Here is a 115,343-nt window from a genome sequence, read left to right as displayed (position 1 = left end):
CCCGGCCAGCAGCCAGCGGCCCTTGCGGTCGTAGCGTTGCCGATGGTCGGCCTGCAGGCCGAAGTCGTTGACCACGAAATGCATCGCCATCGCCAGCGTGAACCAGGCCAAGCTGCCGAGGCCGGGCTCCTCGCGGTGCAGCAGCAGGTAGCCGGTGAGCATGTTGTAGGCGGCAAAACTGCTGATATGTACCCAGAACACACCGGCACTCGGTGGGCCGCCGGTGGCCATCCGGCGACGGTGCTCCTTGGCCAGGCGTTCGACACCGTAGAAACCGACCAGCCCGGCGAGTGCCAGCAGGTACGCGTGGCCCTCGAAGAAGGCGAGCACGCCGCGGGTGCGCTCATCCATCAGGCGCTGCCCCTTGGCGATCTCCGGCAGCAGGTGAAGGAACACGTACGACACCGCGACGCCACCGGCGAACGACAGCCAGCGGCTGCGCGGCGTACGGTCAAGGAAGCGCAGCCTGACGCAGAGCAGATGAACCGAGGCAAGCATCAGTGCGGCAAGAAAGCTGGCGATTAAGGTTGCAGACATGGCTCGAATGCGTCGGCCCACCACGCGGGCGTGGGCCGAATCGATGAATGTCTTTCTTTGAAGTCGCTGCCGTCGATACGTTCAGGCGGCGCATGTCCGGTGCTAGCGAGCGGTCGCGGCCTCCGCCATCTGCAGGCGCGGCGTGCACCGGGTGTGTGCGCCATTGGCGAGGTAGGGCGCCAGGATCGGCGCCATGCCCTTGAGCACCTGCACCGGCAGCGCCGAGGTGAAGCGGAAGCTGTCTGCTGCCCGGCCAGGCACGTAGGCCGTGAGGGTACCGAAGTGATCGGGGCCCAGGTAGAACACGAAGGTCGCGGTGCGGTTCATCGCCAGCGAGCTGATCAACCGGCCACCGGCGCCGACCGTGTCGATGCGGTTGTCGCCGGTACCGGTCTTGCCGCCGACCGGCAGCGTGCTGCCATCCTCGCGCACAAAGGTGCCCTGCAGGCGCCGCGCCGTTCCTCCCTCGACCACCAGCGCCAGGGCTTCGCGCAGGGTAGCGGCGACTTCGCTGGGCAGCACGCGCTCGCCGGCGCCACCGGCCAGGCGCAAGCGGGTTTCGTAGGGCGTCTGCGCAGCGAAGTCCAGACTGTCGATCCGCACGCTCGGCAGCCGCACGCCATCGTTGAGGATGATGCCCATCAGCTCGGCCAGTGCAGCCGGACGGTCACCCGAGCTGCCCAGCGCGGTGGCCAGGGAGGGCACCAGGCTGCCGAAGGGGTAGCCCAGGCGCTGCCAGCGGCGATGGATGTCGGTGCAGGCTTCGACCTCGAGCATGATGCGGATGCGGCTGTCGCGAGCGCTCTTGTGCCGGCTGCGGAACAGCCAACCGTAGACCTCCTGGCGTTCGGCGCGACTGGCGGCAACCACCTCGGACAGGCTCGCCTCCGGGTGTGCCGTCAGGTAGCCGAGCAGCCAGAGATCGAGCGGGTGCGTGCGGGCGATGTAGGCCTGGTCCGGCAGGCTGAACTGGCCGGGGCCATAGCGGGTATAGAGCTCGTCGAGCTTCTTCTCGCTGAGCCTGGCCTCCGGCAGCCGGTTGGCCAGGAATGCCGCAAAGGTCGTGCGGTCGGCGTCGGGCATGAGGTAGCGGTGCACCGCCGCGAGGCGTACCGGCGTGGGTCGCATGCCCTGCAGAAAGGTCTCGATGCGCTCGCGCTCGCTCTGCCCGCGGTACTTGCGCCAGAACCGCTGGAGGAACACCGAGCCTTCGCGGTCGGCGAAGCGCGTCAGGTATTCCAGCCGGCGCGGGTCCTTGTCGTTCTTCAGCAGTTCGGCGCTGTTGATCTCTTCGTAGGTGCTGAAATTCACCAGGTCGCGCATCAGCCGCACGAAGGGCAGGTTGATCGATTCGCGCAGGGCCTCGCGTACCGTCGGGATGCGGTGGTCGTCTTCCCGGCGGAAGTTGTTGAAGTGGTGCAGGCCGGCGCCGGTAAAGAAGCGCTCGGCCGGGCTCGCCGAATAGCGCCGCTCCATCGCCGCATCGAGCATCCTCGCCAGGCTACGGTCGCTGGTCTGCGCCAGGTAGGCGACGGCCCAGCGACCGAGCGTGGTGCGAGTCTGCGTCGCGCGCAGTTCGGCGCTGCTCAGGCTGGCGTAACGCGCGTGCAGCTCGGCGATCACCTCGAGATAGGTGGTCAGCACGCGCAGCTTGGCAGTGGAGCCCAGCTCCAGCTTGCTGCCCTCGTTGATGTCGAACGGCTGATTGGTGTTGTCGGTCTGCACGCGTACGCGGAAGCCCCCTCCGGCACGCTCGAACAAGGTGAAGCTGTAGCGTACGTCGGCGGTTTTCTCCGGCGAGAGCATGCGATCGCCAAACAACCCGACCTGCTCGGCGAAGGCCGGATCGGCCAGTTTCAGCAGGTAGTCGCTGATCTGCTCCTGCAGCGCCCCCTGCAACGGCGTGGTCGCCGTGAGGTCGAGCCGATCCAGGTCATAGAGCGGCAGGTTCAGCAGACCGGCCAGGCGCGTGCGCGCCACGCTGATGCCCTTGCTGGCTTCCACCGGGCGGATCGCCGGTTCACGGTCCATATCACGAAAGCTCACCTGCTGACGCAGCGCCGTGTCGCGCAAGGCGGTATCGATCACGCCGCCCCCGGCGAGCAGGCGCAAATGGCTGTCGGCCAGGCCGGCGAGTTCCTCCCGGCCGGCGCCGAGATAGTAAGAAGGCCGGCGCTGGGCGATCAGCAGCGAGAGTACCTGGCGCAGCGCGAGCCCGCGCGCCGCGTCATCCTCCGCCTGGCTCGAGGCGAGCAGACGATTGACCTCGTCGAAATCGGCGCCGAACCAGACACGCAGGCCATCGGCAATGCCATGGATTTCGCCATGCCCCGGTGCCGCCGACAGCGGCACGCTGTTGAGGTAGTCACGCAGGATGCGCTGGCGCGCCGCCAGTGTCAGCGGGCCGTCCAGGTAGGCGCGCACACTGGCCGAGACCATCTGCCGCAGCTTTTCCTGCGGGTCGCCGGTGCGGCCCTCGGGCGAATGGCGATATTTCTCGACCTGGGTGGCGAGCGTGGAACCGCCGGCGGCCTGTCCGGGCAGGCCGAGGCCGCTCTCCAGCTGGCTCAGCGCGGCCTTGGAGAAACGCGGCCAATCGACGGCGGGGTTGGCATGTGGCCGCTGCAGATCGAGCAGGCCGCGGTCTTCGATGAACAGCAGGCTGAGCGAGACAAGCGGGGGAATGTCTTCGAAGCGGGCGTAGAACTGGTGCGGGTAGCGGTTGGCGTACAAGGGTTCGCCGCGACAGTCGTGGATCGTCAGGCCAACCTGCGATCGCTCGGCATAGGGCACGAAGAAGCCGTGGTCGGCGTAGTTCAGCAGGGCGGGCGAAAAGCGCGCCTGGGCCTGGACCTCGTAGCCGCGCTCGGTCAGCCGGGCGATGTGATCGGGCAGGGCGACGTAGCCGAGGCGGCGGTCGAACGGTCCTTCTTCGGGGAAGCGAATGGCGTCGCTCGGCCCCGGCTCGAGGGCATAGGTCAGCGTCGCGGCGTAACGGCTGAGCCAGCGGGCCTGGATCTTCGAGGTCTGCATCTCGTGCCAACCGGCGTAAGCGAACGCCACGAGCAGAAACAGCCCGAGCGACCAGCCGAGCCGCCGTGCAGTCCGCCGGCGGCGCCTGCGCCGTTTGTCCGAATCTGAAGAGGGCTCAGGAGCGCGTGTCGAACGCCCTTCCGCCGAAGTGGAGGACCGCCATACTGCGCCCATTTCACCGTGCCTGGCTGTCTGTGAATCTAACGACAAGCCTAGCCGTTCGGCGGCGCGGCGTTTGTACCGCTAGACGAACGGAACGGCGCAGGCGATTGGCCAGCGGAGCAGGGCAGAGGCGCTTGGTGACTCAGTGCGAGCGCGCGATCAGCTCGGCGGCAGGCCGGGTCGACTTGTCTTCGGGGACTTCGATGTTCCAGTCGCCGATCTCGTACCAATCCTCGCCCAGCATTTCGGCCGGGTGCATCGTGCGGCTCGAGCCATTGCCGCAGCCCAGCGAATCGGCCGGGCAGTAACGGTCACAGCCCCAGCAGATGCGTTCCGGGTGCGGTGGGTTGAGCGGGAACTTCTTGGCCATGACGGGCGGCCTCCGGCGGGATCCGAGGGGGAGCTTCAGGCTACGCGTCACGCCCCCGGACAGACTTGATCACGCTCAAGTCCAGAGGCCGTTTCGGCCCTCTCGTCGGGTGGTGGAACGACGTTACTGACAAATATCAAGCGCTCGTCGAGGGCCTGAAACTTTCTCTCACACTTCCCTGTCACTTTCTGGGTCGGTGGTGACTGCACGGTTCAGGCCCCGATACGGGCTGAGCCCCGTTGCGGAATTGGTCCAGGCTCCCTTGGAGCCGGTGTCGGTCACATGGAAACCCGGGGGAGTCAGGAAGATGCTCTTCAATTCTGCAGTGTTCATCGGCGTGTTCCTGCCGATCGTGCTTCTCGGCTTCATTCTCCTGGCCGGCAGCGGACGGCAGCGTGCGGCGGCGGTGTGGCTGGTGCTCGCCTCGCTGGTGTTCTACGGCTGGTGGAACCCGCTGTACGTGCCCTTGCTGGGCGCAAGCCTGGTCTTCAACTACCTGCTCGGCGGCTTTCTGGTACGCCGGCCGTCGCGTGCGGTGCTGGTGTTCGGTGTGGCGGCCAACGTACTGCTGCTCGGCTATTTCAAGTACACCGGCTTTCTCTTCGGCACGCTGGATTCGGTGTTCGAATTCAGCTGGCAGATCGAGGACATCCTCCTGCCGCTGGCCATTTCCTTCTTCACCTTCCAGCAGATCGCCTACCTGGTCGACGCACACGATGGCGAGGTGCAGGAGCATGACTTCGTCAACTACTGCCTGTTCATCACCTTCTTCCCGCAGCTGATCGCCGGCCCCATCACCCACCACGGCGAGATGCTCGAGCAGTTCAACAATCGCACCACCTTCCGCCCGCGGGTCGATTTCATCGCGCTGGGCGCCACGGTGTTTCTGCTCGGGCTGTTCAAGAAGGTGGCGATCGCCGATACGCTCGGGCAAAAGGCGACTCCCATCTTCGAGGTGGCGGCCAGCGGCGCGATTCCATCGTTCTACGATGCCTGGACCGGGGCGCTGACCTACACGCTGCAGATCTACTTCGACTTTTCCGGCTACAGCGACATGGCCATCGGCCTGGCGCTGCTGTTCGGCGTGCGCCTGCCGATGAATTTCAACAGCCCGTTCAAGGCACGCAACGTCATCGAATACTGGTCGCGCTGGCACATGACGCTGACGCGCTTCCTGACCGCCTATATCTACAACCCCATCGTGCTGCGAGTGACGCGCGCGCGCATGGCCGCCGGCAAGCCACAGCCGCGGCGGGGCAAGATGACCCTCGGCACCTTTCTCGCACTGGTCGCCTACCCGACGGTGTTCACCATGTTCGTCTCCGGCGTCTGGCATGGCGCAGGCTGGCAATTCGTGGTGTTCGGCCTGCTGCACGGCTTTTACCTGGTGGTCGCGCATGGCTGGCGCGCCTACAAGGTGCGCCAGGGCTGGAAGGTCGATAGCGACAACCCGCTGCATCAGGTCGTTGCGGTGCTGTTGACCTTTGGCTGCGTGGTGGTCGCCATGGTGTTCTTCCGCTCGGCAGATGTGCCGGCCGCGCTCGCCGTGCTCAGCGGCATGCTCGGGCTCAGCCCGGAAACCACCCGGATGGACCGCTCGGACTTCGCCATGATCGGCGCGCTGCTGCTGTTCGTCTGGAGCATGCCGAACGTCGAGCAGTGGATGGGCCACTTCCGCACGGCGCTGAACTTCCGCGCCGAGGGCCACTGGCTCGAACGTCTGGTGCCGGCTGCCTGGTGGCGCCCGGCACCGGCCATTGGCGTAGCGGTCGGGGTGCTCGGCTTCTTCGGCCTGGCGATCGCCTTTTCGGTTGCGCCGACCGAGTTTCTCTACTTCCAGTTCTGACGACTGGCTTCAGCCACCCCTACAGGAGCTCGCATGGAACAGCTGCTCTGGTTACCGCCGCACGCCGATATGGGCGCTGCGATCAGCCAAGCCAAACAGGAAACCGACCCCCTCGCGCGGTTGCAGCAGGCCGCGCGGCTGGCCGGCTACCGCCGCGATTTCACCCAGACGGCCAAGCTCGACCGGCTCGCCGCCGCGGGCCTGCAGGGGCCGGCGCCACAGGGCTTCACGCCGCTGCGCATCGCCTTGCTGTCGTCGCACACCGTCGATCACCTGCTGCCGGCGATTCGCGTGGCCGGGCTGCAGCGGCGGCTGGCGCTTTCCCTGTTCGTCACACCCTATGGCCTCTACCGGCAGGCGCTGCTGCTCGACGACCCGCAACTGGCCGATTTCGCGCCCCAGCTGGTGGTGCTGGCGCTGGATGCGCGCGATGCGCCGCTGCAACTGCCGCTGACCAGCGGCCGCGAGGAGGTCGACGCGGCGATCGCCGCGCGGGTTGACGAGCTGCGCGGCCTGTGGCGCCGGGCGCATGAACGCTTCGCCGCGCAGGTGGTGCAGCAGACGCTGGTACCGGTCGATCCGCCGCTGTTCGGCTCGTTCGAGGCGCAGGTCCCCGCCGCGCCATTTGCCCTGGTGCAGCGGCTGAACGAGGCGATTCGCATGGCCGCGCGGGAAGAGGGCGTGCTGCTGCTCGATCTGGCCTGGCACGCGGCCGACGGCAGCTACGGCAACGGCCTGGCCGACCCGGCGCGCTGGCATCAGGCCAAGCAGCTGGTCAGCCCGGAAATGGCGCCGCTGTATGGCGACCATCTGGCGCGGGTGGCTGCGGCCAGCGTCGGGCTTTCGCGCAAATGCCTGGTGCTCGACCTGGACAACACCTTGTGGGGCGGCGTGATCGGCGATGATGGCCTGGAGGGCATCAAGCTCGGCGCCGGCAGCCCGAGCGGCGAAGCCTATGTCGCGTTTCAGCGCTACGCGGCGCTGCTCGCCCAGCGCGGGGTGATTCTTGCCGTGTGCAGCAAGAACGATGCGCACGTCGCCGAAGCCGCCTTCGAGCACGTGGAAATGGCGCTCCGACGCCGCGACATCGCGGCCTTCGTCGCCAACTGGGAAGACAAGGCCGGCAACCTCAGACGCATCGCCGCAATGCTCGACATCGGTCTGGACAGCCTGGTCTTCGTCGACGACAACCCCGCCGAGCGCGACATCGTGCGCCGCGAGTTGCCCGAAGTGGCGGTGCCGGAGCTGCCCGACGATGTCGCCGACTACCCGGCGCGGATTGCCGCGGCCGGCTATTTCGAGGCGGTGTCGTTCACCGCGGACGATTCGGCGCGGGCGCAGAGTTACGCCGCCAACGCCGAACGCAAGCAGGCGCTGAACCAGGCCACCGACATGGAGGGTTACCTGCGCGGCCTGGAAATGGTCCTCACCGCCACATCCATCGGCCCGGCCGAGCTGGCGCGCGCGACTCAGCTGGTGAACAAGACCAACCAGTTCAACCTCACCACCCGGCGCTACGGCGAAGCCGAAGTGCAGCGCCTGGCCGAAGATCCGGCGGCGGTAACGCTGGCGATCCGCCTGCGCGACAAGTTCGGCGACAACGGCCTGATCAGCGTCGTGCTGGCCGCTCCGCACGAGGCGCTGGCCGCTGACGAGCTGTTGATCGACAGCTGGCTGATGAGCTGCCGGGTACTCGGCCGGCAGGTCGAGGAGGCCGTGTTGCAGGTGCTCGCCGAGGCCGCGCGCGCGCGTGGCTACGCGGCGCTGGTCGGTGAATACCGGCCCGCCGAACGCAACGGCATGGTCGCCGAACACTACCCGCGGCTCGGCTTCGCGTCGCATCCCCACCCACTCGGTGCCGGCGATGACGCCACCTTCTGGCGCCTTTCGCTGGCCGAGTCGATTCAACCCCGCCATTTCATCGAGGTGCAGGCATGAACGAAAAGGACATTCTCAACGCGCTTACCGAGGTGTTTCGCGACGTGTTCGATGACGACGACATCGTGCTCACACCCGACACCACGGCAAACGACATCGACGGCTGGGACAGCCAGACGCATGTGCTGCTGATCGTGGCCGCCGAGCAGCGCTTCGGCGTCAAGTTCCGCACCGCCGAGCTCGAGTCACTGAAGAACGTCGGCCACTTCGCCGAACTGATCCGCGCCAAGCTCGACAGGGGGTAAATCATGGCAAGCGCCGCCGAGGTTCCCAAGGGAAAGGGGGTCGCACAACCGGCGCAGGGCGCCGCATCGGGCATACCGGCCAGCTACCTGGGAGCGCTGATTGCCGGCGCGCTGGGCGCGCTGGGCGGTTTTGCGCTGCTGCTGGCGCTGCTGAACAACACCGGCAACCTGCCGCCACCGGCGTTTTCCAACAGCCTGTGCGTGGACGAGAAGTTGAGCTTTCTGCGTGAGCGCCCGGTTTATGCACCCGATCTGCTGGTAGTCGGTTCGTCGGTCGCCTGGCGCCACGTCGACAGCAGCGTGTTCAAGGCCCAGTCGCTGGCAACACAACCGCTGAATGCGGGTTTCTGCGGCCTGCACGCGAACCAGAGCGCATACGTCGCCAACTGGCTGCTCGACCGCGAGCCGACCATTCGCCTGGTCGTGATGGTGGTCGATCCGATCGATTTCGCAGGCTGCTGGCGCGTACCGGATGCGGTCTTCAATCGGCAGGACGCCGATGCCTACGTCTACGGCCAGGTCTCGCCTTGGGCCTATTACCTGCGGTACTTCGACCCGCGCTCGCTGCTGCGCAACTCGCTGACGGTCAAGGACCAGCGTGCCAACCTGATCGAGTGGGACCCGCTGGTGTTCAGTCGTTTCGGCGATGGGCCGCTCGAGCCGCAGGGTGACCGCGGGCTGTTCTACGGCAAGCCCGAGGCGCTGGATGCGGGCTGCTTCAAGGCGCTCGCCGGGCTGGCCGGGCGGCTAGAGAGCGAAGGGCGCAAGCTGCTGGTCGTCTCCACCCCGCTGCATCCGGACTGGAAATCGACCTATGACCCGGACGGCAGCTTCGTTCGCGGCTTCGACAGGCGCCTGGAGCAGGCACTGGCGGGTACCGACGGGCGCTACTGGAACGCCGACCGTGAATGGTCGGCACCGGAAGACGGCTTCGTCGATGCGATCCACCTGCGCTGGAGCGCCGCCCAGCAGTTCTCGCTGGCTCTGGCCTCGCAGCTGCAAGTGGACGACCGCGACAAGGTCGCGGGCAACTGAGCAACGTTGAGCCGGCCGACATGGCGGGCGAATCGACCGGCTGGGCGACGGAGCGCCGCCCAGCCGAAAGGAAAAGCCGTACCATAGCCGGCCCCTTCGTCTCGGCTTGTTTGTGTGTTCATGTTGTCGACCGTCAGACGCTACAAGGCACTGGTTTCCGGTGCGCTTTCCCGCTGTTTTCCCCGCACCACGGCTTACCTGAAAAGCGAGGACGATGCGCTGTTCCGCCGCTGGCCCAAGGCGGCCGAAACGGGGGCGGGCAAGCGCGAAGCCACCGCCAAGCCGGGCGCGCCGCGCCGCAAAGGCAAGAAGGCGACAGCCGAGAAAAAGGCCGCAGCCGACAAACCTGGCGGTGGACGCGGCGCACGCCGTAGCGCAGGCATCTACCCGAGCCGGGCGCTGGAGGTCGCGCCAGGCCAGGTAGCGGCGATGCGCGAACGTGCCGCGCAGGCGGTACAGGCCGGGGTCATCTGCGCGCCGTCGGATGAGCAGTGGCGCATGATTCTCTGCGACAGCCCGCTGACGCGCATCTTCGCCGGCGCCGGATCGGGCAAGTCGACGACACTGGTGCTGCGGGTGGTGTTCATGCTCTGTCACCTGCAGGTGCCGGTCGAGCGCCTCACGGTGATTTCCTTTACCAATGCCTCTTGCGCGCAACTGCGCGAGCAGCTGATCCGCGTGTTGGCGTTCTGGGGGGCGCCCTTTGATGACGCGCAGGCGCGCCAGTGCGTGCGGACCTTTCATTCGGCCATGGCGCAGCTCGCCCGCGAGGTACTGGGCGAGCCGAGCTGGTTCGAGCAGATGGATGAGCGCGCACCGGGCGAGCCTGACAACCCGCTGGCCTCGGCGCGTCTGCGCAGCGCGCAGCAGCGCTTGCTGAAGCAGGTCTACCAGCGGCTCTACCGGGATGACGCGACCTTTCGCGAGCAGGTAGGGCGCTTGCTCGGGCAGGCACCCGTGGATGCCAAGGCGCCGATGGACACTTTGCGCCTGGCCGGGGAGTACCAGGCCAAGCCGTTGTTCGAGGCCTTGCACGCCCAGCTGGAGTTCTGCGAGAGCATCGCGCTGGATTTTGCCACCCTCGATACGCAGCGCTTGCCAGGCACACCCCGTGAGCAGGACTTCGTCGCGGCACTGGCGCGCTTTCGCGAGGCCTTCTACGCCACGCTCGAGAGCAAGGGCCTGACGACGTTCAACCGGGCCTTCGCGGCACTGACCGAGCGCCTGACGCAAGGCGCAGTCGCGGCGGCGCCGCTGCAGCGCTTTCAGCACCTGTTGATCGACGAGTTCCAGGATATTTCGCCGCAGATCGTGCGCTGGCTGCAGGCCTTGCATCGGGCTTTGGCGGGCAGCGAGGCGGTCAGCCTGATGGCGATCGGCGATGACTGGCAGTCAATCTATGGCTGGCGCGGCAGTTCGCCGGAGCTGTTCATCGACTTCGATCGCCACTTCCCGCGCAAGGGCTCGGCCAAGAGCACGGTGCTCAAGCTGGAAACCAACTATCGCTCCATCGAACCGGTGATACGCGACGCCGAGGCGCTGCTTGACGAGGTGCGGCTCAAGCAGGCCAAACGCAGCCGCGCCGGCCGTTCGATGCAGCCGGGCGACTACGGGGTGAAGCTGGTGAGCGGCTTCGACAGTCGTCGGCAGTTGCCCGCGCTGATCGAGGAGATCCAGCGGCAGTGCACGCATGTGGCATCGCGTACCGGCGCCGACCGCACCGCGGTGTTGTTGCTCAGCCGGCGTAACGAGCCGTTGCAGGCAATCCAGGGGCAGCTGCAGGCGTGCCCGCCGGTAAAGGCCATGACCATCCACCGGGCCAAGGGGCTGCAGGCCGAGGTCGCCATCATCGTCGACGATTGCCTACCGAGCGAACCGCACCCACTGCGCAATGCGCTGTACGCCGCCAGCGGATTCTTCGGTAACAGTTATGACGAGGCGATGGCCGACGAGGGCTTGCGCCTGGCCTATGTCGCCGTGACTCGCGGCGTCAGCCGGGTGCTCTGGTACACCGGCCGCGTGCAGGGCGCCACGCGCATCTTGCAGCAGCGCCAGGTTCGTACGTAAAGCGCCTTCAGCGACCGAACGCCTCCTCGAACAACTGCGGCAGAACTTCGCCCGCCGAACCGCCGAGCGCGTACTCGCGCTCGCTGTGGGTGACGTTCGGTTGCGGGTTGACGTGGATCACGGTGGCGCCGGCGCGCCAGGCGCGCTCGGGCATTTCCGCCGCGGGGTAGACCACGCCGGAGGTGCCGACGGAGATCAGCACGTCGCAATGCCGCGCAGCGGCAAAGGCATCGTCCAGCGCGCCGCCCGGCATGCTCTCGCCAAACCAGACCACGCCCGGGCGCAGCTTGCCATCGCAGTATTCGCAGCGCGGCGGCGGAAGGCGACGGCCTTCCTGCGGTTCGTCCGGCGGCGGCAAGGGCTTGCTCGGCTGCCGGCTGCAGACCACGCAACGCGGATGATGCAGGCTGCCGTGCAGGTGAATGACATCGCTGCTGCCGGCGCGCTCGTGCAGGTCGTCGACGTTCTGGGTAACCAGGGTCAGGCGCGGCACCTGCTGGACCAGCGCGGCAATCGCGCGGTGCGCAGCGTTGGGCTGTGCCTTCAGCACCTGCATGCGTCGCCATTCGTACCAGCCCCAGACCAGGGCAGGATCCTGCTCGTAGGCTTCGGGGGTGGCCAGTGTGGCCGCATCGAAACGCTGCCAGAGGCCGGTCAGCGAATCTCGAAAAGTAGGAATACCGCTTTCGGCGGAAACGCCCGCCCCGGTGAAGACCACCAGGTGGCGCGCGTTGCGCAGCGCGGCGAGTTGTGCAGACGGGATCAAGGTGAACTCCTGTGCGTTGTCCTAACGCCTGTGCCAGAGCTTACCGAGCAAAAAAAAGCAGCCTAGTCGACTAAAGGCTGCGACCGATGACCGCCGCCTATCGGTGGGTACCGCAACGACGCGGCTGGTCCGGTTTCGGCTGCGCGGCCAGGCCAGGAATCAGGGGCTGCACGAGGGCTTCGCAGAGGCCCGGTAGCAGCAGCTGGTGCTCCGGTGCCAGCATCAGGCCATGCGACGAAAGTTCGAGCACGGTCTCGCGCTGCAACTGCCGCAGCAACGGCCATGTGGCTGCGAACCATCGCTGCGCCTGGGCGCCGAAGCGTGCGTCCAGCGCCTGCAGATCGAGCCGCCCCTGGCAGATCAGGCCCTGGCAGATCGCCCGGCGCAAGCCGTCGACATGGGCGGCGTGCAGGCCGCGCCAGACCGGCAGCAGATCCTGCTGCAGCGCCTCGCGGTAGCGTGCCGGCTGCTGCAGGCACTGCACGTAGCAGTCGCCCAGGCGGCTGATGGCGCCGACGCCGAGGGACAGATGGTCGGTACCTTCCGGTGTCGTGCTGTAGCCCGCCACGTCATGCCGCAGGCTCTCGTTCTCCTGCGCCAGCGCGAGCTCGTCATGCGGCAGCACGAAGCAGCCCAGCCCGAGCAGGCGATAGCCGGCCGCTGTCAGCTGCTCCACGCCGTGGCGATGCATGTCCCGGGCGGCGCTGCGTGAAGCCAGGCCCAGGCGGGGCGAGGGCAGGCGCCCGGCGATGCTCAGTGAGCGGTAGTCGAACAGGCTGACGCGATCGGGCTGGAGTTCGATGATCGAGGCCAGCTTGCGCGCGAAGCTGCTGCCGGTCTGCCAGGAGCGGCCGTAGCCCAGGTCGACGTTGATTGCCTCGAACTGCAGGGCGCGTGCGGCTTCGAGCAGGCCGCGGATGCGCGCGGCGCTGCGGAAATACTCGACCGAGCCGCCGTCACCGGCATGCATGTCAGGCACACCGACGCTCAGCTGGCTGAAGCCAAGCGAGCGCAGCATGCCCACCAGCGGCCAGTCGGCATGCGCCAGTTCCACCTCGGCCAGGCAGACGGCGTGCTCGGAGAAGTGGAAACAGTCGCGCAGATGCGCAAGCAGTTCGGGCAGCGCACCGAGGCCAAGGCGCCCGGGGCGCAACCTGAGCTGCACCACGGGTTGCCGCGGGCCAAGATGGCAGGCGATCTGCCGGGTTTGCTGCACGACGCCGGCGAGGTCATCGACCTCGATCGACAGCGCCAGCGGGCGCTGAGCACGACGACTGTCACGCAGCGCGCGGAACAGATCCAGTGGGGAGAGGCGGTCGCGCAGATCGCCGGGGCCGGGATACCAGCAGGTCGCCTGGCGCGTCTGCCCGTATCGCTGCATCAAGCTGTCGTTCCAGCTGGCACGGCCAAGCATGGGAGCCTCCGGACGGCGCTTAGGGGGTGCTGCTATCTGTACACGGATTGTGCGAAGCGGTGTTGACCGGGGACAAGCCTGCGGTCATGGAAGAGAGGAGTGTGATGCGGTTGGAAAAGGAGGGCAGCGGAGCCTGCCCCCCCAGCAAGACCTCACTTGTGGCTCAGTACCCACTCGGCGAGGATCTTGGCTTCTTCTTCGGTTACAGCGTTCGGCGGCATGGGAACAGGACCCCAGACACCCTGGCTGCCGTTCTTGATCTTGCCGGCGAGCATCTCGACGGCGCCGTCCTGGCCAGCGTACTTGGCAGCGACCTCTTTGTAAGCAGGGCCGACCAGCTTGCTGTCGATCGCGTGGCAGGCCACGCATGCCTTGCTCTTGTACAGGCTCTCTCCGTCCTGGGCCAGCGCCGGTTGCAGGGCAAGCGCGCCGCCAAGGGCCAACAGCGAAATCACGGTTTTCTTCATGGTGTTTTCCTTGCTTCTTGTTAGGTCCCGCCACGACCAGGGCCGCGATGAGACGACCGATTCGTCAGTCTGACGACTGCAAAATCATGGGACATTCTCTATCAGGCTTCAGCTCAATTCCAATGAATAGCTCGCCAGGTTGATAGCAACTTCCTTGATTGAATTTCGTGATGCCCGAGGCGAGGTTCAGCGTACCAGCACCCAGCCCAGGGCGGTTGCCAGGATCAACGAGAGGCCCTGCCAGAATCGCAGCGGATTGCGCTCGAGCAACGGCGGGCGGCTGCGCGCCAGTAGTGCCGGGCCCGGTTCGCGCAGCTGGGTGACAAATTCCGACAGCGCCTCGAAACGGCGCGCGGGCTCCGGGTGCAAGGCCTTGGCCAGTACCTCATCCAGCCAGGCCGGCAGCTCGCTGTGCGCATCGCGCACCGAGCGATAGCGGAGCTTGAGCTGGGCCGCGCGACTGCGGGCTCTGGCGACCTCGCTGCCATAGGGCAACCGCCCGCTGAGCAGCTGGTAGGCGATCACCGCCAGCGAAAACTGATCCGAGCGCGGCGACCCCGGCTCGCCGAGCAGGTATTCCGGCGCGGTATAGGCGGCAGTGCCAGGCACCTGCTCAGCATGAGTGCCACTGATCTCCTCGAGCCCGGCGACGTGCGTCGAGCCAAAGTCGATGATCTTTACCGTGCCGTTACGGTCGATCATCAGATTTTGCGGGCGCACGTCCTGGTGCAGCATGTCCAGGCGGTGGAAGGCCTGCAGACCGCGGGCGATCTGCTCGACGATGCTGCGCACCGTCTCCAGATCCGGCTGCGGATGATCGACCATCCATTGCCAGAGCGTGCAGCCTTCGATGAAGTCGGTCACGGTGAACAGGTGCCGACGCGGCTGCGCAGGCAGGCGGCCGCGCGCCACATGCGGGTTATCGATGCGCCTGGCGATCCATTCCTCGGCCATGAAGCGCTCCAGATAGGCGCTGTCCTGGCGCTTTTCGAGCGACGGGATCTTCAGCGCGACCTGTTCGCCAGAGGCTTCGTCCTGCGCAAGGAAGACATGGCTGCGACTGCTGGTATGCAGCGCGCGGACGATGCGGTAGCCGTCGAGCGACATGCCGGCTTCCAGCATCGGTGGCAGAACGAGATCGGCAAGCTGCAACGGCAGTTCTTCGGCACCGTACGCGGGCAGGCGCTCGATGCGCACCAGTTGAGCGGTGAGGTTGTCGTCGCTGCCGGCGGCCAGCGCCTGCTCCACGAGCACCGCTGCGGCGCGCTGCAGGTCCTCGGCATGCGCGGTGATGAAGCCCGCCATCGCCGCGTCGCTCAAGTGCTCGTGAACGCCATCGGTGGTCAGCAGGAACAGGTCGCCTTCGGCCAGCGGCACGGCCTGGTAGTCGATTTCCAGATGTGCCTCGATGCCCAGGGCGCGGCCGAGGTAGCAGGTCTGTGCGCTGAGCTGCACGCGATGATCGCGGGTCAGTTGTTCCAGCGTGCCGCCGCGCAGGCGGTAGATCCGCGCATCGCCGACGTGGAACAGATGCGCGGTGGTGGACTTGAGCACCACCGCGCTGAAGGTGCACACGTAGCCACGGTCGCGCTCGTAACGATGGATGCTTTGCCGGGTTTGCGCGTGCAGCCAGGAATTGATGGCGACCAGCACCCGGCCGGCTGACTTCTTCACCGACCAGGCGTCGGACGTGCAGTAGTAGTCGGCGAGAAAACTGGCGACGCTGGTTTCCGCGGCGACGTGGCTCACCGCGCTGCTGCTGATGCCGTCGGCGATGGCGAGCGCAATGCCCTTGGTCGAACGCTGCGGCTCGTCCGGTATCAGGGCGCCGTGGAAATCCTGGTTGGTTGGCTTGCGACCCCGGTCCGAATGCTGGCCGAGGCTGATGGAGAGTCGTGGGTTCATGGCGTTCGCCAGACGGCCCGGCAGCGCGACGCCTGCCGGGCCGTCTGTTGGATGCTCAACCGAACGAGCGCTTGGCGGCGGTGCGCACGTGGGTGGCGTAGAGGGTCAGCCCGGTGAAGGCCAGGCCGCCGACGAGGTTACCGAGCGCCGTGGGGATCTCGTTCCAGATCATGTAGTCCATGACCGAGAAGTCGCCGCCCATGATCATCGCCGAGGGGAACAGGAACATGTTCACCACCGAGTGCTCGAAGCCCATGTAGAAGAACAGCATGATCGGCATCCACATGGCGATGACCTTGCCGCTGACGTTGGTGGAGATCATCGCGCCGACCACGCCCATCGAGACCATCCAGTTGCACAGCATCCCACGCAGGAAAATGGTCAGCCAGCCGGCCAGCCCGTACTCGGCATAGCCCAGGGTGCGCGCCTCGCCGATGTGCGAGATCTTCTCGCCGATCGGCCCCGGCTCGGTGGAAAAGCCCATGGTGAAGACGAACGCCATCATGAAGGCCACGGTAAGCGCGCCGGCGAAGTTGCCGACGAACACCAGCCCCCAGTTGCGCAGGATGCCCTGCACCGTGACGCCCGGGCGGCGGTCGAGCAGGGCCAGCGGGGTCAGCATGAACACGCCGGTGAGCAGGTCGAAGCCCATCAGATAGAGCATGACGAAGCCCACCGGGAAGAGCATCGCGCCGACCAGCGGCTGGCCGGTCTGCACGGTGATGGTCACGGCGAACACCGCGGCGAGGGCCAGGATGGCGCCGGCCATGAAGCCGCGGATCAGGGTGTCGCGGGTGGACATGAAGACTTTCGATTCACCGGCGTCCACCATCTTGGTGGCGAACTCGGAGGGGATGATGTAGGACATGGCGCTCTCTCTGTGTGGGCGGTGATGGCTTGGCTGGCGGTCTCTTGTTCGGGTGCGGCGGTCAGTTCACGGCGATCTGCACGGTGTCGCCGGCCAGCCGCACCGGCCAGACCTTGAGCTGCTGCTCGGGGTATTCCAGGCAGCGGCCATCGGCCAGGCGGAAGTGCTGCTTGTAGAGCGGCGAGGCGATCACCAGCTCACCACGGATCTGCCCGAGCAGGCCGCGGCCGATGACGTTGGCGCCGGACTTGGGGTCCTTGTTGGCGATGGCGAAGAGCTGCTCGCCGGCCTCGCTGTCGGGCAGGTGGAACAGCGCCACCTGCTGGCCGTCGACCCAGGCGACCACGCCGGAGTTGGCGACCAGGTCCTGGCGGGCGCACAGGTTTTGCCACTGCGCAGGAGCGGCGGAACGTGCGGTCTGGGAACGGGCTGCATTGGTCGGGGTCATGTCAAACCTCCTCGGCGACGGGAATCAGGTGAAGTTCGGCGGCGCGGGCCGGGCGGCGCTGGCCACGCTCCTTGACGAAGTGGATGTCCGGGTCTGGGCGCGCATCGTTGACGAAGGTGCGGAAGCGCTTGAGCTTTTCCGGGTCGCTGATGGCGTTGGCCCACTCGCATTCGTAGGTGTCGACGACGTGCTGCATCTGGCTTTCCAGCTCGGCGGCGAGGCCCAGGCTGTCGTCGATGATCACGGCCTTGAGGTAGTCCAGCCCGCCCTCGAGCGACTCGCGCCAGACCGAGGTGCGCTGCAGCTTGTCGGCGGTGCGCACGTAGAACATCAGGAAGCGGTCGATGTAGCGGATCAGCGTGGCGTCATCGAGGTCGGTGGCGAACAGCTCGGCATGCCGCGGGCGCATGCCGCCATTGCCGGCCACGTAGAGGTTCCAGCCCTTGTCGGTGGCGATCACGCCGACGTCCTTGCTCTGCGCCTCGGCGCATTCGCGGGTGCAGCCGGAGACGGCGAACTTGATCTTGTGCGGCGAGCGCAGGCCCTTGTAGCGGTTCTCCAGCAGCAGGGCCATGCCGACGCTGTCCTGCACGCCATAGCGGCACCAGGTGCTGCCGACGCAGGATTTCACCGTGCGCAGGCTCTTGCCGTAGGCGTGGCCGGTCTCGAAACCGGCGGCGATCAGCTCGCCCCAGATGTCCGGCAGCTGGTGCAGCTGGGCGCCGAACAGGTCGATCCGCTGACCGCCGGTGATCTTGGTGTAGAGGTCGTATTTCTTCGCGACCTGGCCGATGGCGATCAGCCCCTCGGGCGTGATCTCGCCGCCCGGAATGCGCGGCACCACCGAGTAGGTGCCGTTCTTCTGCATGTTCGCCATGAAGGTGTCGTTGGTGTCCTGCAGCGGGATCAGCGCCGGATCGGTGATCGGCTGGTTCCAGCAGGAGGCGAGGATCGAGCCCACCGCCGGCTTGCAGATGTCGCAGCCGACATGCCCGCGGCCGTGCTTGGCCAGCAGTTCCTCGAAACGCCGGATGCCCTCGACGCGGACGATCCCGTACAGCTCCTGGCGGGTGTAGGCGAAGTGCTCGCACAGGCTCTTGTCGACCTCGACGCCCCGCGCCGCCAGCTCATGCTCGAACACCTGCTTGAGCAGCGCCGAGCAGCCGCCGCAGCCGGTACCGGCCTTGGTCGCGGCCTTCAGCTCGCCGAGGTCGGTGACCCCGGCGTCGACCTGGCAGCACACCGCGCCCTTGCTGACGTTGTGGCACGAACAGATGGTGGCGCTGTCCGGCAGGGCGTCGGCACCGAGCGCCGGTGCGCCTTCGCCTGCCGGAAGGATCAGGCTCGACGGTTCGGCCGGCAGCTTGATGCCGTTCTGCGCGTATTGCAGCAGGGTGTCGTAGTAGCTGTTGTCGCCGACCAGCACGGCGCCGATCACCGTCTTGCCGTCCGGTGAGACCACCAGCCGGCGGTAGCTGGCGCTGGCCTCGTCGATGAAGCGGTAGCTCTTGCTGCCGGGCGTGGCGCCGTGGGCATCGCCGATGGAGCCGACGTCGACACCGAGCAGCTTCAGCTTGGTCGACATGTCGGCGCCGGTGAAGGGCGTGTGCGCCTCGCCGGCCAGCTGTGCGGCGACGGTGCGGGCCATGGTGTAGCCGGGCGCGACCAGGCCGAACACGCTGCCGTTCCAGGCGGCGCATTCACCGACGGCGAAGATCGCCGGGTCCGAGGTGCGGCAGTCGTTGTCCACCACCACGCCGCCGCGGGCCCCGACTTCCAGCCCGCAGGCGCGACCAAGCGCGTCCTGCGGGCGGATGCCGGCGGAAAAGACGATCAGGTCGGTTTCCAGGAAGTCGCCGTCCTGGAAGTTCATGCGGTAGGCGTATTCCTCGCCGACGATGATGTCCTGGGTGGCGCGCGACAGGTGCACGCCCACGCCCAGCGCCTCGATGCGTGCCTTGAGCGCGGCGCCGCCGGCATCGTCGAGCTGCACCGGCATCAGCCGCGGGGCGAACTCGACCACGTGCGCTTCCAGGCCGAGGGACTTGAGCGCATTGGCCGCTTCCAGGCCGAGCAGGCCGCCGCCGACCACCACGCCGCGGCGGGCGCTGGCTGCGGCGGCACGAATTGCATCAAGGTCCTCAAGCGTGCGGTAGACCAGCCGGGCATTGCCTTCGGCGCCGGTAATAGGCGGTACGAAGGGATAGGAGCCGGTGGCGAGAATCAGCTTGTCGTAAGGCTGGCGGCCGACGCTGGTAAGCACTTCGCGGCGCTCGCGATCGATCTCCAGCACCTGCACGCCGAGGTGCGCCTGCACGCCGTGGCTGGTGTAGTAGTCGGCCTCGCACATGGCCAGCGACTCGGCATCGCGGCCGCCGAAGTATTCGGACAGGTGCACGCGGTCGTAGGCGCGCTGGCGCTCCTCGCCGTAGACATGCACCTGGTAACGTCCCAGCGCGCCGCGCTCGACCAGTTGCTCGACGCAGTGGTGGCCGACCATGCCGTTGCCGACGATGATCAGGGTTTCTCGCTTGATCGGGGTGACGATCGAATTCACAGCCGTTCCTCCGCCGGACCGCTCGGTCCGCAAAACAAAAAGGCGCCTGGAGCCGCTGCCGGCCCCAGGCGCCTTTGCCTGGTATTCGTAGGTTTCTTGTGTCGATTCGCCCGAGCCCCGTTGCCCGGATCGCACTGTCCCGCCGCCTTGGGGCGCAGTGGTCGACGCTGACCACCCGGGACTGCCACTCGCATCGGGAGCGGCCTGTGCCTAGGGATAAGCAGGTTGCGTGCCAGATTCCGAAAAGCGCTGGCGAAGGCTGGAAAGGCGCGGCACAGAGCCGTTGCCGGGTCACCTGAGCGCTATCGCTACAGCCCCGGCCGGGCCGACCCGGCCAGTGCGCATGAACCACGAGAGTGCGCCACGGCCGTACGACTCCCCATTCGGGGGCGCGATCAGGTCAGTTGGAACCGCGAGCCGATCGCCCCCAGGCGGCTGGAAAGGATGTGCAGCTGGCCGGCCTGTTCATCCAGCCGACCGGCATCGTCGGCGTTGCGCTCGGCGACATGCTGGACGTTGCGCAGATGGCTGGCGACGTCCGCACAAACTGCGCTCTGCTCATGCGTGGCCGCAGCGATCAGCTCGTTCATCCGCGAGATGGCCTCGATCTCGCCACCGATGGCCTCCAGCAGCGCGCGCGTGGTCTGGCTGCCGTCGACGCAGCGTTGCACGCTCTGCCGGCTTTCCTGCATCGCCTGGCTGGCCTGCTGGCTCTGCAGTTGCAGGCGGCCGATGACGCCCTGGATTTCGTCGGTCGACTCGGCAGTCCGACGTGCGAGGCTGCGCACCTCGTCGGCCACCACCGCGAAGCCTCGGCCCTGGTCGCCGGCGCGCGCCGCTTCGATAGCGGCGTTGAGCGCCAGCAGGTTGGTTTGCGCAGCGATGGCACTGATGACGTCGAGCACGCGGCCGATCTCCGCAACTTCGGCGACCAGGCTTTGCACCCGCTGATCGGTCCCTTCGATGTGCTCGGCGAGCCGGCCGATCTCGCTCAGCGCCGCGCCCACCGACGCACGGCTTTCAGTGGCGCGGCGGGTGGCATCCGCGGCCGCCTTAGCGGCGTGATCGGCATGCTCGGCAACGTCATCGATGGCCAGGCTCATCTGCTGCATGGCCTCGGTCATCTGCGCGGCCTCGGCCAGCTGGCCGGTCGCGCCGCTGCGCAGGGTGGCGGTGGCCTCGCGCAACTGTCCGGCAGAGGCGCCTACCTGGCCCGCGTCGGCAAGCGCCGAATGCAGCAACTGCCCAAGCTGGACGAGCAGACCATTGAAGCGTTCGGCGATCAGGCCGCGCCCGCGGTGACGCACGCTCAGATCGAAGCGCTGCGCATCGCGTGTGATGCCGGCGACAGTCGCCATCAGGGCATCGCCCTCGGCCGCCTCACGTGCGGCGCGCAGCGCCAGGTAGACGAGAATGGCGCTCTCGACCACGACATACACCGCGTGCAGAGCGATCACGCCCCAGCTGCCGGCTGGTACCAGATAAACCGGCGTGCCCTGCTGCTGCAGGGCGAAGAACGCCAGATGATGCACGGCGATGGTGGTCGCCGCGACGACGATGGGCAGCCAGTCCCGGTAATAAACGAGAAAGGCCAGCAGCACGAAGATGCCGAAGTGCATTTCAAGCAGGCCGTGCGCCAGGTTGATGTGCAGCGCCGACATCACCATGAACGCGGCCGCGACGGTGCAGCGCAGCAGGCGCCCACCGGGAACCAACGCCTGCAGGGCGCTGACGCTGACCGCGGTGAGCCCGCCAATGAGCAGCGCCTGGGCCCAGCCACCATTGAACGCTGCCAGCCCCAGGGCATAGGCGAACAGCAGCCAGAGCACGCCGAGCATGATGCGGTCGGCCTGGCGGAAATGGGCATGCAGGTCGTTCGCTTTCATGCCGGCTCCGGATGCTTGATGCGGCCAGGCTGGGCCGAGTACGCGCTGCCGGCGCGCAACGCCAGCACGTCCGGGTGCGCCGCGGGCTTGGCCAGCAGCAGCTGGGCGGTGCCGATGGCCCGCTCGAGGAAGCCGCCCTCGCAGTAGCACAGGTAGAACTCCCAGAGCCGATAGAACTGCTCGTCGTAGCCCAGCTGCTCGAGCTCCTGGCGCGCCTGGCGAAGGTTGTCGTGCCACAGGCGCAGGGTGCGCGCATAGTGCTCGCCGAAATCCTCCATGTGCACCAGGTTCATGTCGGTTTCGCGCGTGGCGAGGTCGACCATCTTCTGCACCGAGGGCAGGGCGCCGCCGGGGAAGATGTAACGCTGGATGAAATCGACGCTGCGCCGAGCGCGTTCGTAGCGCTGGTCGCGGATGGTGATCGCCTGCAGCAGCATCAGCCCATCGGGTTTGAGCAGGCGCGCGCACTGGCGGAAGTACTGCGGCAGGAAGCGGTGCCCGACTGCCTCGATCATCTCGATGGACACCAGCTTGTCGAACTGGCCTTCGAGGTCGCGATAGTCCTCGAGCAGGAGGGTGATGCGATCCTGCAGGCCCTGCTCCTCGATGCGCCGCTGGGTGTAGGCGTACTGCTCGCGCGACAGCGTGGTGGTGGTGACCCGGCAGCCGTAATGCACCGCGGCGTAGAGCGCCATGCTGCCCCAGCCGGTGCCGATCTCCAGCAGATGGTCCTCAGGGCCGAGCTCCAGCTTGCGGCAGATGCGCTCGAGCTTGTTCAGCTGAGCCTGCTCGAGGCTGTCTTCGACGCTTTCGAACATCGCCGCCGAATACATCATGGTGCGGTCGAGCATGCGCTCGAACAGGTCGTTGCCCAGGTCGTAGTGCGCAGCGATGTTGCGCCGTGAGCCGCTGCGGGTGTTGCGGTTGAACCAGTGCAGCGCGCGCACCACCGGCTGGCCGAACAACGCCAGGCCACGCTCGATGCCGTCCAGCACCTCGAGGTTGGCGACGAACAGGCGCACCACGGCCGTCACGTCGTGGCTGGTCCAGTAACCCAGCACATAGGCTTCGCCAGCGCCGATCGAGCCGTTGCTGGCGACCAGCCCCCAGAGGTTGGCGTCCTGCACGCGGATCTCGGCCTGCAGCCCGCGCTCGCCGAAGTGCAGTCGCTGGCCGCCGTCGACCAAGGTCAGCCCGCCGTGGCGCAGGCGCTTCAGGTGGCCGATGACGATACGCCGCAGCAGGCTGCTGGCCAGGCCGCTGGTGGCCATCGGTTTGGCTTTGACAGACAGGCTAGAGCTTTTCATCGCGGGGCTCCCTGGGTTGCGAGGTGGCGACGCCGTAGTGGCCAATGGCGGCGGTGTGGTCGAACAGCGGGACACGTTTGACGAGCAGGCGCAGGGCCTGCCAGTAGATGCCGAGCAGGGTCTTGCCGGTCATCCAGGGGAAGGCCAGCAGGTGGCGGTGCAGGGCAGTGCGGTCGAGCACCTGGCGTTCGAGGGTGAGCGTGGCGTCGAACAAGCGGGTCTCGCCCTGCCAATCCTCCATGTGCACGGCCAGCTGCGGGCCGGGAATGGTGAAACGCATGCGGTATTCCAGCTCGCGCGGCAGGAATGGCGAGACGTGGAAGGTCTTGGCCACGCTGCAGCGCAGCTTGCCGACCTGATTGGCCGGCAGAACGTAGTGATACCGCTCGCGCCAGGGGGTGTTGCTCACTTCGCAGAGCACGGCGCGCAGTTGCTCGTCGGCATCGAAGCAATAGAAGAAGCTCACCGGGTTGAACGAAAGCCCCCAGCTGCGCGGCTGTGTCAGCACACGTATGGGCCCGTCGATCCGCTTGCCGAGCGCTTCGGCCACGCGCTGGCGCACCGCATCGGCCAGGCCGGTGCCGTTGCGGGTGAACTCGGGCAGGTAATCGGTCTCGCGGAAGCAGAACGCCGCCAGCCGCCCGGCCAGGGGCGACAGCTCGGTCAGCGCCTGTTGTTCGGCCAGGTCCAGGTAGAGCAGGCCGATGCGATAGCGAAACGCATGGGCCCGGGGAGCGAAGCGCCGATGCCGGACCCAGCCGGAATAGAGCGCGCTGTGCGCCAGCGCAGTGCTCACAGCTGCTCTCCGAAGGCTTCGGCGACGCGCAGCGCGCTGACCACGCCATCCTCGTGGAAGCCGTTGGCCCAGTAGGCACCGCAGAAGTAGCTGTGTTGCTGGCCTTGCAGTTCCTCCACACGCTCCTGCGCGGCAATCGCGGTCAGGCTGTATTGCGGGTGGGCATAAGTGAAACGGGCGAGGATGCGTCGCGGGTCGATCGCCTGGGTCTGGTTGAGGCTGACGCAGAAGGTCTCCGGCGCCTCGATGCCCTGCAGGATGTTCATGTTGTAGGTCACCGCCGCCGGCTGCTGCGGCGGGCCGCCCAGGCGGTAGTTCCAACTGGCCCAGGCGAGCCGGCGGCTGGGCAACAGGCGGGTGTCGGTATGCAGAACGACATCGTTATCGGCGTAGCCGATGGCGCCGAGCACCGTCTGCTCCGCTTCGCTCGGGCGCTCCAGCAGGCGCAGTGCCTGATCGCTGTGGCAGGCGAAGACCACCTTGTCGAAGCGCTCCACGCCAAGGGCGCTGTGCAGCGTGACACCTTCGGCGTCGCGGCGTACCTCGTAGACCGGGCAACTGCGGCGGATGCGCTCGGCGAAGCTGCGGGTCAGCGGTTCGACATAGGCGCTGGAGCCGCCCTCGACCACATACCATTGCGGCCGGTGGTTCACCGACAGCAGGCCGTGGTTGCGGAAGAAACGGACGAAGAACTCCAGCGGAAAGCCCAGCATGTCCTTGAGCGACATGGACCAGATCGCCGCGCCCATCGGCACGATGTAGTGGTCGATGAAGCGCTGCCCGTAGCGCCCGATGGCCAGGTATTCGCCAAGCGTCACGTGCGGGCCGATCCGGCCATTGACCAAGTCGTCCTGGGCCTCGCGGTTGAAGCGCAGCAGGTCCTGCAGCATGCCCCAGAAGGCCGGCGAAAACAGGTTGCGCCGCTGCGCGAACAGCGTGTTGAGGTTGTGCCCGTTGTATTCCGTGCCGCTCGCCGGGTCGCATACCGAAAAGCTCATCTCGGTCGGCTTGTAGGCCACGCCGAGCTGGTCGAGCAGACGGATGAAGTTTGGGTAGGTCCAGTCGTTGAACACGATGAAACCGGTATCGATCCGGTAGTGGCGGCCGTCGAACTCGACCGGAACGGTGTGGGTATGCCCGCCGATCCAGCTCTCGGCCTCGAACACGGTCACGTCGTGCCGACGGGCGAGCAGGTAGGCGCAGGCCAGGCCGGAAATACCGCTGCCGATGATGGCGATTTTCATGGTCTGTCTATCCGTGAGAGTCAGGCCGCGCCAGCCGGCGGCCAATGGCGAACTGCAGCCTGGCGGGCAGCCAGGAAAGCAGGCGCAAACCGGCGATGAAGGGCGCCGGAAACGCGATCTCCAACGGCCGCTGTTCGAGCCGCTCGAGAATGTGTTGCGCGGCGCGTTCGACCGGCCAGCGCATGGGCATGGGAAAGTCGTTGCGACGGGTCAGCGGGGTGTCGACAAAGCCGGGGCTGACCAGCGTGACGGCGACGCCCTGCGCCGCCAGATCCAGCCGCAGCGCCTGCAGGAGGTAGCGCAAGCCTGCCTTGGAGGCGCCGTAGGCCTCGGCGCGCGGCAACGGCAGCCAGGTCACCGAGCTGCCGACACCCACCATATGAGGCCGGTCGCCGCGCAGCAGCAGAGGCAATGCCGCCTCGATGCAGTAGGCCGGGGCGATCAGGTTGCTGCGCACCACCCGTTCGACCAGGGCGGCATCGAAGCGGCCCGCCTCGATGTACTCGCAAGTCCCGGCATTGAGGATCGCCTGGTCGAGCGCGCCCCATTGCACGCCGATGACCTCGGCCATGCCCGCCACCGCAGCGGCGTCGGTCAGGTCGCCGGGCAACACCAGCGCCTGCAGCGGGTAGCGCTCGGCCAGTGCCTGCAGCGGCTCCGCGCGCCGCGCACTCAGCGCGACCCGGTGCCCGGCGGCCAGCAGGCGCGCAGCCATTGCCTGGCCGATGCCACTGCTGGCGCCGGTCAGCCAGATGCGCCTGGGCGCGCTCACACCAGCCTCCGGCGCAGCCAGCGAATGGCACCGCCCATCAGCGGGACGTGCTGGTAGAGCAGGGCGCCGGCATCGAAGTAGTCGCGGTGCCGCTCGACCTTGCCGTCGAGGTTCCAGCGCAGCAGGCTGCAACCTTCCAGGCTGATCGGCTTGCCGCCCTTGAGCCGCGGGTGTTCGTAGGTCATCAGCCAGCGCAGGTAGCCCTGACCGTCGCGCACCTGATCGAAGGCGAAGAACTCGAACTCCAGCGCCTGGACGTTGGCGTACAGCTGCGCGAAGTAGCGCTCGAGCTCATCCAGCCCCCAGACCTCGTGCAGCGGGTCACTGAAGTGCACACTGTCGCTGTACAGCTCGCCGAGGCGGTGAAGATTGCTGGCATCGAGGCCGGAGAACCCCTCGGCGAAGCGTTCGAGAAAGGCGCTCATGTGGTCACCTCCAGGTTGCGAAAGGCGTCCAGCGCCCGGGCCCGGCTCATGCCCAGGTCGACGATCGGTGGCGGGTAGCCAGCGGGCAGGAACAGCGCGCCGGCGCTGCTTGGGTCGTGGATCTGGCGGTCGCTCAAGGCGTCGAGCTCCGGCAGCCACTGACGCAGGAAGCGGCCTTCGGGGTCGAAGCGGCGCGACTGGCTGTGCGGATTGAACAGGCGGAAGTAGGGCACCGAATCGGTGCCGGTCGAGGCGCTCCACTGCCAGCCGCCATTGTTGGCCGCCAGGTCGCCGTCGATGAGGTGGCGCATGAACCAGCGCTCGCCCTCGCGCCAGTCGATCAGCAGGTTCTTGCTGAGAAACATCGCGGCGACCATGCGCAGGCGGTTGTGCATCCAGCCGGTAGCCAGCAGCTGGCGCATCGCGGCATCGACGATCGGGTAGCCGGTACGGCCCTGCTGCCAGGCCGCCAGCTCGTCCGGGGCATGGCGCCAGGGCAGCGCCTCGGTGTCGCGGCGAAACGCACGGCCCATGCTGACCCGTGGAAAGCCCACCAGGATGTGCTTGTAGAACTCGCGCCAGAGCAGCTCGTTGATCCACACCACGGCGCCCGGGTTGCCGCTGTCGAGCTCGCCGTGATTGCGGCTCAGCACTGCATGCAGGCACTGGCGAACCGAGATCACGCCGGCTGCCAGGTAGGCCGACAACTGGCTGGTACCATCCCGGGCCGGCAAATCGCGTAGCCAGTCGTAGTAGCGCAGACGTTCGTCGGCGAAGTCGTCCAGGCGCTTGCGCGCGTGGTGCTCGCCGGCCGGCCAGAGCGCGCGCAACGCCTCACTCGGCGTGTCGAAACCGCTCACGCCCGTCGGCACCGGATCGGCGGCGACGCCGAGCGGCGCCTGCGCAGCCGGCAACGGTACGCAGGGCGGCAACGCCGGGGCCAGGCGCGCCAGCGCCGCCTTGCGGAACTGGCTGAAGACCTTGAAGTAGCCACCGGACTGGGTCAGCAGCGTCCCGGGCGTGAACAGGAGCTGGTCGAGGTGATGACGCCAGGTCACGCCGATACCCTGCAGCGCCTGGGCCACGGCCTCGTCGCGGCGCCGCTCGTTGACCCCGTACTCGTCGTTGACCCGCACGCAGTCGATGTGGTGTTCACGACAGACGCCGGTCAACACCGCCGGCAGGGCTTGCCAGTCGGCCGCCTGGCGAATCAGCAGCGGCACGTTGAGCCGGCCGAGCTCGGCGGAAAGCTCGGCGAGGTTGCGCAGCCAGAAATCCACCTTGCAGGGCGCGTCGTCATGGGCCTGCCACTGCACGGGAGTGATGACGTACAGCGCCAACGTCGGGCCGGCCTCCATCGCGGCGGCCAGGGCGGTGTTGTCGTGCGCACGCAGATCGCTGCGCAACCAGATCAGTTGGGTCATGCCCGATCCTCCTCTGACGGGTCCAGCAGGTCGGCCTCGGCCAGCTGCGCCAGTACCTGCAGCGGCCCCTCGGCCAGCCGCACGGGCGCCTCTTCCAGTGCAGCGCGGTGAATGAGGCTGGCCGGGCCGACGAGCACCAGCGGCGCGGCGCCCTCGCGGGCCAGCCGCGGCAACTGGCGCTGCAGACAGGCCTTGTCCAGGCTCTGGTCGGTATGCAGGAGCAGGGCGGTGGGGTTCAGCCGTTCGAGTGCGAGGGCCAGCTCGGCGAAGGGCACCGCACGCTCGATCAGTTCGACCGGCGCCACTGCCGACACCAGCCAGGCGGTCAACCAGAGACCGGGGTCGACCGGGCGCTCGGCCAGGCTGGCGATCAACATGGACGGCCCGGACTGCTGGCGATTGCTGTGGTACAGGCGCATGGCGATCTTGTTGCGCAACCAGCTCTCGAACATCACGCGCTCGAGCGCGGCGCCGAACTGGCCCTGCCAGCGTTGCGTCAGCTCGTCGAGCAGGGGCAGCAGCAGGTGCTGGCAAAGCGTGCGCGGCGGGTAGATGGTCAGCGCACGGTTGAAGGTGTCGTCGAGCTGGCGCTCGTTCAGGCGCTCGAGGGCGGCAAGCATCTGCTCACGCAGCTCGCTCCAGGGATTGTGTTCCGCATGCTCGACCGGCTGGCGCGCGTCCAGCAGGTGCTTGATCTGGCCGACAGCCACACCGCGGTTGAGCCAGGCAAGAATCTCGCGGATACGTGCCACGTGCTCGTCGTTGTAGAGCCGATGCCCCTTGCCGGTACGCAGGGGCACGATGAGCCCGTAGCGCCGTTCCCAGGCACGCAGGGTCACCGGGTTGACGCCGGTCAGCCGCGCCACCTCACGAATCGGCAACCAGCCTGGCTCTGACGCCTGCGGCTCTGGATGGAGGTCGTTCATGGTCAGATTCCGTTACGCAGGCTGAGGGTTTCCGGATGTGGCTGCAGATAGGCCTGCCGGGCGATGTAGCGGTGCGGGTGGCGGCGGAAGTGGTGCTTGAGCAGGGTCAACGGCACCACCAGCGGGACGATGCCGTCGCGGTACTGGTCGATCAGCCGGCGCATTTCCTGCCGGTCCTCGGCGTTGAGGACGTGCTTGAGGTAGCCGCTCAGGTGCTGCAGCACGTTGCTGTGCGTACCGCGCGTGGCGGTCTTCTTCAGCGCCTGCATCAGGCGGCTGAAGTAGTCCGCGGCGAACGCCTCGATCGGCTGCCGACCGGCTTCGGAAACCAGCCGCCCCAACACCTTGTATTGCAGCGGGTTGTTGGCCATCAGCTGGTACTTGTAGCGGGCGTGAAAGTCGACGATGGCACGGGCACTGATGCCTTCGGCCAGCAGCGCCTGCCATTCGGCATAGGCGCAGACGCGGGTGAGGAAGTTTTCGCGCAGAACCGGGTCGTTCAGGCGGCCGTCTTCTTCCACTGGCAGATCGGGGCGTGCCTGCATGAGGTGCGAGGCAAAGATGCCGCTACCGCCGCCGGGCAGGCCGTAGCCATTGGCACCGTAGACCTTGACGCGCTCCATGCCGCAGGAGGGCGACTTCTGCATGAGGATGAAGCCACTGATGTCGGTGAGCTCCGACGCGACCTGCCGCGCGTAGCGGGCCAGGGCGTCGGTCACATCCAGTTCGGGACGACGGCTGCCGACCGCGCGCGGTGCCTGCGGGTCGCCGACCAGGCGGATCGCTTCGCGCGGTACACCCAGTCCGATGGCCATTTCCGGGCAGACCGGGAAGAGCTGGAAATGTTGTGCAAGCGTTTCGCTGCACAGCCGCGACTCTTTGTGGCCACCGTTGAAGCGCACCTGCTGGCCGACCAGGCAGGCACTGATACCGATCTTGATGGCGGGGTGAGACATGGCGACCTCCAACTTTACTTGTACAGCTGTTGCTTCTTGTACAACATGGGGCCATCATAAGCCTGCAGTTGTACAAGTCAACAGGGATGTACAAGATTGTGTGAGAGGTCAGTGCCAGCCGATTCTCCAGCGCTGCTCGTCGCGCAGCTCGCGCCAGTCGATCCACTCACTGCGCTGGCTGTACACGGCCTGCAGCTCTACGCGCTGTAGTGTTCCGGCTTCATCGTGCTCGAGATCGGTCACGAGAAAGTGCTTTTCGCGCCGCACGGGCTGGCGGGCGGTCCATTTCGATAGGCGTAGCTTGGCGGGATTGAAGCGATTCACGGGGCAGTACCGGCTATACAGACCCAAATAGTTGTACAGGCCTATGCTTGCTGAGTACAGAGCGAGCAGGCACCAACAGAGGAGGCGGGACCATGCATATTCTGCTGACCGGTGGTACCGGGCTGATCGGCCGGGCGCTGTGCCGCCACTGGCTCGAACAGGGGCATCAGCTCACCGTCTGGAGTCGCAGGCCGGGCCAGGTGGCAGGTCTCTGCGGCCGACAGGTTCGCGGCATCGGCACGCTCGATGAAATCACTCACGAGCCGCTGGATGCGGTGATCAACCTCGCCGGTGCACCTATTGCCGACCGCCCATGGACCAAGGCCCGTCGACGCCTGCTCTGGGACAGTCGCATTCACCTCACCGAGCGTCTGGTGGACTGGCTGGCCGAACGCGACGAGCGCCCGGCGGTGCTCATCTCCGGCTCGGCCGTCGGCTGGTATGGCAATGGTGGCGAACACCTGCTCGACGAGGACAGCAGGCCGGTGACGGGCGACTTCGCCAGCCAGCTGTGCGGCGCCTGGGAGGAGGCGGCCTGCGAGGCCGAGCAGCTTGGCATCCGCGTCGTACGCGTGCGCACCGGGCTGGTACTGGCCGAAGACGGCGGTTTTCTCAAGCGCCTGCTGCCGCTGTTCCGCCTGGGCCTCGGCGGGCCGACCGGCAATGGTCGGCAGTGGATGCCATGGATCCACCTGCAGGACCAGATCGGCCTGATTGATTTTCTTCTCTGCCAGCCGCAGGCCAGTGGCCCGTACAATGCGTGCGCGCCGCAGCCGGTGCGCAACGCCGAGTTCGCCCGCGCGCTCGGCCGCACGCTGCACCGGCCGGCGCTGCTGCCGGTGCCGGGCTTCGCGCTGAAGCTGGCGCTGGGCGAGATGGCCGATCTCCTGCTCGGTGGGCAGCACGCGCAGCCCAAGCGATTGGAGGCAGAGGGTTATCGCTTCCGTTTCCGCGAGCTTGATTCGGCGTTGACCGATCTTCTGGCCCGCCCGGGCGGGCAGAAGCTGCGGCATGTGTGAAAATGGCGCGCCGCGCGGAGGCGGCGCACTCGATTGGCAGTCAGGAAATTCGTATGACAGAGCAGGCGTTGTTGTTGGTCAACCTGGGTTCGCCCGCGTCGACGCAGGTGGCGGATGTGCGCCGTTATCTCAACCAGTTCCTCATGGACCCTTACGTGGTGGACCTGCCGTGGCCGCTGCGGCGCCTGCTGGTTTCGCTGATCCTGGTCAAGCGCCCGGAGCAGTCGGCACACGCCTACGCCTCGATCTGGTGGCCGGAGGGTTCGCCGCTGGTGGTATTGAGCCGGCGCCTGCAGGAGGCGATCCGCCCGTACTGGCCACAGGGGCCGGTCGAACTGGCCATGCGCTACGGTGAGCCCTCGATCGAAAAGGCGCTGGTCCGCCTGGCCGGCCAGGGCATCAGCCAGGTCACCTTCGCACCGCTCTACCCGCAGTACGCCGACAGCACCACGACAACCGCCATCGAGGAAGCGCGGCGAGTCATTCGCCAGCATGGGCTGAAGCTGCAGCTGTCGATCCTGCAACCGTTCTACGACCAGCCCGAATACCTCGATGCCCTGGTTGCCAGCGCACGCGAGTACCTGGACGGCGGCTTCGATCACCTGCTGCTGAGCTTTCACGGGCTGCCCGAGCGCCACTTGCACAAGAGCGACCCCTCCGGCAGCCATTGCCTCAAGGACGCCGACTGCTGCCAGCGTGCCGAGGGCGAGGTGCTCGCGCACTGTTATCGCGCGCAGTGCCTGCGCACCGCCGAGGCCTTCGCCGCCGGTGCAGGCCTGGCTGCCGATCGCTGGTCGGTCTCGTTCCAGTCGCGGCTCGGTCGTGCGAAGTGGATCGAGCCCTATACCGAGGCGCGCATCGACGAGCTGGCCGCGCAGGGCGTCAAGAAGCTGCTGGTGATGTGCCCGGCGTTTGTCGCCGACTGCATCGAGACGCTCGAGGAGATCGGCGATCGCGCCCGCGAACAGTTCATCGAAGCCGGCGGCCAGGAACTGGTTCTGGTGCCCTGCCTGAACACCCATGAGGCCTGGGTGCAGGCGCTCGCCACGCTGTGCCGGCGCGCGCCGCAAGCGCTCTGAACCCGCACGGGGCGCCTCGGCCTGGCGCCCCGCACATGCGGCGCGGTTCCGGCTAGGCCGAGCGGCTCGCGACCGGGTCGTCCAGGCAGGCCAGGCTCAGGGCGTTCTTGCCATTCATCTTGGCGTTGTACATGCAGTGGTCGGCGCGGCTGATGAGCTCATCCACGCCCGGTTCGTCGCCCCGGAACAGCGCGACGCCGATGCTGGCGCTGCTGCTCAGCTCGCGTTCGCCGATGCAGTAAGGCGCGGCCAGGCTTTCCAGCAGCTTTTCCCCGATACGGCTGGCCTGACCGATGGCTTCCTCCGGCTCCTGGCCGAGATCCTCGAGGATCACCACGAACTCGTCGCCACCCAAGCGGGCGACGGTATCGCTCTGGCGCACGGCCTTCTGCAACCGCTCGGCGACCAGGCGCAGGAACTGATCGCCGGCCTTGTGGCCACCGGCGTCGTTGATCATCTTGAAGTTGTCCAGGTCGATGAACATCACCGCACCGCAATGCCGGCTGCGTTCGCTGGCATCCAGGGCATGCTGCAGCCGGTCGAGGAACAGCCTGCGGTTCGGCAGGTTGGTGAGCGGGTCATAGAACGCCAGTTGATGGATGCGCTCCTCGGCCATCTTGCGCTGGGTGATGTCCATGACCGTGGCGATGTAGTGCGTGACCTTGCCGTTGTCGTCGCGCACCGCGGTAATGGTTTGCCACTCGGGGAACACCTCGCCGTTGCGGCGGCGGTTCCAGATTTCGCCTTCCCAGGAGCCGGTGGTCTTGATCTGCTGCCAGAGCGCGGCATAGAAGGTTTCGTCATGGCTACCGGAGGAAAGCATCCTCGCCGGCTGGCCGATCAGTTCCTCGGCGCTATAGCCCGTGATGAGTGTGAAGGCCCGATTGACGCGGATGATGTAGGCCTGCGGGTCGGTGATGAACATGCCTTGCTGCGATTCGAAGGCGATGGCGGCGATGCGCCGCTCCTGTTCGGCAAGGTCGCGTTCGGTGATGTCGCGGCTGCACCAGACCACCGCACGCCGTTCGTCCTCGGTGGTTTCCAGTCGCTGTGCGCGGCCCTCGAAGGTGCGCAGGCCGTCGAGCGTCTGCAGCGAGTAACGGATGCGCTGCGGGGTGTTGCGCTCGAGGGTCAGGCGAATGAAGGCAAGAAAGCGATCGGCATCCTCGGGATCGAAGACTTCGTGCAGCAGGCGCCCGACGAGCCGGTGGGGCTCCTGATAGAGCAACAGGCTGTCGGCCGTCAGGACTTCTAGATAGCGCCCGTCCTCGTCGAGCACCATCAGCAGGTCGGGCATCGCCCGCGTGATCGCCCTCAGCCGCGCTTCGCTGCGTTGCAGCGCCTGCTCGGTGCGGGCGCGCTCGGCAAGGTCGTTGAGCAGCAGCCCGAGCACCGCGGTAGCCAGCGGCAGGGTCAGCAGAAAGGGTAGCGCAACGGTCTTCACCGCGATCAGGCCGAGCCCCGAAGGCAGCAGCGCCTGCACGGCAACCACCGGCAGATGAATGATGAACCCGGCTGCCAGCAAGGGCAGAAAACGCAGCGGCAGATGCCCGCGTTCGTGAGCCAGACGCAGCACCAGGCCCAGGAGTATCGGGATGAAGATGCTCAGTAGACCGACATAGGTGCCCACTCCACCGAGCCAGACCCGGTAGCTGGCCGCCAGCACACCGGCGACCGCGGCCGTCAGCGGCCCGCCGAACAGCGCAGCGATGCCGAGCACGACGCTGCGTGCATCGAAGATCAGGCCCGATTGCAGGGTGAAGGGCACGAGCATGCCGATGATGCACGCGGCCCCGAAGCACAGCCCCATGACCAGCTGAAGCAACCGAGGCTGGTGATGCGCCAGGTGTCGCAGGCTGAAGGTGAATAACCAGCAAATGGCCAGCAGGAGCAGGGCATTGACTACCAGCGATTGCAGCATCGCTCATGCCTCGAATTGTCGTACGCGATAGTGGCCTATTAATAGCAGCATACCGGCGGCGGTATAGCCAGCGGAAAATAGGCCCTGTCGCGCTGAAACGGGGGTACCGAGGCGTCAGTTCCTCAGCGCTTGCAGCTCGGCGCGCAGCCGGGCATTTTCGGCCTCCAGCTCGCGCACGCGCTGCAGCGCCTCGACTTCGGCACTGACGTTTTTCTGGATACCGATGAAGTAGGTGAGCTGGTCGGCCTCGTTGAACACCGGGGTGATCGAGAGCTCGTTCCAGAAGGGGGTGCCATCGCGCCGGTAGTTGCGGATCACCTCGCGACACGGGCGGTGGTTGCGTACCGCTTCGCGGATGGCGTTGAGCCCCGGCTGATTGCGGTCGTCCCCCTGCAGGAAGCGGCAGTCCTGGTAAAGGATCTCGTCCACCGTGTACCCGGTCAGGCGCTCGAAGGCCGGGTTGGCATAGATCAGGATGTTGTCTTCGCCTTCCTGCTCGGCAACCACGATGCCGTCGTTGGAGGCTTCCACTACCAGTTGCAGCAGCTTGGCGTTGATCATGTCAGGCAAGTCCGGTTGGCATTCTTGTCGCGGCATTCTAGTCGATTGTCGCCGGGCTGTAGCGGTCCAGCCCGGCGTGCCGGACACCGATTTGTAACGGCGCGCGCTCACTCGGCCTTGCGGAAGAACAGTGTGACCTGGCCAAGCTCGACGCCGAACTTGGTCATGAACGATCGGTTGGCCATGGTTTTGGCATCGATCAGGTACATCCAGTCGTCGAAGTTCACCCGATACACCGAGCCATCGACCGGCAGTTCGAGCACGTAACGCCAGCGCAGTGCGTTACCGGCGACTTCGCCAACGGCTTCGCCGACCACGTCCCCTGCAGTGCCGCGCCAGCGATTCGGGCCGTCGGGGCGCAGCGTCCAGACGCGCCGCTGGGTAGTGCCGTCGCTGTAGCTGAAGTGTTCGTCGAGAATCAGCCGGTCACCCTCGAGCGAGCCGTCGATGCGCACATGGAAGCGCTTGACCACTTCGCCGGAGCGCTTCTGGAACATGCCCCAGGCATCGACGCGTCCGGCGAAATACTCGCGCAGGTCCAGGCGCGGTTCCTCGTTGCGGTAATCGCCGACCTCGACATTGGTGCAGCTGGCCAACAAGGCGCAGAGCAGAATCATCAGTTTCTTCATGCGAAGCTTCCTCCACGAGCGAGGCGCGAAAGCGCCGTGGCCGCCAGCAACTTCAATGCACAGGGCACGCCGGCGTAGACAAAGGCGAGCCGCCAGTCGGCGGGCTCGCCCGGGGTGTAGCCCAGCAGGGCCAGTAGCGGCAGGCCGAGCCCGGCGAAGGCGAGCGCGAGCTTGGCGAGCAGGCTCCAGATGCCGAAGTAGGCGGCCGTCGCGCCGCGTTCCTCGGGCGGGATGAGGTCGGCAAGCAGCGCGGGCGGCAACGCCAGATCCGCCCCGAGGGCGAGGCCGCTGAGCAGGCAGATCAGCGCATAGGCGAATGCCGCACCCGGCTCGAGAAAGATCGCCCAGATGAACGCGGCGCAGGCGGTGAACATGCCCAGCCGCCAGCAGCGGACCTTGCCGAAACGGTTGGCCAGCGCCGTCCAGAGTGGCAGGCCGAGCGCCCCGGAGACGAAGTAGAGCGCCAGAAACCAGCCGGCCTGGGCCTGCAGCTGAAGGAAGTCGGTAATGAAGAACAGCGCCAGCGTCGCAGGTATCGCGACGGCCACCGCGTTGGCCAGGAAGACCGCCGCCAGCTGGCGGAACGGCCGGTTGCGCAAGGGCTGGCGCCAGTCGTCCTGTTCCCGCCGCGGCTCCCGGTGTGCGACCGGCGCGCCGCGCAGCGTCAACGCCGTCGCGAGCAATAGAAGTGCGGCAAAGGCCACTGCGAAGACCAGCAGGGCCGTGGGCATGCCCAGCCGCTGCGCGAGCAGCGTGGGCAGCAGGCTGGCGAGCACCACGCCGACCAGCCCGGCGCCCTCGCGCCAGGCGGCCACGCGGGTACGGCTCGCGGGGTGATCGGTAATCCTCGCGCCCCACGCCATATAGGTGATGTTCACCAGGCTGTGCAGGCTGTAGGTCAGCACCAGCATCGCTGCGAGCCAGAGCGCGAGGTCTGTATCTCTCCAGGTCGGCGGCGCGAGCAGCCCGAGCATCGCCAACGCCAGCAGCGGTGCGGCGAGTGCGAGGATGCGCGGCCAGCCACGCTCGCTGCTGCGGTCGATCAGCCGCCCCAGCCAGGGGTCCTGAAACGTATCGACCAACCGGGCCAGGAACAGCACCAGGCCGGTGATGCCCAGGCCCAGGCCGAGCTCGGCCGCATAGAAGCTGGGCACCAACACATAGATCGGCAGCATCGCCATGGCCAAGGGCAAGCCGAGGCTGGCGTAGCAGGCCAGCGGCATGCGTTTCATTGAAGGCCCAACAGCTGTTGGCGCAGCTCCGGGTCGCGTGTGCGCGGGTCGAGCCAGATGGCGAAGAAGGCGTCGGCGAACTCGGGGTCGCGGATCTCGTGCTGCAGCTGGTCGCCGACGTAGAAGCGGCAACCCACGCCAGGCAGAAAGACACCGGTGATGCGCTGGCCCGGCAGCACATCGACGAATGCCTGACGCATCTCCCGCGCCCAGCGTGCCAGGCGATCCGGTGCGAGGTCGGTGCCGGCCAGGCGGGTGATTTCCTCGAGGCTGGTCTGCACCAGTGAGTCGCGGCTGATGCGCCGATGGTAGGTCAGCTCGAGGGCGAAGGGCGCCGGCGCCTGACCTAGCGGTGCGGCGCTCCACAGTCTGGCGCTATAGATGCGTAGTCCGAAGAAGCGCAGTTCGCCTTGCCCCTGCAGGCGAGCCTGCGGCAGATCCTGGCGCCAGCTGGCCTGCACCGTGCCGCTGAGCAGGCAGAGCAGGGCGGCGAACAGGATCAGGGCGCGCATGGCGGGCTCAGCGCTGTGCGGCGAGCGTCACCGACACCGAGTCGGCGAAACGCAAGGCGTGCGGTTTGTCGACCTCGACCTCGGCATAGCGAACCGCCGGGTGGTCCATCACCAGGTCGAGCAGCTCCTGGGTCAGGCGCTCGAGCAAGGCGAAGCGATTGTCCTCCACATGCCGGATGACCGCCTTGGTGATGGTCCGGTAGTTCAACGCCTGGTCGATGTCGTTTTCGCGCACCGCGGTCGCGGCCGGGTAGTGCAGCGTCAGGTTGACGATGACGTCCTGGCGGTTGCGAATTTCGTCCTCGTTGATGCCGATGTACGTCCGCAGCCGCAGGTCCTTCACGCGGATCCGCGCGAGGCCGTTTTCCAGACGGCTCATGCCCGGTCCCGCCCGATCAGCTGCATGAACTCCATGCGGGTGTTGCAGGAGCTGCGGAAGGCGCCCAGCATCACCGAAGTGTTCATCACCGAGTTCTGCTTCTCGACCCCGCGCATCATCATGCACATGTGTCGCGCCTCGATGACCACCGCCACGCCGGCCGCACTGGTGACTTCCTGAATCGCCTCGGCGATCTGCCGCGTGAGATTTTCCTGGATCTGCAGGCGGCGCGCGTACATGTCGACGATGCGCGCGACCTTTGATAGGCCCAGCACCCGCCCGGTCGGAATGTAGGCGACGTGCGCGCGGCCGATGAAGGGCAGCAGGTGATGTTCGCAGAGCGAATAAAGCTCGATGTCCTTGACGATCACCATCTCGTCGTTGTCGGAGGCGAACAGCGCTCCGTTGACGACTTCCTCCAGGCTTTTCGTGTAGCCATTGCACAGGTAGCGCATGGCCTTGGCGGCACGCAGCGGCGTGTCGCGCAGGCCCTCACGCTCGGGGTCTTCGCCCAGCCCTTGGAGGATGTCGCGGTATTGAGAAGAGAGCGTGTCCATGATGCGGTCCAGGTGTGGTCGGTACGCTTGAAAACCTATACGACAAAATATGAATGTACAAGTTATTTGAGTATTTCTCGGTTTGTTGTACAGTTTTCCCGGCGCGCAGAGCTCCCGAGACGGCACCGCTAGGGCTCTAGGCATGTACAAATCCGTAATTTCTGTACAGGTATCGAAGTGGGTATTTCGACGATGACACGCAATGATCTGCGCCGCGCGATGCGTCAGGGGCGGGTAATAGAGGTCGAGCTGCGGAGCCTGCAATGCTGCGGCTACAACGCCTGGGTCATCGAGCATCGCGGGACTCGCTCGGCATTCGCCGACGAACGAGGCCAGACGCTCTGGCGCGATCAGGCAAGCCTGAAGCGGGCGCTGCGCGGCTGTGGCGTGCAGGAGGTCTATTGGCGGCAACCGGTCAGCCATGACGAGATCATCGGCCGGCCCACACCGCTCGGCGCCGACGAGGGTCTGCGCGTGCCCTTGAACGACTGAGCGGGCGGGCCATGCCGGCGGTGGATGCGCGCAGTTCCGACTTGCCGGAATGGCTGCGCTACAATGCCGGCACTTTTCAGCGCACGAGCCGCCCATGACCGAGACCACCGGCGGGACCACCGCAGCAGCCAACCCTTCGGCACCAGCCGAGCTGTTCCCCATCCGTGAGGTGGCCCGGCTGACCGGCGTCAACCCCGTCACCCTGCGGGCCTGGGAGCGGCGCTACGGGCTGATCCAGCCGACCCGCACCGAAAGCGGGCACCGCCTCTATTCCATGGCGGATGTCGAAGCGGTGCGCAGCATCCTGGCGTGGACCGAGCGCGGTGTGGCGGTGAGCAAGGTCGGCAGCCTGCTCGCGCGCAGCAATGCGGGGCCGGCTTCCGAAGCCCCCACACCTGCCGAGGTCTGCAGCGGCGACTGGGCCGAATGGCAGCTGCAGCTGCGCAACGCCGTCGCCGAGTTCGACGAGGCCCGCCTTGACCAGCTCTACGGCCAGATCTTTTCGACCTACCCGTTGGCCATCGTCTATCAGGACGTACTTCTGCCGGTATGGCAGGAGTTGATGCTGCGTCAGGACGAATTCGGCCGTACCAGCGAATGGCTGTTCCTGGATGCCTTTCTTCGCGCTCGCGTCCTGCAGCGCTTGCAACTGGGCCGGCTTCCGGGGCGCGAGCGGGTGCTGGTGGCCGCGGTGGCAGGCCAGTGTCGCGAGCTGGAACTGCTGATTGCCGGGCTCTTGCTCGGTAACGACAGCCTGGCCGTCAGCGTGTTGCCATTCGGCCAGCCGATGGACGAGCTGGCGCTGGTCTGCGACAAGGTACAGCCGCAGGCGCTGGTGCTGTTCTCCAACTTGCCGCCTGGCGAGCCGCAGGTACGGCAGTTCGGCAAGGTCGCGCTCGCGGTCAATTGCCCGGTGGCGCTGGCCGGCGAAGCAGCCGAGCACGGCCGCGATGCGCTGCGCGGGACCTCGATCGCCTGTCTTGGCAGCACCGCGTCGCTGATGCAGCGGCGGCTGATGCAATTCCTGGCGGGCCAGCTCGACACCTGAGCCGGCCTCGTTCCGAAGCAGGGTTGCCCCGCGCCGGCCGCCGGGCGATGCTCGCCGACCGACCACTCGAGCCTGTTGCATGAACGCTTTCGATCCCAGTGCTGCCCCCGAATCATTCGTCACCGCCAGCGGGCTCAAGGTCGGCCTGCTCGCGCTGCCGCCCGGCAGTCAGGCGGCGGCCCTGGTACGGGTGGCCGGTGGTGCGCACGACGCGCCGACGCGTTATCCGGGCCTGGCACATTTTCTCGAGCACCTGCTGTTTCTCGGCAGTGAGGCCTACGCCGTCGACGACAGTCTGATGGCCTTTGTCCAGGGCTGCGGCGGCCAGCTCAACGCTTCGACGCGCGAGCGCCACACCGACTTCTTTTTTCAGGTTCGCCAGGAGGATTTCGAGCAGGCACTCAGGCGCCTGCTCGACATGCTGGCGCGGCCACTGCTCGATCGCGCGGCACAAGCACGTGAACGGGAGGTCCTACAGGCCGAGTTCCTGGCCCGCGGGCGCGACACCGAGACACTCTGCGATGCAGCGCTCGGTACGGCACTTGCCGATCCGCATCCGTTCGGCGGCTTCCATGCCGGCAACCGCGAAACCCTGCCGGTGGAGTCGACTGATTTCCAGGCAGCGCTCACCGACTACCATCGCCGGTTCTACAACAGCGGCGCGCTCGAGTTGCTGGTGGCGACCGCCTTGCCGCGCCGCGACCTCGAGCAGCTGTTGCAGGCACCGCAGTGCCACGTGCCTTCGGCCCCCGCCGAGAGCACGGCGCCACGCCTGCCGAGGCTGGCCTTTCGGTCCGACTGGAGCCGCCGCCTGCAGGTCGCGCATGAGCCCTCCAGGCTGCTGCTGGCCTACGCGCTCGACGAGGTCAGAGGCAGCCTCGATGGCGCATTGGATTACCTGGCCTGCGCGTTGACCAGCGAGGCGGACGGCAGCCTGATCGCCGCATTGCGCGCACGCCGGTGGTGCGAAGGGCTGGCCATGCGCGTGCCGTACCTGCACAGAGGCCAATCGGTGGTGGTGCTCGATCTGCGTCTGAGCGAACAAGGTCACGCCCAGCGGCCGGGCGTGGTTGCCCTGGTCTCGAGCTGGTTGGCGTTCTTTGCGCGCCACGGGGCAGCCGCGGCGGCCTGGGACGAATACCAGCGCGTGCGCCAGCGCAGCCTGGTCGGAATGGAGCCACTGCTGCGCCTGCGTTACTGGATCGAAGCGGGTTCGCGCATGCGGTCGCCGGAACAGCTGCAGCCCGCGCTCGGTGAGCTATTGGCGCACATGGTCGGCACCGGGCCGACACTGCTGACCTGTGACGAGCGGCCGTGCCCGGCGGCCGGTGGAGAGGGCTTCGTACTTCGCCTGGCGGACGAACCGCTGCCAGCCGCGACGACTCTGCCCGTGGTGGACTGGCAACTGCCGAAGGCCAACCCCTGGCTGCGCGACCCGGCACCGAACACCGCCCAGCCGCCGCTACCGACGGCACTGCGCTGGCTTGGACGCGATGGCAGCGATGCCTACGGACAAGGCGCGCTCTACCTTTCGTGGCAGTTCGCCAAGGCGCCGTCGATCGGTCTGGCACTGGCGGTGGAGGCTGCCTTGCGCGAGCGCCGCTGGGCCGCGCGTCAGGCGGGTGTCGAAATACTGTTCGAGGACCTCGGCACGGCCTGGAGCCTGGGCCTGGTCGGCTTCGCTCCGGCGCTACCCCTGATCGCCGCCGACCTGCTGCCGCGGCTCGAATCGCTGGGACCGGCATCGCTGTCGGAGGCACAGGCAAGAGCGGCGCGAGCCTGTGAGCTGAATGGTCAGGAACTGCTGGTACGTCAGCTGTGGAATCGGCTGCCGCGCCTGCTCGGAATCGCCGATCTGGCGACCCAGCCGGGCGCATGTGACCCCGGCAGCCTCGACGCCGCCTGGAACGAGGCGCGCTGGCAAGCCCTGGCGTTCGGGCTGGGCAGCGGGCAACAGGCGGCGCTGGCCACGGCGCTCGCCGCGGCGCCCGGTCGCTCGGCCGAGCGGCCAAACGCGCCTGTGCCAGTACTGCGCGCCCGCCACTGGTGGTCGTTCGGCCAGCCGGGCGAAGAAGCTGCCGTTGTGCTGTTCTGTCCGCTTCCAACCCGTGACGTGGCCACCGAGGCAGCCTGGCGGACGCTGGCGCAGACGATGGAAGCGCCGTTCTTTCGCCGCCTGCGCAGCGAGCTTCAGCTGGGGTACGCGGTGCTCTGCGGCTTCCGGCAGTTCGGCACGCAGGCCGGCATGTTGTTCGTGGTGCAGTCGCCAAAATCTTCGGCAGCGGAAATTCTCGGGCACATCGAGGCGTTCCTGGCGCAGTTTGCGGCGGAGCTGCCTGGCCTGGCTCGCACGAAATCGCCCGCTGAGGGCGGGGCGGTGTCGTCGATACCCCTGCGCCGCCGCGCCGAGCAAACCTGGCAGGCCTGTCTGGCGGGGCTGGACCCGGACCACCCGCAGCAGGTGATCGAGGCGATGGCCCGAGTCGACCGGGCCGAACTCGCCAGGCAGCTGCAGCTTCTACGTACCAGCCAGGCTCGCTGGCAGGTCGTCAGCAACGCCGCTTCGCTGTTCTGAACCCTGGCTGACGCGCCAAATCCACCTCTCGGCAGCGTCGCCGTCATCTTCGGGTGAGCGGCGGCAAGCCGCTGCCTGCGGCCCCTGCAGCGGAGTACTAGGCCCTTGGGTGTAATACCGGCCCGCGTCAGCGGAACGAATCGGCGCGGTGCTTTTCGAGCGCTCCGGGCTCCCCATCCAAAGTACTAGCCATTCGCCGCCATCGCAGCGTATGGGGACGCCGAGACCGTTTCGATAATCGCCTCCGACACGACCCCTACGTCGTCCATAAGCGGAGAGCGCCATGCACAACAACAAAAAAACCACTAGAACACTGCTGCCGCTGGCCCTGGCCAGTGCCGTCGCCATGTCGATCAGCCAGACTGCCCTGGCCGAGATCGTGCTGTACGAAAAGAACGACATGACCTTTTCGACCGACGGCTACTTCAACACCTTCTACGTCAACAGTGATGTGGACCGCGATGGCGAGCAGTTCGATCGCAAGCAGTCGCGGGTGAAGATGGGCTTCCTGCCTAACTACATCGGTTTCAATTTCAGCAAGCAGGTCGACGACATCAAGCTGGGCGGTCGTTCGTCCTTCTGGGTGACCATCAACGACAGCGAAACCAACGGCACTGCGACCGACATCGACGTTCGTCAGTTCTACGGCACCGCGTCGAACGAGCAGTGGGGTGAAGTGCTGTTCGGTAAGGACTTCGGCCTGTTCGCCCGCTCCAACATCCTGCTCGACGAAATGCTCACCGGCTACGGCCAGGTCAGCGACACCCTCGGGCTGGTCGACGGTGGCGGCGTGTCCTTTGGCAACATCGGCACCGGCTACCCGTACCCGTTCCCGACCTCGCAGATCACCTACCGCTCGCCGGTAATGGACGGCCTGCGTATCGCAGTCGGCATCATGGACCCGGTAGACACCACCGAAGACACCAACTCGACGCTGGACAAGGCGTACCAGGAAGCGCCGCGCTTCGAAACCGAAGTCACCTACCAGTTCGATGTCGGCGGCACCCAGTTCTACACCTGGATCAACGGCATGCAGCAGAGCTCGGACAACACCGACAGCAGCATCGAAGAAGTCGACTCCAAGGGCATCGGCTACGGCGTGCAGGCCAAGATGGGCAATCTGTCCCTGACCGCCTCGGGCTTCCAGGCCGAAGGCATCAACCCGTTCTTCACCAACAACGCTGGCGAAGCACTGCTGCGCGAAATCGACAGCGACGGCTACCTGCTGCAGGGCTCCTATCGTTTCGGCAAGAACCGCGTGGCGCTGTCCTACGGCAAGACCAAGGATGACGGCAACGGTCTGGGTTCGGCAGCCGACTACGAAACCCGTGGCATCGCGCTGTTCCACGACGTCAACGACAACCTGAAGCTGGTCGCCGAACTGAACCAGTTCGAGATCGCCGGTCGTGACGATTCGACCCTCGACGAAGACACCCGCACCTTCGCCGTCGGTGCTGCGCTGAGCTTCTGATCCGCCACGGCGGCGGGGCGCGAAGGGACAACGAGCCGTAGGCCGCTCCCTCCGTTGCCTGCAGTGGCCGGCCGCGAAGCGACGTGCCACGCCCCGACCTCCAGCCAAAGGCCGACCCGCAAGGGCCGGCCTTTCGCATTTCTGCGTCGCTGCGATTAGCGGCATAGCTGACGAGGCAAAGCGTCGCGCTGCTACCTACGCAGGCCTGTACCGGTACTCAAGTAGCATTTGCGCCTTGCAAACCCTGCCCAAGAATGTGGACATTCAGAGCTGTGCGGGAGTGCGGAAGTGGCAGAACAGCAGAACGAGGTGGTCCGTACTGCCATGTCCGAGTCGCGCTCGGCCGAAACCGTGGCGCAGGATCTGGCGCGTCAGCTCATGCATCCGCACCTGGGCTTCGTGCTGTTCTTCTGTTCAGCCGAATACGACCTCGAGGCGCTGGGCGATGCGCTGGAACAGTATTTCGGCGGCGTGCGCCTGGTCGGTTGCACCTCGGCCGGTGAAATCACTGCACAGGGCTACAGCCGCAGCTGTGTCTCGGCCATCGGCTTCGACCACCGCAACTTCTCGATCGCCTGCGAGCTGATCGACGAAATGGACCGCTTTGGCCTGGTTGATGCGCAGCAACTGGTCGAGCGCCTGGGCGCCGACTGCCGGAGCAATTCGCTCGCGCCGATCAAGGACCACAGTTTCGCGCTGACCCTGCTCGACGGCCTGTCCAGCCGCGAAGAGGTCGTGCTCGCCGCACTCAGCGCCGCGTTCGGCAGCATCCCGCACTTTGGCGGCTCAGCCGGCGACGACAACCATCTGACCCGCACCCACGTCTATTACAACGGCCGCTTCCATGCCGGAGCCGCCATTGTCGTGCTGGTCAATACCTGGCTCGATTTCGAGGTGTTCACCACCCACCACATCCTGCCGCGCAGCGAAAAGCTCGTCGTGACCGAGGCTGACAGCCAGGCGCGCCGGGTATACGAACTCAACGCGGAGCCGGCCGCCAAGGAATATGCACGCCTGATCGGCGTTCCGGTGGAACAGCTGGATCACCGCCTGTTCGCCGCGCACCCACTGGCCGTGCGCATCAACGAGCATTACTACGTGCGCGCGATCCAGAAGGTCAACGACGACCTCAGCCTGACGTTCTACTGTGCGGTGGAAAACGGCATCGTGCTCACTGCCATGGAGCCCGGCCCGCTATTGCCGAACCTGACCGCACTGTTCGAGCGCCTGGAGCAGCGCCTGGGCGCGCCGCTGTTGACCATCGGCTGCGACTGCTTCCTGCGTCGCCTGGAGGTCGAGGAGCGCGGGCTTGGCGAAGCGGCCTCGGAGCTTCTGCGCCGGCAGCAGGTGATTGGCTTCAACACCTACGGCGAGCAGTACAACGGCATGCACATCAACCAGACCTTCACCGGCGTCGCCATTGGCCGCCCAGGAGGACGATGTGTCCGTTGATCCGCTGGCCCGGTTGGCCGAGCTCGAACGCGAAAACCAGAAACTGCGTCGCATCAACGCCGCCCTGATCGAGCGCGTCGAGAGCAGCGGCCCGGGGCGCGATGCGTCCTATGCAGCCTTCCAGCATTCGGTGGAGCTGGCCGAGCAGGTCCGCGAGCGCACCGATGCGCTGAACCAGGCCATGGCCGAGCTCAAGGCCAGCAACCGTCTGCTCAGCGACGCGCGCCTGCGCGCCGAGACGGCGCATCAGCATCTTATCGACGCCATCGAGAGCATTTCCGACGCCTTCGTGCTGTTCGACCGCGATCAGCGCATCGTGCTGTTCAATCGCCGCTTCAAGTCGCTGTGGAGCCGTACCCGCGCGCGCATCAATGCCGGAACGCGCCTGGCCGAAGTGCGCCGGCTGGCCGAAAGCACCGGGCTGATCGTCGAAGAACACCGCGGCAAGGGTGACGAGCCGACCGTGTACCGCCTCAACAACGGACGCTGGGTGCAGGTCAGCGAGCGGCCGACCCAGGAAGGCGGCCTGGTGGTGCTCTATACCGACATCACCGAGGTCAAGGTCAGTGAAACCATGCGCCGCGAGCAGGCGCTGGCGCAGAAGTCGCGCCTGCTGCAGCGAGCCGTCGACAGCCTGTCGCAGGGCGTGGCGATGGTCAGCGCCGAGGGTGCACTGGAGCTGTGGAACCACCGTTTCCTCGAGCTTTGCGGCCTGGCGCCGATCGAAGCGCATCGACCGTTCGACGAGGTCATGGTCGACAGCGAACTGAGCCTGCTGACGCCCAACACGCTCGACAGCGCCGGGCAGCCGGTGAGGGTGCTGGAGCAGCGTCTGTTCGATGGGCGCGTGCTGGAAATTCGTACCCACGAGCTGCCCACCGGCGGTTTCGTCAATACCTTCACCGACATCACCGAGCGCTATCGGCATGCCGAAGCCCTGCGCCAGAGCGAGCGCTGGATTCGTCTGATCACCGACCACGTACCTGCACTGATCGCCTATGTGTCTTCGGACCTGACCTACGAATTCACCAACAAGGTTTATGAGGCGTGGTATCGCTGGCCGAGCGACGGCATGCTCGGCCAGAGCCTGCGTGAGGTGCACAGTGGCGAACACTGGCGGCAGCTTGAGCCCTATATCGACCGGGCGCTGTCCGGTGAAAGCGTCAGCTTCGAGATGGCAGAGCGCAACCACAACGGCCAGCAGCGCTACATGCTGCGCTCCTACGTGCCCAATCGCCTGGCCAACGGCGAGGTGGCGGGCATCTTCGTGCTGATCCAGGACATCACCGATCGCCGGCGCACTGCCGAGGCGCTGCACCAGGCCTACCAGAACCTCGAACAGCGGGTGCGCGAGCGCACTGCCGAGCTGACCAGCCTGAATGACCAGCTGCTGCGCGAGATCGACGAGCGCAGCAGCGTCGAGGCACGCCTGCGCGAGGCCAAGCGCGAGGCCGAGCTGGCCAACCTGTCGAAAACCAAGTTTCTTGCCGCGGTCAGCCATGACCTGCTGCAGCCGCTCAACGCCGCGCGGCTGTTTACCAGCGCGTTGCTGGAACAGCCGACACCACAGGCCAACGGCGGGCTGGTGCGCAACATCAGCAACTCACTGGAAGACGTCGAGAACCTGCTCGGCACCCTGGTGGATATCTCCAAGCTCGACGCCGGGGTGATCAAGCCGGACATCGCGCCGTTCGCCGTCAGCGAACTGCTCGAGAACCTTGCCATGGAGTTCCGCCAGATCGCCGGCGCCGAGCGCCTGGTGCTGGACTTCATTCCGTGCTCAGCGCTGGTGCGTAGCGACATCCAGCTCCTGGCGCGGATTCTGCGCAACCTGCTGACCAATGCCATCCGCTATACGCCGGAGGGCAGGGTGCTGCTGGGCTGCCGGCGGCGTCGCCAGAGCCTGTCGATCGAAGTCTGGGACACGGGCGTCGGCATCGCGAGCGACAAGCTCGAGGAGATCTTCCAGGAATTCAAGCGCGGCGAGGGCGTGCGGCCCAATCAGGACCGAGGCCTGGGACTCGGGCTGGCGATCGTCGACAAGATCGCGCGCATGCTCGGGCATCGCATCCAGGTCAGTTCGCAGCCGGGGCGTGGTTCGAAGTTCTCGATCGAAGTACCACTGGCCAAACGCGCGCCCAAGGCTCGCCCGGAGCCGGGCACCGCGGAGCTCGCGCTCGAGCGCCTGCACGGCGCGCGGGTCTGGGTGCTGGACAACGACACGGCGATCTGTGCTGGCATGCGCACCCTGCTCGAAGGCTGGGGCTGCGTGGTGACCACGGCGCTCTCGGAGGAAGACCTGGCGCGCCAGGTCGATAACTTCCATGCCGAGGCCGACCTGATGATCGCCGACTACCACCTGGACAACGGGCACACCGGCATCGACGTCGTCACCACGGTGAACGACCGCCGTGCCAGCCCGTTACCGGCGTTGATGATCACCGCCAACTACAGCAACGACCTGAAACAGCAAGTGCGCGAACTCGGCTACATGCTGATGCACAAGCCGGTACGGCCGATGAAGTTGAAGACCGCGATGTGCCACCTGCTCGAGCACGGTCAGGCTCCCGCCTGATGCAACACGCCCTGGCGGCGGCATAAAAAAACCGCTGCCAGGGGCAGCGGTTGGGGAAATCTGGCGGCCGGCGGCTTGTTCAGCGGCGCAGGTAGCTGGAGAAGTCGATATCGCTGGCCGAGAGAATGGCCTGTACGCGGTTATGCACGTTCAGCTTGCGCAGGATGGCCGAGACATGGGCCTTGACCGTGGTCTCGGCGATGTCGAGGTTGTAGGCGATCTGCTTGTTCGATTCGCCCTTGGTCATGCTTCGAGCACCAGTAGCTGCTTGCGCGTGAGTGCTTGCAGCAGCTCCGGCGGAATCGACGGCTCGCTGTGATGGTGGCGAGTGGTGGGCTTCTGGCTGCGGATGATGTCCGAGGGCAGATAGACGTTGCCATTGAGGATCTGCTCGATGGCTTCGGTCATCTGTGCGCGCGGGGAGGACTTGGTGATGAAGCCCACGGCGCCGTAGGTGATGGCCTGGAGGACGATCTGCTTGTCCTGCTCGGCCGAGACGATCACCACCGGAATGGTAGGGGCCTCGTTGCGCAGGTTGATCAGCCCGTTGAGGCCGTGCATGCCCGGCATGTTCAGGTCCAGCAGTACCAGGTCGAGATCGTCGTGCTCCTGGGTCAGTGCCAGGGCGCTGTCCAGATCGGCGGTTTCGAGAATTTCGCTGTCGGGAAAGCCATCGCGGATGACGTTGTGGATCGCCTCACGAAACAGCGGGTGATCATCGGCTATGAGAATCTTGTACAAGGCTGGGCACCTCTTGTTGTGATTATGGTGAGCTTATCGGGCGGCGCTGGCAGTCGCCTCCAGCGGCACGGGCCGCGCCGGTTGCAGTGGCAGGCCTGCCTGCTCCCAGGCGTCCACGCCATCCCGATACCAGTAGATGTCCGTGTAACCCAGCCGGTGTGCGCGCATCGACGCATTCCAGCTCAGCCAGCAGTCGGATCGACAGTAGAAAACCAGCGCCCGGTCTTTATCGCCGCCGGTGGCCTGCTGCAGATTGCGTGTGAAGTAGCTTGCCCATTCCGGCGCCAGATTGCCATCACCGGTGTTCGGCAACCAGATGCTGCCCGGCAGGTTGGCATGCGGCTCGCTGTCGATAAACTGGCCGGCCAGCCACTGGCGACGGTAAACGTCGACGAGTACGGGCCTGGGTTCCTGCTCGAGCAGCGCCTTGAGCTGCTCGGTCGACAGGGTACGCGCGCCTTCGGCCGTATCGGGCGTGGGGCTGCGGTACTGGTCCTGCCGATAGCCTTCGGCGGAGAACTGCGCAGCATCCGCAGCTCCGGTGCCGGCAGCCGCAGCGAACAGGGGAAGCGCCATCAGCAGGCCGGTGAGCATCCGCATTCTCATGGTTCTGGTCCCATCCTTTCGTTGAGCGATTACAGAACAATGGGCGCCCCGTGCAAATCCTACGTTGGACAGCCGAAGCGGTACGAAAGTAGTAATTCAGGCAGCGCGACGCAGCGCCGCGTGCTGCGGGTTGAAGCTCAGCACCGCCAGCAGGCTGAACAACAGGGTCAGCCCCAGGCAGACAGCCAGCGCCAGTGCGTTGAATTGCTCGTAGAGCGCGAAACGCACCAGTTCGACGGCGTGACTGAAAGGATTCACGGCGCAGATCCAGTACAGCCATTCGCTGGCTTCGCGCATCTTCCACAGCGGATAGAGCGCGGAGGAGAGGAAGAACATCGGAAAGATCACGAAATTCATCACCCCGGCGAAGTTTTCCAGCTGCCGGATACCGTTGGACAGCAGCAGGCCCAGCGCGCTGAGCAACAGCGCCACCAGCAGCAGCGCCGGCAGTGCGACGAGCAGGCCGGACGCCGGTGGCTGCACGCCATAGAGCCAGGCGATGGCAAAGAACGCATAGACCTGCAGCAGCGAGATCAAGGCCGTGGCCAGCAGCTTGCTCGCCAGCAGAAAAGCACGGGGCAGGGGGCTGGTCAGCAGCACGCGCATGCTGCCCATCTCGCGGTCGTAGACCATCGATAGCGAACCCTGCATGCCGTTGAACAGCAGGATCATGCAGGCCAGGCCGGGGACGATATAGGTCTCGTAGGTGATATAGGTGTCGTACGGCTCGATGATGGCGATGCCCAGCGCCGCACGGAAACCGGCGGCAAACACCAGCAGCCAGAGCAGCGGGCGTACCAGAGCGCTGAGAAAGCGCGAACGCTGTTGAACGAAACGCAGCCATTCGCGGGCCACGATGCCGCGCAGACATTCCCAATAGGCATTCATGAGCGCACCTGCGAAGCAGTGGCGTCACGCGACGCCGTATCCCTGGGCACGCCCGCCATGCCGACCGGCCGCGCACGGCTTGTGGAGGCGACGCCTTCGCCGGTCAACCGCGAGAAGCTGGCGGCCAGATCCTCCTCATCGTCGACCAGGCTGGCAGCCGGGCCCTGCGCCACCAGCCGGCCCTGCTTAAGAACCAGCAGGTGATCGTCGGCCAACACCTCGTCGAGCAGGTGAGTGGTCCACAGCACGCTCATGCCATCGTCGCGGCAGAGTTGGCGAACATGATCGTTGAGCCCCTGGCGGCTGGCCGGGTCCAGCCCGGCGCTGGCTTCGTCGAGCAGCAGCACGCTGGGCTCATGAAGCAGGGCGCGGGCGATTTCCACCCGCCGGCGATGGCCACCGTTGAGCTCGCGCACCTTGCTGCGGCGGCGCTCGGTGAGGGTCTGCCGCTCGAGCTCCATGTCGATGCGCAAGCGCGCCCTGGCGCTGGACAAGCCATGCAGGGCGGCGTGGTAGCGCAGGTTCTGTTCCACGGTCAGGTCCAGGTCCAGCGTGCTCTGCTGGAACACCACACCCATGCGTTGCAGGGCCTGGCGCGGCTGGCTCTTGAGGCTGTAGCCCTCGACGCGAATTTCGCCCTGTTGCAGGTCGTACAAGCGGGTGAGCAGGGCGATGAGCGTGGACTTTCCCGCCCCGTTGGGCCCGAGCAGGGCGGTGAAGCGGCCGCGCTCGGTCACGAAGCCGACGTTATCCAGCGCGCGGCGGGCCCCGTAGTTGAACCCGATGCCCTCGACTTCCAGCGCGTTCATGGCTTGACCACCACGCCCCACGGATACCGGCCGACCTTGATCGACTTGGTCACCTTCAGCGAAGGCACGTCGATCACCGAAACGTCGCCGCTGACGCCGTTGGTGGTCAGCAGCATGCGCTCGTCCGGGGTGAAAGCCATGTGCCAGACGCGGCGCCCGACCAGCAGGTAGTCGAGCACTTCGAAGGTCTTCGCGTCGACGACCGCGACATGGTTGGCCGGCCCCAGCGCGACGAAGGCGTACTTGCCGTCGGAGGTCAGCTTGACCCCGACCGGTTGCACCTTGTCCGGGTGCACGCCCTTGATCTGGAAGTGGAGCGTCTTGAGGATCTGCCGGCTGTCGACATCGACCACGCTGACGGTGCCGCCGATCTCGGCCGAGGCCCAGAGCTGCTTGCTGTCGCGGGTGAACTCGACGTGCCGTGGCCGCTGGTCGACCAGGGTGTTGTCGACCAGCTGGTTGGTGGCGGTATCGATCCAGTGCAGCATGTTGGTGGTTTCGCTGGTGTTGACCGCCCACTTGCCGTCCGGGCTGACCGCCATGCCCTCCGGTTCGACGCCGACGTCGATCTGCGCGAGCACCTCTTCCTTGTCGACATCCACCACGGTGACCAGCGCATCGTCCTCGTTGGAGATGTACAGCCATTTGTTGTTCGGGTGCAGGGCGAACTGCTCCGGGTCCGCCCCCGAAGGCAGTTGCTTGATGATCTGCCGGGTCGCCAGGTCCAGGACCTGGACGGTGTCGGAATCGCTCGCGCAGACGTAGAGCAGCTTGTTGTCGTGCGACAGCGTCAGCCCGCGCGGGCGCATGCCGACGTCGATGGTCTCGATCGTCTCCATGCGATCGAGATCGATCACGCTGATGTTGTCGTCCTTTTCGTTGGACACATAGGCCGTGGCGGCATGCGCCGATCCGATCAGGGCACAGCCCAGGGCGCAGAGAACGGCAGCGGCGAGCGGGTGGCGAGGCATGTGGTGGTCCTTGTTGTTGTTTGTCTGGTCGTTAGGGTCTGGCGGCGGCACCGGCATCGCCGGCACGCGATCCCTGGTCAAGCTCGGCGAGGTACTGCTGGGCTTCTTCCTGGCCACCTTCGGCGGCACGGCGAAGCCAATGGCGCGCCTGTGCCAGATCAGGCGCGACGCCACGCCCCTCGGCGAGCGCGACGCCCCAGTGATAGCGCGCCAGGCTGACGTAGCTCGCGTCGTCCGGCTGGGCCGCCGCCTGTTTGAGCAGCTCGGCGGACTTGCCAAGGTCGACCGGCACGCCGCTGCCGCTTTCGTACATCTGCGCCAGCGAAATCAGTGAATAGACGTCGTTCCAGCGTGCCACGCAGTCTTCGAAGATCGCCCGGGCCGCATCGAAGTTGCCGGTCTTGGCGGTGACGTAGCCATACAGGCACTTGATGCGCTTGGGGCTGTCCAGGTAGGCCTCGTAGCCGAGCTCGTCCGCTACGGCGCTGCCTTGGAACGCGAACAGGCCCGCCAGCGCGGCAAGCTGGGCAGGGCCTCTCACAAGCCCACCTCGCTCAGCCGACAGCGGCTTTCCGGCGCGTCCAGGCCCAGGGTATCCAGCTCGCTGGTCGGGTGCAGAAAGCCCTCCTGCGGGGAGGTGGAAACCAGCGCGCGCGGGTGCACCAGCGGGATGGGTTGGCGCAGCTGGCCGTCCCAGGGGCGAAAGCTCAGCTTGCGCCCCTTGAAGCCGTCGAGCGGCAGCTGATCGGTAAGCGATAGCGCGCGCAGCTCTGTCACGTCGGTGGTTCTGAGACGGGTGACCGCAGCCGCAAGGCTGCGCACCGCGATCCAGGCGGCAAAGTCGCGGTCGTTCATCCAGCGCCCCGCATGCGCCTCGAAGCGATTCTGCAGCTGTGCCGCGCCATAGGTCTCGACGGTCTTGTGCCAGCCGGTCGGCGTCAGGCCCTGGGTACCGGCCACCGGCCGCGGATACCAGGTCTGGTAGGGCACGTACTCGCCGAAGTCGCCACGTTCGTCGGCCACCAGCACCACGTCGTACTCGGCGGTCTGGGTGAACAACGGCATTTCCGCCTGCGCCGTGCGGCGCTGATCGTTATCGAACGTCCAGGGCTTCTCGGCGACGATGCGATGGCCGAAACGCTTGGCCGCACGCTTGAGCGCCGCGGCGTACGCCTGATCCTCTGGCGTGCTGCCGACGATCAGCAGCCAGCGGTTCCAGCGCCGTGCGGCGAGAAACTGGCCGAGCGCGTCGGCCAGCATGTTGCGGCTGGGCAAGGTGTGCAGCACGTTCGGCAGGCAGGCCTGACGCAGTGCATCGTCGGCGCTGCCGGCATTCATCAGCAGCGCGTCGGGAAAGGCCTCGGCGAGCTGGCGCAATTCCTGCGCCGGCGCGTTGACCACCATCAGGCGCAAGCCGGCCTCGTACAGGCGGCGGGCGCCGGCGAGCAGCGCCTGGGGGTCTTCTGCATTGACCGCCTCCAGGCTGTAACTGTGCTTGAGAAAGCGCCCTGTGGTGTTGCTGTCGGTGATCGCCAGCTCGGCGCCGCGCAGACCGGCGTCCGCAGGTTCGGGGATGACGTTGGAAAGCAGCGGCCCGGGATCGGGCCGATAGCCCAGGTAGCCGATGCGCACCTCCAGCGGTGCGGGCGCCGGGGGAGGGGCGGCCTGCACGGAAGTCAGCACGCCGCCGAGCGCCATCAGTGAAAACAGGGTGCGGATCGCGAGCGGTCGCATGGGCAACTCCTCAGGGGTTGCGGCCAGCATAGGAACCGACTCGGGGTGGGGAAATATGCAGAAAGTACCAGTCGCTGTGTACCAAGGTCGTAGAAATGCAGCGCCGCGTGGCGGCCTCCGCAGAGGCCGCCCGTGGGCCTAGCCCAGGCGTTTGACGGTGAAGCGGCCGACCTGAACGATCATCTGCTGCGCCTGCTGGGTAAGTTCTTGCGCCGTCTGGCTGGTCTGCTCGGAATTGCTGCTGTTGTGATGCACGACCTCGTCGATCTGACCGATGGCGAGGCTGACCTGCTCGATGCCTGAGGCCTGCTGGCTGGATGCCGAGGCGATCTCGTCGACCAGTTGCGACACCTGCGCGGCGCCCTGGACGATCGCTTCGAGCGCTTGCGCGGTCTCGTCGGTCAGCTCCATGCCCTTGATGGTGCGCGCATTGGACTCCTCGATCAGACGCGTCGAGCGCTGTGCGGCCTCGGCACTGCGCCCGGCGAGCTGGCGAACCTCGTCGGCCACCACGGCGAAGCCGCGGCCGTGCTCGCCGGCACGGGCCGCTTCGATGGCCGCATTCAGCGCCAGCAGGTTGGTCTGCGTCGCGATCTCCTCGATCGCCCGGATGATGTTGGTGATGTCCTGGCCGGACTGGTTGATCTCCTGCATCGCGGCCTTGAGCGTCGCCATCAGCTCGTTGCCGCCGCGCGCGGCCTGTTCGGCGCTGCGCGACAGCCCGTTGGCCTCGCTGGCATAGCCGGAGGTCTGGCGGATCTGCGTCGCCATCTGGCTGATGGTGGCGCTGATTTCGGTCACCGCCGAGGCGGACTCGGTCGCCCCGCCGGCCAGCTCCTGGCTGAGGTGGGTCACCTGGCCAGCCTTGTCGTTGATCAGCTGCGAGCTGAGCTGCACCTGCGACACCAGCCCGTTGAGGTTCTCGACCATGCGCCGCAAGGCCAGGCCCAGTTGATCGCGCTCGGACGCCAGACGCACGTCGACCGCCAGGTCGCTCTGGGAAATCCGCTCGGCTACGGCTACCTGCTCCTGCAGGCTGTCGGCCATGCGATCGAGGCTGAGCGACAACTGGCCAACCTCGTCCGGCGAGCGATGGCCCAGCCGCTGGGACAGATCGCCCTGTTGAATGGCTCGTGCCAGGTTGGCCGCCTTGCGAATGGGCAGTGCCACCGAACGCGAGGAGAACCACAGCGCCACCACGGCAAGCAGGGAAATAAGGACGCCTACGCCGATTTGCTGCAGCACGCTGCGCTCGCTTTGTGCGCTCATCTCGCGCTCCAGCTCGGCGGCCTGGGCCAGCACGATGTCCTTGTCGATGCGCAGCATCATCGACCAGGGCTTGCCGGTACGCCCCAGCTCGATGGGCGCAAACACCGTTACCATGCCGTCGTCGTCGAGCCGCGCGAGCTCTTCACCGCCCTGGATGGAGCCCAGCAGCGCCTGCCAGTCCGGAAGAATCTTCTGGAAATGCTGGCCGATGAGTTCCGGCTTGCGGCTCTCGGCCACGATCAGCCCCTGGTCGCTGATGATCGCCACTTCGCCCTGGCCGTCGAACAGCTTGCCCGCGACTTCCTCGCTGATCTTCTGCACGAAATCAAGGTTGTAGTCGGTGCCCGCCACGCCGAGGAAGCGACCGTCGACCACGATCGGCACCGACAGGGTCGCCAGCCACACCTGTTTGCCCTGGACGATGTAGGGCAGGGGGGCGAGCACGCTCTCGCGCTGGGTTTCCTTCGGCCCGATGTACCAGCCGCCCTTGAGTACCCCGTTGGGGTGTTTGTCCAGGGTGTCGTACTCGACCAGTGGCTGGACCGCGATGGTGCCATCGGCCGCGCGCGTCCAGTACGGGTGAAACGCCCGGTCTGGAGGTTGTTGCCGTTCTGCCCGTCCTGGAACAGCAGGTCCTGGCCATCGATGGCGTCCGGCTCCCAACAGGCGTAGGTGCCGTTGAAGTTCGGGTAGCGCTTGAGCACGTTCAGCAGGACGGCATTGACCTCATCGCGGCCCATCTGCAGGCCGCCACTGGCGGCACCGTTCATCTTCGCGACAGCAAAGGTGGTTGCCATGCCGCGTGCGGCCTCCAGCGCCTCGGTGAACTCCGAGCGGATCTCGCCGGCGTACTTGCCGCCCAGATGCTGCAGGGTTTGCAGCGCATCGTCCTGAGCCTGCTGGCTGACGCGGCCGGAGACCAGCCGTTGCGTCGAGCTGGCAAGAAACACGCTGTAGCCGATGAGTATGCCCGCCGTCACCAGCAGGCACAGCCCGCCGATAAGCGCGATTCGGTGTTGTATGGATCGCAGGGGGATCATGCTTGGCACTCCTGAAAACACTAAGGGGAAACTCAAGGGCCTGCTGCAAGCGCTGGAGCAGGGCGGCCGGGGCCGACTGATGTCCAATTGGCATCACGAATACAGGGATATTGCGGCGGCAGAGCCGGGAAATGGATCGCTACCTTGGTGTCGCTACCTTGGTAGCGCTGCCGAGGGACTGGCCGCGCAAGACGGCCCGCTGCAAGCCTGGTGCGAGGGCCGATGCAGCCTTGCCAACCCGGGTTTTCGGGCGCTGCGAGGTTGCCGCGCGGCCCTTGCGTGCGGCTCGCAGGCGCCCGCCAATGCCGGTTGGCGTCGGCACCATCGCTACCAAGGTAGGAGGAAGACGCAGGCGCCGCGCCTTAGGATGGCGCGACCGATAACAATAACGAGGCTGTCCCATGCCCACTTGCAAAGCGCTGCTGCTCAACGCCCTGTTCATCGCCAGCCTGATCGGCTTCGATCAATGTCACGCCGCCGGCGACCTGACCCGTCGCACCCAGGCCCTGCCGGATCTCAAGTTCGGCTCCGAAGAAAGCGACTACGCGGTCTCGCAGAAGGAATACCAGCTGGAAACCGGCGTCGCCTACCAGCTCAAGGTGATCTCCGACGGTCAGAAGGAGTGCGCTTTCCAGGCCCCGGAATTCGCCCATTCGATCTTTCTGCGCAAGGTCGAGGCCGGCGGCGTCGAGATCAAGGCGATGACCCTTACCGAACTGGAATTCGAGGACGCCGGCGAAGCGGAGATCTTCTTCTTGCCGATCAAGCCCGGCAGCTACCCCTTCTATTGCAAGGGCCTGCAGAACAAGGGCATGGAAGGGCGTTTCGTAGTCAAGTGAGGGCGGCGCGATGAATGCCCTTGGTCGCACCTACCTGCTGGTGGCGCTGTTCTTCGCGGCGGTGACGCTCGTGTGCATGAGCGTCCTGTTGCGCCAGGCCGCGCACGACGTGCAACGCGAAATGGATGCCGCGCAACAGGTCGTCGACTACCTCGCGCTCAGCCTGCGCGGCCACCCGCAGGCCCTGGCCAGCGGCCTGCAGGACAGCCTCCGGCACATCCGGGTCGAGCGCATCGCGGCCGGGGCAGAGCCGGTAGCCACAGCCGAAGGGCAGCATCGCCGCTGGTTGAGCCAGTGGCTGTATCCCCAGGTGATGCCAGCGAAAACCGTGCAGTTCGACGATGGCCAGCAGATCCGCCTGACCGTCAACCCGGACGACGAGGTCGAGGAAGTCTGGGACTCGTTGTTGCAGTTGCTGGCGCTGTTCGGCCTGGCCCTGGCACTGAGCCTGCTTACCATTCGCTGGGCCGTCGGCCATGCACTGGGCGTGCTGGAAGACCTGCTCGGCGGGCTGCTGCGCATATCGCGCGGGCAGCTGGCCACACGCCTGGTGGCACGACGTCTGCCGGAGGCCCAGCGGCTGGCCGGGCAGTTCAACCAGATGGCCGGCGCGCTGGAAGCGGCCGAAGCCGACAACCTGCGGCTCAACCGTACCCTGATGGAGCTGCAGGAACGCGAACGCACACGCCTGGCGCAGGTGATGCACGACGATCTCGGGCAGTATGTCGCCGGCATCCGTGCGCGCGCCTGCCTGCTCCGTGTCCAGGCGGACCGCCCCGAAGCCGTGCGCGAGACCGCCGCGCACCTTGAGCAGCACAGCCTCGACCTGCAGAACGGCTTTCGCGGGCTGGTCCGCGACCTGTATCCGGTCATGCTCGAGCATCTCAGCCTGGAGCAGGCCATCGCCCAGCTTGCCGAGCAGTGGCAGGCCTCGCAGGGCATCGCATGCCGGTTTCGCCTGCGCGGCACGATGCCCTCGCTGGACATGGACGACAAGCTGCACCTCTACCGGCTCGCCCAGGAGGCGCTGACCAACGTCGCGCGGCATGCGCAGGCCAGCCAGGTCAGCCTGCAGCTACGTGGCGGCACTCGCGGCCTGAGCCTGCTGGTCGCCGACAACGGCCACGGCCAGCCGCCCGAAGGTACCGGCGTCGGCCTGCGCTCGATGCGCGAGCGCGCCCGCTGTCTCGGCGCCCGGCTGCGCTTGCGGCATTGCCCGGGGCGCGGCTGGACGCTCTATCTCAACCTGCCCTGCACAGGAGCGACAACATGAACATTCTGCTGGTCGACGATCACGCCGTGGTCCGTCAGGGCTACGCCAGCCTGCTGACCGCCTTGCTGCCTGAAGTGGTGGTAACCGAAGCCGCGAGCGGCGAGCAGGCCCTGCAGAGCGTGCAGGACGAGGTGCCCAGCCTGGTAATTCTTGACCTCGGGCTGCCGGGCATCAGCGGGCTGGAAACCTGCCGGCGCCTGCGCCAGCGCCTGCCGCTGCTGCCGGTGCTGATCTTCAGCATGCACGATGAGCAGGCTCTCGTTCGGCAGGCCCTCGACGCCGGCGCATCCGGCTACCTGACCAAGCGTTGCGCACCGGACGTGCTGGTCGAGGCGGTGCGCAAGGTGCTGGCCGGACAGCCGTTCATCGAACAGCCATTGGCCGTCGAGCTGGCCTGCCAGCGCGCGTCGAGTTCGGCCAACCAGGGGCGGCTGGCGGACATGACGCCGCGCGAGATGGAAGTGTTCATCATGCTCGCGCGCGGCATCAGCACCCGTGAGATCGCCCAGCGTCTGTGCATCAGCAGCAAGACCGTGTCCAACCACATGGCGTTGCTCAAGAACAAGCTCGAGGTCAGCTCCCAGGCCGAGCTGGTACACCTGGCCATCGACCAGGGCCTGCTGCGGGTCGGCGAACGCATGCTCTGCGAAGCCTGACCACCAGCCGCTTCAACTCCGTCGACGGGCAGGTGGCAGGTCACCTGCCGACCGCCGCGTCCCGTTACCGCCCCGCGCCCAGCAGCCTTCGGCCGCCTGGCGTGCCTCCGAACTTCACCCATCCCCGCCGGCCGGCAAACAGCGCCGCACGGCCGTGCCGCTGCTGCCTGGATGTGCCCGAAAGGCGGCGTAGACCTAATGCGCAGGTCGTACGACCAATCTCCGCGGCGCCGGGAAGTTTTCCCGCACGAACCGGGAAATCTTCCCTGTCGGCGCAGCCAGACTCCTTCTGATAATCGCCCTGGCAGGTTGCCAGCACGGCCTGCCCAAACCGACGTAGGGAGCCGCCCGCCGGCTCGTTCGGCCCGATCCGCCTGACAAGAACAAGGAACTACCCGATGCAGTCTCAGTTCAGTAGTCGCCGGCTGCCCCGGCGCACGCTGCTTTCCCTGGCCATCGCCGGCCTGTTGCCCGGCCTGGCTCACGCCGACGAGCCACTCGAACTGGAGGCTGCGGAGGTCGTCGCCACGACTCCGCTGCCGGGCATCGACCTGCCGAAGGACCAGGTGCCTGCCAATGTGCAGACACTCGATGAGCGGCAGCTCGATCGATTGGGAGGGCAATCGCTGGCCGAAAAGCTGCAGCGCGGCCTGCCGAGCGTGAATCTCAACGAAACCCAGGGCAATCCCTACCAGGCGGACCTCAACTACCGCGGCTTCTCCGCCTCGCCGCTGTTGGGCACGCCGCAGGGCATGTCGGTGTTTCTCGACGGCGTGCGGATCAACGAAGCCTTCGGTGACGTGGTGCACTGGGACCTGATACCCAATACCGCGCTCGCCAGCGCCACGCTCGTGCCCGGTTCGAACCCGCTTTACGGGCTCAACACCCTGGGCGGGGCGCTGGCCTTGCAAACCAAGCGCGGCGATACCCATCCGGGCGGCTCGGCCGAGGTGTACGGCGGCTCCTTCGGGCGCTACGGCGCGGCGGTCGAGCAGGGCGGCAGCCACGAGAATTTCTCTTGGTACCTGGCGGCCGAAGGCATGGACGAAGATGGCTGGCGTGACCATTCGCCCTCCGAAGTGCGGCAGCTGTTCGGCAAGTTCGCCTGGACCAGCGACAGCACCGACGTGGCGCTGACATTGGCGCATGCCGACAACGACCTGATCGGCAACGGCCTGCTGCCTGAAAGCCTGCATGATCGCGACGAAGACGCGATCTTTACCTATCCCGACCAGACCGAGAACAGGAGCCACCTGATGGCACTCTCGGCCAGCCACTGGCTGAGCGAGCGCGATCGGCTATCGGGCACCCTTTACCTGCGTCGCACCCGCACGCAGACGCTCAATGGCGACGGCAACGACGAATACGAGGATGAATACGAGGAGTGGGCCGACGACGGCTTCATCGGCGAAGGCCCGGAAAGCGGCGTGCTGAACCGCACCCGGACCACGCAGCGCGCCTACGGGCTGGCGCTGCAATGGACGCACTACGCCGGCGCCCACCAGTTTGCCTTCGGCCTGACGCACGACAACACACGCGCCAGCTTCCAGCAAAGCGAGCAGGGCGGCGAGCTGACCGACGAGCGCGGCATCCTTGCCAGCGAGGACGAAGAGCAGGTCAACAGCCTGCTGGGTCGCACCCGCACCTCGAGCCTCTATGCGACCGACACCTGGTCACTGACCGAGCGCCTGCAGCTGACCGGCTCGCTGCGCTACAACCGCACCCGCGTGGTCAACTCCGACCGCATGGGTGACAACCTCGACGGCGACTTCACCTACCACAAACTCAACCCGGCCCTGGGCTTTGCCTGGCAGCTGCAGCCGGCGCTGACGCTGTATGGCGGCTTTTCGCAGGGCAACCGTGCGCCGACGCCGATCGAACTCGGCTGCGCCGATCCCGAAAATCCCTGCAGCCTGCCCAACGCCATGGCCGCCGACCCCTTCCTCGAACAGGTCGTCACGCGCACGCTGGAGCTCGGCCTGCGCGGCGAGCTGGCCGGCGGCACGCACTGGAATCTCGGGGCTTTCCGCAGCATCAACCATGACGACCTGCTGTTCGTCGGCACCGGCGGCAGCCAGGGCTACTTCACCAACTTCGGCCGCACGCAGCGCCAGGGCATCGAGTTCGGCCTGGCCGGCACGCAGGGGCCGGTGGACTGGCGGGTCGACTACACCTGGCTGCATGCGACCTTCCGCTCTTCGGCCTGCATTCTTGCCGAGAACAACAGCACCGAAGGCGAGGGCGGCTGCCCGGACGACGAAATCCGCATCGCCAGCGGCGACTACCTGCCAGGGTTGCCCCGACACAACCTCAAGCTCGGCCTGGACTGGAACCTGAACGACCGGTTGCGGCTGGGCACCACCGTGCTGGCCTACTCGGATCAGTACGTGCGCGGCAACGAGAACAACCGTCACCGGCCCAACGACGAATTCGAAGGCAGCGGAAAGCTGGCGGGCTATGCGGTGGTCAATCTCACCGCCGATTACCGGTTCGCACCGGGCTGGACGCTGTTCGGTCGAGTCGACAACCTGTTCGACAAGCGCTACGCGACAGCCGGCGCGCTCGCGGAGAACCCCTTTGTCGGCGCCGGCAACGCCTTCGCCAGCGACCCGGACGAATGGCGCCATGAGCAGTTCATCGCCCCGGGGGCGCCGCGTGCCGGCTGGCTGGGCGTGCGCTATGCCTGGGACGCGCTGTAACGCGAGCGCACGGCCAGGCAGGTTGTCTGGCCGTGCGGGCAGCGTGCGCCGCTAGCGATTGTCGCTGTTCAGCTGACTGGCGAACTGGCCGACCGCGCTGACCACCCGCTGCGCACCGTCCTGGATTTCGACGATCACCGCGCCGGCCTGATTGGCGAATTCCAGGCCCTGCTCGGCCTGGCTGCGGCTGGCCGACATGCTGTGCACGGCGGCTTGCGCCAGGTCCTGGTTCTTTTGCACCACCCCGACGATTTCCTCGGCCGCCTTGCTGGTTCGCGCGGCGAGCTGGCGTACCTCGTCGGCCACCACAGCGAAGCCACGCCCCTGGTCACCGGCACGCGCGGCCTCGATGGCGGCGTTGAGCGCGAGCAGGTTGGTCTGGTCGGCAATGCCGCTGATGGTCTTGAGGATCGCGCTGATCAGCTGCGACTGCTTGTCCAGCGCCTCGATGCCATCGGACGCGTCCTGCATCTGCTGGGCGATCTGATGCATGACCTCGACGGTCTGCTGCACCACCTGCGCACCACGCTGGGCGCTGAGGTCGGTCTGCTGCGACGTGCTGTAGGCGATCGTCGCCGCCTCGGCCACCGCCATCTCGCGCTGAACCTGCTCGGTAATCACCGTGGCGAACTTGATCACCTTGTACAGCTTGCCGTAGGCGTCGTGCACCGGATTGTAGGAAGCCTCCAGCCATACCGGACGGCCAAGGGCATCGATGCGCTTGAAGCGGGCCGCCACGAAATCGCCGCGGTTGAGGCGCTCCCAGAAGGCGCGGTACTCGGCCGACTCGGCTTCCTCTCGTTCGCAGAACATTCGGTGGTGCTTGCCCTGGATCTGCTCCAGGCGATAGCCCATGCCGTCGAGGAAGCGCTGGTTGGCGGTCAGCACGTGGCCGCTCAGGTCGAACTCGATCACCGCGGTCGAACGCTGCAGGGCGTTGATCACGCTCTCGGCCTCGCGCGAGGACTCGATGGTGCGGGTCAGGTTGTTGGCGCAGAGCGTGATGTGCAGCAGCGCGCCATCGGCCGCCTTGATCGGCTGCCAGATCGAGCGCAGCCAGGCCTCCTTGCCATCGGCACGCAACAGGCGGTAGGCGCCGGACAAATGCTCGCCCTGGCGTATCGCGGTCTGCAGCCTGGAATAGTTGGCCTCGCTGCGAAATTGCGCGGAAAACAAGCCGTCGAGCGGTCGGCCGAGCAACTCGTCGCGGCGGTAGCCCATTTCGGCGAGAAAGGTTTCGTTCGCATGCTGGATGCGTCCTTGCGGGTCCACTTCGAGGACCATCATCTCGCGGTACAGCGAGTCCTTGATCTGTCGGCTGATCGAGGCTTCCTCGCGAAGCGCCGACAGCTCCCGCTTGAGTTGGTTGTTGAACATTTTCTTGGCATCCAGTGAAGGGAGGGACCTACCGCCCACTGTGTAATTCGGCCGCGCTACGGCGAACTGGAGAGACCCCGGACGACAATTTGCTCTATCGGCCCGATAGGCTGTCGCAATGACATCACCGCTCCGGCGTACGGGCGAGCGCGAGGAGCCTTTGCTGCACCTCGGCCTCGAGCGCCGCGAATACCTGCAGCGCGCCATAGGCGTCGTCGGCGGCGTAACGCTGCTGCGCCTCGCTCAGTTGCAGGTTTGCCCAGTTGGACGTCGACAGCCGGCGCGACTTGGCGATCGCCTCCTGGCGCAGGGCTGCCAGCGCACCGCGCAAGCCGACCTGGCCCTTGCGCCCCTCGTAGCGCAACACGCTGCCCAGGTCGATGCCGGCGCGTAAGGCGATGCCCAACCGGCCCTGCAGACGGCTGCGGTCGGACTTCAGGCCAAAGCCAAGCTTCACCAGGCGCGGGTTCTCCAGCACGGCCCTGGCGACCGGCAGGCATTCAGCAATGGCGACCCGCAGCAGGTAGGCGCGCTGCGGGGTAGCGAACTGGATCAGGTGGGGACCGTCCGAATGCTCACCGACGCGAAAGGTGGGTTTGGACTCGGTATCGAAGCCAATCGGACCTGGCCAGGCGAGCAGCTCACGCAGTACCGCTTCGCAGCTCGCCGCACTGTCAGGCATGACGATCCGCTCCGGCGGCATGCCGGCGAACGGCGCCAGTTCGCCGGCTTCGCCAGGCGGCTTGAGGCGAACAATCGGCAGATTGGCCATCGGTTACAGCTCGAGGCCGAGAAAGGCGGTGCCCGGCACCGGATTGACGCTTACCGGTTCAGCAGCGACGAAGCCGAGCGAATGATAGAGCTGGCGCGCCGCGGTAAACTCCGGCAACACATCGAGGCAGATGCGCTGGTAGCCAGCCCGACGCGCTTCGGCAAGGATGCGCTCGACCAATTGCCGGCCGAGCGCCTGGCCACGCGCCTGCGGACGCACATAAACGCGCTTCATCTCGCAGGTGGTGTCGTCGACCCGGCGCAGGGCGGCGCAGCCCACCACCTCGCGGCCGACGCGAGCCAGCAGCAGGCAGCCCGCCGGTGCCGCATAGGCGCCGGGCAGTTCGGCGAACTCGCGTGTATATCCTTGATAGTCGAGGCTGACGCTCGGACTGCGAACGTACTCGGTGAAGATTGCCAGAACCGCATCGCGGTCCTCGGGAAACCTTGCCGCGGTGATATCGGGCATTGACCTGCCTCGCTCCGGCTGTCGGCGCCGGGCGGCGCCGCTCATCGGGCAACCCTAGCGGCAGATGTGGACTGAGTCCATGCCGGCGCGCTCAGCGCTCCCAGCCGATCGGGCAGTCACGACAGCCTTCCATGTTGGTGCCCTGGAAGGTGGCGTAATGGCGGCGCGCACCCCTGAGGTTGGCGTCGGCCAGGTTGGCATCGTTGAACTTGGCCTCCTGCAGGTTGGCATCGCTGAGGTCCGCGCCCTTGAGGTCGGCCTTGCTCAGCCAGGCCATCTCCAGGTCTGCCGCGATCAGACGACTGTCGTGCAGCTTTGCACCGCTCAGGCGGGCGAACTCCAGAAAGGCGCCGGTCAGGTCGGCCTGGCGGAACTGTGCGGCCTGGCCGAACAGGCCCCAACCGCGTATGGCGACCAGCCGCGCCTCGCTGAAGTCGGCCAGGCGCAGATTGGCCTGTTGCAGGCTGGCACGGGTGAGGTTGGCGCCTTTGAGCCTGGCTTTTTCCAGATTGGCCAGGTCGAGATTGGCGTGGCGCAGGTCGGCACCGCTGAGGTCTGCGCCGGCGAGGTTGATCCGGCGCAGATCCTGGTTGGCGAGGTTCGCACCGCGCAGGTCGGCGTTCGGACACTGGCTGTCCGGCTCGATGACGCAGCCGTTGATGACCAGGCGCGCGTCGTCTTCGGCAAGCGCATGGGCGCTGCCCAGCAGGACCAGGGGCAACAGCAGGGCGTTGATTATCTTCATGGGGATGGCTCCGGCAGTTCCGGTCGCACCGGGCGACCCGGGAAGGCCATGCGAAACACCGCCTCGCCCTTCGGCGAGAGCGCCAACTCGGGACCGAAGGGCGGGCGATGTTCGCCGGCCGGGTAGGGCGGCGAGGGCCGTGCCTGCTCGGCACGGCCTGGCCGGTCAGCGTTGCGCGGTCTTCTTGTCCCATTCAGGCAGTTTGAAGACCCAGAACGAACCGCCCTGGGCGACCGGCTTGGTCAGCACCGCCATGTCGCCACCCCACAGCGGCACGGCGCCGCCATAGCCGGCCGTTACGCCGATGTACTGTTCGCCGTCCATCTCCCAGGTGATCGGCGGGGCGATGATCCCGGTGCCGACGTTGAATTTCCAAAGCTCCTTGCCGGTCTTGGCGTCGAAGGCCTTGAAGAAACCGTCGCCAGTGCCGGTGAACACCAGGCCGCCCTTGGTGGCCAGCACGCCGGCCCACAGCGGCAGTTTTTCCTTGTGCTCCCAGGCCACCTTGCCGGTGGTCGGGTTCATCGCCCGCAGGATCCCCACGTGGTCGTCGTACATCCGCTTGATGCGGAAGCCCTGGCCAAGGTAGGCCGAACCCTTCTTGTAGCTGACCTCTTCGGTCCAGTAGTCCTCCTTCCAGTGGTTGGCCGGAACATAGAACAACCCGGTGTCCTGGCTGTAGGCCATGGGGTTCCAGTTCTTGCCGCCGAGGAACGGCGGCGAGACTTCCACCGACTTGCCATGCTTCTCGCCGGGCTCGGGCAGCGGCGGGCGCTGGTTCTCGTTCTCCACCGGGCGACCGGTCTTCAGGTCGATGTGACTCGCCCAGGTGATGTTGTCGACGAAGGGGAAGGCGTTCTGCAGCTTGCCGGAGGTGCGATCGACGACGTAGAAGAAACCGTTGCGGTCGGCATGGGCCGTGGCTTTCACCGTCTTGCCGTTCTTGTCCTTGTAATCGAACAGCACCAGTTCGTTGTTGCCGGAGAAGTCCCAGGCGTCGTTCGGCGTGTGCTGGTAGAACCATTTGACCTCGCCGGTGCTCGGATCGACGCCGACCTGGCCGGAGGTGTAAAGGCTGTCGTAGTCCTTCGGATCACCACCGTCGGCGGTACGCGCCCAGCCATTCCAGGGAGCCGGGTTGCCGGCGCCGACAATGATGGTGTTGGTCTGCGGATCGAAACTGGCGCTCTGCCAGGGAGCGCCGCCCCCGTGGCTCCAGGCTTCCTTCTTGCCGGTCGGGTGGTTGGGATCATCCGGCCAGGAGGGCGCCTTGACGTCGCCGGTCGGCGTGCTCTCCTTGCCGTTGAGACGCCCCATGTGCCCTTCGACGAAGGGGCGCATCCAGACTTCCTCGCCCGTGTCCGGGTCGCGCGCAAACAGCTGGCCGACCACGCCGAACTCGTCGCCCGAGCTGCCGTGAATCAACAGCACCTTGCCGGTCTTCTGGTCTTTGACGATGGTCGGTGCGCCGGTCATGGTGTAGCCGGCGCCGTGATCGGCAAATTTCTTCTTCCACACCACCTTGCCGGTGTCCTTGTTCAGCGCGACCACCGCGGCGTCCAGCGTGCCGAAGAAGATCTTGTCGCCATAGATTGCGGCGCCGCGGTTGACCACGTCGCAGCACGGGCGGATGTCGTCGGGCAGGCGATGGGTGTAGTTCCACAGCCGCTTGCCGGTCTTGGCGTCGATGGCGAACACCCGCGAATAGGAGCCGGTGACGTAGATGACGCCGTCATGGACGATGGCCTGCGACTCCTGGCCGCGCTGCTTCTCGTCACCGAAGGAGTAGGACCAGGCCGGTGTCAGCTTGAAGACGTTCTCGGTATTGACCTGCGCCAACGGACTGTAGCGTTGTGCGCTGGTCCCCATGCCGTATTGCAGCACGTCGCGGGTGGTGAGGTGGTCGTTGGCGATGTCTTCCCAGCTGACGGTCTTGGCCTGCACGGCGCCGGCCAGCGCCAGGCTGCCGGCCAGGGCGAGGCAATGCACGGCGAGGGCGAGGGGGCGTTTGCTGCCGGGGTGCGATCTTGTTGTCATGGTTGCGTTTCCCTTGTCTAGTCGAACGAGGCCGCCGTCTGGTGGCCTGGCGCTTCGAATAGTGGGAGCGCGCCCTGCGCGTCGAAACGGAAAAACGCCCGGCGAGGCCGGGATGCGTTCCCGAACTGCTGTGATTTCGCCTTGCTACTACAGGCGCTCACCCGCAGGTCGCAGGCGCTACTACCAAGGGAGTAGGGCATGGCATCCAAAGCAGGATTCTGCCGGGACGCCGCCGGTTTCAAGATGCCTGCCATGCGCTCCGTTCAGGAGCAGCCTTGCTCAGATTCAACGAACCAAGGGTGGTAGTCCATGAACAAGAACAATCTTCTGCGTGCTCTGCTGGCTGCAGGCTTCATCGGCGTATCGGGCCTCGCTCTGGCCCACGGCGACGTCACGCCGCAGCCTGTGGAAACCAAGGGACTGCCCGATCTGGGCGAAGAGTGGGCCGATGAGAACCCCTTCCGCGCGCCCAGCGAATACCATGACCGCGCCGTGGAAATCGGCTCGTCGGCGTACAACCAGAACTGCGCCCGCTGCCACGGCCTGGAAGCCATTTCCGGCGGTATCGCACCGGACCTGCGCGACCTGGAAGCGAACATGGACGGCGACGAGTGGTTCAAGGAGCGCGTGATCAACGGCGCGGTGCGTGACGGGGCGGTGTACATGCCGCGCATGGCCGACACCCTCAGCCAGGAAGCGCTGTGGGCCATCCGTACCTATATCGAAAGCGAAGCGGCCAAGCGGTGATCGCCATGCACCGGTTCCTGTTGCTGGTCTGGCTGATTCTGTCTTGCGCGATGATGCCGGCGCAGGCCGCGCAGGTCCGGTCGTACGACGATATCGTCGAATCTGGCGTGCTGAAGGTGGCGGTGTACGACAACTTCCCGCCTTACAGCTACAGGGCCGACGGCAAGCCTCGCGGTGTGGATGTCGATCTCGCCGCCAAGCTTGCCGAGGGCCTGGGTCTGAAGCTCGAGCTGCTCTGGGTGACCCCCGGCGAGACGCTCGATGACGACCTGCGCAACTTCATCTGGAAGGGGCATTACCTGCGCCGCGACGTGCTCGCCGACGTGATGCTGCGCGTACCCTACGACCGCGAGTTCTCCCTGCGGCGCAACGACGTCGGCGAGCTGGTCAATGAGTTGGTCGCCATGTTCGGCCCCTACCAGCGCGAACGTTGGCAGATGGCCTATGACGACCGGCGGATGGATGACGTGCCGAGCGTCGCGGTGTTCCAGTACCACCCCATCGGGGTCGAGGTCGAGAGCGTGCCCTCGTTCTACATGACCTCGGTCTTCAACGGCCGGATGGCTGCCAATACCCATCATTACCCCACGCCGCGATTGGCCTTCGACGCGATGGTCAAGGGCGAGGTCGATGCCACCATGGCCATGCGCGGGGAAATCGATTGGTTGGTCGCCCAGGCCGCCGACAGCCACCTCAAGCTGGCCGAGAACGCCTATCCCAACATGGGCCGTCAGGCCTGGGATCTGGGCATGGCGGTACATGAATCCAACCGCCAGCTGGCCTACGCTCTGGAAGAGATACTCGAGCCGCTGGTCAACGACGGCGGTATGGAGCAGATCTACGCGGCCTACGGCATGCGCTACGAAAAACCCGAGCTGTACCAGCAAGGGCAGGGCGAGGTGGTCAATCGCTGAGTGCCGGTCGGGCGTCAAAAGGAGGCTGGAGATGCCGATGCGAACGCTGATGCTGACACTGCTGCTGTTGGGGCCGGCCTATCTGCAGGCCGGCGAGCCCGACCCCCTGCAATCGGTGATGTGGGAACACCACCATCGCAACCTGCTCAAGGGCGAACCCTACGTATTCGATGAGCGCGTGCGGGTGCAGCTGCCTCCCTTCGCCGAGGATGCGCGCCAGGTGCCGGTGCTGATCGACGCCCGCGAACTGGGCGAGGACGTGGTGCGCATCGAAGCCTGGGCCGATCTCAACCCGATCCCGCGAATCTTCACCTTCGAGCCGGGCGAAAAGGCCTTGCCGCTGGTGGCGATCCGCATCCGCGTCGAGCAGGCGACCCCTGTGCGCGCCGCCGTGCTGACCCGCGACGGCGTCTGGCACATGGGCGGCGCCAAGGTCGATGCCGCTGGCGGCGGTTGCACGGCGCCCAGTGTGGTACGTGCTCAACCAGGCTGGGAGGATCACCTGGGCGAGGTATTGGGCGGTCGCTTCCCGCGCGGCGACGCGAGCCGGCTGCGCATGCAGATCTCGCATCCGATGGACAATGGCCTGGTCGGCGGCATCCCCGAGTTCTTTCTGAATCAGGCGGTGCTGCGCGGCGCCGACGGCCAGCCGCTGGCCACCCTTGAACTGTACCCGGCGGTCGCCGAGAACCCGACTATCAGCCTCGAGCTCAAGACCGACGAGCCGGCGCAGCTCTGGTTGCGCGACAACAACGGCAACGAGTTCGAAGCCGCGCTCTGACGGGCGCGCACCTCAATCTTCCTACCGTTCCCCGCTTCGGGAGGCCCCATGCGCCTGATTCTTCTTGCCGTCGCGCTATGCCTCGGCGTTTCGGCCCATGCCGAACTTCGCTATCGACTCGAACCCCGCCAGATCGCCGAAGGCACCTGGCTGTTCGAGGGCAGTACGGAAAACTTCGAAAAGTCCAACGGCGCCAATATCGTCAACACCGCCTTCATCGTGACCGCCGAGGGCGTCGTGGTGATCGACACCGGGCCCTCGCGCCGCTATGGCGAAGAGATGCGCGAAGCCATCGCGCGGGTGACCGGCAAGCCGGTGGTCAAGGTACTGCTGACCCATCATCACCCTGATCATGTCCTGGGCAACCAGGCCTTTGCCGATGTGCCCATCGCGGCGCTGGAGGGCACCACCGAACTGCTACGTGAGCAGGGCGATGCCATGGCCGAGAACATGTACCGCATGGTCGGCGACTGGATGCGCGGCACCGAGGTGGTGCTGCCGAGCGAAACCCTTACCCCCGGCGAGCTTCAGGTCGGCGACCACCGCCTGCAGTTGCTGGCCCTGCGCGGGCATACCGGCGCCGACCTGGCGGTATTCGATGAAACGACCGGCGTGTTGCTGGCTGGCGACATCGTCTTCTATCAGCGTGCCCTGACCACGCCGAACAGCCCGGGGCTGGATGTCTGGCTGGCCGACCTGGACACGCTGCAGGCGCTGCCCTGGAAACTGCTCGTGCCCGGCCATGGCCCGGTGAGCGACAACGCCCAGCCATTCGAACAGATGCGCGACTACCTGGGCTGGCTCGACGAGCTGATGAGAACGAGCGCCGAGCAGGGCGCCGAGATGGGAGAGGTGACCCAGGCGCCCATTCCGCCACGTTTCGCCGGCATCAGTCTGACCCGCTATGAGCTGATCCGCAGCGCCACGCACCTGTATCCGAAATACGAAGCGCAGGCGCTGAGCCGCGTCGACCAGTAGCTCAGGCGCGGCGCATCGACCAGTAGCTGCGCTTGAACAGGTCACGTTCGCCGAGCACCACGACGCCCACGGCAAAGGCGACGAGCACCAGGGAGATGTACAGGCACAGCTGCAGCAGCCCGTCCGGCTGGGGCGCATAGCGTAGCGCCAGCCCCAGCGCTCCGGCGGTCGCCAGCCAGCGCAGCAGCAAGGTCGCGCCCAGTGCACGCGGCACGGCGCGGTAGACGTACAAGCCCATCAGCAAGGCCTGCAATACCGCACCGCTGGCAAAGGCCGTCGCCAGCCCCTGCGCCCCGTGGCTGCGGTAGAGGATGGCGTCGAGCCCGATGGTCACGGCCGAGGCGATCAGCGTGATGACCAGGAACAACCGGGCCTGATTCTGTGCCAGCAACGCGCGCCCCCAGAGCAGCGCCAGGCCGAGCGCCGGCAGCCCGGCGGCATAGATGACCACCAGCGCGGCGGTCGCCTCGGTCTGCGCGGCGCCGAACTGGCCGCGCTCCAGAAGCACCGCCACCACCGCTTCGGGGAACGAGCAGAGCACCACGCTGGCCGGCACCAGGAACAGCAGGGTCGCCAAGAGGCCCTTGCGAATCACCGCGGCGTGGCCGGCGTGGTCCTTGTCGTTCCAGCTGGAGGAAAACTGCGGGAAGAGCACCGACAGCACCGACATCGCATAGAGCGTCAGGGGAATGGTGACGATGCGGAAGGCGAACGACAGCATGGTGATGCTGCCTTCATCGAGAAACGAGGCGAACACCCGCTCGGCGAGGATGCACGCTTGCTGCGCACCGGCGGCGAGCAGCACCGGCGCGAAGGCCAGGCCGAATTCGCCGCCGCGGCCCTTTTCGACGGCCATCGCCTCGCCGCGCAGGTAGTGGATGCGCCGATGCTGCAGCACGATCAGCGCCAGCTGCGGCAGCAACATGCCGAGGAAGATCACCAGCCCGCTCGGCTCGAACAGCAGGATGCCGACGATGGCGCCGGCATTGAGCAGCACGGTGCGAGTCATCGGCATGATGAACACCTGGTCCATGTTCAGCAGCGCGCCCTGGCAGTAGAGCGTCGCCTGCACCGCAATCAGCAGGGCACCGAAGCAGAACACCAGTTGCCCGGCCTCGACCTGGGCGGGTGTCCAGCCAGGGGCGAGGGCGGTCAGTATCGGATAGCTGGCGAGCACGATCAGGCCGCTCGAGGCGATCCCCAGCAGCATCACGCGCCAGTAGAGCCAGCGGCTGACTGCCTCGAACAGGCCTTCCGACTGGCTGCGCAGCTTCTGCAGGTAAGGAATCATGGTGTCGCGCAGGGCCAGCCCGAGAAAGTTCTCGAAGAACAGGGGCAGCACCAGCGCGACAAAGATGAGGTCGGCCTGCCAGCTCAGGCCGAAGGCCCTGGCGATGAACAGGTCGCGAAGAAAACCGAGAAGAAAGCTGGCGACGGTAAGCGCCAGTATGACCAGTGATGCGTTCATTCCTTGATCCTGTGACAGGCCGTACTACGGGCCCAACTGGTATTTCGGCACGCTGGCGGCGCGATCGGACGACGCGCCACCAAGGGCAGGCGCTAGATAGACTGGCGGGCGCGGCCATGGTTCCGGCCGCAAGGCGTCCGGCCGACAACTTTCGATACTGTAAAAATGCCGTAAATCCGCTTTGCGAGAGCGCTGCGACTGCTTAAGGTTCAGGCTCCTTTCGCTGCGAACATCATCATGCCCGTCGTCCCCGCTTCCTCGTCTCCCCGTTTCCGCTGGTTGCTGCTCGCCGTCGCGGTGCTGGCCGCCGTGTCGCTGCTCTGGTGGCTCTGGCCCGACAGCAACGCCGAGCAGGCCCAGCGACCCGGTGGCCGGCCAGGCTTCGGCGCCTTCGGTGGCCCCGTGCCGGTACGCGTCACGCCGGTGCGCCAGGGTGATTTCGAGGTGTACTACAAGGCGCTGGGCACGGTTACGCCGCTCAATACCGTGAACGTGCGCAGCCGGGTGGCGGGCGAGCTGGTCGAGGTGCACTTCGAGGAGGGCCAGCGGGTCAAGGCTGGCGACCTGCTCGCGGTGATCGACCCGCGGCCTTATCGCGTGGCGCTGCAACAGGCCGAAGGCACGCTGCGGCAGAACCAGGCGCAGCTGAAAAATGCCCAGCTCGACCTGCAGCGCTACCAGGGCCTGTATGCCGAGGACAGCATCGCCAAGCAGACCCTCGATACCCAGGCAGCGCTGGTCAGCCAGTACCAAGGCACCCTGGCGGCCAACCAGGCGGCCGTGAACGAAGCCAAGCTCAACCTCGAATTCACCCAGATCCGCGCGCCGATCGGCGGGCGCCTGGGCTTGCGCCAGCTCGACCTCGGCAACCTGGTCGCGGCGAACGACACCACGCCGCTGGTGGTGATCACCCAGACCCAGCCGATGGCGGTCACCTTCACGCTGCCGGAAACCGATCTGCCGCCGGTGCTGATCCGCTTCCGCCAGGGCGAAGCCCTTGGCGTGCAGGCCTGGGATCGCGGCGAGCGCACCCTGTTCGGCGAGGGCGTGCTGGAGAGCATCGACAACCAGATCGACGTCACCACCGGCACCCTCAAGCTCAAGGCGCGCTTCGATAACGAGGCCGAGCTGCTGCTGCCCAACCAGTTCGTCAACGTGCGCCTGCGCGTGGAAACGCTCAAGGACGTGACGCTGATCCCCTCGGCTGCGCTGCAGTTCGGCTCGCGCGGCAACTTCGCCTATGTGGTGAACGCGGATAGCAAGGTCGAGCTGCGCAACGTCGAAGTCGGCCCGAGCAACGGCGAGCTGACGGTGATCACCGCAGGCCTGAAGCCCGACGAACGCGTCGTCATGGAAGGGACCGATCGGCTGCGTGACGGCAGCGAGGTCGAGGTCGTTGACCCGGCCACCATGGCGCGCGAGGCGGCCGACCAGCCGAAGGTCGGCGTCGAGGAAAAAGGGGAGCGCCCGGTTCGATGAACGTCTCGCGGCTGTTCATCCTGCGGCCGGTGGCGACGACCCTGACCATGGTCGCCATCCTCCTGGCCGGTCTGATCGCCTACAAGCTGCTGCCGGTGGCGGCGCTGCCGCAGGTCGATTACCCGACGATCCGCGTCATGACGCTCTACCCGGGCGCCAGCCCCGAAGTGATGACCAGCGCAGTTACGGCACCACTCGAGCGCCAGTTCGGGCAGATGCCAGGACTGACGCAGCTGTCTTCGAGCAGCTCCGGCGGCGCCTCGGTCATCACCCTGCGGTTCTCCCTGGACGTGGAGCTGGACGTAGCCGAGCAGGAGGTGCAGGCGGCGATCAATGCGGCAAACAACCTGCTCCCAAACGACCTGCCGGCGCCGCCCGTGTACAACAAGGTCAACCCGGCCGACACGCCGGTGATCACCCTGGCGATAACCTCCAGGACGCTGCCGCTGCCGCAACTGCACGACCTGGTCGATACGCGCATGGCGCAGAAGCTCGCGCAGATCAGCGGCGTGGGGATGGTCAGCATCGCCGGCGGTCAGCGCCCGGCCGTGCGCATTCGCACCAATCCCGAGGCGCTGGCCGCCTATGGGTTGTCCCTGGCCGATGTGCGGCAGCTGATCAATCAGGCGAACGTCAACCAGCCCAAGGGCAACTTCGATGGCCCGACCCGCGTCTCGATGCTTGACGCCAACGATCAGCTCAAGTCGCCCGAGGAATACGCCGAGCTGATCCTGACCTACGAGAACGGCGCGGCGCTGCGCCTGAAGGACATCGCCAGCATCGTCGATGGTGCGGAGAACGAGCGCCTGGCCGCCTGGGCCAACCGCAATCAGGCGGTGCTGCTGAATATCCAGCGCCAGCCGGGCGCCAACGTCATCGAAGTGGTCGAGCGCATCCAGGCACTGCTGCCGGAAGTCACCGCGAGCATGCCGGCGGGCCTGGACGTCACCATCCTCACCGACCGCACGCAGACCATCCGCGCCGCGGTCACCGACGTGCAGCACGAGCTGATCCTGGCGACCATCCTGGTGGTCGCGGTGACCTTTGTCTTCCTGAAGAAGCTTTCGGCCACGGTGATTCCCTCGATCGCGGTGCCGCTGTCGCTGGTCGGCACCTTTGCGGTGATGTACCTCTGCGGCTTCTCGCTGAACAACCTGACGCTCATGGCGCTGACCATCGCCACCGGCTTCGTCGTCGACGACGCCATCGTCATGCTGGAGAACATCGCCCGCCACGTGGAGGAGGGCGAGACACCGCTCAACGCGGCGCTCAAGGGCGCCAAGCAGATCGGCTTCACGCTGATCTCGCTGACCCTGTCGCTGATCGCCGTGCTGATTCCGCTGCTGTTCATGCAGGACGTGGTCGGACGCCTGTTCCGCGAGTTCGCAATCACCCTGGCCGTCGCCATTCTCTTGTCGCTGGTGGTCTCGCTGACACTGACGCCGATGATGTGCGCCAGGCTGCTCAAACCGCACAAGGCCAACGAGCACGGGCCGGATTGGGTCGAGCGGCTGATCGGCGGTTACGCGCGCTGGCTGGGCTGGGTGCTCGGCCACCAGACGCTGACGCTGCTGATCGCGCTGGCCACGCTGGCGCTGACCGTGGTGCTGTACCTGATGGTGCCCAAGGGCTTCTTCCCGGTGCAGGACACCGGCGTGATCCAGGGGATCAGCGAGGCGCCGCAATCGGTTTCGTTCCGCGAAATGAGCGAGCGCCAGCAGCGCCTGGCCGAGGTACTGCTGGCCGACCCGGACGTGGTCAGCCTGTCGTCCTATATCGGCGTCGACGGCGACAACGTCACGCTCAACAGCGGGCGCCTGCTGATCAACCTCAAGCCGCACGCCGAGCGCAGCGCCACTGCCAGCCAGGTCATCGAGCGCCTGCGCCCCGAACTGGCGCGCATCCCGGGCATCGAGCTGTACCTGCAGTCGGTGCAGGACCTGTCCATCGAGGACCGGGTCAGCCGCACGCAGTTCCAGTTCAGCCTGGAGTCACCCGACAGCGCCTTGCTCAACGAATGGACGCCGCGCCTGGTCGAGGCCCTGCGCCAGCGGGCGGAACTGACCGACGTCGCCACCGACCTGCAGAGCGACGGCCTGCAGGTCTACCTAGACATCGACCGCGACGCGGCCGCGCGCCTGGGCATCGAGGTCTCGGCCATCACCGACGCGCTGTATGACGCCTTTGGCCAACGACAGATATCGACCATCTTCACCCAGGCCAGCCAGTACCGCGTGGTGCTGGAGGTCGGGGCCGGCTCGCGGCTCGGCCCGCAGGCGCTCGAGCAACTGTTCGTCAAGAGCGGGGAGGGCGATCCGGTGCGGCTGTCGAGCCTGGCGCGGATCGAACAACGCTCGGCGCCCCTGTTGATCAATCACATCGGCCAGTTCCCGGCGGCGACGGTGTCGTTCAACCTCGCCGAGGGCATGTCGCTTGGCCACGCAGTCGAGGTGATCGAGCAGGTCGAACAGGAGATTGGCCTGCCGGCCGGTATCCAGACGCACTTCCAGGGTGCCGCCGAAGCCTTCCGCGCGTCGCTGTCGAGCACGCTGCTGCTGATTCTCGCCGCCGTGGTGACCATGTACATCGTGCTCGGTGTGCTCTACGAGAGCTACATCCACCCGATCACCATTCTCTCGACCTTGCCGTCGGCGGCGGTGGGCGCGCTGCTCGCCCTGCTGCTGACCGGCAACGATCTGGGGCTGATCGCGATCATCGGCATCATTCTGCTGATCGGCATCGTCAAGAAGAACGCGATCATGATGATCGACTTCGCCCTGGAGGCAGAACGTCACCAAGGCATGACGCCGGAGCAGGCGATCTACCGCGCCGCGCTGCTGCGTTTCCGGCCGATCCTGATGACCACCCTGGCGGCGCTGTTCGGCGCCATTCCGCTGATGCTCGCCACCGGCTCCGGCGCCGAGCTACGCCAGCCGCTGGGCCTGGTGCTGGTCGGCGGCCTGTTGATGAGCCAGTTGCTGACGCTGTTCACCACGCCGGTGATCTACCTGTTCTTCGACCGCCTGGGCCAGCGCTGGCGGCGCCAGGCCGAACCGGCCGAGGCCGGCGCATGAACCGCGAGAGCCTGGACGAGGGCGATCGATGAATCTTTCGGCGCCGTTCATCGCCCGCCCGGTAGCGACCATGCTGCTGAGCCTGGCGATCCTCCTGCTCGGCGGGGTGAGCTTCACCTTGCTGCCGGTCTCGCCGCTGCCGAACATGGATTTCCCGGTGATCACGGTGCAGGCCAGCCTGCCCGGCGCCAGCCCGGAGATCATGGCGTCCAGCGTCGCAACGCCACTGGAGCGCTCGCTCGGCAGTATCGCCGGGGTCAGCCAGATGACCAGCCGCAGCAGCCAGGGCTCGACGCGGATCATCATCCAGTTCGACCTGAGCCGCGACATCAACGGTGCCGCCCGCGACGTGCAGGCGGCGATCAACGCCGCGCGCAACCTCCTGCCGAGCGGCATGCGCAGCATGCCCACCTACCGCAAGATCAATCCGTCGCAGGCGCCGATCATGGTGCTGTCGCTGACCTCCGAGGTGCTCGACAAGGGCCAGCTCTACGACATCGGCTCGACCATCCTCGCGCAGAAGCTGTCGCAGGTGCCCGGCGTCGGCGAGGTCCAGGTCGGCGGCAGCTCGCTGCCGGCCGTGCGCGTCGAGCTGCAGCCGCAGCAGCTCGAGCAGTACGGCGTGTCGCTCGACGAAGTGCGCCAGACCATCGCCAACGCCAACGTGCGGCGGCCCAAGGGCATGGTCGAGGATGACCACCGTCACTGGCAGGTGGCGGCCAACGACCAGCTGCACGAGGCCGCCGACTACACCCCGCTGATCATCCGTTATCAGGACGGCGCGGCGCTGCGCCTGGGCGACGTGGCGCGCGTCAAGGATTCGGTCGAGGACCGCTACAACAGCGGTTTCTTCAACAACGAGCCGGCGGTGTTGCTGATCGTCAATCGCCAGGCCGGTGCCAACATCATCGAAACCATCGAGGGCATCCGCGCCGAACTGCCGGCGCTGCAGGCGATACTGCCGGGCAGCGTCGCGCTGGACGTGGCGATGGACCGCTCGCCGGTGATCCGCGCGACCCTGCACGAGGCCGAACGCACGCTGCTGATCGCCGTGGCACTGGTGATCCTGCTGGTGTTCCTGTTCCTCGGCAAACTGCGCACCGCGATGATTCCGGCCCTGGCGGTACCGGTGTCGCTGGTCGGCACCTTCGCCGTGATGTACCTGGCCGGCTTCTCGCTCAACACGCTGTCGCTGATGGCGCTGATCCTCGCCGCCGGCCTGGTGGTCGACGATGCCATCGTGGTGCTGGAGAACATCGCCCGGCACATCGACGACGGCGTGCCGCCGCTGCGCGCGGCCTACATCGGCACCCGCGAGGTGGGTTTCACGCTCTTGTCGATGAACGTCTCGCTGGTCGTGGTGTTCGTGTCGATCCTGTTCATGGGCGGGCTGGTGGAGCGGCTGTTCCGTGAGTTCAGCCTGACGCTGGCGGCGGCCATTCTGGTCTCGCTGCTGGTCTCGCTGACGCTCACGCCGATGCTCTGCGCCCGCTGGCTCAAGCGCCACGACCCACAGCACGACAGCCGCCTGCATGTCTGGAGCCACCGCCTGCACGAGCGGCTGGTCGGCTGGTATGACCGTTCCCTGGCCTGGGCGCTACGCCACCGGCGGATCACCCTGCTCAGCCTGCTGGCGACCGTCGCGCTGAATGTTGTGCTCTACGTCCAGGTGCCGAAAACCTTTCTGCCGCAGCAGGACACCGGCCAGCTGACCGGCTTCATCCGCGGCGATGACGGCCTGTCGTTCCAAGTCATGCAGCCGAAAATGGAGGTGTTCCGCAAGGCGGTGCTGGCCGACCCGGCGGTGGAAAGCGTGGCCGGTTTCATCGGCGGGCAGGGCGGCATCAACAATGCCTTCATGATCGTGCGGCTCAAGCCGCTGGCCGAGCGGCACCTCTCGGCGCAGGAGGTGATCGAGCGCATCCGCCGCAACCAGCCAAAGGTGCCGGGCGGGCGCATGTTCCTCATGGCTGACCAGGATCTGCAGTTCGGCGGCGGGCGGCAGAGCAGCTCGGCGTACTCGTACTCGCTGCTGGCCGGCGACCTCGACGATCTGCGCACCTGGACGCCGCGTGTCATCGCCGCGCTCAAGGCCTTGCCCGAGCTGACCAGCATCGACGCTAACGATGGCGAGGGTGCGCAGCAGATCACCCTGGTCGTGGACCGTGATGCGGCCAAGCGGCTGGGCATCGACATGAGCACCGTGACGACGCTGCTGAACAACGCCTTCAGCCAGCGGCAGATCTCGACCATCTACGAGGCGCTGAACCAGTACCGCGTGGTGATGGAGCTCGACCCGGCCTATGCGCAGCACCCCGAGGTGCTCGACCAGGTCCATGTGATCACCGACGACGGCCAGCGCGTGCCCCTGTCGGCCTTCGCACGCTACGAGCGCAGCCTGGAAGAAGACCGCGTGCAGCACGACGGCCAGTTCGCCGCGGAGAATATCGACTTCGACCTCGCACCGGGCGTCAGCCTCGACCAGGCGACGCTGGCGATCGAACGCGCGGTGGCGGCCATCGGCCTGCCGAGCGAGGTGCAGGGACGGCTGGGCGGCACCGGCGACGTGTTCAAGGCGGCGCAGGAAAGCCAGCCACTGATGATTCTCGGTGCACTGCTGCTGGTCTACATCGTGCTCGGCGTGCTCTACGAGAGTTACATCCACCCTCTGACGATCCTCTCGACACTGCCTTCGGCGGGCGTCGGCGCGCTGCTGGCGATCATTCTCACCGGCGAGCAGTTCAGCCTGATCTCGCTGCTCGGCCTGTTCCTGCTGATCGGCGTGGTGAAGAAGAACGCCATCCTGATGATCGATCTGGCCCTGCAGTTCGAGCGCAACGACGGCCTGGCACCGGCCGACTCGATCCACCGCGCCTGCCTGCTGCGCTTCCGGCCGATCCTGATGACCACCCTGGCCGCCATCCTCGGCGCCGTGCCGCTGCTGGTCGGCGGTAGCGAAGGCGCCGAAATGCGCCAGCCGCTGGGCCTGGCGATCATCGGCGGCCTGGTGCTCAGCCAGATCCTCACGCTCTACACCACGCCGGTGGTCTACCTCTACCTCGACCGTCTGCGCCATCGCTTCAACCACTGGCGTGGAGTGCGTACCGACGCCGCCCTGGACAATCCGCTATGACCGTTTCCGCTCGACGTTTCCACCTGCGCCCACTGGCCATGCTCACCCTGGGACTGCTGCTGGGTGGCTGCACCCTTGGCCCCGACTACCGGAGGCCGGAGCTCACGCTCGGCAGCGCGTTCAAGCAGGCCGAAGGCTGGAAGAGCGCCGCACCGGGCGATCTGCTCGCGCGCGGCCCTTGGTGGTCGCTCTATGGCGATGCCGAGCTCGATGCGCTGGTCGCTCGGCTCGAGCTGTCCAACCAGAACCTCGCCGCCGCCGAAGCGCAGTACCGCCAGGCCCGCGCCCTCGTGCGCAGCGCCCGTTCGCAGCTGTTCCCCAGCGTATCCGGCAGTGCATCGGCTACCCGCAGCGGGCAGGGTAGCGGGTCGCAGGGCACGACTGGCGCGAGCGGGATCAGCGAGAGCTACCAGCTGGGGCTGGATGCGGCCTGGGAGGTCGACCTGTGGGGGCGGCTGCGACGCAACCTCGAAGCCAGCCGGGCCGACATGCAGGCCAGCGCGGCCGATCTGGCCGCCCTGCGCCTGAGCCTGCAGGCCGAGCTGGTGCAGACCTATCTGCAGCTGCGGGTAATGGATGCCCAGCAGCGCCTGCTCGACCAGACGGTGGATGCCTACGCGCGCTCGCTGCGCCTGACGGAGAACCAGTACCGCGCCGGCATCGTGCCCAAGTCGGACGTGGCGCAGGCACGCACCCAGCTCAAGCAGACCCAGGCGCAGGCCATCGACCTGCAATGGCAACGTGCACAGTTCGAGCATGCCATTGCCGTGCTCGTCGGCGTGCCGCCCAGCGAACTCGACCTGGCGCGGCGCGAGGGCATTCCGCAGCTGCCGCAGTTGCCGGTGGCGCTGCCCTCGCAACTGCTCGAACGCCGCCCGGACGTGGCCGCGGCCGAACGCAACGTGATGGCCGCCAACGCCGAGATCGGGATAGCCAAGACCGCCTGGTTTCCGGACCTGACGCTCTCGGCTTCCGGAGGTTACCGCAACAGTGCCTGGAGCAACCTGGTGGAGGTGCCCAACCGCTTCTGGTCGCTTGGCCCGCAGTTGGCGGTCACGCTGCTGGATTTCGGCGCGCGGCGCGCCGAAGTCGAACGCGCCGAAGCCGCCTACGACCAGACCGTGGCGAGCTATCGACAGACCGTGCTCGACGGCTTGCGCGAAGTGGAGGATGCGCTGGTGCAGCTGCGCGTGCTGGATGAGGAGGTTGGAGTACAGCGCGAGGCGCTGGAGTCGGCGCAGGAATCACTGCGCCTGATCGAAAACCAGTACCGCGCCGGAATGGTCGACTTCCTCAGCGTGGCGACCGTGCAGACCACCGCACTGAACAACGAGCGGACCCATCTGGGCCTGCTAGGGGATCGCCTGCTGGCCAGCGTTCAGCTGATCGCCGCGCTCGGCGGGGGCTGGGACAGCAGCCGGCTGGAGGACCCGGCGCTGACGACCGGCTCCAGCCAGGGGCAGACGCGGTAAGGCGGCTGCCGACCGCTCAGCGGCTCCTGCGGTTGACGTGTTCGGCGGCCTTGATGATGTCGGCGCCGATCACCGGCTCGAACTGCTGCCAGACCGGGCGCATCTTCTCGCGCCAGGCCTGCCGCTCTTCGTCGCTCAGGGCGATGATCTGGCTGGTGCCGGCCTGACGGATGCGCTCGCGGTCGGCCTGGTTCAGCTGCTCGGCCTCCTGATTCACCATGTAGGTGACTTCGTCGATGATCGCTTCCAGCTCGAAACGCACCTTGTGCGGCATGCTCATCCAGAAACGGGTGTTGGTCACCAGCATGTAGTCCAGCACGCCGTGGTTGGTCTCGGTGATGTAGGGCTGCACCTGGTGCATGTTCTTGCTGTAGATGTTCGACCAAGGGTTTTCCGCGCCCTGTACGGAGCCGGCTTTCAGCGCGCTGTAGACCTGCGCGAAGGGCAGTTTCTGGCTGTTCGCGCCGACCGCGTCGAACTGGGCCTGGAGCACGGCCGAGGGCTGGATGCGGAAGCTCAGGCCGGCGGCATCGGCCGGTCGATGCAGCGGGCGGGTGGCCGAGAGCTGCTTCATGCCGTTGTGCCAGTAGGCCAGGCCAGTGATGTTGTGCGTTTCCATCGAGCGCAGCAACTGGCGGCCCTTGGCACGCTTCTGGAAACGGTTCACCGCGTCGATGTCGTCGAACAGGAACGGCAGGTCGAACACCTGGACCTGCTTGGTGTACTGCTCGAACTTGGCCAGCGACGGTGCCAGCAGCTGCACCTTGTCCTCACGCAACGCCTCGAGCTCATCCGCGTCGCCGTAAAGCGAGGAGTTCGGATAGACCTCGACGCTCACCTGGCCCGGCAGGCGTTCTTCGGCCAATCGCTTGAACAGCAGCGCCCCCTTGCCCTTGGGCGTGTCCTCGGCGACCACGTGGGAAAACTTGATGACGATGGGCTCCGCCTGGGCAAACGCGCTGGCAACGGCCAGCACGAGCCCGGCAAGGGTAATGATCGGCTTCATGAAAGACTCTTTTCTTCTGGTTGGTTGGCAGCGCATCGCGCGGAGCAGGGCCTGCGGACGCTTTCGGACTTTCAACCGCTTCTTATGCCAAAGACGGATGACAACCGAAAGCGCCCAGGGCCACCAACCGGAAGGGACCTGCACCAGATCACAGTTTGGCCGGCGCGGGGCTCAGCTCTGCCAGCCGCCCCCCAGCGCCTTGTACAGCGCGACGATGCCGCGGTAGACCTCGACCTCCGCCTGCGCCTGGGCGTCTTCGGCAGCCAGGCGCTCGCGCTCGGCGTCGAGCAGCACGAGAAAATCCTCGCTGCCCTCGCGATAGCGAATGCGCGCCTGCTCGGCTGCGGCACGGCTGGCTTCGGACTGGCGCAGCTGTGCCAGCAGGCGCTGCTGCGCATGGCCGTAGTCGCTGAAGGCATTCTGCGACTCCTCCAGTGCCAGCAGCACCTGCTGCTCGTAGGCCGCCAGAGCCCCCTCGGCCTCGGCCTCGGCGCCGCGCAGGCGGGCGCGTACGCTGCCCAGGTCGAAGGCCGCCCAGCTGATGCCCGGGGCCACGCTCCACGCCTCGGCTGCGCTGGAACCGAGCTGCGAGCCGCGCCCGGCGATGAAACCGAGAAAACCGGACAGGCTTACCCGCGGAAACAGGTCCGCCGTGGCCACGCCGACATTGGCGGTCGCCGCCGCCAGTTGCCGTTCGGCGGCACGGATGTCCGGCCGGCGGCGCAACAGTTCGCCCGGATCGCCGATCGGCAAGGCCTTGGCAATCGCCGGCAGCTCGCGTGGCGAGAGGTCGACACTGAGCCCGTCGGCGCGCTGGCCAAGCAGCGTGGCGATGCGGATGCGATTGCGCGCACGCGCCTGCTGGGCCTGCAACTGCGGCAGCGTCGCCTCGGTCGCGGCCAGGCGCGCATCGGCGCGCAGCACGTCGAGGTCGCTACCCAGGCCGCCGTCGCGCAGTTGTACCGTCAGCTCGCGCGAGCGGCGCTGGTTGTCCAGGTTGGCGCGGGCGATGCGCTCGCGTAGCTGGGCGCCGCGCAGCTGGCCGTAGGCATCGACCAGCTCGGCGATCAGGCTGACCTGCAACTGCTGCAGGTCGGCCTCGGCCGCCTCGGCCTGCGCCTCGCTGGCCTCTAGCCGGCGCTGGATGCGGCCAAACAGGTCCAGCTCCCAGGCCATGTCCAGCCCCAGGTCGTAGCGTTCGATGTCAACCCGCCGATCACCAAAACCCGGCTGCTGCGCCTTGCCGATTTCGGCACCCGCGCCTGCCGTGACCGTCGGGAAACGGTCATTGGCCGCGTCGTCGCGGATCGCCCGGGCGCTGCCCAGGCGGGCGAAGGCGATACGTAGCTCGCGGTTCTCCGCCAGCGCATGGGCCACCAGGCGGTCCAGGGTGGGGTCCTCGAACTGCTGCCACCAGGCGCCCTCGAAGCGCGCACGGTCGAAGCCGGCCGCGGCAGCCCGCTCGATGCGCGCCGGCTCCGGTTGCGGCGCACGGTAATCCGGACCGACCGCGCAACCGGCGATGGTCAGAGCGAGCAGGGAAAGGGTGAAGAACTTCATGCGCGGGCCTCCTTGAATACCGCCTTGCGCGCTTCACGCTTCTCGACGAAGGCGCGAATCACCAGATAGAACACCGGGGTCAGCAACAGGCCGAAGAACGTCACCCCAAGCATGCCGCTGAACACCGCAACACCCATGGCATGGCGCATCTCGGCACCGGCCCCGCTGGAGAGCACCAGCGGTACCACGCCCATGATGAAGGCGAAGCTGGTCATCAGGATCGGCCGCAGGCGCAGGCGGCAGGCTTCGAGGGTGGCGGCGAGCCGGTCCATGCCTTCCTCCTGCTTGTCCTTGGCGAACTCGACGATGAGGATCGCGTTCTTGCATGCCAGCCCCACCAGCACGATCAGGCCGATCTGGGTGAAGACGTTGTTGTCGCTGCCGGCCAGGATCACTCCGGTGATGGCCGAGAGCAGTGTCATCGGCACGATCAGGATCACCGCCAGCGGCAGGCTCCAGCTCTCGTACTGCGCGGCCAGCACCAGGAAGGCCAGGAGCACGCAGAGCGGGAAGACGAACACCGCGGTGTTGCCGGCGAGGATCTGCTGGTAGGTCAGCTCGGTCCATTCGTAGGTCATGCCGTTGGGCAGCTCGGCCTGGAGCAGACGTTCCATGGCTGCCTCGGCTTGCCCTGAGCTGTAGCCCGGTGCGGCGGCGCCGTTGATCTCCGCGGTGAGGAAGCCGTTGTAGTGCATCACCCGGTCCGGGCCGGCGCTGTCAGTGACGCTGACGAAGGTCGACAGCGGGACCATCTCGCCGCGGTTGTTGCGCACCTTCAGCTGGCCGATCTGCTCTGGCGCCAGGCGGAACTTCTGGTCGGCCTGGACGTTGACCTGATAGGTGCGGCCGAAGCGGTTGAAGTCGTTTGCATACAGCGAGCCGAGGTAGACCTGCATGGTGTCGAAGATGTCATCGATGGCCACGCCATGGGTCTTGGCCTTCTCGCGGTCGATATCGGCGTCCACCTGCGGCACGTTGACCTGATAGCTGGTAAACAGGCCGGCCAGCTCCGGATAGTCCGCGCTCTTGGCGATGACGTTCTGCACCTGCTTGTACAGCTCCTCATAGCCGAGGTTGCCGCGATCCTGCACCTGCACGCGGAAGCCGCCGATGGTGCCCAGGCCCTGCACAGGTGGCGGCGGGAAGATGGCGATGAAGGCATCCTGGATCTGCGCGAACTGGCCGTTCAGGTCCGCCGCGATGGCGTTGGCCGACAGCGACGGGTCCTTGCGCTCATCGAAGGGCTTGAGCGGGGTGAAGACGATGCCGCTGTTCGGGCTGTTGGTGAAACCGTTGATCGACAGCCCCGGGAAGGCCACGGTGTTCTCCACGCCCGGATGCTTGCCGGCGATTTCCGACATGCGCTTGATCACATCCTCGGTACGGTCCAGGGTGGCGGCGTCCGGCAACTGGGCGAAGGCGACCAGGTACTGCTTGTCCTGCTGCGGAACGAAGCCGGTCGGGGTACTGGCAAAGCCCATGTACCCCAGGCCCACCAGGCCGACGTAGACCAGCAGTGCCACGGCGCTGCCGCGCAGGATGCGCCGCACCACGCCGACGTAGCCATGGCTGGCGCGGTCGAACACGCGGTTGAACGGGCGGAACAGCCAGCCGCCGAGCAGCCGGTCGAGCAGCCGTGAGAAGCCGTCCTTCGGCGCATCGTGGGCCTTGAGCAGGGTCGCAGCCAGCGCCGGCGACAGGGTCAGCGAGTTGAACGCCGAGATCACCGTCGAAATCGCGATGGTCAGTGCGAACTGCTGATAGAACTGCCCGGTAAGGCCGGAAATGAACGCAGTCGGGATGAACACCGCGCAGAGCACCAAGGCGGTGGCGATGATCGGCCCGGTGACTTCCTTCATGGCCTGGCGGGTCGCCTCTACCGGCGACTTGCCGAGGCCGATGTTGCGCTCGACGTTCTCCACCACGACGATGGCGTCATCCACCACGATGCCGATGGCCAGCACCAGGCCGAACAGCGACAGCGCGTTGAGCGAGAAACCGAGCAGGTGCATCACCGCGAAGGTGCCGATCAGCGACACTGGCACGGCGGCCAGCGGAATGATCGAAGCGCGCCAGGTCTGCAGGAACAGGATCACCACCAGCACCACCAGCACGATGGCCTCGAGCAGGGTGTGCACCACCGCCTCGATGGAGCCACGCACGAAGATGGTCGGGTCGTAGACGATCTCGTAGTCCACGCCCTGGGGGAAGCTCTGCTTGAGCTCGGCCATGCGCTCGCGCACCAGGTCCGAGATGGCGATGGCGTTGGAGCCCGGGCGCTGGAATATCGGGATGGCCGCCGCCGGCTGGTTGTTCAGCAACGAGCGCAGGGCGTACTGGCTGGAGCCCAGTTCGATGCGGGCGATGTCCTTCAGGCGGGTGATCTCGCCGTCCTCGCCGGCACGCACGATGATGTTCTCGAACTCCTCCTCGTCCACCAGGCGGCCCTGGGTGTTGATCGACAGCTGGAAGTCGGTGGCGCCCGGTGCCGGCGGGGCGCCCAGGGCGCCGGCGGCGACCTGACGGTTCTGCTCGCGAATGGCGTTGACCACGTCGGTGGCGGTGAGGTTGCGCTGGGCGACCTTGTTCGGGTCGAGCCAGACGCGCAGGGAATAGTTGCCCAGGCCGAACAGCTGCACGTCGCCCACACCGTCCAGCCGCGCCAGCTCGTCCTTGACGTTGAGCGCGGCGTAGTTGGACAGGTAGAGCATGTCGTAGCGGTTATCCGGCGAGGTCAGGTGCACCACCATGGTCAGGTCGGGGGAGGCCTTGTCGACGGTCACGCCGAGGCGCTGCACCTCGGTGGGCAGGGTCGGCATGGTGCGCGTCACGCGGTTCTGCACCTGCACCTGGGCGTTGTCCAGGTCGGTGCCGAGGGCGAAGGTGATGGTCAGCGTCAGCTTGCCGTCGGCGGTCGCCTGGGACGACATGTAGAGCATGCCCTCGACGCCAGTGATGGCTTGTTCCAGCGGCGAGGCAACGGTTTCGCCGATCACCTTGGGGTTGGCGCCAGGGAAGTTGGCCCGCACCACCACGGTGGGTGGAACGACTTCCGGGTATTCACTGATCGGCAACTGGAACAGCGAGATGGCGCCGCCGATGAGGATCACCAACGACAGCACGGCGGCGAAAATCGGCCGTTTGATAAAGAATTGCGAGAAATTCATGGCGCACTCCGGGGTAGGGCGCGGCGGGCGCGCCCTGGCGGATCGATCGGATGGGCGCGACTGGCGCGCCGGAGTTCAGGTCTGCTGTCGGACGGTCAGCTGCTCGGGCGCTGGGCCAGGGTGCGCTCGTCGACCTGCGGCTTCATCGCCTCGCTGATCGCACGGTTCTGCTGCTTCAGCGCCGCCAGCGTCTCGGCGTCGGCCATCGGCACCGACTCGGGCTGCACCGGGCTACCCGGGCGTACGCGCTGCAGGCCGTTGACCACGATGCGCTCGCCCTTGGCCAGGCCATCGCGCACGATGCGCAGCCCTTCGAGCTTGGGCCCGAGCTCGACCGGCCGGTAGGCAACGGTGCCGTCCTCGGCCAGTACCAGGACGAACTTCTTGCCCAGGTCAGTGCCCACCGCCACGTCCTTGATCAGCACGGCCTCGTAGGTCGGGCTGCCGACCAGCTTCAGCCGTGCATACAGGCCGGGGGTGAAGCTGCCGTCACGGTTGTCGAACACGGCGCGACCGCGGATGGTGCCGGTGCGCGGGTCGACCTGGTTGTCCATGAAGTCCATGTGGCCCAAATGCGGGTGGCCGTCCTCGTCCGAGAGGCCGAGATAGACCGGGGTCGCCTCGCCGCGGTCGCCCTGACGCGCCAACTCGCGGTACTTCAGGTACAGACGTTCGTCCGCTTCGAAGTAGGCGTAGACCTTGTCGGTGGAGACCAGCGTGGTCAGCAGGGCCTCGCCGGCGTTGACCAGGTTGCCGGCCGTGATTAGTGCGCGGCCGGCACGGCCGTCGATGGGCGCCGTCACGCGGGTGAAGGAGAGGTCCAGCTGGGCCTTGTCCAGCTGCGCCTGGATCGCCGCGACCGCGGATTTCGCTTCGCTGGCGGCGCTGACACGGGCATCGGCCAGTTCGGCGGAAATCGCGTTCTTCTGCCGCAGGCGCTCGCCGCGCTCGGCTTCGGCGGCGGTGCGCTGCTGGGTCGCGCGGGCCTGTTGCAGCTGCGCCTGCAAACGCTTGACCTCGGCCTGGAACGGGCGTGGATCGATCTGGAACAGGAGGTCGCCTTTTTTCACCAGCGCGCCTTCCTCGAAGGCCACCTTGTCGATGAAGCCCGAGACGCGCGGGCGGATCTCCACCGACTCCGGCGCCTCCAGGCGCCCGGTGACCTCGTCCCACTCGGTCACCTGCTGCTCGATGACTTCGGCCACGCTGACCGCAGGCGGCGGCGTACCCGACTGGGTGGCCTCCGGTGCCTTGCCGCAGGCGGCGGTGATCAGCACCGTCAGGGCAATAAGGGGAAAACGCAAGGCGTTGAGCGAACGTTCCATGCTTGACTCCGCAAGTCGGTTTTTCGATGGCGGAAATCTGCGCGGTCAGGTCCTCAGGCAGAAATCGAACGAGCCGAAGGTGAATATCACTGGCGATGATGTTTGCGCATCGATCATCAGCAGCAGGCAATAACGGTAGGGGAGGAAAACGACCGCCAGGTCCTTTTCACCGAATCGCGGCGTGGATCGGCTGCGTCGGCTGGCAGCCGGTGCTGCGTTAGCAATCGGCAATGACGTCGAGAAAGGCGTGACGGCGTGCAGGGGCGGGGAGACGCGTGGAAAAGGCTGCGCCGTTTTCCACCCTACAGGCTGTCCGGATCGCCGACGAACATCTGGATGCGCGAGCGCAGCCAGCGTTCGGCCGGGTCGTTGTCCTGGGCGCCGCGCCAGGCCATCGACAGTTCGAAGTCCTGGCTGGTCTCGAACGGCAGCGGCTCGGCGCGCAGGCCACCATGGGCCACCAGCGCGGCGGCGGCGTAATCCGGCACCGTGGCAACGATGTCGGTCCCGGCCAGCAGGTTGGACAGGCCATTGAACTGCGGCACCGCCAGCACCACCTTGCGCTGGCAGCCGTGCAGCGCCAGTTCCTCGTCGATGTAGCCATTGAGGTCGCCAGCGAAGGACACCATGGCGTGCGGCCTGGCGCAGTAGTCTTCCAGGCTGAGGCGCCCGGGAATGCTGTCGGCGCGCAGCAGCATCGGCTTGGGCCGGCGCAGCACCTTGCGTTTGGCATTGGCCGGCAGTTCCTCGGTGTAGCAGACGCCCACGGAAATCTCGCCGGAGCCCAGCAGGCCGGGCATCAACAGATAGTTGGCGCGGCGCACCACCAGCACCACACCAGGCGCCTCGGCGCGCAGGCGGCGCAGCAGCGGCGGGAGCAGGGCGAACTCGACCTCATCGGTAAGCCCGATGCGAAACACCTGGGTACTGGTCGCCGGGTCGAAAGACGAAGCGCGACTGACCGCCGTCGAGATCGAGTCCAGCGCCGGCGACAACAGCTGGGCGATCTCCTGGGCGCGAGCGGTCGGCTCCATGCTGCGCCCGGTGCGCACGAACAGCGGGTCGTCGAACAGGGTGCGCAGGCGAGCCAGCGCCGCGCTGATCGCCGGCTGGCCAAGGAACAGCTTTTCCGCTGCGCGCGTCACGCTGCGCTCGTGCATCAGCGTTTCGAAGACGATCAGCAGGTTGAGGTCGACGCGGCGAAGATCGTTGCGGTTCATGCCTGGTCACTTCGGTCCTTGAGCCGTGCAGCGTAGAGCGGCTCGGCGAGAGAGGCGAGCATTCTAGTAGCCGGGGCGGCAAGCGGGTCAATGACAAATCGCGCTTTCGAAGTGGTGCCACCGCGCGATACATACAGCGCTCCATCATTTCGGCGCATGGCGACTATCGATGCGAATCCGGGTGCCTCGCTGGAGTTGTGCCCGCACTGACGATAGAGTCCACAGGCACAGTAGTAGTAAGACGAGGGTCGCGATGTCCCGCATCATACGTTTCCACCAGTTCGGTCCGGCCGAAGTTCTGCGTTACGAAGAACGGCCCGTGCCCGTGGCAGGGCCGGGGGAAGTGCTGATCGGCGTGCGCGCCATCGGTGTCAGCTGGAACGACGTGCTCTGGCGGCAGGATCTGGCGCCGCGCCACGCGCGCTTGCCGGCGGGGCTCGGCAGCGAGGTCGCCGGCGAGGTGCTCGCTGTGGGCGAGGGCGTCGAGGGCTTTGTCGTCAGCGATCGGGTGGCCGGCTTTCCCGCGCATGATCTCAATCAGTACCCGCTCTATGCCGAGCATGCGCTGCTGCCGCAGCAGGCGCTGGTGCACTACCCGGACATGCTCGAGGCCGGCGAGGCAGCGATCCACTACACGCCGATGCTGGTCAGCTACTTCGCGCTGGTCGAGCTGGCGCAACTGGAGCCCGGCCAGCATGTGCTGATCAACCAGGCCGCGCATTGCACCGGCCCGGCTGCCGTGCAGCTGGCCAGGGCGCTGGGCGGCCGCGTGATCGCCACCTGTGACACCAGCGAAGACCGCGACTACCTGCGTGAACTGGGTGCCGAGACGGTGATCGTCACCGAGGAAGAAGACCTGGTCGGCCGCCTGCAGAAGGTGACCGAAGGCCGCGGTGTCGAGGTGGTGCTGGACGCCTGTGGCGGTTCGCAGATGAAGCTGCTGGGCGACGTCATGGCGCCGCTGGGAAAGTTGATCCTGTACGGCATGAACGGCGGCAACGAAACCGCGCTGCCGGTCTGCGCGGCGTTCAAGAAGAACTTCAAGTTCTTTCTCCACTGCCTGTGCGACTTCACCGGCCAGCCGGAGCTGGGTATCGAGCAGAACCGCGAGGCCGTCGAGCGCGCCCTGCAGCACATCAACCAGCTGACTGCCGATCGGCTGATCAAGCCGCAGGTCGACCGGCGTTTTGCCTTTGAACAGGCGGTCGAAGCGCACCGTTACGTTGAAAGCGGCGAGCCGCGCGGCCGCGTGGTGCTCATGCTCGGCTAGAACGCCACGCCAGCCACCTCTCATCGCCGGGCAGAAACTTTTGCCAGGCGCCCTCAGTCCTCCGAACACAGGTTCCAACCCGTTGACGGAGGATTTTTGCATGGCTGACAACCAGACCCTGCCACCCCAGCAGCAACCCGAACCCGGCCAGGAAAGCCAGATGCACCCACGCCCGGAGTTCCGCGGCGAGGACTACAAGGCGGCCGGCAAGCTGGCGGGCAAGGTTGCGATTGTCACGGGCGGGGACAGCGGCATCGGACGCTCGGTGGCGGTGCTTTTCGCCCGCGAAGGCGCCGATGTGGCCATCCTCTACCTCGACCAGCATCAGGATGCCGAGCAAACCCGCAAGGTCGTCGAGGAGCAGGGTAGGCGTTGCCTGACGTTCGCCGGGGACGTTGCCGACCCCGCCGTGTGTCGCAAGGTCGTGGACGAGACGATCGCCACCCTCGGCCAGCTCGACATCCTGGTCAACAACGCGGCCGAGCAGCATCCGCGCGAGCGCTTCGAGGACATTCCGCCGGAGCAGTGGGAGCGCACCTTTCGCACGAACGTCTTTGGCATGTTCCAGATGACCCAGACCGCACTGCCGCAGCTGAAGCAGGGCGCGTCGATCATCAACACCACCTCGGTGACCGCCTACAAGGGCAACCCGATGCTGATCGACTACTCCTCGACCAAGGGCGCCATCGTCGGTTTCACCCGCGCGCTGGCCATGCACCTGGCCGAGCGCGGCATCCGGGTCAACGGAGTGGCGCCAGGGCCGATCTGGACGCCGCTGATTCCGTCGACCTTCGATGCCGACAAGGTCGCCGAATTCGGCTCCAACGTACCGATGAAGCGCCCCGGGCAGCCGGAGGAAGTGGCGCCGGCCTATGTCTACCTGGCCAGCAGCGATTCGTCCTACGTCAGCGGCCAGGTACTGCACGTCAACGGCGGTACGGTGGTCAACGGCTGAGCAGGCGTGCGCCGGGCCAGAGGCCCGGCCCGCAAGAGAGGAGAGCGGCTATGCCACGCACGATCTGGAAAGGCGCGGTCAGTTTCGGTCTGGTGCACATTCCCGTGGCGCTGGTACCGGCTACCACGCGTTCGGGCATCGATTTCGACTGGCTGGACAAGCGCAGCATGGACCGCGTCGGTTACAAGCGCATCAACAAGACCACCGGCGAAGACATCGACAGCGAGAACATCGTCAAGGGCGTGGAGTACGAGAAGGGTCACTACGTCGTCATCAGCGACGAGGAGATCAAGGCCGCGCACCCCAAGGCTACGCAGACGCTCGACATCATCGCGTTCGTCGACGCCAGCGACATCTCCTTTCTGTACATCGACACGCCGTATTACCTGACGCCCGAGCGGCGCGGCGAAAAGGTCTACGCGCTGCTGCGCGAGACCCTCGAGCAGACCGGCAAGGTAGGCATCGCCAATGTGGTGCTGCGCAACAAGCAGCATCTGGCGGTAGTCATGCCGCTGGGCAAGGCGCTGGTGATGAACACCCTGCGCTGGGCCGAAGAGGTGCGCGGCGTCGAGTATCTGGAACTCAAGGACGAGGCGCTCGACCCCGACCTGGCCGAACGCGAGCTGGACATGGCCAAGCGGCTGGTCGAGGACATGACCGAGAAGTGGAAACCGGAGCAGTACAAGGACACCTTCCAGGACCAGATCATGGACCTGGTTGAGAAAAAGGCGCGCGAGGGCAAACTCGAGGCCGTCGGCGGGCCGGAGGAGGCTGTCGACCAACGCAGCGCGGACGTCATCGACCTCACCGAGCTGCTCAAGCGCAGCCTGGCGGCCAAGCCTGGCAAGCGCGCTGCGAGCGAAGACGACGAGCCGGAAGCCGCCGCGAGCACTCGCAAGCCGGCGTCCAAATCCAAGCCGGCCGCCAAATCGAGCACGCGAACGCGCAAAGCTGCGGCTGATGAGCCGCGCAAGGGTTCGTCGCGCAAGAAGGCCGGCTGATCCGGTTACGGAGGTGCCATGGCGGCACAGGGCAAAGGGCGCGCGCGCCCGCTGGTTGGCGGGGTAGGGATCAGCAACCCGCAGCGGGTCATCGACCCGACCAGCGGCACCACCAAGCTGGCGCTCGCCGAGTACTACCTGCAGGTGGCCGACTGGCTGATGCCACAGCTGGCGGGGCGGCCGCTCTCCATCGTGCGAGCTCCTGAAGGGCTTGCCGGCGAGAGCTTTTTCCAGCGTCACTGTGGACGCCTGAAGATGCCGCACATGCGGGCCCTGCCCAAGAAGCTGGACCCCGAGCACGCGCGCCTGATCCAGGCTGACGAGATCAGCGCCGTGATCGAGGCGGTGCAGATGGGCACCCTCGAGTTTCATACCTGGAATGCCCACAGCGATCGCATCGAGCGGCCGGACCGGGTGATCTTCGACCTCGACCCTGACCCCGCGCTGCCCTGGGCGCGCATGGTCGAAGCGACCGAACTGACCCTGGCACTGCTGGACGAACTCGGCCTTAGGGCCTTTCTCAAGACCAGCGGCGGGCGCGGCATGCATGTCGTGGTGCCGCTGGATCGGTATTCCGACTGGGATTGCGCGCGCACCTTCGCCCAGGGCGTGACCCAGCGCCTCGGCCGCGAGCAGCCCGCGCGCATCGCCTGCAAGATGGGCGCGCAGAACCGGGTCGGGCGCATCTTCGTCGACTACCTGCGCAACCAGCGGGGTGCCAGCACCGTGGCGGCGTACTCGGTGCGTGCACGGCCGGGCCTTGGCGTGTCCCTGCCGGTAAGCCTGGACGACGTGCAGCGACTCGAAGGCGCCGATCAGTGGCGGCTGGACAACGTGCGCGCGTACCTCGCCGAGCGCGAAGACCCCTGGGCTACGTATGCGCACACGCGCCAGCGGCTGACCCGCAGGCTGCTCGAGCAGCTGCGCGACGACAGCTGAGCGACCCGGCGCGCCAGGCGGTCGCGCCGCCTGTCATACCGCTGGAACCCTGAATGCAGACGCAAAGTCGACTCCTCAGATAGCCAGAGAACAACGAGGAGAACGCCATGGCAGTCCGAGTTTCCCGACGCCAGTTCCTGAAGTTCGGCGCAGCCGGGCTGGGTGCATCGAGCATGGCCATGATGGGCTTTGCGCCGGACGAAGCGGTCGCTTCCGTGCGGCATTTCAAGCTCAGCGGGGCGCGCGCCACGCGCAACATCTGCACTTACTGCTCGGTCGGCTGCGGCATGCTGCTGTACTCACGAGGCGATGGCGCGATCAACGTGCGCGACGAGATCTACCACGTCGAGGGCGACCCGGACCATCCGGTCAGCCGCGGCTCGCTGTGCCCGCGCGGCGCCGGCGTGCTCGACTTCATCCACAGCGACTCGCGGGTGCGCTACCCGCAGGTACGCGAACCCGGCTCGAACGAGTGGAAGCGCATCTCCTGGGACGAGGCGCTCGGCCGCATCGCACGGCTGATGAAGGACGACCGCGACCGCAATTTCGAGACCCACGACGAGGAGGGCAGGCTGGTCAACCGCTGGATGACCACCTCGATGGTCGCGGCCTCGGCCTGCACCAACGAGACGGCCTACCTCACCCAGAAGATCACCCGGGCGCTGGGCATCCTGAAACTCGACAACCAGGCGCGCGTCTGACACGGACCGACGGTGGCAGGTCTTGCCCCTTCATTCGGTCGCGGTGCCATGACCAATTCCTGGGTCGACATCCGCAATGCCAACATCGTGCTGTCCATGGGCGGCAATTCGGCCGAGGCGCATCCGGTGGGCTTCCGCTGGGTCATGCACGCCAAGGAGCGCAGCGATGCGATCCTGATTTCCATCGATCCGCGCTACAACCGCACCACGGCGGTAGCGGACTACCACACCTGGATTCGCACCGGGACCGATATCGTCTTTCTCGGCGGGCTGATCAGTTACCTGATCGAGCAGGACCGCTACGCGCATGAATACGTGCGCAGCTATACCGATGCCGCGCACCTGGTGAAGGAAGGCTTCGGCTTCGAGGATGGCCTGTTCACCGGCTACGACGAAGTGCGCCATCAGTACGACAAGTCGAGCTGGAACTTCGACCTGGACGAGCAGGGTTTCGTCCGCCGCGATGAAACCCTGCAGCACCCACGCTGCGTGTTCCAGCTGATGCGCCGGCACTACAGCCGCTACAGCGTGGAAATGGTCGAGAAGGTCTGCGGCATCCCGCAGAAGACCGTGCTGCAGATCTGGGATCTGATCGCCGGGAGCGCCGCGCCGGACAAGACCATGACCATTCTCTACGCGCTCGGCTGGACGCAGCATTCGGTGGGCTCGCAGATCATTCGCACCGGCGCCATGGTCCAGCTGCTGCTGGGCAACATGGGCATGCCTGGCGGCGGGGTCAATGCGCTACGCGGACACTCCAACATCCAGGGGCTGACCGACATCGGCCTGCTGTCGAACCTCCTGCCCGGCTACATGGTGCTGCCCAACGCCAAGGCGCAGCGCTATGAGGACTACATCCAGCAGCGCGTGCGCGAGCCCTTGCTGCCGAACCAGGTGTCCTACTGGAAGTACTACGAGCGCTTCTTCGTCAGCATGATGAAGGCCTTCTACGGCGACGCCGCCAGGGCCGAGAACAACTGGTGCTACGACTGGCTGCCAAAGCTGTCCGAACCGCTCTATGACGTGCTCTACGCCGTCAACGACATGACCAACGGCAAGATGACCGGGGCCTTCTGTCAGGGCTTCAACATCCTCGCCGCGTTCCCGAACAAGGCGAAGGTGCTCGACGGGCTGTCCAAGCTCAAGTGGCTGGTGGTGATGGACCCGCTGGCCAACGAGACCGGCGAGTTCTGGAAGAACCACGGCGACTTCAATGACGTCGACCCGGCGCAGATCCAGACCGAGGTGTTCCGCCTGCCGACCACCTGCTTCGCCGAGGATGACGGCTCGATCACCAACAGCTCGCGCTGGCTGCAGTGGCACCACCGTGCCGCGCCGCCACCCGGCCTGGCGATGACCGACACCGGTATCCTCGCCGGCGTCTTCCGTCGCCTGCAGCGGCTCTATCAGGAGGAGGGCGGCGCCTTCCCCGAGCCGATCCTGAACCTCACCTGGAACTACAGCGACGAAGCGCACCCCTCGGCGGCCGAGCTGGCGCAGGAATACAACGGCCGCGCGCTGGCGGATGTCGAGGACCAGGGCCGCTTGGTCCGTCGCAAGGGCGAGCTGCTCAACGACTTCGGCGAGCTGCGCGCCGATGGCAGCACCTCGTGCGGCTGCTGGATCTACTCCGGCGCCTGGACCGAGCAGGGCAACATGATGGACCGGCGCGACAACTCCGACCCGTACGACATCGGCGTGACGCTCGGCTGGGCCTGGGCCTGGCCGCTCAACCGGCGAATCCTCTACAACCGCGCCTCGGCGCGCCCCGACGGTACACCCTGGGACCCGGCGCGGCGGCTGGTGTGGTGGAACGGTGAACGCTGGGTTGGCGCCGATGTGCCGGACTATCCGGTCACGGCGGCGCCCGAGCAGGGCGTCAAGCCGTTCATCCTCACCGAAAGCGGCACGGGGCATTTCTTCTCCAGCGAATGGCTGGGCGAAGGGCCATTCCCCGAGCACTACGAGCCGCTGGAGTCGCCCATCGACAACAACCCGCTGAGCCCGAACAACCCGCTGGCCTATCACAATCCGGTGGCGCGGGTATTCGCCGAGGACCGCGACAGCTTTGGCAGCAATCGCGACTTCCCCTACGCGGCGACCACCTGCCGGCTGACCGAGCACTTCCACTACTGGACGACGCATGTGCTGCTCAACTCGATCGTCCAGCCGGAGAAGTTCGTCGAGATCGGCGCGCAGCTGGCCGAGGAACTCGGCATCGCCGCCGGCGACAAGGTCCGGGTGCGCTCCAAGCGCGGCTACATCGATGCGGTGGCGGTGGTGACCAAGCGCCTGCGGCCGCTGACGATCGACGGGCGCACCGTGCACCAGGTCGGCATCCCCATTCACTGGGGTTTCACCGGCGTGGCGAAAAAGGCGCACCTGACCAACACCCTGACGCCCTTCGTTGGCGACGGGAACACCCAGACCCCTGAGTTCAAGTCGTTCCTGGTGAACGTCGAGAAGATTTGAGAGGAGGCGACGGATGCAAGGTAGCCAGATCAACCTGCAGAACATCATCGCCCGCTCGGCGACCACGACGCCTTCGCCGCATCTGCGCGAAGGTGGCGTGGAAAAGGTCACCAAGCTCATCGACGTGTCGGTGTGCATCGGCTGCAAGGCCTGCCAGGTCGCCTGCATGGAATGGAACGACCTGCGCGACGAGGTCGGCGAATGCGACGGCACCTACAACGCGCCGCAGGACCTGACCCCTTCGTCGTTCGAGGTGATGCGCTTTTCCGAGTACGAGAACGAGGCCGGCGACCTCGAGTGGCTGATCCGCAAGGACAATTGCATGCACTGCGCCGAGCCGGGCTGCCTGAAGGCCTGCCCGTCGCCGGGGGCGATCGTGCAGTACGCCAACGGCATCGTCGACTTCAACCAGGAGAACTGCATCGGCTGCGGCTACTGCGTGGCCGGTTGTCCGTTCAACATTCCGCGCATTTCGAAAAAGGACAACCGCGCCTACAAGTGCACGCTCTGCTCGGATCGCGTCTACCACGGGCTCGAACCGGCCTGCGTGAAGAGCTGCCCGACCTCGGCGATCATGTTCGGCACCAAGGACCAGATGCTCGACTACGGCGCCCACCGGGTCGAGAAGCTCAAGCAGCGCGGCTTCGACAATGCCGGCATCTACGACCCCGCCGGGGTCGGCGGCACCCATGTGGTCTACGTGTTGCACCACGCGGACAAACCGGAGATCTACAGCGGCCTGCCGAAGGACCCGCACATCAGCCCCATGGTCGAGGTCTGGAAGGGCATCACCAAGCCGGTGATGTCGGCCGTGCTCGGCGTTTCGGTGCTCGCCGGCTTCTTCCATTACATGACCAAGGGACCGAAGGAAGAGCCCGAGGACGATCCCGATGCAGAGCAGGCGGCGGCTGAGCGCGAGCGTGACCGCCGCGACGAGGAGCGGCGCCCATGAGCCATTCCAACGCACGCAAGGGCATCCTGCGTTATGGGCCCTGGTCGCGGGCCAATCACTGGATCATCGCGATCAGCTTCGTACTGCTCACGCTCAGCGGCCTGGCGCTGTTCTACCCGGCGTTCTTCTGGCTGACCGCGCTGTTTGGCGGGCCGCAGGCCACGCGCATCGTTCACCCCTTCATCGGGGTGTTCATGTGCCTGTTCTTCGTGATCCAGGCGGTGCGCTTCTTCAAAGCCAATCTGTTTCGCCGCCATGACGTGCAGTGGGCGCGGCAGATCGGCGACGTGCTGAACAATCGCGATGACCGACTGCCGCCGGTGGGGCAGAACAATGCCGGGCAGAAGCTTGTGTACTGGATCTTCCTGCTCTGCGTGCCCGCGCTGCTGGTGACCGGAATCATCATCTGGCAGCCGTACTTCGCCATGGCCATGCCACGCAACCTGTTGCGCTTCGCGGCGATGCTGCATGCCCTGGTCGCCTTTGTCGCCATCGTCACGCTGATGATCCACGTGTACTCGGCGATCTGGGTCAAGGGCTCGATTCGCGCGATGACCCGGGGGCGCGTAAGCCATGCCTGGGCCCGCCATCACCATTCGCTGTGGTACGAAGAGGTGATGCGCGGCGAGCGCCACGGCGGCGGCAGCGCGCTGCCGGGGCACGAACCTGACGACGAGAACATCAGGAGACGCCACACATGAGGCAGAAGGGAAGCCACGATTTTGGTAGCGCACCATCGGTGATCATGGAGCCACCGGAGGTCGTCCTGCCCGATGGCGAGGTCTTCGCACGACGCGCGGCGCGGCTGCGAGATCTGGTCATCCGCGTGCCGGCGCTCGACGAGTACCTGTCGTTCATGGCCCGCGTCGCCCAGGCCCAGCACCTGGCGCTGAGCGAGCGCAAGCTGGCCTGGCAGCCCCCCGCGGATGCCTTTGACGCCGCACTCGAACACGGCCTGCCACCGCTGGGCCACACAGCGCTGCGCCGCGATCTGGACTGGCGCACCGACCTTCAGACCATTCTCGAGAGCCTTGACCTGCATGCCGGGCAACGGCAGCGTCCACTGTTGCAGCAGCTGCGACAGCTCCCCGAGTCGACATTGGAAGCGCTCGCCGAGCGGGCGCTGGACGGTCGGGCTGCCGAGCCGGCGTTGCGCGGCCTGCAGCCCCTGGTTGCGGCGGCGCTGCAGGTCAGCTGGGTACGGCTTGCTGTCAACCTACCCAGGCCACCGGCGCGGCTGGCCGGCGAGGCCCGCACGCTCTGCCCATGCTGCGGGGCGGAGGCGGTGGTCAGCGTGGTGCACAACGAACAGCACCGTAGCGGCGTGCGCTACCTGCACTGTGGTTTGTGCTCGAGCCAGTGGCACCTGGAACGGCTGCGCTGCAGCCTGTGTGGCGAAGGCGCAAAGCTGCGCTATCTGGCTCTCGACGATGAGCACGGCAAGCCTTACCTGCCGGTCCAGGCCGAGGCCTGCGGGGACTGTCACGGCTATCGCAAGCTGATCGCCCGCGACCAGGACGGGCATGCCGAGCCGCTGGCCGATGACCTGGCCAGCCTGGCGCTAGACCTGGCGCTGGGGGAGGGTGGGGAGTATGCGCGCGGCGGGCTCAATCCGTTGTTGGTACTGGGCGACTGACCAGCAGAACCGGCTGCCCGTCCCGCCGCCGCGCGCGATGGCTGGTTCAGCTTGCCAGGGAGGCGCTGTCGGCCGGCCAGTTCTGCAGGCGCCGGGGCCGATACTGCAGCTGCTGGTGGAGCGCGTCCAGGTCCAGCAGATGCACCTCGCGACCGGTACATTCGAGAAGCCCGAGTTGCCGGTAGCGGGTGAACAGGCGGCTGATCGTCTCGGTCGTCAGGCCGAGGTAATTGCCGATCTCCGCACGGGTCATCGGGAGGTTGAGGTAGGCAGGGGAGAGCCCGCGCCGGCTCTGGCGTGCCGACATCTCGAGCAGAAATGCGAGCAGCCGCGGCCCGGCGGTCTCACGGTTGCTGCCCAGGTGCTCCTTTTCGCCCTGCAGCTCCCGGCTCAGCGAGCGCAGCAAGGTCATGCGCAGGTGCGCATCGGTCCCGGCCAGCAGTTCGAGCTGCGGCAGCGGAATCAGGCAGACGACGGAGGTTTCCAGAGCCACTGCATGGCTGGGGAAGTACCGATCGCTGAGCGCATCCAGGCCCAGCAGCTGGCCGGGCATGACGAAGCCGGTGATCAGCTCGCTGCCATCGGCACCGAACAGGTAGGTCTTGAACGCCCCGGATCGCACCGCATAGATCTGCTGCATCGGCTCGCCGGCATGGTAGAGGTGTTCGTTTCTCAACAAGCGGCGGTTGTGCTTGATGATGCCTTCCAGCGCCAGCATGGCCGCATCCTGCAGGCCGCTTGGCAGACAGCTCCTGCGCAGTGCGCAGTTGTGACACTTGTTGAGGTTCACCGGCTGGCTTCGCGCAGCGGTATCGGTGTTCTGCATGTCTAGCTCCTTGGGAGTCTTTGCATAGCGACTCACCGCTAAATCTAGAGCAGAAATCGCACCGCGCCATGATCAGAGTGCTGAAAAGCAGAAGGCCCGCGGTGTTCGCGGGCCTAGTGGGGGGAGTATCAGTTCGGCAGGCGGAAGGTGATGAAGCTCGCGCGGCCCTGACGCACTACGCGCATCGACACCGAGCGATTCTTTGGCAGGTCCGCCACAACCTTGCTGAAGGTCTTCACCGAGTTGATCGCCTGGTTGTTCAGGTGCGTGATGACGTCACCCGGACGCAGGCCGATCATCGCCGCCGGACCGTTCTGCAGCTCGCGGATGATCACCCCGGACTCGATCTCCAGGCCCTGCTTCTGCTCAGCCGACAGCTCGGCCACGGTCACACCCAGGCGGTTGCTGCTGGCTGCCGCGCCGCTGCCGTCCTCGATGCCCGCCAGGCTCTCGTCATCGGGCATGGCGCCGACCTTGATCTCCAGCTTCTTGCGCTCACCGTTGCGCACTACCTGGAAGGTCGCCTCGGTTCCCGGCTTGAGCGCACCGACCAGATGCGGCAGGTCGGCCGACATGATGATCGGCTTGCCGTCCATGCTGACGATGACGTCACCGACCTGCAGGCCACCCTTGGCAGCCGGGCTGCCGTCCATGACCTGAGCGACGAGGGCGCCGGCCGGACGCTCGAGGCCGAAGGAGTCGGCGAGGTCCTTGTTCACTTCCTGGATCGATACACCCAGCCAGCCACGGCTGACCTTGCCGCTGGTGCGCAGCTGGTTGGCCACATCCATGGCGACGTCGATCGGGATGGCGAATGACAGCCCCATGAAGCCGCCCGAACGGGTGAAGATCTGCGAGTTGATGCCGACGACTTCACCCTCGAGGTTGAACAGCGGCCCACCGGAGTTGCCGGGGTTGATCGCCACGTCGGTCTGGATGAAGGGCACATAGCTCTCGCCGGGCAGGCTGCGGCCGGTGGCGCTGACGACACCCGCGGTCACCGTGTGGTCGAAACCGAAGGGCGAGCCGATCGCCACCACCCATTCGCCGGCCTTGAGGTCGTCGGACTTACCAACCTTGACCGTCGGCAGGTCGTCGGCATCGATCTTCAGCAGCGCCACGTCGGTACGCGGGTCGGCACCGACCAGCTTGGCTTCGAGCTCGCTGCGATCGGGCAGGCGCACCATGATCTCGTCGGCGTCGGCCACCACGTGGTTGTTGGTCAGCACATAACCGTCATCGGAAATGATGAAACCCGAGCCGAGCGACTGCGCCTCGCGCGGCTGGTCCTGTCCCGGCGGAAAGCCGCGGCGGAAGAACTCGCGGAACGGCGGCGGAATGTCTTCCAGGTCGGGCATCTGCATGGCAGGCCCGCGAGCCGGCCGGGTCTGCTTGGTGCTGATATTGACGACCGCAGGCGACGCCTGTTCGACCAGCGGCGTGAAGTCTGGCAACTGGGCATGAGCGGCGAATGCCTGGCCGAGCAGGACAATGCCGGCGGTGATTCCCAGCAGTTTCTTTTGAAGGCACATGGGCTTCGTGTTCTCCCTTGTGAAGCATGGATGTCGGGCGTGTCTGTTCGACAGCGAGCCAACGTGGATTGCATGGCGACGACACACAATCTACGCCAGCGAAGGTCAAATTCGTGTGATGCGGATGTAAAGGGAAAGTAAGCATCGCACCAGACGTGGCGCGGCATAGCGCCCGAACACGGAGGATAGGCCAATCGGGCCAGAGAAAGGGAGATGGGCTTTGGTGGCGGTTGCCATGCGCAGCGACAGCCAAGCGAATACGTGATTTAACATAATATAGATTATGCGAAGTTAGACATGCGGAGGTCAGGCCGAGTCATCCGGCTTTCGACCTGCCGACATCTCCGGCACCTCGGCCGTGCCGTGAAATCCACCGCACGGCGGAGACGATCGCCATCGATATTCGCTTACGCCACTGCGCGCTGCTGTGCCTGCCGGCCACGGATCTGCAGCGCCAGCACCCAGATGATCAATGGCAGCACGCCCAGATTGACCGCACTCCAGCCGACGCTGGCGATCAGCGCCCCCGAGGCGAATGACATGGCCGTCGCTGCGCCGCCGTTGAGCAGTTCCATCAGGCCCTGTGCGCTGGCGCGCTCGCTCGCGTCGTGACCGCTGCCGAGCAAGGTCGTCCCGGCGACCAGCATCAGATTCCAGGCCACCCCCAGCAGACAGCTGCTCAACAGAAAGGCGCCGTGTTCGTTGCCACTCAGGGCAACCAGCGCACTGGCCGCCATGGTCACGGCGCCGATTACCGCGACCCGACGCCCGCCCAGGCGGTCGATCAGCGGGCCGGCGACGAAAGCCGGCAGGAACATGCCCAGCACGTGCCAACGAATCACCTCGGCACTGGCCTCGACGCTCATGCCGTGGCCATGCATCGCCAGCGGTGTTGCGTTCATTACCAGGATCATCAGGCCATGACCCACCGCGGTGGTCACGATCGCGGCACGCACGGCTGGTCGTTTGAGCAGTTCCCGGTAGCCTGGCGCGGCGCCCGTCGCGCTTGGTGCCTGGCCTCGGCTCGGCTCGGCAAGCCCGGCCAGCACCAGCAGGCCCAACACGGCGAGCATCGCCAACAACAGGTAGCTGGCCACGAACGGCGTCGCCAGTACGCCCTGGCTGAAGCCAGCGAGCCCCGGCGCGCACAGCGCCGCCAGCACCCCGCCACTGATCACCCAGGCCGTAGCACGGCCCCGAAACGCCTCGGGCACCGCCTCGACGGCGGCGAAGCGATAGAACATGGCCGACGCCTGGTAGATACCGAACACCAACATGCTCAGGCAGAACAGAACGAAGCTGCTCAGCTGCAAGGCCAGCGCCGCAGCCAAGCCGGCGCCAATACCGGCGAGCGAGCCCAGCATGAAGCCGAGCCGACGCCCGCGACGCTGCATCAGCCGCGCCAGGGGCTGGACGCTCGCCAGGTAACCCAGCGCCATCAGGCCCAGCGGCAAGGTCGCCAACGTTGCCGTTCCGGCCAGCTCAAGGCCGGCCACGGCGTTCAGAATGACGCCCATGATCGCGCAGGACCAGTACAGCGCCTGAGCCAGGAACAACCGCGCCAAGGGCGCCTTCTCGAATGACACACGCATTGCAGAGCCTCGCTTTATGAGGCGCGAACGAAGCCTTCGGCCAGCCGGGGCAGCCGTTGGGTTCATCGCGCGGGAAGTGTCAGCCGAATCGTTCGGCCAGTTCGCTCGGGCTTACCGAGAGCCGTTTCTGGAAGGTTCGCCGCAGGTTTTCCGGGTGGCCGAAGCCGGTCAGGCGTGCGGTCGTCGCCACCGACGCCTGGCCATCGAGCAACAGATTGCGAGCCGCCTCGAGGCGAACCTGCTCGACATAGCGGCCAGGGCCCATGCCGACTTCCTGCTTGAACAGCCGACAGAGCGTGCGTGGCGTCATGTGCGCCTGAAACGCCAGCGCCTCGATCGACAGGTCGTCGGCAAGGTGCGCCGGAATCCACTCCAGCAGCCGCGCCAGCCGCTGCACCCGGCCCGCCGATGGTGTCAGCAACGGGCTGAACTGCGCCTGGCCACCGGGCCTGCGCAGGAACATCACCAGGCGCTGGGCAACTGCCAGGGCCAAGGGTCGCCCGAGATCGGCCTCGACCAGGGCCAGGGCCAGGTCGATGCCGGCGGTGACGCCCGCTGAGGTGAACAGATGGCTGGCCTGCGCATCCTCGGGATCGAAGGTATGCAATCGGTCGCCCTGCACCTCTACGTCGGCAAAGCGCTGCAGGCTCGGCACATCAGCCCAGTGCGTGGTCGCCCGGTGCCCTTGCAGCAAGCCGGCCTCGGCCAGCAGCAACGCGCCGGAACACACCGAGCCAAGCCGGCGCACCTCGCCTTCGGCCCGACGCAGCCAGGCGAGCAGCGCCGGGTTCTGCCGCTGCACGACCACGCCCTGCCCACCCGGAACCAGCAGCGTATCCAGCTCGGCAGGCGCCAGGTCGTGCCAGCAGGCATCGACGCCCAGGCGTATGCCGCAGGAGCTCGCCACAGGCTCGAGCGATTCGCCCAGCAGCAGCGGCTGATAGACGGCCACCCTGCCCTGGCGCTGCAGTTCGACGTTGGCTGAAGCGAACACCTGAACCGGGCCGGTCACGTCCAGGCTCATGACGTCGGGAAAGACCAGGCAGGCAATCTTACGTTGGGTGCTCATCGGCGGGGCTCCAGGCGATTCAGCCTGCAGTCTGCGCGCGGGTAGCGGCGGCAGCAATGACAAGCACCCCACAGATCTTGCCAGCGTGTACTCAGTCCGCTGTGCCCAGGAACGCGGCGCGGAATGCGCTGGGTGTGACTCCCGCCTGTTTGCGAAAGAAACGGCTGAAATAGGCCGCGTCGGCAAAGCCGAGATCACGGGCGATCTGCTGCACGTCGAGATCGGTGTAGGCCAGCTGCCGCTGCGCCTCGCGCGCCAGTCGCTCGTTGACGATCGCCAGCGGCGCTTCGCCGGTTTCTTCGCGGCAGGCACGGCCGAGGGTCACCGCGGTAACGCCAAGCGCCTCGCAGTAGCGGCCGAGCGTCCAGTGGCGACGGAACTGGGCGTCGACCAACTCGCGGAACTGCGCGACCAGTGCGGCGCGCCGGCCGCTCGGGCGCCGGGGCGGCGTCGCCGGTTCGGCCAGGTCGGCGATCTTCGCCAGCAGCGTTACCAGCAGAGCCTGCCCCGCCGCCAGTTCGACGCCCTCCCCGGCGCTCACTTCGCGCTCGAGCAGCTCGAACAGTGGCCAGATAGGCTCCTGGCCATCCGCCGGCCACGGCAGGGTCAGCACGCGCGGTTGCCCGAGCAAGGCGAGCAGGCGCGGCGAAAGGATGCGTGCAATCGACTCGAGCGGCCGCTGCGCCGCGGTAATCACCGGCCCGTCGGTGTCGGCCGAATAGCTGAAGGCATGCACCGTCCGCTGTGGCAGCAGGATCACGCAGGGGGCACTGAACGACAGCCGGCTGTTTTCCAGCGACACCTCGCCCTCGCCGCGGCGGATGTAGATCAGCTGCAGCAGGCTGTCATGCCAGTGCGGCGAAATTTCGCGCAAATCGCTGGCCCGCCCCTGGTTGATCCATTCCAGATGCAGCAGGTCCTGCCAGGTCGGCAGCGCGGCCTCGCCATAGAGCGCGTAATTGGGAATGCGTTTTTTCATCGTAGGCCTGGCTGGCGGCAAATCTTTTCGATTCGTCCTGATGCTTGATCAATTTGTCCTGTCGACTTGGCGTTAAATGTAACCACTTGTGTGTGCCTGTGTCGCCCCGTCACTCCCTCCGGCGGCACCTTCGACAGAACAGAATCCCATGACTATGCCGACCTGGCGCGAATGGCTGTTTTCAGCCAAGGCGCTGCTTGCGGCGTTGCTGGCGCTCTACATCGCGCTGGCCATACCGCTGGACAACCCCTACTGGGCGATGGCCTCCGTATATGTGGTCTCGCACCCGCTTTCCGGCGCGACGCGCTCGAAGGCGCTGTACCGTGCGCTAGGCACCCTGCTTGGCGCAGCGGCCTCGGTGGCGATCATTCCGACCTTTGCTCAGCAGCCGCTGATGATGAGCCTGGCGATGTCCGCCTGGATCGGCGCCCTGCTCTTTCTCTCGCTGCTCGACCGCACGCCGCGCAGCTATATCTTCATGCTGGCCGCCTACACGGTGCCGCTGATCAGCCTCAGCGAGGTCAACCATCCCGCTACCCTGTTCGACGTGGCCCTGGCGCGCTCCGAGGAGATCCTGCTCGGCATCGTCTGCGCCAGCCTGGTCAACGCGGTGGTCTTTCCCAGCCGCATAGCCCCCATCCTTGGCGCGCGGATGGACCGGCTGCTCGCCGACGGCCGCGAAGTGGCCGCCCGCCTGCTCGCGTCCAAGGCACTCGATGCCGCCGACCAGGCCACGCTCAACCGCCTGCTGGTGGATGTGATGGGGCTCGATGGCATGATCGTGCAGCTGAGTTACGACAGCAGCAGCCACTTGCCGGCCCGCCATGCACGCGACTTTCGCGCCCGCATGGCCATGCTGATTCCACAGCTGGTCTCGCTGGGCGACGCGCTGCAGGCGATGCGACGGGAACTCCCGCAACCCTTGCCGGAACTGGCGGAGTACCTGCAGCAGGTGGCGCTTTGGATCGACGGCTCGGCTTTGCAGGTCAGCGGCCGTCAGCTGCAGGAGCGCAGCCGGCAGCTGGAGGTCTGGCTGGCCGACGAGCATCCGCGCCAGGCCTTGGCGATCGAAAGCGCACTGCGCCAGCTGCGCGCCCTGATCGATCTCTGGCAGGACAGCATCGACCTGCGCCAGAGCTTTGCCGAAGGCCACCCCGAGCGTTCGCCCGTGCTGCATTACCGTGTCGAGCAACTGGTCGGCGGCCCGCGCTACTACGATCACGGCCTGCTCGCCTTCAGCGCGGCCTCGGTTGCACTCGGCGTGTTCCTGCTCTGCGTGCTGTGGTTTCTGTCCGGCTGGGAGCACGGCTACGCCGCGGTATTCATCGCGGCCGTGGCCAGCTGCTTCTTTGCCGGCCAGGACAACCCGGCGCCGTTCATCCGCTCGTTTCTGGTCGCCACGCTGATCTCCACGCTCGCCGCGGCGACCTATCTGTTCGCGCTGATGCCCAACGTGCAGGACTTCGGCAGCCTGGCCGCGCTCTTCGCCGTACCGCTGCTGTTGCTCGGCACGCTGGCCGGCCGCCCGCAATATGCCGGCACGGTGGTGCTGCTGGCGGTGCAGACGATCTCGACCATTACCATCCAGGACAGCTACCGGGCCGACTTCCCGCTGTTCGCCGACATGGCGCTGTCCACCGCCAGCGGCGTGGTTTTCGCGCTGATCTGGGTGCGTCTGACTCGCCCGTTCGGCATGCTCTGGGCCGTGCAGCGCCTGGCCCGCGAAGGCTGGCCCAGCCTTGCCGAGCTGACCGAAGGCCGCCGCCATGATTTCACCCGGGTGGTGTCGCGAGTGATCGACCGCGTCAGCCAGCTGCTGCCTCGCATCGCCCAGCTGGATGACGGTGGCCAGGCCTTTGGCGACGCGATCCAGGAGCTGCGCATCTGCTTCCGCCTGCTGGAGTTGCAGCAGGCCCGCCCGCACACCGAAGGCGCGCTCGAGGCGCTGTTCGGCCAGTTGGGCGACCATTTCCAGGCCTGCGCCAGGGCCCGGCGGCAGCTGCCGTTGCCGGCGGGGCTGGCCCTGACCCTCGACCGCACACTCGACGGCCTGCAGCAGCAGCCGATGCGCAGCGCCCGCCAGGCCGCTCGCGCCCTGCACGGCCTGCGCCTGGCGCTGCAGGCACCGAATCACCCCGGCGGCAATGCCCTGCCGCTGACCGCGGGAGCCAGCGCATGACCGGTCACCTGGATCTCTATGGCGTCTACGTGCCGCTGCTGCTGGTCGCGATGCTGGCGACCTATGCGCTCAACAGCCTGCTCACGGCCGGTCTCCGGCGCCTGGGCTTCTACCGCTGGGTCTGGCACCCGCCTCTGTTCAACCTGGCGCTCTACCTCGTGCTCCTGGGCGGCCTGTTCAACCTGATACCGCGGAGCTGACATGAAGAAATGGTTATCCGGCGCCGGCTCGGTGCTGCTCACCCTCACGCTGGTGGCCGCAGCGGGATTGGTCTGCGTTCACCTGTGGGACTACTACATGGAGTCGCCCTGGACCCGCGACGGCCACGTGCATGCCGACATCGTTCAGGTCGCCCCGGACGTTTCCGGCCTGGTGACGACGCTCAAGGTGCGCGACAACCAGAGGGTCAGCCGTGGCCAGGTGCTGTTCGTCATCGACCGCGCCCGCTTCGAGCTGGCGGTCGCCGAAGCCGAGGCCGCCGTGCTCGAGCGCCGTGCCCAGCTCGAGCAGGCGCAGCGCGAAGCCCGTCGCAACCGCGTGCTCAAGGACCTTATCGCCGCCGAAACGCTGGAAATCGGCGACACCCAGGTCAAGCGTGCCGAGGCCGCGCTGGCGACCGCCGAGGCAACCCTTGGCGTGGCGCGGCTGGATCTGGAGCGGACAACGGTGCGCAGCCCCGTGGACGGCTATCTCAGCGACCAGACGATGCGCGTCGGCGACTACGTGAAAACCGGCGTTCCCGTGCTCTCGATCGTCGACACCGCCTCGCTGCGGGTCGAAGGCTACTTCGAGGAAACCAAGCTGCACGCGATCGAGATCGGCCAGCCGGTGGACATCCGCATCATGGGTGAATCGCAGCACCTGCGCGGTCACGTGCAGAGCATCGCCGCCGGCATCGAGGACCGTGATCGTGCGCGTGGCAATTCGCTGCTGCCGAACATCGACCCGAGCTTCAACTGGGTGCGGCTCGCCCAGCGCATTCCGGTGCGTGTGGTGCTCGAGGAGGGTCAGCAGAGCGACATACGCCTGGTGGTCGGGCGGACCGCGACACTGTCGGTATTGCCCTGGCCGTCGGGCGCCGCCCAGGCAGAGGTCGCCGCGCAATGAGCGGCGCCGCGCAGAGGTTGCGCCACGGCGCGCTCGCGGTGGCCGTCGGCATGCTCACGGCGTGCGCAGCCGTAGGCCCCGACTACCGCGTACCGGATCAGGCGGTGATCAAGCGCGACAGCGCCGGCGCAGCGTTCGACCTGGAGGACAACCCGAAGACCGTCGTCGCGCCGCTGCCGGCGGACTGGTGGAAGCTCTACGACGATCCGCTGCTCGACCAGCTGGTCGGCCAGGCGCTGCAGCAGAACACCGATGTGCGCCTGGCCTATCACAACCTGCGCCAGGCCTTCGAGAGCTACCAGATGGCCCACCATGCGCAGGAAGTGGAGATCGACGGCGAGGCGTCCGCGGCACGCGGCCAGCTGTCGAGCGAGGCCCTGGCGCTGCAGGAAAAACTGCCGGTGATGAACCTCGCCGACGTCGGCCTGGCGGTGAGCTACCAGCTTGACCTGTTCGGCAAGCTGCGGCGCGCCGCCGAATCCGCCGCAGCGACGGCCGAAGCCGGGCAGGCCGCGCTCGATGCCGCGCGCATCACCGTCGTCGCCCAGGTGGTGCGCAGCTACATGAATGCCTGCCATGCCAGCCACGAGTTGGCCATCGCCGCCGATTCGCTGGACATCCAGACCCGCCAGTTCGAGGTCGCCCGGCGCCTGCTCGAAGGCGGCCGCGGAACGCAGGTAGACGTCTCGCGCGCGAGCGCCCAGGTCGAAGCGCTGCGTGCCGAGCTGCCGCCGCTCGAAACGAAGAAGGCGGCGGCCCTCTACCGGCTCGCCGCCCTGCTCGGCCGCACCCCCGGCGAATTGCCGACCGCCGTCGCCGCCTGCAGCCAGGCGCCGCAGCCGGGCCAGCCGATTCCGGTCGGCGACGGCGCCGCGCTGCTCAAACGGCGTCCGGATGTGCGGGCGGCCGAGCGCCAGCTGGCTGCGGCGACCGCCGATATCGGCGTGGCCACGGCGATGATGTACCCGGAGATCAGCCTCGGCGGCGACGCCGGCTTCACCGGCATGCTCGAGCATATCGGTGACCCGATCACCCGGCGCTGGACCTTTGGCCCACGCATCGCCTGGCACATCCCTACGCGCGTCGACCGCGCCCGCGTGCGTGCCATGCAGGCCGGCGCCGATGCCGCGCTGGCCCGCTTCGACGGCGTGGTGCTCGAAGCGCTGCGCGAAACCCAGACACTGCTCGCCCGCTACGCCAACGACCTGCAGCGCAACCAGGCGCTGCGCGACTCGCGGGACGCCGCGCGCGACGCGGCCCGCTACAACCGGCGGCTGTATCAGGAGGGCCGCCTGGACTATCTGGCCAGCCTCGACAGCGAGCGCACGCTGGCCGCCACCGAAACCGCGCTAGCACGCTCGGACGCTGAGCTGTCGGAGGATCAGGTCGCGCTGTTCCTCGCCCTGGGCGGCGGTTGGCAGAACAGCGAACCCGGCCCGGCACCCGCGGTCAGCCACTGAGAGCGCGCGCCGAGCGTCGGCGTTTACGCCAGAGGTAACAATCGATGGACCTGATGCACGCCATGCGGACCTTTGTCCGGGTCGTCGATGCCGGCTCGTTCACCGCCGCCGCCGAGCAGTGCGGCATGTCGACCGCACAAGTGTCGCGGCTGGTCTCGGAGCTGGAAAACCACCTGCAGGCCAGGCTGCTGCACCGCACCACACGGCGCCTGGCCCTGAGCGAAGCCGGCTCGCGCTATGTCGAGCGCTGCCGGCAGATCCTCGCCCAGCTCGAGCAGGCCGAGCTGGAGGCCGGCTGTGCGCGCATCGAGCCACGCGGCCGCCTGCGCGTGCACTCGATCACCGGGCTCGGCATCCAGCTGCTGGCACCGCTGGCCGGTCGCTATGCCGAGCGTTACCCGGAGGTGGAGCTCGACCTGACGCTGTCCCAGCATCGCCCCGACCTGCTGCAGGACGGGCTCGACGTGGTCATCACCCTGCGCCATGAGCTGCAGGACTCCGAGCTGATCGCGCAACGCCTGGGCGACGTGGTGCAGGTGCTGTGCGCCGCGCCCGCCTACCTGGCCAGGTACGGCGTACCCCGCGAGCCGAGCGAGCTCGCCGCGCATCGCTGCCTGCGCCTGGCCGACCCGTCGCTGGGCGACGCCTGGCATTTTCTCGGCACGGACGGCGAGCGGGTGTTCGAGCCTGGCGAGCGCTTCAAGGTCAATGTCGCCGAAGCCATGGTCAACGCGGCGCAGACCGGCATGGGCATCTGCCAGCTGCCTGATTACGTGGCCGCGCCCGCTCTGCAACGCGGCGGCCTGGTTCGCCTGCTGCCCGAGCACCGCCTGCAGGCCAAGGCGATCTACGCGCTGTACCCATCACGGCGCTTTCTCGATGCGAAGATCAAGACCTGGGTCGACTTCCTCCGCCAGGCGTTGCCCGAGGCGATGCAGGCCTACCACAGCGTGCTCGAAGACCGGGCGTACTGGGCCGATTGTTACCTCCCACGCAACGGTGCTTGAACCGGCGCGCGGTTTTTCCGCACCCCGCCGGGCCCTAAGCTATCCGGCATGACAGGCAGCGGCCGTACCGTCACGCTGCCCCGTTCCATGAATCGCTCCTTTGGTGAACGGCACGTCATCCTGGCTGCCCGCGCGGCAGCCTTTTTTAATTCCATGCCGGGTGAGCGGCTTCGCCTGTCCGGCGTTCGAGGAGATCGATATGAAATGGCTTGCACACGTGGCGATCATCACCCTGTTCACCACCCCCGCCTGGGCGCAGGAACCCGCCCGGCAAGCCCCGCCGGCGGACATCGCCAAGGTGGTTTCCATCGAGGTGCCGGCCGGCGGCTGCGCGGTGGTCGAAGCGAAGATGACCTACCTCGATTCGCAGGGGCAGCCACACAGCGTCACCTACCTGCGCCAGGGCAGCGACTGCTTCGACCATTGAGCGAGGCGGCCGTCTCCAGCCACCTCGCCGGCCACCGGACCTAGCGCTGCGTCACCGTCGCGCTGTTGCCCGTGCCGTTCTGCACGATGGTCGCGCTCGGCGGCTGCAGGGCGAACCCGGTCACCTGGTTCAGCACCGCAACGTTGGCATCGCCGGTCTGGCTGATCGACGCGGTGCCGTAGGCCGCTTCCTGCACCACGTCGATTTCATTGGCCGAGCCGTTCTGCGCGATGTCCAGCGTCGGCCCATCGTAGCCCTGCTCGACATTCACACGGTTGTCGTTGCCGACCGAACTGCCGCGGACCGTGCCGCTGCGCGTGCTCTGCTGCACGACCAGGGCGTTGCCGACACCGTCCTGGCTGAAGGCAACCGTACTGAACCCCGACCATTGCTCGACACGGGCAGCATTCGCTTCGCCGCGCTGATCGAGCCGCACCTCGCCGGTGTAGTAACGCCCGCCGACCTGGCGCACCGCTGCCTGGTTCTGCGTGCCGTCCTGGTTGATGTAGACCGAACCGCCGTAGGCCGGCGTTTCCTGATAGACGGCGATGCGGTTGGCATCGCCCAGTTGGCGGAGCGTCGCCGAGCCACCGCCGTTCTGCGTGACCTCGATGAGGTTATCGTCGCCCTGTGAGGACGCGTCCAGCGAGTTCACGTAGTAGAACTGGTCGATGCGCTGCACGTTGCGAGCGCCCTCCTGGTACAGCACTGCCCCCGAGCCGTTGCCGCCGGTCTGCGTCAGTTCGATGACATTCGCGCTACCCACCTGCTCGACCGCGGCGCTGTGCACGTAATCCAGGTTGGCCTGGTAGATGCTGGCCTGGTTCAGGTCGCCGGTCTGGATGATCTGCGCCTGGTTCTCGACACCGAACTGGTTGGTCGTCGCCTCGTTGCCGTTGCCGGTCTGCACCACCCGTGAACGGTTCAGTACGCCGTCCTGGGTCTGGCTCGCCGAATTACCCGTGCCGCCTCCCTGCTCGAGAATGATTTCGTTGTCGGTGCCGGTCTGGTCCACCGCGACCTGAGCCAGCGCCAGGCTTGGCAAGGCGCCAAGAAGAAGGCAGATATACAGCGGTTTGCGTGGAAACATGCAGAGCACTCCTTTGATTCTCTTTTTGGGCCGACGTCATGCTGGCCTTGGCCTGGCGCTCCGCTCGCCGAAACAGCTCCGTGATCCGGCCGATTGTTCGCTGCGCTTGGCCGGCTTGTGTATCGCCCTCGCGGTGCAGGCAGCCCCCCATCCGGACGGATGGCGGCTTAATCCTTCATGCCGAGTCGCTCGCGCATCTCGGCGCTGATCTGCTGCTCGCTGTTCCAGAACCCTTCCCAGGGGTCTTCGCGCCCCAGTTCTTCCAGCCGCGGCAGTAGATTGCGCACCGTCCAGGCGTTGGCCCCGCGCAGTTCCGGCAGTTCCTCGCGCGCGATGGGCACCGACACCGGCAAGCCTTCACGCGCGCGAACGGAAAATGCTGCGACCGTGCTCGCACCCTGGCTGTTGCGCAGGTAGTCGATGAAGATCTTGCCGATCCGGTTCTTCGGTCCGCTGACGGCAGAGAAATGCTGCGGCAGCAGCTTGGCCAGGTAGCGCGCCACGGCCTGGCTGAAGGCCTTGACCTCCGCCCAGCCATGCACCGGGCGCAAGGGCACCAGAATGTGCATGCCCTTGCCGCCACTGGTCTTTAGATAGGACTCCAGGCCAATCTCGTCGAGCAGCGTCTGGGTCAGCTGGGTCGCTTCGAGCATGCGCTTCCACGGCAGCGCCGGGTCCGGGTCGAGGTCGAGGACGAAGCGGTCCGGGTGGTCCAGCGCCGGCGCCTTGGCATTCCAGGTATGCAATTCGACCGTGCCCATCTGCGCGGCGCCGACCAGCGCCTTGGCACTCTCGATCACCAGCAGCGGCGCATGCTCGGGGTACAGCGATGGATCGAGCTGGGTGATGTGCGGAATGCTCAGCTTGTCGGCGTGCTTCTGGAAGAACAGCTCGCCGTCGATGCCTTCCGGCGCGCGCACCAGTGCCAGCGGCCGCCGTTGCAGGTGCGGCAGGGCCCAGGGCGCCACTTCGGCGTAGAAGCGCGCGAGTTCGAGCTTGGTCGCGCCGATCGCCGGGTCGATGACCCGCTCCGGGTTGCTGATGCGCACGCGCGTGGCTGCCAGCGCATCGCTGGTGCCCTGCCGCGCGGGCGCCGTGCGGGCGACCTCACGGGTGATCGCCTTGGCCGGCTTGTCCGAGCGCAGCCCATGGAACACCGAATGCCGCACCACGCCCTGGCGCGTCATCTCGGCGTAGGCCACTTCGCACATCAGCTGCGGTTCGAGCCAGTGCGCCCCGCGCACATCCGCGGCCGGCGGCGCCTTGGCCAGCGGCGAGCGTTCGGTTTCCAGCGGCCGCATCTTGGCGTGCAGGCTTTTCAGCGTCGCCTGATTGAAGCCGGTGCCGACCTTGCCGGCGTACTGCAGCTTGCCGTCATCGTCATGCAGACCCAGCAGCAGCGCCCCGAAACCGCTGCGCGCGCCCTTGGGTTCGGTATAACCGACGATGATGAATTCCTGCCGATTCTTGCACTTGATCTTCACCCAGCTGTTGCTGCGGCGGGACACGTAGCTGCTCCCCGCACGCTTGCCGATCAACCCTTCCAGACGCATTTGGCAGGCGCTCTCGAGAATGCTCTCGGGTTGCTCGCTGAAGTCGGCGGAAAACCGCAGCAGCTCGCTGTCGCTGCGCTCGAGCAACCGGGCCAGCAGCGCTCGGCGCTCTTCGACCGGCACCTGGCGCAGGTCGTGGCCGTCCAGATAGGGCGCATCGAACAGGTAGTAGAGGATGCTGCCGCTGCGCCCGGCCTCGAACGCGTTCTGCAGCGCCTGGAAGTCGGGTGCGCCCTCCTCGCCCAGCACCACCACCTCGCCGTCCAGCCAGGCCGAATCCAGCCCGAGCCCGGCCAGCGCTTCGGCCTGCCGCGGCATCTTCGCCGTCCAGTCGTGGCCATTACGGGTGAACAGCTGCACCCGCTCGCCCTCGATACGCGCCAAGAGGCGGTAGCCGTCGAACTTGATCTCGTAGCGCCAGTCGCCCTCGGGCACGGATTCGACGAGCGTCGCCAGCTGCGGCTTGAAACTCGCCGGCAGTTCGGCGGGCACGGCGCCCTCCGGCAGCGCTGGCGCGGCCGCCTTGCTCTTGCGCCGGCCTGTCCCCTTGCTGGGGGGCGCCGCCGCAGGCTTGGCCGCACCGCGGCGACGGGGAATCAGCGTGCGCTCGCTGAGCACGCTGTCAGGCTGCTCGGCGACGATGTCGTACTCGCTTTGCGGCCTTGCCTGCTCGTCGTTGGACTTGATCAGGAACCACTGCTCCTTGTCGCCCTGCATGTGCGTGCGCACCAGATTCCACACGCCGGCGAGCTTTTCGCCCTGCAGTTCAAACTTGAGCTTGCCCTTGCGATAGGCCTCGGCGGCGTCGCCCTGTGGAATCCAGATACCGCGATCCCAGACGATCACCTCCCCGGCGCCATAGTGCCCGTCCGGGATGCGCCCCTCGAAGGTGGCGTAATCCAGCGGATGGTCTTCGACGTGCACCGCCAGCCGCCGGACCTTGGGGTCCAGGCTCGGCCCCTTGGGAATCGCCCAGCTCTTTAGCGTCCCATCGAGTTCCAGGCGGAAGTCGTAGTGCAGGCGCGTCGCGTCATGCTTCTGCACGCAGAACTGCAGCGCCCGCGCCTTGGCACGCCCGGTGCGACGCGGCGTTCCGCTGGGCTCGGGGGTCGCGGCGAAGTCACGCCTGCGGTTGTATTCTTCCAGTGGCATCTTGCACCTCGGCGACGATCATTCGACGGAACCGGACGAGGTCGACTCGTCATGCGGGCCGCCCTGGTCGTCATGGCGTGTCGAGCGCTCCGAGGCCTCGGCGTCCGCGCCGGCGCCGCTGCGCACCGGCTTGCCGTCCTCGGTGACGACTCGCCCCTGGTCGTCGCGATGGGTTTCCACCTCCTGCTGCGGCGTCGGATTGCCCATCGGGCTCGGGCGCGAGCCCTGGTCATCGCGCGGCGTGCCGGCCGGCCATTGGGCCGCGGCGGAAAGCGCCACCAGTGCGGTGAGCGCAAACGTCAGAACGACGCGATTCATGCAACCTCCTCAGCACGACCGTTACGCGGCTGTCATCTTTGACTGGTATCGGTTGTGACAGCGGATCCGCGTTGCGCTCGAAGGCCAACTGACCAATGGTCGCCGCGTGAAGCGCCGGAATACGGCCACTCGGCGATCCGGGCGAATGCTGTGACAAAGTTGGCGTTTACATCTGTCACGAGGGTGCTAGGGTTCATCTTCGTGGTCCGCCCTCAACGATGCGCTGTCAGTCCTGCGCATGGCCCAGTCACCTCCCAGCAAAAGGAGGCCCCCATGAGCACTCGGCTACCTTTGTTCAAGATCGAAGCGATCCTGCATGACCACCTGCAGCCCTACCGCTGCGAATGCCAGCCGCAATCGGACAGCTCGATGACCGTGCGCCTTTACGGCGACCAGGCCGATCGCGAGGAACTGACCGTGCTCGGCATCCGCTACGACCAGTGCCGCGATGCGGCCAACCTGGTGCGCCTGGCCCAGGAGCTGCGCATCGAGCTCTACGCCACGCGCAGCGAACTGCCGGCCGAGCCCGCGGCGCTCGACTGAGCGTCAGCGGCGCAGCGAAGCACCGCGCGGCCCCGAGCGGCGCAGGAATCTGGCGAACAGGTCGTGCCCATAACTGTGGCTTCGCGTGCTCCGGCGATGACCGAGCCGCTGCCAG

At 66.6% G+C, this 115,343-nt stretch carries 93 protein-coding genes and 2 pseudogenes (2 of these 95 running past the window's edge); 40 read left to right on the top strand and 55 right to left on the bottom strand.

Annotated elements, in window-relative coordinates; translation table 11 throughout:
• From CL52_RS09875 to CL52_RS09865, 3 genes are all read right to left on the bottom strand, one after another.
• Positions 1-537 carry the 5' portion of a hypothetical protein gene (locus CL52_RS09875; protein ID WP_249345531.1) on the bottom strand. Its footprint begins 195 nt before the window's first position, so 537 of the gene's 732 nt are visible here — the first part of the coding sequence; it begins with the start codon at positions 535-537; its stop codon lies beyond the left edge, outside the window.
• A 102-nt stretch (positions 538-639) separates the two neighbouring features.
• Complete coding sequence (locus CL52_RS09870; protein WP_082041983.1) at positions 640-3,744, bottom strand: transglycosylase domain-containing protein; 3,105 nt, start codon at positions 3,742-3,744, stop codon at positions 640-642.
• A 130-nt stretch (positions 3,745-3,874) separates the two neighbouring features.
• Positions 3,875-4,102 carry a DUF3079 domain-containing protein gene (locus CL52_RS09865; RefSeq protein WP_043220256.1) on the bottom strand — a complete coding sequence of 76 codons (228 nt, stop codon included), beginning with the start codon at positions 4,100-4,102 and terminating at the stop codon, positions 3,875-3,877.
• A 307-nt stretch (positions 4,103-4,409) separates the two neighbouring features.
• On the opposite strand from CL52_RS09865, the gene CL52_RS09860 reads away from it, so the two are divergent.
• The 5 genes from CL52_RS09860 (at position 4,410) to CL52_RS09840 (ending at position 11,233) form a co-directional block, all read left to right on the top strand.
• Complete coding sequence (locus CL52_RS09860) at positions 4,410-5,948, top strand: MBOAT family O-acyltransferase (RefSeq protein ID WP_043220254.1); 1,539 nt, start codon at positions 4,410-4,412, stop codon at positions 5,946-5,948.
• 33 nt (positions 5,949-5,981) lie between these two features.
• Positions 5,982-7,886, top strand: a complete 1,905-nt coding sequence (locus CL52_RS09855; protein WP_043220251.1) for an HAD-IIIC family phosphatase — start codon at positions 5,982-5,984, stop codon at positions 7,884-7,886.
• Positions 7,883-8,131 (top strand): acyl carrier protein, encoded by a 249-nt coding sequence (locus tag CL52_RS09850; RefSeq protein WP_041105524.1) that lies wholly within the window; start codon positions 7,883-7,885, stop codon positions 8,129-8,131. Before CL52_RS09855 ends, CL52_RS09850 begins: the two co-directional genes overlap by 4 nt.
• Positions 8,132-8,134: 3 nt before the next feature.
• Positions 8,135-9,166: a hypothetical protein gene (locus tag CL52_RS09845; RefSeq protein ID WP_043220249.1), complete on the top strand. Its 1,032-nt coding sequence runs from the start codon at positions 8,135-8,137 to the stop codon at positions 9,164-9,166.
• A gap of 120 nt (positions 9,167-9,286) precedes the next feature.
• On the top strand, positions 9,287-11,233 hold the full coding sequence (locus tag CL52_RS09840) for a UvrD-helicase domain-containing protein (protein WP_043220245.1): 1,947 nt from the start codon (positions 9,287-9,289) through the stop codon (positions 11,231-11,233).
• A 7-nt stretch (positions 11,234-11,240) separates the two neighbouring features.
• On the opposite strand, the gene CL52_RS09835 is transcribed toward CL52_RS09840, so the two are convergent.
• The 17 genes from CL52_RS09835 to CL52_RS09755 form a co-directional block, all read right to left on the bottom strand.
• Positions 11,241-11,999: an SIR2 family NAD-dependent protein deacylase gene (locus CL52_RS09835; RefSeq protein ID WP_041105522.1), complete on the bottom strand. Its 759-nt coding sequence runs from the start codon at positions 11,997-11,999 to the stop codon at positions 11,241-11,243.
• 97 nt (positions 12,000-12,096) lie between these two features.
• Positions 12,097-13,413 carry an oxygen-independent coproporphyrinogen III oxidase gene (locus CL52_RS09830; protein WP_063613247.1) on the bottom strand — a complete coding sequence of 439 codons (1,317 nt, stop codon included), beginning with the start codon at positions 13,411-13,413 and terminating at the stop codon, positions 12,097-12,099.
• A 152-nt stretch (positions 13,414-13,565) separates the two neighbouring features.
• Positions 13,566-13,880, bottom strand: coding sequence for a c-type cytochrome (locus CL52_RS09825; RefSeq protein WP_041105521.1), 315 nt, complete (start codon positions 13,878-13,880; stop codon positions 13,566-13,568).
• 186 nt (positions 13,881-14,066) lie between these two features.
• Positions 14,067-15,785, bottom strand: coding sequence for a bifunctional protein-serine/threonine kinase/phosphatase (locus CL52_RS09820; protein ID WP_043220243.1), 1,719 nt, complete (start codon positions 15,783-15,785; stop codon positions 14,067-14,069).
• A 55-nt stretch (positions 15,786-15,840) separates the two neighbouring features.
• Entirely contained in the window at positions 15,841-16,653 is an 813-nt protein-coding gene (locus tag CL52_RS09815) for a formate/nitrite transporter family protein (RefSeq protein ID WP_043220241.1), read from the bottom strand.
• Between the two features lie 61 nt (positions 16,654-16,714).
• Entirely contained in the window at positions 16,715-17,101 is a 387-nt protein-coding gene (gene nirD / locus CL52_RS09810) for a nitrite reductase small subunit NirD (RefSeq protein WP_041105518.1), read from the bottom strand.
• 1 nt (position 17,102) lies between these two features.
• Complete coding sequence (gene nirB / locus CL52_RS09805; protein ID WP_235366418.1) at positions 17,103-19,601, bottom strand: nitrite reductase large subunit NirB; 2,499 nt, start codon at positions 19,599-19,601, stop codon at positions 17,103-17,105.
• A 452-nt stretch (positions 19,602-20,053) separates the two neighbouring features.
• Positions 20,054-21,544, bottom strand: coding sequence for a methyl-accepting chemotaxis protein (locus tag CL52_RS09800; protein WP_043220236.1), 1,491 nt, complete (start codon positions 21,542-21,544; stop codon positions 20,054-20,056).
• Positions 21,541-22,851, bottom strand: coding sequence for an SAM-dependent methyltransferase (locus CL52_RS09795; RefSeq protein ID WP_052264540.1), 1,311 nt, complete (start codon positions 22,849-22,851; stop codon positions 21,541-21,543). Before CL52_RS09795 ends, CL52_RS09800 begins: the two co-directional genes overlap by 4 nt.
• On the bottom strand, positions 22,838-23,647 hold the full coding sequence (locus tag CL52_RS09790; RefSeq protein ID WP_041105514.1) for a DUF1365 domain-containing protein: 810 nt from the start codon (positions 23,645-23,647) through the stop codon (positions 22,838-22,840). Before CL52_RS09790 ends, CL52_RS09795 begins: the two co-directional genes overlap by 14 nt.
• Entirely contained in the window at positions 23,644-24,891 is a 1,248-nt protein-coding gene (locus CL52_RS09785; protein ID WP_043220232.1) for an NAD(P)/FAD-dependent oxidoreductase, read from the bottom strand. The genes CL52_RS09790 and CL52_RS09785 overlap by 4 nt, the downstream gene beginning before the upstream one ends.
• A 7-nt stretch (positions 24,892-24,898) precedes the next feature.
• Positions 24,899-25,663: an SDR family NAD(P)-dependent oxidoreductase gene (locus CL52_RS09780; protein ID WP_043220230.1), complete on the bottom strand. Its 765-nt coding sequence runs from the start codon at positions 25,661-25,663 to the stop codon at positions 24,899-24,901.
• Positions 25,660-26,088, bottom strand: a complete 429-nt coding sequence (locus CL52_RS09775; protein ID WP_043220228.1) for a nuclear transport factor 2 family protein — start codon at positions 26,086-26,088, stop codon at positions 25,660-25,662. Before CL52_RS09775 ends, CL52_RS09780 begins: the two co-directional genes overlap by 4 nt.
• Entirely contained in the window at positions 26,085-27,512 is a 1,428-nt protein-coding gene (phrB, locus tag CL52_RS09770; protein WP_043220226.1) for a deoxyribodipyrimidine photo-lyase, read from the bottom strand. Before phrB ends, CL52_RS09775 begins: the two co-directional genes overlap by 4 nt.
• Entirely contained in the window at positions 27,509-28,438 is a 930-nt protein-coding gene (locus CL52_RS09765) for a MerR family transcriptional regulator (RefSeq protein ID WP_043220222.1), read from the bottom strand. Before CL52_RS09765 ends, phrB begins: the two co-directional genes overlap by 4 nt.
• Positions 28,439-28,440: 2 nt before the next feature.
• Positions 28,441-29,394 (bottom strand): YbgA family protein, encoded by a 954-nt coding sequence (locus CL52_RS09760; protein WP_043220220.1) that lies wholly within the window; start codon positions 29,392-29,394, stop codon positions 28,441-28,443.
• Positions 29,395-29,502: 108 nt separating this feature from the next.
• Positions 29,503-29,718: a TIGR02450 family Trp-rich protein gene (locus tag CL52_RS09755; RefSeq protein ID WP_041105507.1), complete on the bottom strand. Its 216-nt coding sequence runs from the start codon at positions 29,716-29,718 to the stop codon at positions 29,503-29,505.
• Between the two features lie 92 nt (positions 29,719-29,810).
• Here CL52_RS09755 and CL52_RS09750 point away from each other — a divergent pair, with 92 nt between their 5' ends.
• On the top strand, positions 29,811-30,737 hold the full coding sequence (locus CL52_RS09750) for a TIGR01777 family oxidoreductase (RefSeq protein ID WP_043220218.1): 927 nt from the start codon (positions 29,811-29,813) through the stop codon (positions 30,735-30,737).
• A gap of 53 nt (positions 30,738-30,790) precedes the next feature.
• Complete coding sequence (gene hemH, locus CL52_RS09745; RefSeq protein ID WP_043220215.1) at positions 30,791-31,816, top strand: ferrochelatase; 1,026 nt, start codon at positions 30,791-30,793, stop codon at positions 31,814-31,816.
• A 52-nt stretch (positions 31,817-31,868) separates the two neighbouring features.
• Here the strand turns inward: hemH and CL52_RS09740 are convergent, their stop codons facing one another.
• The 7 genes from CL52_RS09740 to folE form a co-directional block, all read right to left on the bottom strand.
• A complete protein-coding gene (locus CL52_RS09740; protein ID WP_052264539.1) occupies positions 31,869-33,737 on the bottom strand; it encodes a diguanylate cyclase domain-containing protein in 1,869 nt (622 codons plus the stop codon).
• A gap of 114 nt (positions 33,738-33,851) precedes the next feature.
• Positions 33,852-34,298: a PAS sensor domain-containing protein gene (locus tag CL52_RS09735; protein WP_041105504.1), complete on the bottom strand. Its 447-nt coding sequence runs from the start codon at positions 34,296-34,298 to the stop codon at positions 33,852-33,854.
• 107 nt (positions 34,299-34,405) lie between these two features.
• Positions 34,406-34,927 (bottom strand): DUF3833 domain-containing protein, encoded by a 522-nt coding sequence (locus tag CL52_RS09730; RefSeq protein WP_041105503.1) that lies wholly within the window; start codon positions 34,925-34,927, stop codon positions 34,406-34,408.
• Complete coding sequence (locus tag CL52_RS09725; RefSeq protein ID WP_043220211.1) at positions 34,924-36,159, bottom strand: MFS transporter; 1,236 nt, start codon at positions 36,157-36,159, stop codon at positions 34,924-34,926. Before CL52_RS09725 ends, CL52_RS09730 begins: the two co-directional genes overlap by 4 nt.
• Positions 36,156-36,671, bottom strand: a complete 516-nt coding sequence (locus tag CL52_RS09720) for a chalcone isomerase family protein (RefSeq protein WP_041105501.1) — start codon at positions 36,669-36,671, stop codon at positions 36,156-36,158. Before CL52_RS09720 ends, CL52_RS09725 begins: the two co-directional genes overlap by 4 nt.
• 7 nt (positions 36,672-36,678) lie before the next feature.
• A complete protein-coding gene (folX, locus tag CL52_RS09715; RefSeq protein WP_041105500.1) occupies positions 36,679-37,050 on the bottom strand; it encodes a dihydroneopterin triphosphate 2'-epimerase in 372 nt (123 codons plus the stop codon).
• A complete protein-coding gene (gene folE / locus CL52_RS09710; RefSeq protein WP_041105499.1) occupies positions 37,047-37,607 on the bottom strand; it encodes a GTP cyclohydrolase I FolE in 561 nt (186 codons plus the stop codon). Before folE ends, folX begins: the two co-directional genes overlap by 4 nt.
• A gap of 192 nt (positions 37,608-37,799) precedes the next feature.
• On the opposite strand from folE, the gene CL52_RS09705 reads away from it, so the two are divergent.
• The 6 genes from CL52_RS09705 (at position 37,800) to nahK (ending at position 47,220) form a co-directional block, all read left to right on the top strand.
• On the top strand, positions 37,800-38,099 hold the full coding sequence (locus tag CL52_RS09705; RefSeq protein ID WP_200292279.1) for a DUF6482 family protein: 300 nt from the start codon (positions 37,800-37,802) through the stop codon (positions 38,097-38,099).
• A gap of 94 nt (positions 38,100-38,193) precedes the next feature.
• Positions 38,194-39,147: a MerR family transcriptional regulator gene (locus tag CL52_RS09700; RefSeq protein WP_043220209.1), complete on the top strand. Its 954-nt coding sequence runs from the start codon at positions 38,194-38,196 to the stop codon at positions 39,145-39,147.
• A 79-nt stretch (positions 39,148-39,226) separates the two neighbouring features.
• Positions 39,227-41,722: a pyrroloquinoline quinone biosynthesis protein PqqF gene (gene pqqF, locus CL52_RS09695; RefSeq protein ID WP_043220207.1), complete on the top strand. Its 2,496-nt coding sequence runs from the start codon at positions 39,227-39,229 to the stop codon at positions 41,720-41,722.
• A 283-nt stretch (positions 41,723-42,005) separates the two neighbouring features.
• Complete coding sequence (locus CL52_RS09690; RefSeq protein WP_043220205.1) at positions 42,006-43,193, top strand: porin; 1,188 nt, start codon at positions 42,006-42,008, stop codon at positions 43,191-43,193.
• Positions 43,194-43,481: 288 nt separating this feature from the next.
• Complete coding sequence (gene nosP / locus CL52_RS09685) at positions 43,482-44,645, top strand: nitric oxide-sensing protein NosP (RefSeq protein WP_041105495.1); 1,164 nt, start codon at positions 43,482-43,484, stop codon at positions 44,643-44,645.
• Complete coding sequence (gene nahK, locus CL52_RS09680; protein ID WP_425288332.1) at positions 44,635-47,220, top strand: hybrid sensor histidine kinase/response regulator NahK/ErcS'; 2,586 nt, start codon at positions 44,635-44,637, stop codon at positions 47,218-47,220. Before nosP ends, nahK begins: the two co-directional genes overlap by 11 nt.
• Positions 47,221-47,299: 79 nt before the next feature.
• On the opposite strand, the pseudogene CL52_RS09675 reads toward nahK, so the two are convergent.
• The 8 genes and pseudogenes from CL52_RS09675 to CL52_RS09640 all read right to left on the bottom strand — a co-directional run bounded on the left by CL52_RS09675 (position 47,300) and on the right by CL52_RS09640 (position 55,275).
• Positions 47,300-47,961 (bottom strand): annotated as a pseudogene (locus CL52_RS09675) (response regulator).
• A gap of 33 nt (positions 47,962-47,994) precedes the next feature.
• Positions 47,995-48,567: a PQQ-dependent catabolism-associated CXXCW motif protein gene (locus tag CL52_RS09670; protein ID WP_043220199.1), complete on the bottom strand. Its 573-nt coding sequence runs from the start codon at positions 48,565-48,567 to the stop codon at positions 47,995-47,997.
• 96 nt (positions 48,568-48,663) lie between these two features.
• Positions 48,664-49,455: an ABC transporter permease gene (locus CL52_RS09665; protein WP_041105491.1), complete on the bottom strand. Its 792-nt coding sequence runs from the start codon at positions 49,453-49,455 to the stop codon at positions 48,664-48,666.
• Positions 49,452-50,264 (bottom strand): ABC transporter ATP-binding protein, encoded by an 813-nt coding sequence (locus CL52_RS09660; protein ID WP_074519849.1) that lies wholly within the window; start codon positions 50,262-50,264, stop codon positions 49,452-49,454. Before CL52_RS09660 ends, CL52_RS09665 begins: the two co-directional genes overlap by 4 nt.
• A complete protein-coding gene (locus CL52_RS09655; RefSeq protein WP_041105838.1) occupies positions 50,261-51,235 on the bottom strand; it encodes a YVTN family beta-propeller repeat protein in 975 nt (324 codons plus the stop codon). Before CL52_RS09655 ends, CL52_RS09660 begins: the two co-directional genes overlap by 4 nt.
• 31 nt (positions 51,236-51,266) lie before the next feature.
• Complete coding sequence (locus CL52_RS09650; protein ID WP_052264538.1) at positions 51,267-51,776, bottom strand: tetratricopeptide repeat protein; 510 nt, start codon at positions 51,774-51,776, stop codon at positions 51,267-51,269.
• The gene (locus tag CL52_RS09645; protein ID WP_235366417.1) at positions 51,773-52,933 is read right to left on the bottom strand and encodes an ABC transporter substrate-binding protein; all 1,161 of its coding nucleotides are present in this window, start codon (positions 52,931-52,933) and stop codon (positions 51,773-51,775) included. The genes CL52_RS09650 and CL52_RS09645 overlap by 4 nt, the downstream gene beginning before the upstream one ends.
• Before the next feature lie 174 nt (positions 52,934-53,107).
• A pseudogene (locus CL52_RS09640) lies at positions 53,108-55,275 on the bottom strand (methyl-accepting chemotaxis protein).
• A gap of 404 nt (positions 55,276-55,679) precedes the next feature.
• Between CL52_RS09640 and CL52_RS09635 the strand changes: the two are divergent.
• The 4 genes from CL52_RS09635 (at position 55,680) to CL52_RS09620 (ending at position 60,745) form a co-directional block, all read left to right on the top strand.
• Complete coding sequence (locus CL52_RS09635; RefSeq protein WP_041105489.1) at positions 55,680-56,117, top strand: cupredoxin domain-containing protein; 438 nt, start codon at positions 55,680-55,682, stop codon at positions 56,115-56,117.
• A gap of 10 nt (positions 56,118-56,127) precedes the next feature.
• Complete coding sequence (locus tag CL52_RS09630) at positions 56,128-57,390, top strand: sensor histidine kinase (RefSeq protein ID WP_043220194.1); 1,263 nt, start codon at positions 56,128-56,130, stop codon at positions 57,388-57,390.
• Complete coding sequence (locus CL52_RS09625; RefSeq protein ID WP_041105487.1) at positions 57,387-58,046, top strand: response regulator transcription factor; 660 nt, start codon at positions 57,387-57,389, stop codon at positions 58,044-58,046. Before CL52_RS09630 ends, CL52_RS09625 begins: the two co-directional genes overlap by 4 nt.
• A 398-nt stretch (positions 58,047-58,444) precedes the next feature.
• The gene (locus tag CL52_RS09620) at positions 58,445-60,745 is read left to right on the top strand and encodes a TonB-dependent receptor (protein WP_043220190.1); all 2,301 of its coding nucleotides are present in this window, start codon (positions 58,445-58,447) and stop codon (positions 60,743-60,745) included.
• Positions 60,746-60,796: 51 nt separating this feature from the next.
• Here the strand turns inward: CL52_RS09620 and CL52_RS09615 are convergent, their stop codons facing one another.
• The 5 genes from CL52_RS09615 to exaA all read right to left on the bottom strand — a co-directional run bounded on the left by CL52_RS09615 (position 60,797) and on the right by exaA (position 66,144).
• A complete protein-coding gene (locus CL52_RS09615; RefSeq protein ID WP_043220188.1) occupies positions 60,797-62,122 on the bottom strand; it encodes a methyl-accepting chemotaxis protein in 1,326 nt (441 codons plus the stop codon).
• A 124-nt stretch (positions 62,123-62,246) separates the two neighbouring features.
• Positions 62,247-62,894, bottom strand: a complete 648-nt coding sequence (locus tag CL52_RS09610) for a 3'-5' exonuclease (RefSeq protein WP_043220186.1) — start codon at positions 62,892-62,894, stop codon at positions 62,247-62,249.
• A 3-nt stretch (positions 62,895-62,897) separates the two neighbouring features.
• A complete protein-coding gene (locus CL52_RS09605; protein WP_041105484.1) occupies positions 62,898-63,362 on the bottom strand; it encodes a GNAT family N-acetyltransferase in 465 nt (154 codons plus the stop codon).
• A gap of 91 nt (positions 63,363-63,453) precedes the next feature.
• Positions 63,454-64,107: a pentapeptide repeat-containing protein gene (locus tag CL52_RS09600; protein ID WP_043220184.1), complete on the bottom strand. Its 654-nt coding sequence runs from the start codon at positions 64,105-64,107 to the stop codon at positions 63,454-63,456.
• A gap of 165 nt (positions 64,108-64,272) precedes the next feature.
• Positions 64,273-66,144, bottom strand: a complete 1,872-nt coding sequence (gene exaA / locus CL52_RS09595; protein ID WP_041105482.1) for a quinoprotein ethanol dehydrogenase — start codon at positions 66,142-66,144, stop codon at positions 64,273-64,275.
• 309 nt (positions 66,145-66,453) lie between these two features.
• On the opposite strand from exaA, the gene pedF reads away from it, so the two are divergent.
• The 4 genes from pedF to CL52_RS09570 are packed head-to-tail and all read left to right on the top strand — an operon-like array spanning position 66,454 to position 69,564.
• Complete coding sequence (pedF, locus tag CL52_RS09585; protein ID WP_041105481.1) at positions 66,454-66,891, top strand: cytochrome c-550 PedF; 438 nt, start codon at positions 66,454-66,456, stop codon at positions 66,889-66,891.
• Between the two features lie 5 nt (positions 66,892-66,896).
• A complete protein-coding gene (locus tag CL52_RS09580; protein ID WP_173425366.1) occupies positions 66,897-67,805 on the top strand; it encodes a substrate-binding periplasmic protein in 909 nt (302 codons plus the stop codon).
• A gap of 31 nt (positions 67,806-67,836) precedes the next feature.
• Positions 67,837-68,586, top strand: coding sequence for a quinoprotein dehydrogenase-associated SoxYZ-like carrier (locus CL52_RS09575; RefSeq protein ID WP_041105480.1), 750 nt, complete (start codon positions 67,837-67,839; stop codon positions 68,584-68,586).
• A gap of 48 nt (positions 68,587-68,634) precedes the next feature.
• Positions 68,635-69,564 carry a quinoprotein relay system zinc metallohydrolase 1 gene (locus CL52_RS09570; protein WP_041105479.1) on the top strand — a complete coding sequence of 310 codons (930 nt, stop codon included), beginning with the start codon at positions 68,635-68,637 and terminating at the stop codon, positions 69,562-69,564.
• Position 69,565: 1 nt separating this feature from the next.
• Here the strand turns inward: CL52_RS09570 and murJ are convergent, their stop codons facing one another.
• Positions 69,566-71,032 (bottom strand): murein biosynthesis integral membrane protein MurJ, encoded by a 1,467-nt coding sequence (murJ, locus tag CL52_RS09565; RefSeq protein ID WP_041105478.1) that lies wholly within the window; start codon positions 71,030-71,032, stop codon positions 69,566-69,568.
• Between the two features lie 237 nt (positions 71,033-71,269).
• Here murJ and CL52_RS09560 point away from each other — a divergent pair, with 237 nt between their 5' ends.
• The 4 genes from CL52_RS09560 to CL52_RS09545 are packed head-to-tail and all read left to right on the top strand — an operon-like array spanning position 71,270 to position 80,190.
• The gene (locus tag CL52_RS09560; RefSeq protein WP_043220179.1) at positions 71,270-72,511 is read left to right on the top strand and encodes an MdtA/MuxA family multidrug efflux RND transporter periplasmic adaptor subunit; all 1,242 of its coding nucleotides are present in this window, start codon (positions 71,270-71,272) and stop codon (positions 72,509-72,511) included.
• Positions 72,508-75,585, top strand: a complete 3,078-nt coding sequence (locus CL52_RS09555; protein ID WP_043220176.1) for an MdtB/MuxB family multidrug efflux RND transporter permease subunit — start codon at positions 72,508-72,510, stop codon at positions 75,583-75,585. Before CL52_RS09560 ends, CL52_RS09555 begins: the two co-directional genes overlap by 4 nt.
• A gap of 28 nt (positions 75,586-75,613) precedes the next feature.
• Positions 75,614-78,718, top strand: coding sequence for an efflux RND transporter permease subunit (locus CL52_RS09550; RefSeq protein ID WP_043220174.1), 3,105 nt, complete (start codon positions 75,614-75,616; stop codon positions 78,716-78,718).
• Entirely contained in the window at positions 78,715-80,190 is a 1,476-nt protein-coding gene (locus CL52_RS09545; RefSeq protein ID WP_041105474.1) for an efflux transporter outer membrane subunit, read from the top strand. Before CL52_RS09550 ends, CL52_RS09545 begins: the two co-directional genes overlap by 4 nt.
• Positions 80,191-80,206: 16 nt before the next feature.
• Here the strand turns inward: CL52_RS09545 and CL52_RS09540 are convergent, their stop codons facing one another.
• From CL52_RS09540 to CL52_RS09520, 5 genes are all read right to left on the bottom strand, one after another.
• Positions 80,207-81,196, bottom strand: a complete 990-nt coding sequence (locus CL52_RS09540) for a TRAP transporter substrate-binding protein (RefSeq protein WP_043220172.1) — start codon at positions 81,194-81,196, stop codon at positions 80,207-80,209.
• A gap of 171 nt (positions 81,197-81,367) precedes the next feature.
• Positions 81,368-82,756, bottom strand: a complete 1,389-nt coding sequence (locus CL52_RS09535) for an efflux transporter outer membrane subunit (RefSeq protein ID WP_043220170.1) — start codon at positions 82,754-82,756, stop codon at positions 81,368-81,370.
• Complete coding sequence (locus CL52_RS09530; protein ID WP_043220167.1) at positions 82,753-85,923, bottom strand: efflux RND transporter permease subunit; 3,171 nt, start codon at positions 85,921-85,923, stop codon at positions 82,753-82,755. The genes CL52_RS09535 and CL52_RS09530 overlap by 4 nt, the downstream gene beginning before the upstream one ends.
• Before the next feature lie 95 nt (positions 85,924-86,018).
• Positions 86,019-87,248: a multidrug efflux RND transporter periplasmic adaptor subunit MexE gene (gene mexE, locus CL52_RS09525; protein ID WP_043220165.1), complete on the bottom strand. Its 1,230-nt coding sequence runs from the start codon at positions 87,246-87,248 to the stop codon at positions 86,019-86,021.
• A 302-nt stretch (positions 87,249-87,550) separates the two neighbouring features.
• Complete coding sequence (locus CL52_RS09520; RefSeq protein ID WP_041105469.1) at positions 87,551-88,468, bottom strand: LysR family transcriptional regulator; 918 nt, start codon at positions 88,466-88,468, stop codon at positions 87,551-87,553.
• Positions 88,469-88,721: 253 nt separating this feature from the next.
• Between CL52_RS09520 and CL52_RS09515 the strand changes: the two genes are divergently transcribed.
• The 8 genes from CL52_RS09515 to fdhE all read left to right on the top strand — a co-directional run bounded on the left by CL52_RS09515 (position 88,722) and on the right by fdhE (position 98,394).
• On the top strand, positions 88,722-89,738 hold the full coding sequence (locus CL52_RS09515; protein ID WP_043220163.1) for a zinc-dependent alcohol dehydrogenase family protein: 1,017 nt from the start codon (positions 88,722-88,724) through the stop codon (positions 89,736-89,738).
• A 100-nt stretch (positions 89,739-89,838) separates the two neighbouring features.
• Positions 89,839-90,693 (top strand): SDR family oxidoreductase, encoded by an 855-nt coding sequence (locus CL52_RS09510; RefSeq protein WP_043220160.1) that lies wholly within the window; start codon positions 89,839-89,841, stop codon positions 90,691-90,693.
• Positions 90,694-90,743: 50 nt separating this feature from the next.
• Positions 90,744-91,694, top strand: a complete 951-nt coding sequence (ku, locus tag CL52_RS09505; RefSeq protein WP_043220157.1) for a non-homologous end joining protein Ku — start codon at positions 90,744-90,746, stop codon at positions 91,692-91,694.
• An 18-nt stretch (positions 91,695-91,712) separates the two neighbouring features.
• Positions 91,713-92,633: a non-homologous end-joining DNA ligase gene (ligD, locus tag CL52_RS09500; protein WP_052264537.1), complete on the top strand. Its 921-nt coding sequence runs from the start codon at positions 91,713-91,715 to the stop codon at positions 92,631-92,633.
• 107 nt (positions 92,634-92,740) lie between these two features.
• Positions 92,741-95,806, top strand: a complete 3,066-nt coding sequence (gene fdnG, locus CL52_RS09490) for a formate dehydrogenase-N subunit alpha (protein WP_143008626.1) — start codon at positions 92,741-92,743, stop codon at positions 95,804-95,806.
• A 13-nt stretch (positions 95,807-95,819) separates the two neighbouring features.
• A complete protein-coding gene (gene fdxH, locus CL52_RS09485) occupies positions 95,820-96,758 on the top strand; it encodes a formate dehydrogenase subunit beta (RefSeq protein WP_041105463.1) in 939 nt (312 codons plus the stop codon).
• A complete protein-coding gene (locus CL52_RS09480; RefSeq protein WP_043220150.1) occupies positions 96,755-97,459 on the top strand; it encodes a formate dehydrogenase subunit gamma in 705 nt (234 codons plus the stop codon). The genes fdxH and CL52_RS09480 overlap by 4 nt, the downstream gene beginning before the upstream one ends.
• On the top strand, positions 97,456-98,394 hold the full coding sequence (gene fdhE, locus CL52_RS09475) for a formate dehydrogenase accessory protein FdhE (RefSeq protein WP_043220148.1): 939 nt from the start codon (positions 97,456-97,458) through the stop codon (positions 98,392-98,394). The genes CL52_RS09480 and fdhE overlap by 4 nt, the downstream gene beginning before the upstream one ends.
• Positions 98,395-98,440: 46 nt before the next feature.
• Here the strand turns inward: fdhE and CL52_RS09470 are convergent, their stop codons facing one another.
• The 5 genes from CL52_RS09470 to CL52_RS09450 all read right to left on the bottom strand — a co-directional run bounded on the left by CL52_RS09470 (position 98,441) and on the right by CL52_RS09450 (position 104,392).
• Positions 98,441-99,220 (bottom strand): helix-turn-helix domain-containing protein, encoded by a 780-nt coding sequence (locus CL52_RS09470; protein ID WP_052264536.1) that lies wholly within the window; start codon positions 99,218-99,220, stop codon positions 98,441-98,443.
• 128 nt (positions 99,221-99,348) lie between these two features.
• Complete coding sequence (locus tag CL52_RS09465) at positions 99,349-100,752, bottom strand: DegQ family serine endoprotease (RefSeq protein ID WP_043220147.1); 1,404 nt, start codon at positions 100,750-100,752, stop codon at positions 99,349-99,351.
• A 407-nt stretch (positions 100,753-101,159) separates the two neighbouring features.
• Positions 101,160-102,344: an MFS transporter gene (locus tag CL52_RS09460; protein WP_043220145.1), complete on the bottom strand. Its 1,185-nt coding sequence runs from the start codon at positions 102,342-102,344 to the stop codon at positions 101,160-101,162.
• A gap of 79 nt (positions 102,345-102,423) precedes the next feature.
• Positions 102,424-103,413, bottom strand: a complete 990-nt coding sequence (locus CL52_RS09455; RefSeq protein WP_043220142.1) for a GlxA family transcriptional regulator — start codon at positions 103,411-103,413, stop codon at positions 102,424-102,426.
• 91 nt (positions 103,414-103,504) lie between these two features.
• On the bottom strand, positions 103,505-104,392 hold the full coding sequence (locus tag CL52_RS09450) for a helix-turn-helix domain-containing protein (protein ID WP_043220139.1): 888 nt from the start codon (positions 104,390-104,392) through the stop codon (positions 103,505-103,507).
• Between the two features lie 148 nt (positions 104,393-104,540).
• On the opposite strand from CL52_RS09450, the gene CL52_RS09445 reads away from it, so the two are divergent.
• The 6 genes from CL52_RS09445 (at position 104,541) to CL52_RS09420 (ending at position 110,572) form a co-directional block, all read left to right on the top strand.
• Positions 104,541-106,571 (top strand): FUSC family protein, encoded by a 2,031-nt coding sequence (locus tag CL52_RS09445; RefSeq protein WP_052264535.1) that lies wholly within the window; start codon positions 104,541-104,543, stop codon positions 106,569-106,571.
• Positions 106,568-106,771: a DUF1656 domain-containing protein gene (locus CL52_RS09440; RefSeq protein WP_041105456.1), complete on the top strand. Its 204-nt coding sequence runs from the start codon at positions 106,568-106,570 to the stop codon at positions 106,769-106,771. Before CL52_RS09445 ends, CL52_RS09440 begins: the two co-directional genes overlap by 4 nt.
• A gap of 1 nt (position 106,772) precedes the next feature.
• Complete coding sequence (locus tag CL52_RS09435; protein ID WP_043220136.1) at positions 106,773-107,678, top strand: efflux RND transporter periplasmic adaptor subunit; 906 nt, start codon at positions 106,773-106,775, stop codon at positions 107,676-107,678.
• On the top strand, positions 107,675-109,138 hold the full coding sequence (locus tag CL52_RS09430) for an efflux transporter outer membrane subunit (RefSeq protein ID WP_043220133.1): 1,464 nt from the start codon (positions 107,675-107,677) through the stop codon (positions 109,136-109,138). Before CL52_RS09435 ends, CL52_RS09430 begins: the two co-directional genes overlap by 4 nt.
• A 44-nt stretch (positions 109,139-109,182) precedes the next feature.
• A complete protein-coding gene (locus CL52_RS09425) occupies positions 109,183-110,145 on the top strand; it encodes a LysR family transcriptional regulator (RefSeq protein WP_043220130.1) in 963 nt (320 codons plus the stop codon).
• 199 nt (positions 110,146-110,344) lie between these two features.
• Positions 110,345-110,572, top strand: a complete 228-nt coding sequence (locus CL52_RS09420; RefSeq protein WP_043220128.1) for a DUF2790 domain-containing protein — start codon at positions 110,345-110,347, stop codon at positions 110,570-110,572.
• A gap of 40 nt (positions 110,573-110,612) precedes the next feature.
• Here the strand turns inward: CL52_RS09420 and CL52_RS09415 are convergent, their stop codons facing one another.
• The 3 genes from CL52_RS09415 to CL52_RS09405 all read right to left on the bottom strand — a co-directional run bounded on the left by CL52_RS09415 (position 110,613) and on the right by CL52_RS09405 (position 114,685).
• Positions 110,613-111,662: a curlin associated repeat-containing protein gene (locus CL52_RS09415; RefSeq protein ID WP_043220125.1), complete on the bottom strand. Its 1,050-nt coding sequence runs from the start codon at positions 111,660-111,662 to the stop codon at positions 110,613-110,615.
• Positions 111,663-111,829: 167 nt separating this feature from the next.
• Positions 111,830-114,367 (bottom strand): DNA ligase D, encoded by a 2,538-nt coding sequence (gene ligD, locus CL52_RS09410; RefSeq protein WP_043220122.1) that lies wholly within the window; start codon positions 114,365-114,367, stop codon positions 111,830-111,832.
• Between the two features lie 18 nt (positions 114,368-114,385).
• Positions 114,386-114,685, bottom strand: coding sequence for a hypothetical protein (locus CL52_RS09405; protein ID WP_041105581.1), 300 nt, complete (start codon positions 114,683-114,685; stop codon positions 114,386-114,388).
• 273 nt (positions 114,686-114,958) lie between these two features.
• Here CL52_RS09405 and CL52_RS09400 point away from each other — a divergent pair, with 273 nt between their 5' ends.
• Positions 114,959-115,228, top strand: a complete 270-nt coding sequence (locus CL52_RS09400; RefSeq protein WP_041105582.1) for a DUF1652 domain-containing protein — start codon at positions 114,959-114,961, stop codon at positions 115,226-115,228.
• A 3-nt stretch (positions 115,229-115,231) separates the two neighbouring features.
• Here the strand turns inward: CL52_RS09400 and CL52_RS09395 are convergent, their stop codons facing one another.
• Positions 115,232-115,343, bottom strand: partial view of a DUF2061 domain-containing protein gene (locus tag CL52_RS09395; RefSeq protein WP_041105583.1) — the final stretch only. It continues 164 nt past the right edge of the window; the window shows 112 of its 276 coding nt (coding positions 165-276); its start codon lies off the right edge, out of view; the stop codon is at positions 115,232-115,234.

It is taken from the genome of Stutzerimonas balearica DSM 6083 (assembly GCF_000818015.1).
GTDB classification, from domain to species: Bacteria; Pseudomonadota; Gammaproteobacteria; order Pseudomonadales; family Pseudomonadaceae; genus Stutzerimonas; species Stutzerimonas balearica.
The sequence above is the reverse complement of the archived record's forward strand: the minus strand, read 5'-3'. Positions and strand labels throughout refer to the sequence as shown.

Bases quoted from the DNA above. Each gene is read 5' to 3' on its own strand.
- mexE (WP_043220165.1), bottom strand. From the start codon at position 87,248: ATGGAACGTTCGCTCAACGCCTTGCGTTTTCCCCTTATTGCCCTGACG.
- CL52_RS09815 (WP_043220241.1), bottom strand. From the start codon at position 16,653: ATGTCCTACATCATCCCCTCCGAGTTCGCCACCAAGATGGTGGACGCC.
- ligD (WP_043220122.1), bottom strand. From the start codon at position 114,367: ATGCCACTGGAAGAATACAACCGCAGGCGTGACTTCGCCGCGACCCCC.
- CL52_RS09555 (WP_043220176.1), top strand. From the start codon at position 72,508: ATGAACGTCTCGCGGCTGTTCATCCTGCGGCCGGTGGCGACGACCCTG.
- nirB (WP_235366418.1), bottom strand. From the start codon at position 19,601: ATGGTCGGCCACCACTGCGTCGAGCAACTGGTCGAGCGCGGCGCGCTG.
- CL52_RS09425 (WP_043220130.1), top strand. From the start codon at position 109,183: ATGGACCTGATGCACGCCATGCGGACCTTTGTCCGGGTCGTCGATGCC.
- CL52_RS09670 (WP_043220199.1), bottom strand. From the start codon at position 48,567: ATGAGAATGCGGATGCTCACCGGCCTGCTGATGGCGCTTCCCCTGTTC.
- CL52_RS09630 (WP_043220194.1), top strand. From the start codon at position 56,128: ATGAATGCCCTTGGTCGCACCTACCTGCTGGTGGCGCTGTTCTTCGCG.
- murJ (WP_041105478.1), bottom strand. From the start codon at position 71,032: ATGAACGCATCACTGGTCATACTGGCGCTTACCGTCGCCAGCTTTCTT.
- exaA (WP_041105482.1), bottom strand. From the start codon at position 66,144: ATGACAACAAGATCGCACCCCGGCAGCAAACGCCCCCTCGCCCTCGCC.
- CL52_RS09775 (WP_043220228.1), bottom strand. From the start codon at position 26,088: ATGAGCGCCTTTCTCGAACGCTTCGCCGAGGGGTTCTCCGGCCTCGAT.
- CL52_RS09870 (WP_082041983.1), bottom strand. From the start codon at position 3,744: ATGGGCGCAGTATGGCGGTCCTCCACTTCGGCGGAAGGGCGTTCGACA.
- CL52_RS09735 (WP_041105504.1), bottom strand. From the start codon at position 34,298: ATGATCAACGCCAAGCTGCTGCAACTGGTAGTGGAAGCCTCCAACGAC.
- CL52_RS09725 (WP_043220211.1), bottom strand. From the start codon at position 36,159: ATGAAACGCATGCCGCTGGCCTGCTACGCCAGCCTCGGCTTGCCCTTG.
- CL52_RS09465 (WP_043220147.1), bottom strand. From the start codon at position 100,752: ATGTGCCTTCAAAAGAAACTGCTGGGAATCACCGCCGGCATTGTCCTG.
- ligD (WP_052264537.1), top strand. From the start codon at position 91,713: ATGGCGGCACAGGGCAAAGGGCGCGCGCGCCCGCTGGTTGGCGGGGTA.
- CL52_RS09445 (WP_052264535.1), top strand. From the start codon at position 104,541: ATGACTATGCCGACCTGGCGCGAATGGCTGTTTTCAGCCAAGGCGCTG.
- CL52_RS09820 (WP_043220243.1), bottom strand. From the start codon at position 15,785: ATGAACCCACGACTCTCCATCAGCCTCGGCCAGCATTCGGACCGGGGT.
- fdxH (WP_041105463.1), top strand. From the start codon at position 95,820: ATGCAAGGTAGCCAGATCAACCTGCAGAACATCATCGCCCGCTCGGCG.
- CL52_RS09825 (WP_041105521.1), bottom strand. From the start codon at position 13,880: ATGAAGAAAACCGTGATTTCGCTGTTGGCCCTTGGCGGCGCGCTTGCC.
- CL52_RS09720 (WP_041105501.1), bottom strand. From the start codon at position 36,671: ATGCGCGCCCTGATCCTGTTCGCCGCCCTGCTCTGCCTGCTCAGCGGC.
- ku (WP_043220157.1), top strand. From the start codon at position 90,744: ATGCCACGCACGATCTGGAAAGGCGCGGTCAGTTTCGGTCTGGTGCAC.
- folE (WP_041105499.1), bottom strand. From the start codon at position 37,607: ATGGACACGCTCTCTTCTCAATACCGCGACATCCTCCAAGGGCTGGGC.
- CL52_RS09620 (WP_043220190.1), top strand. From the start codon at position 58,445: ATGCAGTCTCAGTTCAGTAGTCGCCGGCTGCCCCGGCGCACGCTGCTT.
- CL52_RS09515 (WP_043220163.1), top strand. From the start codon at position 88,722: ATGTCCCGCATCATACGTTTCCACCAGTTCGGTCCGGCCGAAGTTCTG.
- CL52_RS09690 (WP_043220205.1), top strand. From the start codon at position 42,006: ATGCACAACAACAAAAAAACCACTAGAACACTGCTGCCGCTGGCCCTG.
- CL52_RS09540 (WP_043220172.1), bottom strand. From the start codon at position 81,196: ATGAAGCCGATCATTACCCTTGCCGGGCTCGTGCTGGCCGTTGCCAGC.
- CL52_RS09420 (WP_043220128.1), top strand. From the start codon at position 110,345: ATGAAATGGCTTGCACACGTGGCGATCATCACCCTGTTCACCACCCCC.
- hemH (WP_043220215.1), top strand. From the start codon at position 30,791: ATGACAGAGCAGGCGTTGTTGTTGGTCAACCTGGGTTCGCCCGCGTCG.
- CL52_RS09855 (WP_043220251.1), top strand. From the start codon at position 5,982: ATGGAACAGCTGCTCTGGTTACCGCCGCACGCCGATATGGGCGCTGCG.
- CL52_RS09865 (WP_043220256.1), bottom strand. From the start codon at position 4,102: ATGGCCAAGAAGTTCCCGCTCAACCCACCGCACCCGGAACGCATCTGC.
- CL52_RS09550 (WP_043220174.1), top strand. From the start codon at position 75,614: ATGAATCTTTCGGCGCCGTTCATCGCCCGCCCGGTAGCGACCATGCTG.
- CL52_RS09830 (WP_063613247.1), bottom strand. From the start codon at position 13,413: ATGCTTGGCCGTGCCAGCTGGAACGACAGCTTGATGCAGCGATACGGG.
- fdhE (WP_043220148.1), top strand. From the start codon at position 97,456: ATGAGGCAGAAGGGAAGCCACGATTTTGGTAGCGCACCATCGGTGATC.
- CL52_RS09455 (WP_043220142.1), bottom strand. From the start codon at position 103,413: ATGAGCACCCAACGTAAGATTGCCTGCCTGGTCTTTCCCGACGTCATG.
- CL52_RS09635 (WP_041105489.1), top strand. From the start codon at position 55,680: ATGCCCACTTGCAAAGCGCTGCTGCTCAACGCCCTGTTCATCGCCAGC.
- CL52_RS09705 (WP_200292279.1), top strand. From the start codon at position 37,800: ATGACACGCAATGATCTGCGCCGCGCGATGCGTCAGGGGCGGGTAATA.
- CL52_RS09400 (WP_041105582.1), top strand. From the start codon at position 114,959: ATGAGCACTCGGCTACCTTTGTTCAAGATCGAAGCGATCCTGCATGAC.
- CL52_RS09520 (WP_041105469.1), bottom strand. From the start codon at position 88,468: ATGAACCGCAACGATCTTCGCCGCGTCGACCTCAACCTGCTGATCGTC.
- CL52_RS09460 (WP_043220145.1), bottom strand. From the start codon at position 102,344: ATGCGTGTGTCATTCGAGAAGGCGCCCTTGGCGCGGTTGTTCCTGGCT.
- CL52_RS09600 (WP_043220184.1), bottom strand. From the start codon at position 64,107: ATGAAGATAATCAACGCCCTGCTGTTGCCCCTGGTCCTGCTGGGCAGC.
- CL52_RS09845 (WP_043220249.1), top strand. From the start codon at position 8,135: ATGGCAAGCGCCGCCGAGGTTCCCAAGGGAAAGGGGGTCGCACAACCG.
- CL52_RS09850 (WP_041105524.1), top strand. From the start codon at position 7,883: ATGAACGAAAAGGACATTCTCAACGCGCTTACCGAGGTGTTTCGCGAC.
- CL52_RS09860 (WP_043220254.1), top strand. From the start codon at position 4,410: ATGCTCTTCAATTCTGCAGTGTTCATCGGCGTGTTCCTGCCGATCGTG.
- CL52_RS09470 (WP_052264536.1), bottom strand. From the start codon at position 99,220: ATGCAGAACACCGATACCGCTGCGCGAAGCCAGCCGGTGAACCTCAAC.
- CL52_RS09750 (WP_043220218.1), top strand. From the start codon at position 29,811: ATGCATATTCTGCTGACCGGTGGTACCGGGCTGATCGGCCGGGCGCTG.
- CL52_RS09765 (WP_043220222.1), bottom strand. From the start codon at position 28,438: ATGAACGACCTCCATCCAGAGCCGCAGGCGTCAGAGCCAGGCTGGTTG.
- CL52_RS09840 (WP_043220245.1), top strand. From the start codon at position 9,287: ATGTTGTCGACCGTCAGACGCTACAAGGCACTGGTTTCCGGTGCGCTT.
- CL52_RS09570 (WP_041105479.1), top strand. From the start codon at position 68,635: ATGCGCCTGATTCTTCTTGCCGTCGCGCTATGCCTCGGCGTTTCGGCC.
- CL52_RS09625 (WP_041105487.1), top strand. From the start codon at position 57,387: ATGAACATTCTGCTGGTCGACGATCACGCCGTGGTCCGTCAGGGCTAC.
- CL52_RS09560 (WP_043220179.1), top strand. From the start codon at position 71,270: ATGCCCGTCGTCCCCGCTTCCTCGTCTCCCCGTTTCCGCTGGTTGCTG.
- CL52_RS09440 (WP_041105456.1), top strand. From the start codon at position 106,568: ATGACCGGTCACCTGGATCTCTATGGCGTCTACGTGCCGCTGCTGCTG.
- CL52_RS09730 (WP_041105503.1), bottom strand. From the start codon at position 34,927: ATGAAGAAACTGATGATTCTGCTCTGCGCCTTGTTGGCCAGCTGCACC.
- CL52_RS09535 (WP_043220170.1), bottom strand. From the start codon at position 82,756: ATGAAGTTCTTCACCCTTTCCCTGCTCGCTCTGACCATCGCCGGTTGC.
- CL52_RS09740 (WP_052264539.1), bottom strand. From the start codon at position 33,737: ATGCTGCAATCGCTGGTAGTCAATGCCCTGCTCCTGCTGGCCATTTGC.
- CL52_RS09575 (WP_041105480.1), top strand. From the start codon at position 67,837: ATGCCGATGCGAACGCTGATGCTGACACTGCTGCTGTTGGGGCCGGCC.
- CL52_RS09430 (WP_043220133.1), top strand. From the start codon at position 107,675: ATGAGCGGCGCCGCGCAGAGGTTGCGCCACGGCGCGCTCGCGGTGGCC.
- CL52_RS09530 (WP_043220167.1), bottom strand. From the start codon at position 85,923: ATGAATTTCTCGCAATTCTTTATCAAACGGCCGATTTTCGCCGCCGTG.
- CL52_RS09415 (WP_043220125.1), bottom strand. From the start codon at position 111,662: ATGTTTCCACGCAAACCGCTGTATATCTGCCTTCTTCTTGGCGCCTTG.
- CL52_RS09645 (WP_235366417.1), bottom strand. From the start codon at position 52,933: ATGGCGCTCGGCGGCGTGCTGACTTCCGTGCAGGCCGCCCCTCCCCCG.
- CL52_RS09450 (WP_043220139.1), bottom strand. From the start codon at position 104,392: ATGAAAAAACGCATTCCCAATTACGCGCTCTATGGCGAGGCCGCGCTG.
- CL52_RS09545 (WP_041105474.1), top strand. From the start codon at position 78,715: ATGACCGTTTCCGCTCGACGTTTCCACCTGCGCCCACTGGCCATGCTC.
- CL52_RS09655 (WP_041105838.1), bottom strand. From the start codon at position 51,235: ATGCCTCGCCACCCGCTCGCCGCTGCCGTTCTCTGCGCCCTGGGCTGT.
- pqqF (WP_043220207.1), top strand. From the start codon at position 39,227: ATGAACGCTTTCGATCCCAGTGCTGCCCCCGAATCATTCGTCACCGCC.
- CL52_RS09435 (WP_043220136.1), top strand. From the start codon at position 106,773: ATGAAGAAATGGTTATCCGGCGCCGGCTCGGTGCTGCTCACCCTCACG.
- CL52_RS09615 (WP_043220188.1), bottom strand. From the start codon at position 62,122: ATGTTCAACAACCAACTCAAGCGGGAGCTGTCGGCGCTTCGCGAGGAA.
- CL52_RS09785 (WP_043220232.1), bottom strand. From the start codon at position 24,891: ATGAAAATCGCCATCATCGGCAGCGGTATTTCCGGCCTGGCCTGCGCC.
- CL52_RS09605 (WP_041105484.1), bottom strand. From the start codon at position 63,362: ATGCCCGATATCACCGCGGCAAGGTTTCCCGAGGACCGCGATGCGGTT.
- CL52_RS09480 (WP_043220150.1), top strand. From the start codon at position 96,755: ATGAGCCATTCCAACGCACGCAAGGGCATCCTGCGTTATGGGCCCTGG.
- pedF (WP_041105481.1), top strand. From the start codon at position 66,454: ATGAACAAGAACAATCTTCTGCGTGCTCTGCTGGCTGCAGGCTTCATC.
- folX (WP_041105500.1), bottom strand. From the start codon at position 37,050: ATGAGCCGTCTGGAAAACGGCCTCGCGCGGATCCGCGTGAAGGACCTG.
- CL52_RS09405 (WP_041105581.1), bottom strand. From the start codon at position 114,685: ATGAATCGCGTCGTTCTGACGTTTGCGCTCACCGCACTGGTGGCGCTT.
- CL52_RS09800 (WP_043220236.1), bottom strand. From the start codon at position 21,544: ATGAAAGCGAACGACCTGCATGCCCATTTCCGCCAGGCCGACCGCATC.
- nirD (WP_041105518.1), bottom strand. From the start codon at position 17,101: ATGACCCCGACCAATGCAGCCCGTTCCCAGACCGCACGTTCCGCCGCT.
- phrB (WP_043220226.1), bottom strand. From the start codon at position 27,512: ATGACCCAACTGATCTGGTTGCGCAGCGATCTGCGTGCGCACGACAAC.
- CL52_RS09660 (WP_074519849.1), bottom strand. From the start codon at position 50,264: ATGAACGCGCTGGAAGTCGAGGGCATCGGGTTCAACTACGGGGCCCGC.
- CL52_RS09610 (WP_043220186.1), bottom strand. From the start codon at position 62,894: ATGGCCAATCTGCCGATTGTTCGCCTCAAGCCGCCTGGCGAAGCCGGC.
- CL52_RS09665 (WP_041105491.1), bottom strand. From the start codon at position 49,455: ATGAATGCCTATTGGGAATGTCTGCGCGGCATCGTGGCCCGCGAATGG.
- CL52_RS09760 (WP_043220220.1), bottom strand. From the start codon at position 29,394: ATGTCTCACCCCGCCATCAAGATCGGTATCAGTGCCTGCCTGGTCGGC.
- CL52_RS09510 (WP_043220160.1), top strand. From the start codon at position 89,839: ATGGCTGACAACCAGACCCTGCCACCCCAGCAGCAACCCGAACCCGGC.
- CL52_RS09795 (WP_052264540.1), bottom strand. From the start codon at position 22,851: ATGAAAAGCTCTAGCCTGTCTGTCAAAGCCAAACCGATGGCCACCAGC.
- CL52_RS09580 (WP_173425366.1), top strand. From the start codon at position 66,897: ATGCACCGGTTCCTGTTGCTGGTCTGGCTGATTCTGTCTTGCGCGATG.
- CL52_RS09700 (WP_043220209.1), top strand. From the start codon at position 38,194: ATGACCGAGACCACCGGCGGGACCACCGCAGCAGCCAACCCTTCGGCA.